We start from the raw sequence: 112,024 nt of genomic DNA, 5'->3' as shown, positions 1-112,024 counted from the left end.
CGCCGCCAAGTCTTTTTTTATTCCATCCTTTGATGGACTATCTTTCAAACCCTAATAACTCTCGTTGTTAGGGTTTTTTTGTTTTACCGATTTTTATCTCTGAATTTATTTGAAATTAAGGGATGTCCTTCCTTACAGTATCTAGGACAACAACCAATAAAATCTCATTTTTGAGATTTGACTTCCAGCTGATTCCAGATTCATTAAATCAAATTTTTATAATGTCTAAGAAATTTGTCTGTAAAAAGCCGCTTTCAACTTATTTAAGGAGAGTATTTGCTTTTTATAGGAATAACGGATAGAATTTTTTTCCTTAAATCGTTCATTATAGGAGATTTATGGAGATTAATGATTTATCCCCCTTCGCACCCGCTCATCTTTTAGCTTTTCCCCACGAAATCACATTGAAAATTCTTCAATATTTGAATCCGAAAGAACTAATAATGGTTTCTTTAGTCTGTAAACTTTTAAAGTGTCTATCTTCTGATGATACCCAATGGAAAAAGTTATGTAGACAGGATCATTACTATAAAAAATTCGATTTACCAGTATCATGTTTGAGTTGGAAAGAAAGTTATGTCTTCAAATCTGTTTGTAAAAAACATCTTCACGATGTCTTAAAGAGTAGAACTCATCCAAATATTCATACGCTTTCGTTGGATTCGCCCATCAGAAGAGTATTTCTTAACAAGAATGAATTTTTCTGTAGCCTAAGCTTAAATAATTTTCAGCAAATAGATCTTTCTGGAAAGATTTTACGTACAATACCATCACCATTACATTTGAAATATTTTGATCAAGCTATTGTGGCAAACAAATGTTTTCTGACAGTTTGTCAAATCGGAAAAGATGCAGACGAAGCAGAAATTAGAAGTGTTTGTAATCTGGATCTTGAAACAGGTCAATTGCGACAAACTTATTCCCTGCAGTCATATGTGAATGTCTCCCATTCTATCCCTTCTATGACGACCCTTGCAGCCGATGAATCTAGCGTAGCCCTTCTTTTAGGATCTCCAGATCTAACGCATTCAGAGATATGTATATGGGATATTAGACAAGCTGCAGCTCCTCGCTTCCATTTCAAGCTTCCTTCTCAAGTTTCTCAGTTTCAGATTGAGGACAACCATTTAGCTGTAGCTTATAAAATGCACACAGACGAGACTTGTAGTGTTTGGGATTTACGTAAAGCCATCGATGTCCCTTTTGAAAAGCTTTCTCAAAATAATTTGTTGGCAGAATTGTGCTATGAAGAAGGTGGTTTTTCCATTTTCCCAAAGTGCATGGCTATGGATCAGGGAAACCTCGTTGTGAGTTATAAAAATGGGGAAATATTTGAATGGGATATCTTAAAAGGCTCTATTATCGATAAACCTGCTCGAGTGTTTCCATTAACAGGTTCTAGAGGTCTTAAAATAGATGGTTCTATCATTGTCTGCCACTACCGATCAGGACTGCTTCGTTTTATAGATCGCCATTCTTTTGATATTATAGGCTTTATTACCATTGAAGAAGGAAAAGATAAAGCGTTTGATTTCCTGAATGGAGTACTCGTGCATCAAAATGAAGCGAACGTTTTAAAAGTTTATGATTTTCGTTCTAGTAATATTCTAAACATATAATTGAAGGTTATCACAATGGAACATCTAACTTTATCTGCTGTCAATGGTTGCGTATTTCACGAAAGTGTGCCTTCATACATTTCAGAATTCCCTCAAGAGTTACTTTTAGAAATATTTAAACACTTGGGAGCGATGCAGCTAATAGATCTTAGGCTTGTATGTTCAGCATTCAAAAAAATAGCTGAAGATAATGTGTGTTGGAGAGGAATTGTGCTTTCTCAAACGGTTGAAGCACAACTTTCGTCTTGGAAAAAAATATATTATAGTCGTGCCTTCAAAGACCTCATACACATCCCCGCTTCTCAGTCGCTTCCTTTCTGTCGCACATTGACGATGAACCATGTGGTTCAAAAAATTAAACTGCAAGCAGATATTTTCTTTAGTATGAGCTCTGAAGATATTTGTTGTTCTACCTCCCAGGGAAAACTTGTGCGAGCAATTCAACCTTCTTCCTTTCAGCGTTTTTGTGGGTTAGAGATTTTGAGAGAAGGCTTAGCTACAGGAGTTAAAAGCAAATATCTTGATGAAATACAGGTTCGAGATAGAGATTCGATGAAGGTTATACATGCGTATACTTCTGAAATAGAATGTTTAAAGGGGATTGAAGGAGATGGGACTACTTTCATAGCATTTGGATTAAGCGAAGGAGATTCTTACATGGAAATGCGGGATATACGACAAGATAAACTAGTCAGAAAGCTATTTATGGAAAATATTCTCTGTCGAGAGCTCCACTTTAAAGGCAATTTTATCGTTGTATCTAATGAAATAGAACAAGGTGCGGAATGTCCTGTATGGGATTTAAGAAGCCTTTCTAAACCCTGTGCAGAATTATATCATGAGGAAATTTTCGAGGATGAAAGATTGATTCCGGATGCATTATACATGAAGTCTTTTACCATGGATCGTCAGCAACTTATTGCAAGTTACGAAAACGGGGAATTGGTTAAATGGAATTTGGTAAATTTTGAAAAAGAAATGATTGTAAATGTTTTAAAAACAGGAGAGGATAGTTTAGAGATGAGTATGGGATCTTTGCAATTGAGCGGTTATACACTAGCTTATCATGCCTCTTCATCAGGGACTGTACGTTTTTTTGATAGTGATACCCTTGAGCCTATTCAAGCCTTTTCTGTCAATGATCGGGAAAACTTTTCGCTCGATTTTCGGGAACAAACTTTAGCCGTAGCAAATGATGATCAGATTAAGATTTGGGATTTCCATGCGAAAGATGTAAACGGATAAAAGCGCTACCAAAATGAAGCTTTTAAGAATCTCGACCATTAATAAAGAATTTTTGGATAGATTTTAGTCGCAATGCTAATCAGAATGCTGAGAGCTAAAATTCCCACGCCAAAATCCACAAACAGACCAAAGGTGGTGGCTTCTCCAGTCACCATAAAACTGCGGAGAGCATCGACTTGATAAGTCAAGGGGTTCAAAATAGAGACAACCTGCAACCAACCGGGCATCATTTCAAGGGGATATAGAGCATTACTTGCAAAAAAAAGGGGCATGGTCATTACTTGTCCAATTCCCATAAAACGCTCTCTTTTTTTCACGATCGCGGCAATAATCAGCGAGAATGTTGAAAAAATGGCTCCTCCTAACATGACTGTGGCTAAGACTCCCAGAATGGGCAAAAATTCCCACCGTATATGGACTCCTAAAAACATGGAGATTAGATAAATGATGAATATCTGTGAAAGGCCTCTTAAACCAGCTGCAATTGCACGTCCAATGACTAAAATAGATCTTGGGGTTGGTGAGACTAAAATTTTATGCAAAATACCCATATCGCGTTCCCAAATTAAGGCAATTCCGTAAAAAATGGCGATAAATAGAATACTTTGGGCTAGGATTCCTGGAGCGATGAAATCTAGGTAAGAAAGTGTTCCTGTAGGAATTGCTCTGGCTTTTGCCATGGCCTGTCCGAAAATTAAAAGCCAAATAGCGGGTTGGATCATCCGTGTTAAAAGTTCATAAGGATCATGGTGGAGTTTGCGTATATCAGCTTCTACAATTGCCAGAACTTGTTCAATTCGTTGTCCGATGATTTTAAAGATGGGATATGGTGTTTCGAATTTGTTTGACATGGCCATAATCTCCTGTTTCTTTGATGGAACTTCCTGTATGTAAGATAAAAACATCATCCAAAGTAGCTTTTGGACCAAGAGTTGCTTTCAAATGAAGGGGGGCATCCATCGCGACAATATGCCCCATGTGCATAAAAGCCACAATATCGCATAGGTTATCGGCTTCATCCATGTCATGGGTTGTCATCAAAATGGTCGTTCCAAATGTTTGCCGCCATTCCTGAATGTGTTTCCATAAGGTTTTGCGGGCAGCTGGATCTAATCCAACCGTTGGTTCATCAAGAAATAAAACCTGGGGTTCGTGAACAAGCGCTTGGGCAATTTCCAAACGTCTAATCATCCCGCCTGAATATTGATTGACCAATTGATTAGCAAAATCTGAAAGCCCCATAAATTCTAATAATTCAGCAATACGTTTTTCTCTTTGCTTTTTAGAGAGGCCATATAATTTGGCGGAGAGAACTAAATTTTCGTATCCCGTCAATTCTCCATCGGCAGAAAGAAGTTGAGGCACATATCCGATTAGTTGGCGGATTTGTGCTGGTTGAGTGTTGAGATCGTAACCTCCGATAAAAGCTGTTCCAGAGGTTACTGGTAAAAGAGTGGTGAGCATTTTTATGGTTGTGCTTTTTCCTGCACCATTAGGACCTAGCAACCCAAAAGTACTTCCGGGCTCAATTGCAAATGAGATTTTATCAACTGCAAGCCGCGTATTATAAATATGGCTCAATTCAATCACTTCAACTGCCGGTTCGGACATAGGATTTTCCTGGATAAATTAAAATATACATAGCATGTCCCTATCCTCTATGCAAGAATAGAGAGAAGTTCTTCATTAAAATATAATTAAAAATAGAAGTTGCTGCAAAAAGATTTTGTGGTAGTATTGCTGAAAAAAATATTTGAGGGTTTAGATGCGTATACTTTTCAGAATCTTTTTATTTGTCAGCTGCATTTCCATGCATACTTCATATGCCATTTCACCAGACAAAGCCGTCGATGTTCAAAGTAATTTGAGAATTCTGAAATTGCTGCCCCATCTTTTTTATCCTTTAGCAGTAGAACCAAAAATTCCGGATGACTTTATAGCGATGAGCCCGAAAGGCAAATTGAATGGCTATGATTGGACATACTGGGGCCCTAAAGAAGTTTTAGAGGAATATTTTAAAGATCCGGCTTCATTAAAGGTCCCGATTTTAAGAGTTAAGCTCAGTGAAAACACAGTACAGACCGGTCCTGAGACGTTCAGTGAAAATGCGGAGATTAATAACTTAAAAAAGAAATATCCTCAAAGATTCAAAGATTTTAAACATCGTTGGGGGATGTATCCTGTCTGGGCTTTTCAGACTGATGCTTATGACAAAATGATTTGTATGGCATGGATCGGTTTAAATGCTCATGAGGGGGAAGGTGGATGGACCCTATTGGTGAATCTTGTTTATCCCGAAGGGCCTGGACATCCTGATCAAAATGATCTTAAGCTTTGGGATACCTTTATTACCCAAACGAAGCAGCTTTCCGAGCCAGAATATTTTATTGCCTATGGTCAAAACTTGCAACCGGGTTACACCATTATGGATGATGTGGGAGTAAAATTGACTGTCACAGCTGAAAAGCGCGAAAGAGATGGAAAAGTCCAAGTCGTCGTCATTCCGTCAAGCTCAGATGTCAAATTCCAATATGCCAAAATGGAAGAGGTATTGCTGGGCTCCAAGTGGAACCATGCGGCACCTTTATTAAAAGTTTATGGAAGTGTTTCGCAAGATAATCCTGAATTTGGAAAAGTTGTTTTAGACCAGGTGATCTCTGTCTTGCTAGAAACTGTTCCTGAATTTTCTGTGGATAAAGATAGAACAACGGACAGAAAGGACTTATTGATCTATCAAAGCCAGAGCTAAAAAAATGTGCACTTCTTTTTGGAGAAGTGCACAAAATCTTTACGAATTAAAAAGATCAGAAAATTCTTCTACAACATGTAGAGGAGGTCTCTGTAGAAGACCTTTTTGATGAAGTTCAGCAACTTGTTCTCTTGTGGGATTGGGAATTGTGCCCATTTCGATAAGGCGTGAAATGAGATTTTCCTGCACTGTTACATCAGGATATTGTAGCAGATAGGTTGTTCGTTCTTCTTCCGACATATTCTCGGTGATTTTTTCTACACATTTTTTTAATGGTGCTAGTGATTTTTCTGGTGCCCAGGAAGCAAAGAAAATGCTCGAGTGCCGTGCTTGGTAGGTATATTTTCCCCCAGGATTTTGAACTCTGTGTAGTGTTGCTTTAATCAGTCCTGCAGTCAAACGTTCAAGCTGTAAACCTGTGTTAAGTATAAGTGAACCTTCTGGGGCAGTTACAGATAACCATCGTTCATCCTTCGTGAATAATTGCAATCCAGGAACTTTTGTTGGCGGAAGTAAAGTCAAGGCATTTAAATCTTCGTGCGCATTTGCCCAAACACTATCTGGATGATCTTCGGATTTAGGAGCTGGATAATAAGCCAAGCGAAGTAAATTATAGGCCGTATCGATAGTTTCAGAAACATTCTCGGTAGGTTCTTCTAAGTATTCGGCGACGTATCGCATCACTTTTATCGCGAGGTTTGTCAATTCTGTATGGTATCTTTCCATGACTTGACCAAATTCTGGAGGTGTTTGAGGCCATTTCTTAAAATGAGGAGGAACAAAAAATGTTTCTTTGCGATCCGCGTGAGTTGCTCCGGCAGCCGTTTCTCGACCTTGTTCAGAAAATCCTTTGGAGTTGTCTGAATTCCAATCTTTCATTTTCTCTTCGAGAGGGAGGGCAAAATATGTTTTCATGCTTTTAGTGACATCTTTGATGATTGCGCTTAATGAAGGTGCCTTGATCGCAATAAATCCGATGTCTTTAAGCCCATCTCCAAATTGTTTAATTAATTCCTTGCGAATTTCGGTAGGTGCATTTTCAATATCATCTAAATCGAATAAAGGAATGTGGGCGTCTTCTTCAATGGCTAGGCTTCCTGGCAAAATACTTGCTGCAGGATAAATGGATGGATTTTGATTAGCTTGCGAGATGGAATCTTGAACGGGGCTTGGTGGTGGAGTACTTGGAGGATTACGTTGAATAAAAGGAGGCGAATCAGAGCCGAATGTAGTTATTTGCATCTTTTTTCCTTGGTTAAAAAATCATGTGATCGATTTTTTATAGAAAAAAATTGGATTATTAACAAGATTGCAAATATGATTTTTTAAGGAATAGGGTCGTGACCGCCCAGACAGCGAGGGTTGCAGCGGCAAATGCGGGAAAGGGCAAGGGAAACGCCTTTAGAAAATCCGTATTTTTGAATCGCCTCCACCGCATACTGAGAGCAAGTTGGAGTAAACCGGCAGATAGGCCCTAGCATGGGTGAGACAAAAAGTTGGTAAAGCCGGATTAAAAATAAGGTGATCTTTTTCATATGAGTCTAAAGACGTCTCTTAATAAAGTAAGGACAACCTCAAGAATGATTAACCAAATAATGGTCCACTCAAGTCGGCTTGAATGTTGATGATTTAGCTCGCTTCCCAACATTTCAAACAATTCACGTACGACATCCAAGCGGTGATTTAGAACCTCTGTTCGGTCTTTGATGTCGAGTTCGTTGACAATCATCAAATAAAGTTTTTCGAATTCAGGGTATTCCCAAAAAAAGTCGGGGGAAGCTAGAGCGTGAATGTGTAAAGTAATTGAATTACGCTCAATAAAAAGTTCGCCCATCTTCTTCCGAATCTGACTACGTGAAAGCGGGATACGTCCTCGTTTCGCCAGTTCTTCCGGAAGGTACTTCGTTTGATTGTAAGTTTTTAAAAGGCTGCTTTCAAAAGCGCCTAACTTAACAGACTGCGAAAGGCCTTGAGATGCGGCGAGTTTCGTTAGTGCAGAGGTGTCAGGGAGCGTTAATTCATCTTCTACAAATTTAGCAACAGGGCCATAAGAAAATGTAAAGGCATCGCTCTCAATTTCATCGAGCGGTTGTTGTTCAAAAGCTTTTAGGTGCTCAATTAATTTAAATCCTTGCTCTAGAGACAAATTCCAGCAAACAACTGTACCATATGAAAAGTAAAAAATGTCGCTTAGGCCATTTTCAAGGGGCATTTCAACGTGCACGACATCTCTATACCAATTGCATGGAAAACGGGTTCGGAGGGTCTCGAACAAAGATTTAATATTATAAGAAGCAGCTGTGCAAAATGTGCAGCAGTCCATTGGAGAAACTCATGTTGAAAGCTTAAGTTCAAGCTTACGATATCTGAGAATTAAAAACACTATTTATTGGGAATCTAAGAAATGCGAAAGGGGGGACTTGAACCCCCACGAGATTACTCTCACTACCACCTCAAGGTAGCGCGTATACCAATTCCGCCACTTCCGCAGAGCATTATTGAAGAGTCAAACTCTATCATATAGGTGAATATCTATGCAACAAAAAATCACGCGTGAAACGATAGATGAAATAAATCGTGTACTTTTTTGTGAAGGAGGAGGGGGGCAATGTGATGGCTGATGTCTGGTAAAATCCGGCAAAAAGCGAGAAAAAGGAGTGAATGGAGCTCTTCTGGACTTAAAGCAAAAGCATGGGAAGGACTGTGATCAAAACAATAGCTTTCTCCTCCGTAGGCATAGCAGGTATTTCCCAAAAGCGTTTGACAAGTTGTACATACCTCAGAGAGACCAAAAATTCCTTCATGGCGCAATGTTTTGAGAAGAAAACTTGTGGCTAAGTTTTGAGCATTTGGACTGGAGGGAATTTCGTGCAGATAGCGGATAAGAAGATCATAGAGGTAAGGACCGGATTTATGTGGATACTGAGAAAGGGTTAAAGCATTTAAAATATGAAAAGCAGCTTCAAAAGATTCAATTTTTTCACGAATTTTGAGGAAAGAAGAAAGAGGAGAAATTTCTTCGCAAGGATAAAGCTCTCCTTTTCCTGGTCTTAGGACAAACTCGGCATGAGTCAAGGGAGAGATTAAAAAATGAGAGATTTTTTTTTGTTTTTTGACAAACAAAGAAATCAATCCATTTTCTTTTGAGAAAACATTTAGAATATGATTCCCTTCCCCATAAGGAAGCATTTTTAAAATTAAGCCTTCAACCTTGAACTCATTCATGCGTGTACAAATTTAAGCAGTTCGTCACAAAATTTTTCTTTTTCTTCAAAAAATAATCCATGTCCACTTTTTTCAAAATGCACGAATTGTGAATTTTTAATTGCATGGTGCAGTTGTTCCCCAAAAGTAAAAGGACAAATTAAATCATTTTTTGCATGGAAAATAGCTGTCGGAATGGAAATATATTTTAAAATAGGGCGTAGATCAATATCTCGCATTTGGTTAAGACTCATTAACATCGCTTGCATGGATGCTTGTTGTCCTAATTGATGAAGCCACTTACTGAATTGCTGGGTTTGAGGATTTTTTTGGGAAAAAAACTGATTCAAAAAATGACGTAACAAAAGAGGGTGGTTGGTTTGGCAAGCTTGGTCAAAACGATCGAGAGAAGAGATTTCAAAACCATAAGGATAGTCAGATTTTTTGACATAGCAAGGAGCTGTAGGAGCGATTAAAACCAATTTCTTTATGCATTCAGTCGCATATCGATGGACATAGTGCAGCGCGACAGCCCCTCCCATGGAAAAACCGACTAAAGAGACGTTTTTAAGGTCTAAGTAGGCAAGAATTTTAGAGAGGTCGCGAGCAAAAAGATCGTAGGAATATAAAGCATCTGGCTTGTCAGATTTCCCATATCCACGTAAATCCACCCCAATGAAACGGCAGCCTGGGAGAAAAGGGATGAGATGGGTAAAAAGCTGATGGTCAAATGGCCACCCATGTAAAAAAACCACAGGTTTTCCAGAGCCTTGGTCTTCCACAAAGAGTCGTATTTTAGGGGCAACTTCAATATGTGGCATGTTTATTGTATCACTAATAGACAAAGAGATTTTGAGCGCGCAACACCTTGAAAATAATCATTTTTTGAGATATAATAATAACAAAGAAGATCATATAATAGCTCGATTTAGTTATTGATTTGATTTTTTAAGATTTTGTCTCCACAAAAGGGGGAATTATGTCCGAATCAGCTAATCCTCAAGCTGCGACTCCTGTAGCTTCTACTAGCTCATCTACCTCCACATCCTCAACGACTTCAACAACTGCCACAGGGACTACTGGAAATTATACTTCCACCACCAGCATTAATTCTTTGGCTGATCTTAAAAAGAAAGCGCCAAAAGTTTACAATGCGATGATGCAAGGGATCGCAATGAACATTTGTAATGAGATGAAAGCGCACCAAGATCGTCTGAAAAAAATGATGAGAGACGCACAGAGCGCTAGCGGATAATTCCTATCTTCGATACAAGAAAAGAGGAGGTAAGTCTATGCTAGCTGCCCATCTTTTCTTGGGTTTTCATGTTGATTTTCAGTTTTCTGAAAGTCTATCAGAGATTAATCCCGAAATTCTTCGCATTTTTATCCAAAAAGAAGGCGATTATTTAACTGAAGTTTACCATCGAAAGAAAAAATATCTGGGAAAATCGATCGAAGGTGTGACGGATTTAACGCAATTAGAGCTTTTAGAAGAACATATTTATAGTCTTCTTAAAAAAATAAATCCCCATTATCCTTGCCGGGAATTTCCTCTTTATTTATTTCCAATCACTCGTTAGCTCTTATTTTGCAAAATCCTTTCATTCTATTCAAAAAATGAATGAAATATTCTTTCATTTAAGTTATTATTATTGGCATCAAAAATGTGAAGAATAGGCACTCATGAAGTTTGATGAAATTGAAGACGGCGCAAGTTTTATTATTCAAGAAATGGAAGCAGGCATCCGCTTAGATAAAGTCCTTGCAGACCGCTATAAAAGTAATGGGTCTAGAACCTATTTTCAAATGTTAATAGAAAAGGGGCTTGTCCTCTTAAATGGCGAACCAGTAAAAAAGCGCTTTAAGCCTAATGTGGGCGATGATGTCGAGTTATTTTTTGCAGCAGCGCCTGAAATAGATTTAATTCCAGAGCAGATTCCCTTAAATATTTTATATGAAGATGAGCATCTGCTCATTATCAATAAACCCGTTGGGATGGTTGTGCATCCCGCTCCAGGTAATTGGACAGGGACTTTTGTGAATGCTTTGCTTTACCATTGTGGCTATTCTTTGTCGGATGCTTCAGTAGATTCTATACGTCCTGGAATTGTTCATCGATTAGATAAAGAAACCTCAGGAGTACTTGTCGCAGCAAAAACTCTCTCCGTCCAACAAAAGTTAATGGAATTATTTGCCGCGCGGCAGGTTTATAAAGAATATTGGGCGATTTGTTTAGGAAATCCAGGAAATTGCGAGCTCAATTGGCCAATCGGTCGACACCCCGTTCATCGAAAACAAATGACTGTGCGTGAAGATGGGAAAGAGGCACTAACGTTTTGTGAAACTTTAGAAGTTGGGAATGAAATTTGTCTGGCTAAATTGATTCTTTCTACAGGAAGAACTCACCAAATTCGCGTGCATTTAAAACATAAAGGGCATCCCATTTTGGGGGATTCAATTTATGGTAGTAAGCAAGTGAATATGCGCTATCGGGCCGAACGACAGATGCTTCATGCGCGAAAACTCGCGTTCATTCATCCGATTACTCAGCAGAAAATTGAGGTCGAAGCCCCTCTACCAGCGGATATGGAAGAATGTTTGAGAAAAAAAGCGATGCTGGAAAGGACTGAAAAATGCGGTTAGTCGTTCAGCGAGTTAGGCAGGCATCTGTCAGTGTTAGCCAAGCGACTATTGGACAAATTGGAGCGGGGTGCTTAGTTTTAATTGGAATTCATCGTCAAGATCGCCCAGAGCAAACAACACGCTTGAGTCGGAAGTTGGCTGATTTGCGTATTTTTGAAGATGCAGATGGCAAAATGAACCATTCTCTCTTGGAAACAAGAAAAGAGCTTCTACTTGTCAGTCAGTTTACATTGTATGGAAACTGTATGAATGGAAGACGTCCTGATTTTTTTGAAGCGGCTCCAGCTTCACATGCGTTACCTATTTATGAAAAATTTTCGAAAGAAATTAAAGAAATATTAGGCACAATTCAAGAAGGAAAGTTTGGAGCGCAAATGGAAGTTTCACTAATTAATGATGGTCCTGTAACTTTAATTCTTGAAGGATAGTAAATTCTAAGATTATATCCCTTTAATATAAAACTAGTTAGGAGGTTAAATTTTTGGCTTAAGAAGGCAATTGTTTTGCTAATTTTTTCTGTAGATTAATAACGAAATAATCAGTTAATCTTGTAATTAGGGAGTGGGGATTAGTTGATGTCTCTATTTGTAGGGAAGAATTGATTAGTCGTTTATCTTAATGTAAAAAGATAATAACAACCTGCTCGATAAGATATGAACACTTAAAAGATTGTGTGCATATACTGACAGACCAGCAAACTGATTGTCAGGATATACCGAAAAACTTTTATTAACCTATTCACACTTGAATGAGGATCGAATTATGAAAGAATTTGTGGCATACATTGTCAAAAACCTTGTGGATCACCCAGATAAGGTTAAAATTAATGAAATTGGAGGAACTCAAACTCTAATTATCGAACTTTCGGTTGAAAAATCCGATATCGGAAAAATTATCGGGAAAAAAGGAAAAACAATCAATGCGATTCGTACCTTATTAATGTCTGTCGCAAGTCGTAATGGGATTCGCGTTAACTTGGAAATCCTAGAAGAAAACGGCAAGCCGGCAGAATAAAATTGTCTTTTGGCAACAAAGCCGGGTGACTTGTTACGTGAGTAAACGAGGCAGGTAAGGTGAAATCATAGCCTTGCGGGAATTTATAGATCCCGCTCTAAACCTTAAAATTGCGAAAGTTTGTTCTTGATTTTCATGTGTGTGGACAAGAGGAACCTGGCTAAAGTGATTTGAGAAAATAAGCTGAAGTTGCGCTGCTTGTGACCCTTGAATTTCTAGGTTTAATTGATTGTCTACAATTACAGGAGTAGATTGAAATGCCGTTAAAAAGCGAATGAGATGATCATACGCTTCCTGGCGATCGGGGACCCAAAACCATATTTCATCTTGATGAGAAGGTGGGTCTACTTTTCCACAGAAAACTTCATCAGCACTTGGAATAGTGCTGATCATGTGTAAATGCAAATCGATTTGTGGAAATTGTTGGTTTACTTGTGTCGCAGTATCGATCCAGTATTTTTGTAAAATGCTTGCAACATTTGCAAATGATGGATAATTAGATCGAAAAATCTTTGTTTGTCCAACGCGACAACATCCATTCTGTTCTTTAGTATCCGCAAATAGATTTGTCATTTGGCCTTTCATGCAAAGATGGAGGCTTGCCTCTATTTCTTCTTCTTTTAGAGCGTAAATTTTCTTGTAAACTGAATGAGTATCAGTATTTTGCAGAATTCTTTTAGCTGCTTTTTGAGCAAAAGATTTATCGCGTGGAATATCTTCTAAATAGATGATTTCCACCTCTTTTTTTTCTACCAACGATTTCATTTTGTTAAGAAGAGAAGCTACACATTCCACATCTCTCGCGGATACCTTTGTTAAAAGGTCGGTATCATCAAAGATCGCGTGTAAAAAGCAAAAATATTCAATAAATTCCCGTTGTGGATGAATATAATAAGATCCTTTTGTTTGGGAAGCAATGCGTCTATCTAGCAAGCGTTTGAGTAAACGATTGTTAAGAGGAGAAGGAGCGTCTATATAAAGTGTGTGTATTTCCTCTTGGATTTCCGTTCCAGTGCGATTCCCAAGGCTATATTTATTGTTAATGTGGAAAGTTTGCTCGGCAACTAAGACATTACAAGATTGCGTATCACCGATCAACACCATGGGAGTTGAAGAGGTTTTTAGCGAGGATTTGTGATGGTCGACGACACTGATCACGTTCAAATAGGAAGCCATATGAACTTCTTCGAGATTGCAGAAATCTCTAAAAGTTACCGTTCCTAAAAATGTTTTTCGGATATCTTTTGCCCAGACCACACCCACAGGAAAAACGTTTCCAGTTTGATCAGGGATGACGACTGAAAGATAATCGTAATCCTGTATTTTAGCCCGAATATTTTCAACATCTGTTTGTAGAGAAATGGTGTGAGGTATTTTGTTAAAAACAAGATGCTTAATTTGCATCACAATATCTAGTCGGTTGCAATAATTATAAACGCGCTGAATTCCGTTTGGCATCTCTTGAAATAAAGTTTGCAGATACTTAAAAATCTTGGTGCGGTTTTCATCAATATGTCCTGAAGATCCAAATAAATCAGATTGTTCAAGAGCCAAAAAGCGATGATAAAAATCGTAAAAGTCCGTTAAATTTAAATCTTTTAAAGCATTTAATAATTCTTCAAAAGTTCCCTTTATCCCTTTTTTTACGCCAATTATATGAATCAGGAATTGATTAAGTTCAAGATTTTGTTTTTCATTTAATTCTTTGGCGGGTTCTGCTTCTTCAATGAGGTGTGTAAAAATTTTATTAACAAGCACGGGAATATCTTTTTGTTGAATATTTTCTTCAGCAAAAAGGGAAACAAGCAAGTAATAAAGTTTGTTTTCAAACCAGCGTAGGCAGGAAGTGAAAAAAATGAGAACCTGCTGGATTTCTTCAACGTCGTCAGCTCTCCAATCTCCCAAATAATTATTTTGATCAACCAACAAAACAGCGTTCCCTGAGCTACTGTGGCTAAATGAAGAAACTAAGGCATCTGGGGATTTTTGAATCATATTTTTGCGGGTTACCATATCCATTCCCGCTAAAGTCAGCCGATCAGAAGTGCGGCAGGTCACTGAAAATACTTCCTTGCCAAGAAGTCGTTGAAAAAGTTGGGTGACAGGAGAATCTGGAGGCCCTCCCGGTAGGCTCCAAATATGGAGAGCATCTCCCACACGAGCAGCGAAAGCATCGATCCAACCCCAAAAAGAAGCGATCATAGTATCTATATCTGGCGAATGGTGAGCAGAGACAAAATGGGTTCCTTCGTAAGTTTTGCCCATTCCAATTGGAAAGAAAACCTGGTATTCATCTCTTGGCAAATATTTTCCGACAATTTTTGCACGTATCTCTAAATTTTCTTCATAGGATATTTCTGAAAGCTGATTAAGCCAAAATTCAAATTGCATCAGCCTGTAAGGGTGTCTAAGGAAATTTAATTGATTGATCTGAGCGATAAAGTCAATGACTTCACTAAGCAAAAAAGATTCGTGAGGAGCTGCTTTGATTAATTCATATAGATTTTGAGAAATGCTTAAAAGCTGCTCATGATAGGGCTTTGACTGAAATTGAGCATTCCGAAATGTCTTCATGACTTCGGAAATAGTAGAAAATTGTCCGGAAGAGGGAATATGCTCTCCTAGAAGGGTGGGGCTGGAATCCATAATTTTTCTCTTTTACAACAAAATCTGCATTAAATCAGGAATGCCGGAATTACACAAGGGGCTAAAATGCAGAAAACGTTATGATTAAAATGTAAGTCGTAGGGTTTAATATTATGTTATTCATTTTTTGTAGTTTATGTATATTAGCGATTTTCTGTTTTTACTTCAAAAGAAGCTATTACCAGGGTCCAAAAAGTGATCATTTTACAGGGAAAATCTTCTATAATCCCTGGCAAGTTAGGCCGAATTCGTTTTTTTCTTTCTTGAAGTGGAAGTGGGATTCACGACCGAAAGAGTGGCCAGCCTACGTACATGTTTCTTCTTTTGAAACACCTCGCGTCCAAGTGACGACTGCAGATGTATTTATTACTTTTATTGGGCATTCAACGGTATTGATTCAAACAGAAGGAATGAACATTTTAACTGATCCCGTTTGGTCTGAAAAAATTGGGCCTTATGAGTGGCTAGGAATTAAAAGAGTTTGCGATCCGGGCATCCCATTTGCTTCTTTACCCAAAATTGATCTCGTTTTGGTTAGTCACAATCATTACGATCATTTAGATTTGAAAACATTAAAAAAACTTTGGGACAGAGATTGTCCCATGATTCTAACTCCTTTAGGAAATGATGCAGTTATCCATCAAAAGCATCCTGAAATTCAGGTAAAGACCTTGGATTGGGGGGAGTGTCGATCTTTTAATGATCAGATATCACTCTATCTCGAGCCCGTACAACACTGGTCCGCAAGAGGCATTTTTGATCGTGACAAAGCACTGTGGGGAGCTTTTGTTATTCAAACTCCTAACGGAAATATCTATTTTCCCGGTGATTCTGGCTATTGTAAGGAAATTTTTCGGAAAACCAAAGAAAAATTTGGGCCGTTTCGTCTCGCATTTTTGCCTATAGGGGCTTATGAACCAAGATGGTTCATGTGTTATGGCCACATGGATCCAGAGGAAAGTGTACAAGCTTTTAAGGATTTAGGAGAGCCCTTAACCATCGGAATTCACTACGGGACTTTTCAGCTTTCAGATGAGGGATATTTGGATCCGGTCGCTGCCCTGCAGCATGCCAAAGAAAAATTTCATGTCCCGGAAACACAATTTCGCTTGTTGGCAATGGGTGAAATTTCAAAGGTTTGCTAAGGAATTTTTTGTTATGCTGATTGAGGATGATGAAAAGGACGGACTGAGTAGGATTCGAACCTACGACCACCCGCTTAGAAGGCGGGTGCTCTATCCGCTGAGCTATCAGTCCATAGAGAAGGTGTTATATTACCTAATCACTCTTCTTCTTTTCAACCAAAATTCACTCTATGCTAAGCTAAAATTTTTGCATGATAGAATTTAGAGAGAGGGTCAGAATGAAAAAAACTGTTGGGATCTATTTGTTAGAGCAATTATACCAAAAAGGTGTTCAACACATTTTTGGAATCCCAGGAGACTATATTCTCCGTTTTGACAAAGTCATCGAAAAATATCCCACCATTCAATTTATTAATGCCACGCGTGAAAATACGGCAGGTTATATGGCAGATGCCTACGCACGAATCAAAGGTTTAGGTGTGGCATGTATTACTTATGGAGTGGGCATTAATATTGTGAATGCTCTTTCTCAGGCTTATGTAGAAAACTCTCCACTGGTGGTGATCTCCGGAGCGGCTGGGTTGGCAGAATTGGAAAAAGAAATTCGCTTACATCACTTATTTAATAAAAGTCTCCATAAACATTTGGAGACAACACAACTAGATATTTTTAGAAATATTACCATTGCTCAAACTGTTTTGAACGAGCCTTGTCTTTTTGCAAGCGAAATAGACCGCGTCTTGACCGCCTGTTTAGTCCATAAAAAGCCTGTATACATCGAGATACCACGAGATCAGGTGGATGCTGAAATGGAAGGTGGGCGCTTGGCTTTTATGTTAGATTCGGCCAGTGATCCCTTTGCATTGCAAGAAGCCATTGAAGATGTGACGCAGATTTTACAAAAAAGTGAACGCCCGGTGATCTGGGTAGGGCACGAAGTTTTGCGTTATGGATTAGCTGATGCCGTTTTGGAATTTGCCCAAAAATTTTCCATCCCGATAGTCTCTACTTTGTTAGGAAAAGCTGCGATAGACGAATGGGATTCCCATTTCCTCGGTGTCTATTTAGGAGGGATGAGCCATTCAGAAGTTCAAAACTACGTCAATTCTGCAGATTGTCTTTTACGCTTAGGCGTTCTTTTAAATGATTTGGACACGGGCATTTTCACAGCTAAATTCCATCAAAAAAATCAGATTATTGTAATTAACCATGAAGTACAGGTAAATCATCACTATTATTCTGAAGTACTTCTCAAAGACTTTGTTGGCCTTTTGAAAAAGATCGAGCTGCAAAAAACATTCGATCAAAACTATCCTTCTAATGCCAAGCGGGCTCCTAAGGCATTTGTGGCAAATCATCAAAGATTGACAGTCGATCGCCTTTTTGATTGCCTTCAAACCCATTTAACCTCTGAGCATTTGGTCATTTCCGATATCGGAGATAGCTTATTTGGAAGTGCGGAGCTTATTTTGCATCAAAATGCTTATATGGCCTGCGCTCATTTTGCCTCTTTAAGTTTTGCTGTTCCTGCGGCAATAGGAGCTCAATTAGCTAATCCAAGGCAAAGACCGATTGTTTTAGTTGGAGATGGTGCTTTTCAAATGTCAGCCATGGAGTTATCTACTGCCGTTCGATATGGATTGGATCCGATTGTGATTGTATTAAATAATCATGGTTATGGGACCGAAAGGCCCATTATTGAGGGCTCTTATAATGATGTCCACGACTGGAATTATGTGGCGATTCCACAGGTTTTAGAAGGAGGAAAAGGAGTACGTGTTACAACTGAAGAGGAATTAAACCAAGCACTCCAAACCGCTGTATTTGCAAGAGGAACATTTTATCTGATCGAAGTGGATTTGGATAAAAACGACCATTCACAAGTCTTAAAACGGTTCGGAGAGCTAATGAACCAACATGCTTAAAGTCGCTTAAAAATCGTCATCTGACTCAATTTCTTCAAATTCAGAAGTGGTACTGTAAGATCCTTCTCGAAAACCATCCTTAAAGCCAGCTTGGTAAATTTTTAGTGGATTGATCTTGTGAAAAGATATTTGAAGTTTATCTTTTTTAACCTTTTCCACATATTTTTGGATTGTCATTTCCGCCGTGTAAGAGATACTTTTTTTAGGTTCTGGAACGACAAAAGCTGGAAGTTTCTCCTTAATCTTTCTATCTATTTTGCTGATTGGGGAGAGCGGGGTATAAAGGATAGCTAATTCGAGGCTTCGAAATTTTATCTCATCGATATGATTTGTTAAACAGCGATACCGGACTTTTACCGTCAAACTTTTTCGGGGAGCCTTTTGAGTGAAAGCATGAGAGAACTTTAAAAAGTGAGAAAGTGAAGTGTATTGTTTCTGAATATCATTTTCGTTATAGGGATTTTCTTCGGCATTACGCTTACTCGGGTTTTGAAAAGAGGGAAAAGACCACAGCTGAAAGAAAGGCCAGCTTGTACAAGCGATCGATGCATTTTCCTTCTCTTCCTTCCGTGACTTACTTTTTTCCTGTTCAATGAAAAATTCAGTGATATTTTCGTCTTCGGAACTTGAACTTGCATGTTCAGCCCCTTCTCGCAAACCATCCCGATAACCTGCTCGATAGATCTTCAGAGGATTGATTTTTGGACATAAGATTTGAAATTCTTCTTTCCCCATCATTTTAACATGTTCCTGGATGGTTAATCGGGAGTGTTTAGATTCTGGGATCACAAAGGGGGGGAGGACTTTTCTAACTTTGCGATAGATCTTCCTGAGTGTGGAAAAAGGCGTGTAATGAATGGCTATCTCAAGATTTCGAAACTTTATTTCATCGATATCATTTGTTAAAACGCGATAACGAACTTTGATTGTTAGCTTTCTTCTAAATGGATTTTTGAATGGAGTGAGAGAGCTTTTTATGGCACGAGCAAGCAGGGCGTATTGTTTTTGAATCTCTATTTCTTTATCGGGATTTTCTTTAATGTATGCGATACAAGCATTCTTAAAGTCTTCTTTTGCATATTTTGCTACTTTGTCGAAAGGATTATGAAAATATTGAAATAAAGACCATTTCATGGAAACTTTGTGTGGATTTTCCCATTTCCAAGATCCATTTTTTTTCCGTTTAACATAAAACTGATTGGGTGGGAGCCTTAAAAATTCTGTGACATTTGACAATGGGGTTGCCATGTTGCCTCCTTTGTATTTGATGGGTTAAGACACTAGCATGGAGGCAATGTTAGTGGATTATGGCATATTACACCAAAGACAAATAAAATATTTATGCAATAAAAAATTTTATCCACCAAAAATCTTAAAAGTTTAAGAATTTACGGACATTGTATCTTGAAGGATATTTGGATAGATATGACCTGCATCAATTTCTTTTTGAATGATTTCTTTGGAAATTTCTCCAGTCTCTATGGCTTCTTTCAGTTGCTTTAAGAATATCTTTGCAAAAGGGTGACCGGGAGTTTTCCAGGGTTGTCTGGGGACATTTGTATAGTGAATATTTTTTGTTGTGTTGTCGAAGGTATCTAAATGGTTCCAATACTCTGGCAAGAGGCCAAAATCTTTGTGTGTTAAACTTCCGGGTTCTCCCCATAGCGCCTCTTTGTAAGACGCGATTCCAGCATTAATTAAAGTTTCCCATTTAGAAAGATTCCAATGTTTCAGTTGCTCACAATCTAAAAGCATTGCGCTTGTATACCATGCATTGGGCGGACAAGGACGTGCCAGGGCGCCTTTTCCTTGCATGGGCAGGTTGTATAATTCTGAAATATCCCCAACCATCACCATATCGGCATCGAGATAAATCGCTCTGCCCTGATATCCGCATGCTTCGGGAATGGCAAAGCGGTAAAATGAGAAGCCCGTGTACATTTTGCGATTAAGTTTTAGGGGGATGTCAATTAATAGATGAAATTCAACCGGAGCGGTCGTGTGGTGAAGAATACTGCGTTTTAATACTTCTGTAGGTAAAAATTGGGCATCTTCTGTCCCTATAAAAACTCGAATAGGATCCACTTTTGCACTCCTTCTCTTTTTTTTGGAGTCTAGCAGAAATGCATATGGAAAGCGAATTTTTTAAAAAAAGAAAGGAGAGAGAAGGGCTCTCTCCTTGTGAAGAACTTCACTAGAAAACGAAAATTCCGCCTAGAAGTCTACTTAAGTCATTGTAAGTTAGAAATAAGAAGAATCCAATCAATAAAATTGCAAAAGGCACAACCAGTTTTTCAATTGTTTTGGGGCTTAAGCGGCGACCAGATACCATTTCAAAAAAAGAAAGAGCAATGGTTCCTCCATCTAAGATTGGAATAGGTAAAAGGTTCAGGATACCGAGATTTAAGCTAATCGCTCCCAACCAGAATAACGCTTCTTTAATGCCAATCATCCAGTTATAGTGCACAACTTGAACAATGCCAATTGGTCCACTGATCCATTTAGGGTTGAGCGATCCCGTAAATAAGGCAGTTAATGTTCTCCAAATCTCATCAAAGACGTTATAAAACAGCTCAGTTGGAGTCGGGTTATAAATAACTTTGCGGTCTTGAACACCAGGCAATCCAATTAAGAGTTGTTTTTCCTGTTTTTCGAATAATCCTAAAGCGTGCGCACGCTTTTCTGGATCTTCGATCATCTCTAACTCTTTTTTCTTCGCTAAGATCTCACTAGCAACTTTAGCTTGTTTTTCAGGCGTAGTTGCAAATTCCAAGCGTGTTTTAGGAGTAATGGGGTTGAGGAGTACCAAAGATCCGCTTTGCTTAAGTGGGTTCTGTGTCCCAATATGGCTGACAATTACTTGCAGATCTTTCCAAGGAATTTGTTGGTCAAATTCTTTATCGGCATTTGCCCAGCTTGTTGTTTCAGTCGGATGTGGAAGTCGTTGGACGATCAAATTCACCTGATCCGTTTGTAATAACTTCAAGAGTTGATAAGCATGTGTAATAGGAGTTCCATTTACAGCAATAATTTTATCGCCTTTTTGCAAAGGGAGATCCCTTTCTGAGAAGGAATGGGCAGGAAATGCTTCTTGTTGAGCATCTCTGTCAATGAAGCGTACAGAGTTTTCAACGATTCCATTATAAGTTAAATTATAAGGAATTGTATATAAGTCTTCCATTTTAGAGGATTGCAAGCCAGCTGCGAATTTCCAATCATTCAGCTCTTCTCGGAAATCGGCATCGGGACGTAACTCATGTACGAGCACACGAGGTACGCGCAGCTGGATCACTTTCCCGGCTCTTTCAACAGAAAGAAGGGGACGTTGACTATTCAAAATATAGTAAAGTTCTTGCAAGGAGAAAACGAGTTCACCATTTGCCCAAAGAATACGATCTCCGTATTGGATGCCACTATTTTGGATGGGGGAGCCTTCAGGTAAAGGATTTTCGTTTCCATCAGGAAGTTTATCGTAAACGATATAGTTGGCTGAATTTAAAATTCCTGCAGTAACGATATCTTTTTGCAGCGATTGTGGATGGGGATAAACTTTAACGATGCTTTCAAAAGGGGTTTTTTCTCCTGTCGCATAGTTAACTTTATTTCCAGAAACAATAATTTGTGAAGACCCTGTCATAGGTGCTTGTAAGTGATCTTTGGCACCTTCAAAAGGGTAGTGATTATAAGCTGTGATTTCGTCACCTGGACGTATCCCTTGTTCATAAAGAGTGGAGTGAGGATCTAGCCAGCCGATTTTACCTGTGAAATCTCCAAAATTTTTATCTCTACCGCCCGAGAACCAAATCGTAGAAAATATCAGAAAAGCTAGAGCCAAATTCGCGAACGGTCCCATGAAGGCAACTTTGATTCGATCCCATGGACTTTTACCAAAAAAGCCATCTGGAATGTCATGAGGATCTTGTCCATCTTCGCTTTCTGTCCCTGCAATTTTGACATAACCGCCTAGCAATAACCAGCCAATCTGCCATCTGACACCCTCTTTTTCCCATGAGAAAATCGGTTTGCCAAATCCAATGGAAAAAACTTCCACGCGCATACCTACACGACGTGCCATAAAATAATGGCCAAGTTCATGGATGAAAATTAAAAAGCTTAAACCAAGGAGTGCTAACAATGTATACATCAAGCTAAAAATCATGGGAGTATTTACCTTATGGTTATTCTGGTTTAAGGCCTAAATGGCCTCAAGATAAAGCAGAATTGATTTTAGGTTTTGTAATATTTTAACAAAATCATTATGCCATAACGGCAGGTAAACTGCTAATCTAAAAGTCTAAAAAAAGATCATTTGCCAAGCAAGACATTTAAGCATAACTCGCATGCTGTCTAGCTTCAGCGTCAATATGTAAAACATCATCCAGAGAGCGAAGTGTTTGTGTCGTGTGACCAAGCATTAAATGTTCAAGTTTTTGAGAAATCTCCATCCACCCAATTTGTCGCTTTAAAAAACGATGGACTAAGACTTCATTCGCTGCATTCATGTAGCAAGCTAAACTTCCCCCGTGACGTAGAGCTTCGAATGCCAATTTAAGGCAACGAAAGGAGTCATAGTTGGGAGCAGTAAATTCTAAAAGGCGCAGTTTTTTTAAATCAATAGGATGCAAAGGACTGTCGATTCTGTTCGGATAAGTCAAGGCATATTGAATCGGTACGATCATGCTTGGTTCTCCCATTTGTGCCATGATTGCTCCATCCTTGAATTCAACCATACTGTGAACAATTTGCTGTGGGTGAACTAAAACTTCGATTTTTTCTGGTTGAACACCGAAAAGCCAATAGGCTTCGATGACTTCCAATCCTTTATTCATTAAAGTCGAAGAGTCGATTGTAATTTTTGCGCCCATCGAAAAGTTGGGGTGTTTTAATGCTTCTTCAACCTTGATTTGCTTTAAACGATCTAAATCCCAATCCCGAAAAGGTCCGCCTGAAGCCGTTAAAATTAATCGATTAATCGTTGACGGATTTTCCCCATTTAGACATTGAAAAAGAGCGCTATGTTCGCTGTCAACAGGCAGTAGTTGACATCCTTTTTCTTTAGCTAATGCCATTACCAGAGCGCCACCAGAAACGAGAGCTTCTTTATTTGCCAATGCGACATCTTTGCCCGCTTGAATTGCAGAAATCGTCGGGGTGAGCCCTAATGTGCCAGAAATTGCAGAAACGACTTGCTGTGTTTCGTGGTGGGAAGCCACTGCATTTAACCCTTCTAAGCCTCCTAAAACAGAAATATGGGGAAGCCTTTTTTGCAATTCACTTGCTTTAGCTTTGTCATAAACAGCAATTAACTCAGGGGAAAATTCATTGGCTTGTTGCTCGAGAAGATCGATATTGGAGTGAGCGGCGAGAGCCGTTATTCGAAACGCATCTTTTAAATGTCTCACCACTTGCAACGTTGTGGTTCCGATTGAGCCTGTTGATCCAAGAATTGCTATCTTTTTCATAGTAAGGGCTTTGGTTAAAACAAAATAGAATATAGCAGAACAGGGTAATTGTCAAATGAAGGATTGACTCTTTCGTCTAGAAAAAAAGGAGATAATGAGCATCAAATTTCCCCTCATTTTTTTTAAATAGGGCATATAAAATATCAGCTTCACAGAGCTCATCTAAAGCCGTGTTTAGATTGCCTTCTTCTTCGATCGGGATTCCAGCCAAAAAAGGAAACCAGGAAAGTGTACGTTCATCTAACAAGGAAATTTTTTGATAGATTGAAGAAGCATGCTTTTTGCGAAGCGCATGATTAAAATTTTCAATAATAATTCTCTTGAGCGAGCCTTTCAAAAATTGATGCTCATCAATTTCTTGAGCAAAATCAATCTTGTTCTTTTGATGAAGTTTACTTACTTTCAAACGAATTTTAGAGAGCAATTGGTTTTCTAATTTCAATAGATTGATTTGATCTCTAGGAAGATAAAAATCATATGTTTTTGCGATTTGACAAATACTTGCCATAAAATCTAAGTGTGCCAGCTTAAGTAGATCCAAAAGCGCAAAGATATAGCTTTGAGGGTCATTAGGAGGAGCTTGCCTAAAATCTAGAAAAACAAATCCCTCCTCAGTAAGCCCAAGATGGTGCCAGTCAACATGTAAATAGGGAAAATGACATAAAAATTCAGCCATTTGATTAAAAATCGTGTGCCATTTCTGTTTTAAGGTGGGAGAATGAGAAAAATTGGCGTAAATATTCTCGATTTTTTGTTGGGAAGAAATTGGATCAAATGTCAGCTCCATAGGCTTTTCCGCAATCATCAAAAAAGAATCTTCTAGAGGGTCTAGCAGAGCAAGGCTAACTACTTGTATGTGTGGAATGATACAATGAGTTAACTTATATTCCTTAATGATGTAAGCAAAGGCATTGTAAGAATTCAGAATGGTGGGAAGCCAGTTGCGATGAGGAAGAGCAAAAAGAAAATAAGGAAATTCGACATGTTCAAAAGAGGAGATCTCTTCTTGTTTTAAATGTCTAAATGTCTTGTCGGGAAGATTCAAAGCAATAGTTACGCGATTCTCCAGAATAATTTTTTGTAATCTGGTCAACTGTTCTCCTTGAAAAACAGAGTACTGAGGAGAGGAACCTAAATGCATCGTTGTGAAGGGATGGGGTGATTTCTCCGGGTGAAAAATTAAAGGGGAAAGGGGTTCTGGGGAAAAGCCATATTGAATTAGCATAACACAAGCCCTCTTAGATGAATTATTCTATCATCATCATATACCACTGGAAAAACAGATTAAAGTAAAATTGAGTCCCATCTTGTGAAGGTATTTTGCATCTAAAATTAAAATCTAATTTTAGTGTATTGAAAAGAACTAAAAGCGGGAAGCCGTCATATTAAATGTCCTTCTCGAAGAGGATTAGCTAAATAATAAAAAAAATATGGATTGATTGAATACCACCTTACAGTGGTATTCAACTAGATTATTAGTCAACGACCGTAACTGAAATACGGTGATTAGGACTATTAGAAGAATTAGAATTGTTAACAAAGGAATTAGGGTTGCTAGGGATAGATCCATAAGACTTTGAAAAAATAGAACCCTTAGATTTGGGTGTATTAACGGATCCAGTGCTATTTCTGAGTTCAAAAGAAGCTTCTGCAACTTTTTGAACTTTAGTATCTTCTTCTTTTGGTTTGCTTGTATTAGCTTTTGATTTTGCAAAGGATGCAAAGCAGTCATGAAAGGGGTAGTCCGTATCTGGAAAGTCAAATCCTTGGCTTATTGTTGATGACGGATCGTAAGGATTGCACATAACTAAACTCCTGTTAAATATCTCATAAAAAATGATCAGGCTATCTTTTCACGTAGTCGTGAAGGTTAAAACTTCCAAGAAGGCTAAATGATCATTTAAAATAAGGCAAGCAAAAGAAATCTTTTTTTATGCAGGTGTATGATTTTTGTTTTCCCCGTCTTTATTGTCATTAGAGGCTATTTTTGTTATTCTATGACTTTCAAGGATATGTGAAAAAGTGTTTGTAAATAAAAAATTGAGAGCGAGAATGAAATATTCAGAAAAAAAGACAAAATTGACAATGATGCGTAAATACGGAACATTTTTTATGGTCGCAAGTGTGGCCTTTATGTTGGGATTTTTGACAGGAATTCAATTTGAGGATCCTCAATCTTCTATCGCTAATGTCTCATTAGAAGCTTCAATGAATAATCCTAAATCTTTTGCTACCGTTTTTTCTCCGCGAGGAGCCATCACAATTGAGCGTCCAGGCTATACTTTAGAGTACGATGGAAGAACACGCAATGCGCAGTGGGTATACGAATGTTTGACATCTGACTGTTTAAAAGGAAAGGTTAGTCGCGATCATTTTCCGTTTCAGGAAGATCCACGTATTCCAAAAATTTTTCAAAATACATTAGAAGACTTCAAAGGATCGGGATTTGATCGGGGACATCTCGCTCCCGCAGCAGATCATCGCGTCAGTGTTGAGGCCATGCGGGATACTTTTTATTTGTCGAATATGAGTCCTCAAGTTGCACAATTTAATCGCGGATATTGGGTAAAGATGGAAAAATATGTGAGGGATTTAACAAAAAGTTGCAAATCTGTACACGTCCTTACAGGGCCCTTATTTTTGCCGCAAGTGGAAGAAAATGGGAAAAAATACGTCAAATATCAAGTGATTGGACCCAATAATGTTGCAGTGCCGACTCATTTTTTCAAAGTGATTGCCAAGGAAACAAGTGCGGGAAGAATGCAGACAGAGGCCTATGTACTGCCTAACCAACAAATTGCCAAAGAAATACCCCTTCATCAATTCAAAACAACCATACAGGAAGTCGAGAAAGTTTCCGGGGTATTGTTTCAGTAAGCTTAACCCAGCTCTTGTATGAGGTCGTAGAGAGTCTGAGTTCCCTTTAATTTTAAAAAGGCATTCAACTCTTCTCGACGCCTTTCAGAGAGCGATTGAACCCAATGTTGTAATTCTTTTAAATCATCAGATGGGTATTCTTTGATTCCTAAGTAACATTTGAAGGCCATCAATGTAGATGGCAATTTGCCTGTAAATTTGGAAGTCCCATCGATTTGACTAAATCCATTTGTATTCACACTAAAAATGTGCAATTCCTCATCTACATGACCTTCTCGTAGGGCAGGGAAAATTGTTTGATGATAATCCTGTTTACTAATCATTGTGTAGACTGGTTTTCCACTGTCATTTTTTGCAACAGCTAAATAAAGTAAAGGATCGCCCTTATGAACATCCATTTTTTTCATTATCTCTTGTGCTTCACGCGAAATTTGTAAATGATCAAATGGAGCATTGAGTATTTCGGGATCTTGTTCAATTGAAAAGCGTGAGGATTGAAACAAAGCATCCACATTTAAAGGGATGTAATTTCTTTTTTGACCAGGAGGGATTTTACGGCGATTTGCAGGCTCCTCTTCTTCCACTTCTTTTGCTTTCATTTTTTCTTGCTGAAGCTCTTTGACTTGTTCTTTGACTCCTTTGGAACCCATATTAGATTTTGAAGTTTGCTCAGGTAAAAAACGTTCGTGATCTGTCAGCTTTCGAAGGAGATTTGCTTTTTGAGTTTCCGCATCTATTTTTAATTGTTTCAAATCTTCAATTAAATCTGTTTTTCCTTCGAGTTCAACACCCTCCGGCAATTTATCAATTAAAGTATTGATGGCACTTGCTAAATCATCAAATGCGTTCAGGATTTTGGCAGTTCCCGTTATTTTTTCAAGTGGCTCATACATAGCTTGGAAATAGATCTGCTTGTTTTTGATATACAAATTACGAACTTCATTAAAAATATTCACTTCACCCACCACATATTGGGCAAATTGAGGTAAGTTGTTCTCATCCCAAAATTCTAGCTTATCGAATTGAGGGTTTGTCTGGCGCAAGTAACGAGAGACAACAGCCTTCAGCTGTCCTGTGATTTTTTCTAGCTGAGCACTTTCATTGATCCCTTCTTTAGAATCCGCGGTTCTGCTGACAATGTAACGAGCCACATCTCCATAAGTCACAGTTTTTCCATTTTGTGGTTTTAATTGATCCGCCCATGTTTTAGGAATATGTAGAATGATCTTGTGGTCATCCCCAATCCGACGTGCTCTGTAGAGTGTTTGCATTAACTCTTGTAGAGGTGTTGTTGCGCCTATGAAGAAGTGTACATCTCCTTTGCCAATCGGCTGGTCGACACCGCGAGTATCATTGGGTCCGTACAAGCAAACGTAATCTTCCGACAGTGTTTGACCTTTATAAGCGACAGGTTCTCGAGCATCTTTCGGCCAAATGAAAGGTGTGCCTAACTGAGGATGACGAAAATAGTAAGAATGGGAAGCTCCTTCTCGGGCTTGTCGAATCGTTTCAATCCATGCAAGCATATCGAGACCTTCACTTGAAGCTCCGCTGTTATTGACAAAACCTTTGGTTGTTTTGCTGTTTAAAACATATTGAAGAAGATGTTCTAGTGGTTTCTGATCGTCGTAAATGGAGACCGGAGTATCAATTCCTTGTTCAAGATTAAGGGTCATCCGTAACAAGGTTTCTGCTTCTACTTCACGTGTTGAAACTTTTTCTGTGTCCTTTTTTTCGTTAAACTGAATCTCATCTGAAATATAAGGAAGGGTATACGGATCCAGCGTTCCAGTAACTCCTCCAAAACTTTTTCCGTGGAACATATCTTGAACATTCGTGCTGATCTGTTGATCAAAACGGGTGATATATCCGCCATCGAAAATGATCTCATCTAATAAGTTAAAGCGATGAGACCACGCTTCGGGGGACTTTAAATATTGAAGCAATGATAAACGTTCCACATCTGTTTTACCCGTTTGAGAAGATACGTAATCTTCAATTAGCTTCTTGTACAGAGTGGGATATTTATTTTGGTAGGTTTTGAGTGCTTCTGTCAAAAAGACTTCTGATTTATCTGTTAAGCTTTTTACAGGCAAGTATTCTAAATATCCTAAGTATTGGGAGACAACTAGATCAAATTCATCCCCAAATCGCATACCTGGAGTTTCATTTTTCATGACTTTAGGAACATTTAAAAAGCCGTTGTAATCGGAAAGTCCAAAATCATTACCCGACTTCATCGCTAACATTTGTTTAAATGTTTGAGAGAGCATTTGCTTAGCAGCAGCTAAATATTTTAAGCTATCGTCATCCTCATTCCACTCATTTAAAGCTTCAGGCCTTATGCTTGAGCTACCTGTTATGTAGTTAGTCCATTCTTCCAAAGGAATGCTTTGGACGATAGTGGCTTGCTCTGGCGATAGATATTCCAAAAATTTCGGATCTTGCTGGAGTAAAATGGCGGCTTCTTTCATGAAATTATCCATTTCATGTTTCACAAGAACAGATTGCGAGTCTTGGAATAAAGCCTGTTTTAAAGGATGAAGCTTTGAATCAGAAGCTGAATTCAAAATCAACTCACAAATCGAACGGGCGACTTTTCTGACAATGATATTGGGGGGAGATACAGCTCCTGTTGCTAAATTGACTTCATGTGAAATGTCATGTGTAGTATCGACTTCGTCACCAAAGAATTGTGTTTTGATCTTTAACTCGTGAGCCTCTCCATGGATAAGACGACTCATTTTCTTGATATAGTGCAATTTTTTCTGTACGACTAAAATCTGCACTCGGTTTTGCCAGGGGTTTTCGCTTAGCTCTCTTTTTTGTTCTTCAAGCTGAATCATTAAATTGTGAAGTGTGCAAATTTCTTCGACAGAAGTGACGACATAGCCGTTTTCTTTGACGACTTTCAAGAGTTGTAAGTACTTTTCGGCTAATAAGCTATGAGAAAGATTTTCGGATAAAGGCACCGAAAACTCTAAGTTAGCTTGATCAAATAAGGCACGGCTAGCTTTGTCTGCCGATTGTCTATTTCCTTTTAAAAGTGTTTCTGGGACTGTACTCACAACAAAATAGCCGAGCTCAGCAAGTATTTGTACAACAGAGGGGGAAATGACCGATGTTTTTCCGATACCCATGATGAGAGATGCCCATTGATTGGGATTTTCAGCAAAGGCTTTGATCGCGAGTAATTGGGCAGGGCGGTAAATAAACCCGTCCCGCGCTTCTGCAACTAGACATACACGTGGGATCAAGCCATCTTGAATGCCAGCTTCTTCGTAACGTTTTTCATTAAAAGCTGCGTGTAACATTTGCAGGGCTTTTCCGGCTTCGGAAGAGCTTGGTTTTTTTACCGAAAGCAATCCTTGAGCCTTCTTCACCTGTAAGTAAGCTGTATATTTAAATAAGTATTCTGTTATTTTGGCATCAAAAGCAGCTAAACCTTCTTCTTGGCATGGTTTTTTATATAGACGCAGAATTTCGTTGAACAAGTCGTAGTCCGTGTAAATTTCGGGCTGTTCAACCATTCTTTGAATTGAGCTCGGAAGAGCCGTATCGGGTGATGTATGCTTGATCTCATTAAGAAGTTGCGTGCGCAATGTGACATCTTCGGAATACATAGCAGCGGCTTGTTTAGTTAGCCATTTTTTTAAGTTTTGAATCTCATTTTTGCTAAATTCTGTTTTACGGTTGATCTCTCCCTGCAATTTTTCTTTAGCTATTTGCAAGCCTATTCTGAGCTGTTTATTTTCTTCTGAGAGAGTCTTTTTGATTCCTTCCTCATCTTGAAAATACGTTTCTAAGCGCGCAACTTTTTGATTTAAAGCATCTAAGCGTTTTTGTAATGTTGCATCTTGAGGGGCGTGAAGACTTGGCAATTCGTTGCGGATCTTATCGAATCCGAGAGAGAGATCGGAAGCTTGAAAAGGTGCGATATGAAGTATTTGAGAGGGCTCTCGAGCTTTGATTTCTTCTTCAAGTTTTTGAATTTGCAGCATGTTTTGGGCTTCGCTACGAAAATCTAAAACTGAAAACTGGTGGGCTTCGGATTCCCTCAATAAACTCACAATTTTATGTGCTTTATGCTTATCGTAATTTCCGGATTCAATCATGCGACGTATCTGATTTAACTCTAAGGGACTAAAATTGTTTGTTTCTCCACTATTAACCTTGTCATCAAGAACAGCCAAAATAGCGGCTAATGAGGTCATCATCTCTCCTTCATTAACCTTACTGTGTGTTCCTTGAGTATCTAGAGGGATCCTCGCATCACCAACAAGCAATTTTAAATGATCTGTAAAACTTTTTTTTAATTCTTGAATGCGTTGAAGTTTATCTGTTTGGACATCAAATATGGCGGAAATAATGCCTAGGTTTCTTGCAAAAAAAGGAAGCTTTTTTCGGCTAGTTTTTAGCATGCTGCGCATTTCATCCGTGTCCATACCAAATGGGGTTTCTTTTAAACATAGTAGTTTGAGATATTCATGGGCAAATTTTGCCATTATAAGGTTCTCTTCACTTTCTTTAGAATCGTGTACTTCCCAATTTTTCGGGGCATTTAAGAATAGCTGTATCTTTTGAACAACATCCGGCTGATTCGCTTTTTTTGCCTCTAGAATAGCGAACATGAAATGGATGAAATGGCGGATCATAAATTCTGCATTGGCAGATTTTTTTGTGATCAATTCATCCACAGAAAACTTTTTATCTAAATTAGTCATCAAAAGGAACGTTAGAATATCAGAAGATGAAGAAGCTTTTTGGGAGGTGAAATAAGCAAATTCAGAAAATTTTACATCCAAAGTTTCTTCTTTGGATTCCAGCGATGCCTCATATTTCTCTATATATTCAATCATCGACATGTGTACGTAGTGTTTGATTTCATATAGTTCTTCAGCAGTCAAAGCCCCTTCTTTTAAATCGTGGGCTCTTTTTTGATAAATCTTATAAAGTTTCCCAATATGTTGGAGATTGGCTAAAAATTCTCCAGAATTTGCAGGTGTATAGAGGGTTTGACTCAGCTGATGCGTTTTCACATGCTTAATGGCGAGCTGAGCTTTTAATTGAAACGCAGTTCCTCGTAATGATTGAATCGCTTCCAGATCAAACAATCCCTCTAGATTTTCTAAAACGCGGACTTCTGATGCGGAAGTACTTGCAGCTTTTTTGGCTAAATTTAAATAGTGCTCTGCCATCCGATAATTTTTAATATGGGCGAAGTAATAAGCCAGGTAGAGAAATGCTGAGGGATTTCCCTCTTGTTTACCTTGTGAGTCAAAAGTGATCGTTAAAGGGGGCGCATGCGGAGGCAAAATGCTCTTCTCATAATCGAATTCTATTTTTGCGACTCCTTTATGGCGTACAATCGGATAGGGATGAATGATAAATGTATGTGTTTTACCATTGGAAACGGGCAAAATAAATTTGTCCTGCATCCCTTCAAAGCAATCTAAAAAGGCTTTTGCTCCACTTCTTTCACGCAATAGCAGTTGTTCATCGGAAAGGTCTGTCAACCAGTGATTGCCTTCCCCAAGTTTTTCGTTGTGGTACACCCATTTACCTCTTCCTTTGCGTTGTAGAGAGGTGTCGCTATCTAAAAATCGTATTTCGGAAGCTCTTTGATTTGGGGATTTTGCTAAAAATAAGGTTGTTTCCGGATTGGCAAATGAAACGGCTTCTCGCATGATTTGACGCTTATCTAAGACAATGAAAAGCTTGGAAATAGGATCTTTGGCTTGTAAGATTTTTCCGTTTTTGTCTAGTTGGATCTCATAGCCACTTTCTTTAATTCCATCTTGAGGTGCATGTGCGTATACATATCCCTTTTGAGGGGTTTTCGTGTTAATCCATAGACCATTCTTGATAACCATGTGCTCAATGGCGGACAACTTGTTAAAATCTTCAGGTTGCTTTTGTGGCAGATATTGAAACCATTCCTTTTTCCCATGGGGGTATTGTGGGCGAACGGGGAGTTCTCGATAGATATGAATTTCTCCCGATGCCTGATTGTGATAAATGCTGAAGTTTTCATTTTGAAAGGAGAAGTCATAATAGTTTTCAAAAGGAGTGCCCCCTTTACGAAGCGTTGTTTTAATCGGATCTGTTCCGAATAAATCGCTTGTAAAACGTGCGAGGGCATGAGGGAGAGGAATCTGCTGTCCTTCAAACATGATCCCTTTTGCTTTAGGCCTAATATGTAAATTTTGAAGATCAATCTCAAAATCTGCATTGGAAAATACATTTTTTTTCATCTCCCAACCTGTACTAGAATAAGCAGGATCATTTTTGGCTAACCGGATCCACTGGTCGAAAAAAGGACTGACAAAAGTTTTGTCTTGCTCACATGTATCTTGCAAATAGGGGATAAGTTTTTCTTGAATCCATTTTTTTGCTTCCACATTGAATTGGGGAATTCCGACAGTGTTACCTGTAGTTTCAAAAATGGTGGCTGCATGCACGATATGAGCTAAGTCATCTGCAGAATATCTATCAAGAGGTTTTTTATAAGCCGAGTAAATCAATGCAAGGGAAGTCGTTGCTAAACTTTTTTCAGCGTTTTTTAAATTTTCAAATAGCCACTCCTCACCCGTTTTTTCGATGTCTCCAATTTGAATGGATGAATCAAAACGAGGGAGAGATTCAATAAGAGAATCCATATTGTCATCTTCCAGCTGTTTTGCATGCTCTGCGATGGTATCTCCAAGAAGAATTAAAAAAGGCGCGACATTATCTGCCTGGATTTTTTCTTCGATAAGCTTGTGAAGGTCTTCAGCTAAGATTTCAAAAAATAGAGGGTTTTTTTGAATCCCTTGCATGAGGAATCCAGGGCGAACAAGATTTAAAAGAATCGTTCGTTGAAATTCTGAATGAGAAAGAAGGTAGCTTTGGGTTCGGATTAAGTTCAAAAGTTCGTAGACGCTTTGGTAGGAAATACCTTCTTTTGAAGCTACTTGAGCTGTATCGATAGTAAATTGCGCTGTTTGAGAAACTTGTCCAATCGGATCTCTCTGCAAATTTGCGGCTAAAAGTGTTGGTTCTGTATGCCCTTTTTGTTGAGTTAACGTATTGTCTTTGTCTGCATGATGACCTAAGGCTTTGGAGCGAGAAATTTTTTGTTCATCTTTTCGAGCTAAGTAGGTTTCCTCCCCTAAAAAGGCTCCTGCTTGTGGACGTGTATTTGATTGGTCGTTGTAAAAGTGATATTTCTTTTCATACTGCTTAAGTCCGTAAGCTCTTCCGCCCCAGATATTTGGTGCAAAACAGAGGGCGTCTCCTCTAAACGAGTGATCAATGATTTTAACACAAGGTGTTTCTGTAACAAAATCTCCGTACTCAACATCAAGCCGTCCCATCGCAGCAAGGCGTTTTTGGATGTCTTGATACTTAATTGCTTTGATCATTTCGCTTTTTTCACGGGGCGTTTTTGCTCCTTTATTGACAGCTTCCTTGACCAGCCAGTCCAAATAATTAACTCCCATCGCTGAGTTAACTTGTCCCTTGCCATAGAAAGGGTATAAGGTATATTCAGGCTTTAAAAGGCTTGAAGTCATGCATTGCACGCGGGCCATTGCGATCATATTGCGACTCTCTCTATCTTCTTGTTTTTTAAAAGAGAGGCTGCGTGAGGGACGGTCATACAAATCATAGCGGCAAGGCCACTTCAACATTCCTTGCAGATATTTTTGAATCTCGGAAATCTCTTTTTGATGGCTTGGGAGCCATCCAAAGCGGTAATGAGGATGGAGTTCAATGATGCTTAATAAATCATGTTGATCTAGACGAAGGCCTCCAATTGCAGAGATAATAACTTGAGATTTCAACATTTGGAGCAATTGATCTTGTGTGGGAGCTTCTTCTTGAAGTCTTAAAGCAGATTCCCAGATGTGTTTGTTGATATCCGCAATCTGTCGTGTGAAGGTATCTGTGTTGTTTTTAGGAACAGCCCTCCAAAAATTATCTGCTGAATTATTGGGAACAGGGAGTGTTTGCAAGATTTGGATGCTCAATTGTTTGGCTTCATAATACTTTTTCTTGTCGATCAATTTATCCGCTTTTTTTTGCAAAGAAGTTAGCTGTTCTAATGCTTCGGTAACCGCATTGTTCGACACGGATTCTCGTAGGTGGGTGAGCTCTTGTGCGTATGCAGCTAGAAGGTCTTCGCTTTTTTTTGATTGAATTTCGAATTTTGGAGACATCACATTTGAAAGACCATCAACGGCAAAAGAAAATTCACCAGAGGATTTGGCCAAGCGGTTATCGATAAAGGAATCGCGACTAAGGAGCTGTTTTTTTTGTTGTTTTGCAGCAAGAATTTCCAATTGTTCTATTTTCTTGAAAAAGAGATCAAAGGCAGAGCTCTTTTTGAGCATCTCGTAATCTTCTTTGCTCACCCGTTTCATCAAATGATTTTCAAGTTTTTTAATTTTAAATTTTAACAGTTGAAATTCTTTTTCTTGCTGGTTAGAGGTCAGATAAGGGTTTGCTTTTACATATTTTTCATAATGTTCTTCTACCAATTTAATCAACAATTCGACTTTTTCTGGAGCAGGGGCTTCTGGAAAAAACTGTTCGATATCTGTTCCAATAATCGAGATTAAATTTCGAGAGGTGATATCGTTTGATCCTGAGATTTTAACAGGGATTCCCCCGTCAGTTGCAATAGCTTCATACAGCCAACGTGTGGGGTCGAAATTTTTCTTTAATTGAGCTTTTGGAGCCTTTTCTTCATTGCCAGGTTCATCTACGTTAAATTGTCTTAAAACTTTAAGTCGTATTTTTTCTCGACGAGTCAATTTGGTTGGGGCTGCGACTTTCTCATTTGTGCTGAGAGCGGATAATTTGAAAATGATATTTGTCAATTGTCCTTCTGTCAATTCGTCAAACTTATAGGTGCTTGGTAAATCGTTTTTAGGAGGGTACCCTAAAAAGTTTAATTCAAGTCGAATCTCTTTATTTTCGTTTCGATAAAGGCTAGCGAGCAAAGGATGAAATTTTCCATTTTCATAAAATCCACCAGGTAAAGAGAGGAGCGACTGGTTTTCTTGTGAATCTTTTTTAAGAGCATTAAAAGCCTGTGAGGCAAGAAATTTGGATGCCTCAATGAGAGTATTATTTGAAGAGTCTAAAAGGGCCAGACGAAGAACCTGACTTGCTTCCTGCATGCTTTTCAGGTGAAGTGCAAGAGCTTCGGAACTATTTGCCTTGGAATGTAAAAAGTTCAGGTGTTCTTCATAATCTTTTAAATACTGATTAGCAGAATCGTAACTGAAAGATTGATCAAGATCCCTTAAATTTTGAAGAACCGCGTCTCGATTTTTATGCATAAAGCGATGAATGGCGATCAAAGGCGCTAGCATCAATTTCCAAACAAATTTTACTAGAGGGATACGAGCTGGTTTTAGCTCAAGCATGTGTTGAAGTTTTGTACTAAATGCAGGTCCGCGGAGTCTCTTCATACCTCCAATTGCAATTTCTGTGACGGAAATAGGAGAAATAGCGGAAGCTGCTCCCTCTTCAGAAAGTAATTTAACGCGTAGATTTTGCCATTCTAGAGTCAAGATTTTCTTATCTTCGGCCGCTCCATTAAATAAATTTTGAATGATTTCCGAATTATTTTTTATAGATGTGATTTCAAGAAGGGAGAGTTTTTTATCTGAATTGACAAAAATTTTTCTTTGTTCATCCAGATCATTATTAAATGAAACGACATATAAATGGGTCATAAAAAACATCCTTTTCAACAGTATAATATCTGTATTATAATGCGGACGTTTTTGTTTTGCAATTGTTAAAAATGTGTAATTTAATTATTTAATTTGTTGTTGTTTTTTTAATTTTGATAACCAAATCGTCTCGGGGTTATCAGATATAAAATTGACTAAACGGGCCGCAACGAACAAAAAGTCGGAAAGGCGATTCAAATAAACTAAGCTTTCTTTAGAAGCGTTATTTTTTTGAATAGCGTCAGTTAGGACTCTTTCAGCTCTCCGGCAAATTGCGCGAGCCAGTTGAAGAGAAGTTGAAGCCGAATGACCGTTGGGAAGAATAAAATGATGCAAGGGTGGGAGCTTTTCATCCATCTGATCAATCCATTCTTCTAGGAGGGTTGTTCCAAGCTCAGGGAGCTCATCTTGGGGTGAGGCTAAAAGAGCACCAAGTTCAAATAACGTGTGTTGAATATGGAAGAGTCGTGCCTTTAAGTCTTTGAATTTCTGATTTTTAGGGATAAACGAAAGTGCCATTCCGATGGCAGAATTGCACTCATCGACATTTCCTATTGCTTCAATGAGGGGATGATTTTTGGGGACGCGTTCTCCAGAAGATAAGGATGTTTCTCCTTTGTCTCCTGTTTTTGTGTAAATTTTCATACGAAACCTTTAAATAGGACACCGTTGATTTAAAGCTTGTCGGACTTCTTTTAGGGCGCGAGGAAAGTGGGCTCTTGCTTCTGTCATTTTTTCTGCTCGTAAAAGGTGTTCCCAAGCTTGATTTGCTTCGCACCTCTCCATACACAACACTGTTAAGTAATATTCAACAGTTGGATCATTCGGGTGAAGGGAATGGTAAACATTTAGCCAATAAAGAGCTTCGCGACTGCGGTGCAATTGAAGATGGGTAGAAGCAAGGCTAAAAATGCCTGCGCGAAATTTAGGGTATTTTTCCACAATTTTTTCTAAAGCTTCTTTTTTCTTGAGAAGAGAATCTCTAGATTCATCAATTTCTATAAAAATGGTCTTAATCCCTTCAACATCCGCAGCCCCATTTAAATAGTCTTCGGCCATATTTTCTTTTGTCACGGCATGGTCCGGGAGATGATCTTTAACTTCCTCTAGAAGTTGTTTCCCCTCATCAAAATTACCTAGGAAAAGGTGCGTATAGCCCGTTAATTCTTTTAGAAGCATATCATGCGGCAAATACGGTTGCGCTTTTTGGTAACAAATTAGCGTTTTCTCATATTGATTTTGTCTGAGATAGGCCGCCGCTTGGTTAAAGTGGGCTAAGCCGATTACTTCTTTGACTGTTCTTTCCTGAAGAGCGCGCGTATCGATTCCTAGATATTCTTCGCAAGGCATATGAATGCCTCTGGCTGTTGTTTCAATATTGAGCTTATTTTGGCCATCATTATAGCGCACGTAAATATGGCCGGGAGGAGTGACCATTTCGATGGGCAAAGATAGTCTTTGAGCTAAACAAATATAAAGAAGGGAAACGCCTAAGCAGACCCCGCGTCGGGAATCCAAAACAGAGGGAAGGAATGTGTAAAGGTCAATATCTTTAGCATAGGAAGAGTGAGGAGGAAAGCGAAAGCCCATATCGAAAAAAATGAAGGCATTAATAGCTGAAATTTTTTGTAGAGGTGTTGCGTTAGGTGGTAATTTAGCAAGGATTTGGAGTGCCATGAGATCCATCATCGCTTGATAGACTTTCCCTGAATCTTTGTTTTCATCTTCTAAATGAGACAAAAAAAGTCCGTTTGCCAAATCAACTTCTTCTGTGGGAAGATTCAACACTTCCGCTTCGGTCGTTGCGTAAAAGCCTTTGAGTTTGCGATTGGGCAGCTTGGAGGCTAGCCTGTCTATGAGTTGAAGTTCTTGCAGAGATAGTTGAGGGGCCGTTTCATCCGCTTGCTTATTGACGAGTCCGATAAGCGCATGAATGATGGAGGGATCGATAGATGAGAGAGGAGCTGGCGTGGAAGAATGGGGAGATCCCTCTAAAAGCTCCCACGCTTTTTTTAGTGCGAGTTGCCCTTCGACTGAATCGGGGTAGAGTTCATACAAAGCTAAATGCTGGGTAATTGACTTCGGATCCAAGCTGCGAAACAAGGCGCGGATTTTGAGGGGGGATGCCGCCATGCATAAGCTTAAGCAAAATAATGCTAAAAATAAAAAAATGCGTGTCATCGTTCTAAGCCGTTAAAGTTTTCATGAGATGGGTGAGCTCTGCATGTTGAATCAATTCTTCCACGCTAGGTTTGAAACGATAGCTCCAATTCCTGTCCAACACAACCCCCGGGATATTGATTCGCTCATCCTCTAAGTCAGGCCATGTTAAGCCTGGGATAACGGCCAAATATTCCTGAAGGAGATTGATGTGAAAAACACTATGCGTATGATGACTATCATTCAAAATTTCTTGATGGCGAGCAGGTGAAAGGATTGGCTCATAAGCCCATCCTTTAAAATTGCAAAAGTCCTGCGCTTCGGCAGGATTATTTCGCCACCATAATTGAAGCGTTTCAGAGTCATGTGTAGAGATGGTCGTTAAGCTTTCCAAAATATAATCTTGGTATTTAATAAAACGACGATCTTCATTCCACATCCTTTCCCAGCGCATCACTTTAGTCCCGCATATACCTAGTTTGCGAAGGTTCACACGCACTTCGGGAGGAATCATACCAAGATCCTCTCCAATTGGCAACATGGGGCAATTATCTAACATCATTTGAAGAATTTTTTCCCCATGAGGAATCCAGGTGGAGCGATCTTCAGGAAAAAATTTTCCTTCTTTAGCAGGAACATTAAAAGGGATACCCCATATGCGATAAAATCCGACCACGTGATCGATTCGATAAAAGTGATAAAAATGGGAGGCAATTTCTAAACGTTTTTTCCACCACGCGTAGTCCGTCTCGGCATTTTTATCCCAGTTATAGAGAGGAAAGCCCCAATTTTGTCCCACGTCACTATACTGATCCGGTGGAGCTCCCGCTGTCAAATGTGTATAGAAAAGGGATCGATTTAACCACACGTCCGCGCTTTGCGAGTTAATTAAAATGGGAATATCTCCTTTTAAAAAGAGACCTTGAGCTTCAGCTTCTTTTTTGACAGTTTCCATTTGGGCAAAACAAAGAAATTGCAAAAGAACGTGATAGGAAATTTCATCCTGCATGTCTACAAGCAGTTCGCTGAGATATTCTTCTGTCGGGAAACGGAGTTTTTCAGGCCATAAATCCCAGGATTCCCAGTTTCTTTGGATTTTTAAAGCTTTAAATAAGGCATACTTGTCCACCCAAGGATTTTGTTTTCTAAATTCAAGGAACTCGGCTGCTTCTAGAAGAGTGGGGCCGGCAAGCTGAAAGTATTGTCGCAAAAAAACATTCCGATGTTCATGAATTTCTTTGTACGGAATTCGTTGATTTTGATTGAAAGCCTGCAGCTTAGAAAGCAATGGAATCAATTTGGGGAAATCGTGGAAAAAAGGGAGTTGTTTGAGTCCCAAATGCAGAGGATTTAAAGCAAATGCGGATAACGCGCTATATGGGCTGGTTTCTAATCCCGTATCGTTAATGGGAAGTAACTGAATGATGTTAAATCCTAGACTTTTACACCATCCAATGAGAGGTAAAAGATCTGTGTATTCTCCAATGCCACCGCTGTTTTTGGAGTGTAAAGAGAAAATGGGAAGGCAAATTCCATGGTGTGGAAGGCTATCAGGATTTTCAAGCAATTGCTGCAGAAAAAAGTTTGTCATCGTTACCATTCCTCAGTAAGTGTAAAATATTTTTCGAAAAAAAGCGTTGTAACATTGACAGAAACAAAAAACGTTTTATATACTTATTTATTTTTAAGGTTTGCTCTATTTTTATCAATAGACCTCTTTCGATATGGGAAAGTTGTCTAATCATACTCAGGTCATATGAATATTAAATACGTTATTAATCTATATTTAGTTGTTGTTTTTTTTAGTTGTCATGCACTTTTGGCCTCAGATTCACTTTTGCGTCAGGAAATGGTTGAAGATCTCCATTTTATTCGGAAAAATTTCCAGATCAAATACGTTCCTGCGGATTGGAAATTGCTTCAATTTGGGTGGAATCTTAACCAACAATTTGATAATGCCGAAGCGGAAATCACATCCCTTTCTTCTCCAACATTGAAAGATTACCATAAAATCTTGAATAAACTTTTTACTTCGGCCGCTGACTACCATGTGAATGTCTCGTTTTATTCAACAGAAATGGCTTCTTTACCATTTCATTTGCAAGGCGCAGAGGGGCGCTATTTTATCACATGGATCAATGAGGAAAAACTTCCCGAAGAGTGTCTGGATTGGTCTATCGGAGATGAGGTCATCGCATTTGACGGGCAAGATATCCATGAATTCGTTCAAAATCTTCGCAGATCAGAGCATGATCGACATAATGAAAAAACGGATCAAAGATTTGCTGAACGTTCTTTAACCTTACGCGCAGGAATGTTTGCAGAAGATGTTCCTCAAGGCAATGTGGAAGTCGACCTCATTCATAAAAAAACAGGCGAGCAAAAATCGTATGTCTTAACATGGACATATCATCCAGAGCAAGTAAAAGAAATTCCTTTGCCTTCTTTAGTGGCACGTGGGATTTCTGAGAAACAACCTTTTTTTCAACGTCCCTATTATAAAAAAATGATGCTAACCCCTTTGTATGCCAAATTCAACCAGCCGGAAAGCCGCGTGGTGGAAGATGTCCATAATTTAGGGGCGCGCAAAAGTTTTGTCCCTCCTTTAGGATCCATCGTTTGGCAATCCCCTCCAGATAGTCCTTTCCATGCTTATATTTGTGAAACTCCTAGCCGACAAAGAATTGGATATATCAGAATTGCGACATATGATGGAACGGATGATGAAGTGGTGGAATTTGCGAAATTGATTGACTATTTTAACCCTCGTACTCAAGCTTTAGTGGTCGATCAGGTTAACAATCCAGGGGGATCTGTTTTTTACTCATATGGATTATTGAGTCTTTTAACTGATCAACCCCTTGAATTGCCCAAATATAAAATGGCCATTACGCAAGAAGAAGTGATGGAGGCATTAGAAACATTAGATACGTTGAAAGAAATTACAAATGACGAAGAAGCGATAGACGTCTGCGGGCCTAGCTTGCATGGTTATGCTGTCTCTTTTGAGTTAGTGCAATCGGTGATTCAGTATTTTCAATTTGTTTTAAGTGAATGGGAAGAAGGTAAATATGTCACTTCTCCCGTGCATCTTCTTGTGAATACGATTGCGCCAAGTCCATTTGTCACTTATGATAAGCCCATGGTTGTGTTAGTCAACGAATTTGATATTTCCTGTGGGGATAGTTTTCCTTGCATTTTGCAAGACAATCAAAGAGCTCTTATCTTTGGTACACGAACGGCTGGAGCTGGAGGCACAGTTCTCGGGGGCGGTCATCCGAATAGGCTTGGAATAGCAGGCTATTCTTATACAGCATCTCTTTTAGAGAGACATACAGACGGGACTCCGATTGAAAATTTAGGCGTCACACCTGATGTTTCTTATTCATTGACACCCGAAGACTTTCAAAATGGTTATAAAGGTTATAAGGCAGCCCTACAAGAGGCAATAGATGGCCTTTTAAAAAATACGCGTCCTTCTAGCAGTGCTTGTCCTTTAAGGGACAGGCACTAAACTTTCATGGCGAGATGTGTGTTTTTTTTGTTTGCTTCTTCAAGCATGAGCTTTCTAAGATCGCCATAGACCTCTGAAAAGAAAAATTGACGGCCACTCTCAATATATTGAGAGAGTTTGATCTCGAGCAGGTGATAATTTGAGAAAGAGTGGGCCTCAAACTCGGCTCGCAATTGGTATTCAAAATTTTTACTCGCTTCGCTAGCTAATTGGCGCGCTAATCTTGAAATACTCGATACTTGAAAATGACAGGAAGAAGCCATTTGAAGTGCTTTTTTCTTGATGTTTTCAGTGGTCGTTTCTTTAATTGTCCGTCCAATCATTAAAAACTCTAGGCTGCTATTGTATAGCATTGCGCTGTTTGATGGGTTGCTCATGACAACACCTCATCATTTATTTGGTTTTCTTATGGCGATGATGTTTTCTTCAGCAAAGTGCCCAAAACAAATCGCGTCACTATTTTTTGTGAAAAAGGGGACATCACCTTTTTCCATACAGGCACTAAACTGTTTAATAAACTGCTTTGGATCCACAGTAAGTTTAAATTCATTGTTTTTGGATAAAGTTTCCAAAACTTCTTGTGCCATGGGCTCGATTGTCGAAGGATCCGTGCTTGCCTGAATAAAGCTTGCTGTAGCTACAATTACATAGCGTGAAACACGTTTTTCCTGCTGATCAAGGAATTTGTCGATCAGCATGATCTCATCCTGTTTCAATTCTGGTGAAAATTTTGGATCCTTAGATGCCTGAGAACTCAAGAGACCTGTGGCATGTCCAGGTTCTACTACCTCAAGGTCTATGGGAACCCATTGTCCATCGCGCGTTAGTAAAACATTTTCCATATGGAGATCTGTTATCCCTGCACGACTGCATATTTGCTCGAGTCGGATCAGATTTTCTTCAGCTCTAATCCTAACATCTTGGTCTTGTATTTTGTTAATAGTACTCGAAGCTTCTGTATGGAGTGGTTGTCCTTCAATGAATTCCCAAATACTACCCTTCCCTCCATCGATATCCTGAATTTTATATTGTGGAAGATCTCCATGGGATTTGAGGTCGGGATGCAGACTATTGAGTTTGGCAAATAGATCTAGAATAGCGGCATCTGTCTGTGCACTTCTGGGTTTATAAACAACCTTTAGGGGCGATTTATCTGGAAACGTAAAAGTAACCAGGAGGGGGGATTGGCCATTGTTGTGGTCATCGCCACCCAGGACTTTTAGATCAAATTTGACATCGGCAGAATTCTTAGAGCCATTGCCAAATTGTTCAAGAATTGTGGCTTTATGTTCTTCTATCGTGTCTTTTGCTCTGCTTTCAAAAGCCTTCCACAGACCTATTTTACTCGTTAAAATACCTTTAAAATATTTAATTTGAGAATCGCTCATAGCTAGATTCATACGACTTAGGGTGACGGGGAGCTCTCGACCTTCTATGAATTGGGATTTGAGTTGTTCTTCTGATTCTTTCATGGCTTGTTCTAGATGTTCGTCTTTCTTTTCTAATTCCCGGATTTTGCTTTTTAATTTCTTCGCAACCTCACTTTTTTGATCAGGAATGTCATCTAGCTCATTCTCTGCTTCAGATATTTGCTTATTTATGGTTTGTCTTTCCAAGAATTTGTCGCAGATAAAATTAATCATTTGATGCGAGGACATCACCTGAGGTTCGACATGTTTCTCAGGGAGATCCGATGAGATAGGCTGTTTAGGGGAATCTATGACTGTTTGTTGCACTTCCTGATTTAAACTAAGAGGATTCATTGGGACCTCCTTATCATTTGTTGCATTTATTAGGATTATACAATTAATTTTAATTAATTGTAATGATTTAAAACTTTAAAAAGTAAATCGGCGAAAACTATCAAAAAACAAATAAATAGTCAAAGTAAATAATTTAATAAAGTTGGCTGGTAATGTTTAAGTAATTTTTAAAAAATGTGATAATGGTATTAAGGCTTTAAATACTTTTTTAATGAAAGCATATAAAGAGGTGTTTGAATGAGTACATACGAAAGGCGCGAAAATGGTGGCTTGTCCATTATAGAAGCAGTAGAGACACTTTCACACATTGCGGATTTGGAAGTCGATCGCGAAATCGGGATCACGCAAAAACATGATTTTATTTTTCAAAATCAGCCCATTACCCTAAAGACAGTTCATTGGCTGCATCCTGAAAACGCAGATCAAACAATTTCCATGGTGAAAGACATTTTTAAAGTGGTTTTAAACTATTTGCATAACTTCTATCAAACTGATTACAGATATGTGACGGATGAAAAAGCCGTTGAAGAAATCAAATCTTTAATGGTCTTAGTTGGAGAAGCAGCTAAAAAACTTGATAAGTTCACCCATCTATTTAACCGAAAGATTAAAGAAAGTGTAACAGAAACCAAAGAATATAAAGATCTTGAAGAATTTTATCTCACACATATCGCACGCAAAATTGACAATGGATTGCTAGGAAAATGGATCTTAGGTTTAGCTAAACGTCATATTTTGAAAGAGGAAAAGCCCTCTAGTGAACGTCGATTAGGCCAAAAAACGAAACATATCTTTGTGGATCTGGAATCGGTCAAGAAAGATACCGAATATGAATTATTCTTTTTAAGAAAAGAAGATGGTTCGCGTTTTTTTAGTCCTCGTTTAATCCGGAATGTGAAGCTTCTGTGTGATTTTGGCGATTATTTCGGGGAAAAAGTTAGCAATGATCTATTGGCAGACATGCGCTTCCACTTTGATCTTTTTGTACATAGTGCCGCACGGAATATCTTGCGCTCGTTTGGATCGCGGCTTGACTTATTTTACCGAGAAAGTGCAGAACAGCGTGATAATGAACTCATATCAACCCTAAGAAAAGCATTTATGGCGCTTATTTTGTGCGGTCAATCCGCCCATCTTTTGCGGAATTCTCCCACCAAAAGTTGTGTTGGCTATTTTAAAGACTTTCAAATGTATTTATCGCATGCTTTACATTCCCGTGAGTTTCAAAAACTGATTGCCTATCCTCCTGGCGAGTTTGACAAAATGGGAGGCCTATTACTAGAGACGGCTCAATTTTTATGCCGCAGCTTTTTTTCAAGTGTGAAAGCGATTCATGGATTTATGCCCTCTTTAAAAAATTTGATTATTGAAGCTCGTGAGCTCGCTAATCAGCGTGGTAAAGGAACAAACAATCATGTGCATACAGAGATTTATAACCAATTAACTAAAGATTACAATGCCTTGAGCAAAGTTTTCAAAACCCATACACACGGTCCGTTAGTTCAAGTTTTGGAAAACTTAGAAGAGGATGGCTATCATTCGTTTGATCCTTTGCATCAGGGGAATATTCCCACACTTCTATACACCGTGTATTTTGATAATATGCGCTGCGTAAACACGCGCATACCAACTCCCACTTATCAAGAGGTGATCAATAAAGCATCGGTCGTGGATGAATTTAAGGCTTTTTTGCGTTCTTATACTTACTTAGACAACGAAAATAATCAACAGAAAGGACATCTGTTATTCAATCTACAGGATAAAACCTCTTGGAAGGAACATGCGCGATCCAATGCGATTGAGGAATTACAAAGACATCCTGACTTTTCTGCTGTGTTAACAGTCGTCACTCTACCAAAAGATACCGAATTTTATCATCAGATAGCCCCTTATCATCATGACAACCATGCTTCCGCTTTTATTCAACATTTTAAAGAGCACTTGCAAAGTTCTGGTGTAGGGTTTTACTTTCCATCGTCAATCAAAAATGCGCTTTTCCCCGAGTTTACGAACAATCTTTTAGATGCGATCCATCGCTTATTTTTCTCGAATAAAAATGTTTTATCACGGGAAAGTCGATTAGATTTTATCGAAATATTTGAACTTTTCCTGCAGATTAAAATCATTGAAATTGTGAAGCCACAGACTTTTAGTTTTACTTGTAAGGATGGGATAGATGTCGGTGCCGCAGAAAGTGCTAAACTGTTTGCTTTTATGAAACTACTTTCACAGCCTAAGCTGTCAGAAGAAGACATGAATGAATTGGATCTATTCATTCATGCTCCCGCGATATTGATTAGAGAAAGGCAAATGCTCTTTGATCGCTTCAATCGTTTGAGTAGCACAATACGGGCGATTGAGTCTTTAAGAGACGAGCTAGGATATGAAAACTTTGTTCAAATGATTCGTCAAGTTTTTGGCCCTTTATACCAAAGCTCGATTTTAGAATCTTTGATTCTATTGCCTTCTAACTTTGAAGAAATCTAAAAGCGATAAATGTCTTTATACTTGGTTTCTAAGTAGTGGCAAAAGGATTTACTAGAAAAAGGAGCGTCGCTGACTTTTTCGACTAGCTCAAAGCTGGAATATTGTCTGCCGAATTGGAAAATCGACTTTTCTAACCATTCTTTGATGAATTCCAGCTCTCCTTCGGCAACGCTTTTTTCCCATTTTGGAAATGCTTGTTCGAATGTTGCAAAAAATTGGGCTGCATATAAATTTCCCAATGTGTAAGTGGGAAAGTATCCAAACGAACCAAGAGACCAATGAATATCCTGGAGACATCCTTCTGCATCTGTTGAAGGCACAAGGCCCAGCAGCTCTTTGAACTTTGCATTCCATGCCTCAGGGATTTCTTTAATCGGGAGAGAGCCTTCGATGAGTGCTTTCTCAATTTCAAAGCGTAAAATGACATGCAAATTGTAGGTGACTTCATCAGCTTCTACGCGAATAAAGGTAGGCTCCACTTTGTTGGAAGCTTTGTAGAATTCTTTTAATGACACCTTTTGAAATTCTTTAAATTCCTTCTGCAGAATCGGAAAATAATGTTCCCAAAAAGGTAAGCTTTGTCCAATGCGCGTTTCCCACCAGCGGGATTGGCTTTCATGGATTCCCAGCGAGGCATGTTCGCCCAAAGGTGAGCCATATTCGTTAATAGGGAGTCCCATTTCATAAAGTCCATGTCCAGCTTCATGCATCACAGAGCGTACGTTACTTAATAAAGAAGAGGGATGAATGCGTGTTGTAATACGGCTATCGGTGGGGTGTGCAGCTGAAGAGAAAGGGTGGATAGAAAAATCGAGCCTTCCCCGACGCATGTCATAATGCATCCCTTTTAAGATTTTTTGACTAAAAGCCATTTGTTTGGATTCAGAAAACTTGCCAAACAGAAAGTGGTCATCAATTTGCGTTTTTTGTTGGATCTTTTTGATTAGCCCAACAAGAAATTGTTTTAAATCAGAAAAAATGGGGGTTATCCGTTTTGTGGTCATTTCTGGTTCATAGGCATCTAACAAAGCATCATAGGGATGTTCTTTATAGCCCAGAAGATCGGCTTTTTTGCGATTCATTTGAATAATTTTTTCCAAATAAGGCGCAAAACGGCGGAAAGAATTCTCTTGTCGAGCAGAGCGCCAGACCAATACAGATTGAGAGGTCAGTTTAGCAAAGTCTTCCACAAATTGAGTGGGAAGAGCCGTTTCTTTTAAATATTCCCGTCGCCATACTTTTAGAGCCGCATTTTTTGCAGAGCCAAGTCCTTTTACTAGAACTTTACCTGTTTTGATATCGATGAGCTTTGCCAGGGCATTAACGAATGGCTTAGCGATTCTTCCTTTGTGGACTAAACCTGCCATAATTTTTTGTTGTTCAGCGCGAATTGCAGCTGCATCTTCGGGCATGTAGGTTTCTTGATCCCAGTGCAGTAAGGAATCAATCCCTTCCAGAATGCGTGTCTGGCGTGAAATTTCGTGGAGTTTTTTATAGTTATTAGTGGCTTCAGGCATGCTAGCAATTCCTTATTATGTTGAGTCTGACTTGGTTCTAGATTGAAAAAAAGCATGGGAATAATCGAGTAGTTTTGTGCCCCATAAATATTCGGCTTCAATTCTTTGTTTTTTACCTATCATGAGGAGTTTTCTTTTTCCACCTCGGCGGCCTCGATATGCAGGATTTTCGATAAAACGGAGAATTCCATCTTTTGAGGCAGTATACTTGGTTAAATGGCCATCCTCGTCATTTAAGCCAGAAGCCATTAACACTTCCTCCTCTGGATCAAAGCCGGAAGCTGTAAAAAAGAGACATTCTGCGGTTTGGTTTAAAATTTCTCCTTGAATTGAATATCCTTCAATCTGCGTATTTATTACAGGAAATGGGATCAAATGGGCGAGGCCTAGTAGGGTTTTGTCCATAGACAATAAAAAAACATCAAATGATTCCCCTAAAAGAGTGGGTTCAAAAGAAAGCACAAGTCTTTTTTCAGGCATAGACGTAAGAGATACTGTTCCATCGGGATGAATGAGAACCTCTTGGCAATCCGTATCACGATTCACGTTTCCACGCACGTACAAGAGGTAATGTTGTGAAGCATCTAATTGATCAACAAAAAGTTTATAAGCCCCTTTTTCCATTTCTTCTGCAAATAAAAGATTGGGGCGTTGCGGTGGTGATTCGATGCTTTCTATCATTGGTTCATAGGGGGACGCTGACTTAATTCCACAGCCACTTAATGAACATAGACAGAGAAAAGATATGAAATGATGAAGTAACCCGCGCATAGATTCATCTCCATGAAAGTGCTCCACTATAAATCTTTTAAATGGTCAAGTAAAGAAATTTTAAATAGATTGAGAAATGCGTTTAGGGTTTGTCTCTAATTCTTAGTCGAATGTATACTGACAATAGCAGAATAATCTCTAAATTGTTTAAAAAGTGTTATTTGAATAACTTTTTAATAAACAATAAAGAGACAAAACCAAGAAAACATGGAGAAAATCATGAGATTCTTAAATTATGCTATTGCTGCGTTTTTGACATTTGGAATGGCTCAAACGGGAATATCCAAAGAAAATGAGCCTGCCAAGCTTATGGTTAATGGAGAAGCTCGCCTGCATAAACCTGCCGAAAAAATGATGGTACGCATCAGTGTTGTGACGCAGGATGCGAATTCAGAAAAAGCTGTTTCAGATAACAATGTAAAAATGCAAAAAGTCATTGAAGCTTTAAAGGGTGTAGGCTTAACCCAAGATGAATACAAGACAGGGCAATTTAACATTCATCCTAGATATTCTGATCAGACTATTAAAGGGTATGAAGTGATAAATAGCTTATCTGTCTCGACAGAAAAACTGAAGCTAGCGGGGGATTTAATCGCTGCGGCTAATCGTGCAGGTGTCAATTCAATTGATTCCATTCAATTTACAGTGAAGGATGTTCGTGCTTACCGTGCGGAAGCGCTTCAAACAGCAGCAGCAAATGCGATGGCGGATGCGCAAACATTGGCTCAGGCGACTGGTGTAAAACTTGTGCGTGTATTGGAGTTGAATTCTGGGTCGGCTGGTGAAAGTTTTCCAACACCGCGTTACAACATACTATCCACTAAAAGCTTTGCAGGAGACAGTACACCCATAGAAGCGGGAAATGTCGAAATTGTGGCAAATGTCTTTATGATTTATGAAATTTCTTCAACTCTTTAATTCACTTAATTTAAACGATTTATTGCTTTAAAAAATAAGTGTTTTCGCATACAATTTATTTCACTTGGCTGCATGGAAGTTTTTCATACAGCCATTTGAATTTACATATTGTAGGTGCGATATCATGAAAATAATAAAATATTTAGCTATTTGTTTAACTCTTTTAGCGATTGGTTCTACCCAGCTCGAGGCGAGAGGCCGGACATCAACTTCTCTTCAAATTAATTTAGGAAGTCTTTTTGTCGCTCCAAAGCCAGAACCCGTGTTGGTTGAAAGACGAGTTGTTGCGGCTCGTCCTATTCGTGTATTGCCAGTGCGACCTTTGCCGGTGCAAGTATCTCCGGTCAATCCTTCCTCCATTGGAAGCGCTGTTCTTCCACATGCATACTATGAAGAAGTCTATGTGTACCCACAGGCTCCTGTTTATAGACCAGGCCTTTCATTTAATTTGCAGCACATTTTTAGATAACGAGGTGCGAGTTTCCTCAGGCTTAAAATGCCTGAGGAAATGCTAGCTTTGTTACACTCTAAATATAAAGAAGATAGATGCTGTCACGAACATGGGAAATAAAGCTGCGCAGAAAAGCTTTTTGGGAGAAATCCCTTCGGAAAAGTGAGAATTTTGTGGGGTATCTTTTTCTGAATTCAGTGGATGGCCAATGACAGTTAATCCTCCCGCCGCCAGAGTTCCAACAATCACAGAATATTTTGTCGCGTCATTTAAGGACGGGAGCAAGGTTGCCAAATAGGTTAATGTGGCTCCATCAATGAAAGATCCAAACATATAAGATGCGCCAGTCAGCATCAAAGCATCGACTCTTTCAAGTAGGGGGGTAATCCACCATTCTTGTAATCCACCATGAATGACGAGTCCTGAGAAGAAAAAACCTACCAACATGGGAGGGCGCAATTTCAAGCGAGTCTGATAGGGGTGGGTAATTTCATGAAAAACAAGAAATAAGCATGTAATGCAGATAAAGATAGTCGGATGATAGAGACAAAGAATGGTTCCAATGAGGCGATGGCATGTGTTGCTGTCACCCACCATGGGACAGAATTTTTAATTTCAGAAACTCGATGCTGCTCTTTTTTTGCTAACTCGGCAAATTCATCTCGAAAGTACAGGTAATAACATATGGTGGATGTAAAAATGGCTAAAAGGGATTTCCAACTAAACATAACAAGTGTGAGAATTTCTTCTTCACCTAACTGTTCAGCATGCATCCAGTCAACCGGGGTGCAAAAATTTGTCATGATCGCTCCCAGAGAAATATGTGTGAACAATAAACCGAGAGTGGCATAAGCGAGTTTCTGGCTAACAGGGCGTGTATAAAATTGTTTAGCAAGTAACAAGCAGGTCACAATCATTGCGCCAGCTTCCGTGATAACTGCTCCCAAAATGGGCCCTATCGTTAGTAGAGAGACCCACCAGGCTCCTGGAGATTCTTTCCCGAGAGAAGCGACTTTCCGAATAAAAGATTCTGCGAGGTTCATAATGGGATGTGAAGATGCGATGGTCATGATAACCGAAATAAACAGAGCTTCTGTGTAATTGCGTGTATTGAGAAAATTGATAGCTGCTTTCCAATCGTAGAGAAAGGTAATAGAAGCGATAAGAGGGATAATCCAAATTCCAAAAACACGTCGGATGGTCTTAATATAATGAGAGAGGTACTTGAGGGGATTTTTTGAATGCGTTAAAACGACGGTTTGCTCTGTCGCCTGCTCTTTTTGCCAATTATCAGGCAAAGCAAGCACTTTACGTGATAAAAAATTGTAGACAAGGGCAATTCCTAACAAAATATTGGCAGTGATGCTTAAAGAAGTCATCTCAGAACTATCTGGAAATCCTTGCCCTAAACTATCACTTGAAGTCTCTTCGTAGCGGTGACAAGAAAAGAATCCTTCTTCACTGTCTGATATCCAAGGGGTGGATGTGATCGCTTCCTGCGCATCAAGCAACGCTGCTTTAGCCGTGGCAACTAAAACTAAACAAAGCCACTTCATTAAATGCCCTTTATAGTTAGACTTTTTCAAGCCTGTTGTCAGTTTTTAATGTTACTTTTCTCCTTGCGTCTTTTCTTATACTGTTTTGACATGCCCTATGCACATCACAGATCGGCGTTAAATCTGGGCGCTTTTTCTATTTCCCACGTATAAGAATCAACAATTTTTTATTTAGCCTTTTACACACTTTTTCAAGAGTGCAGCTTTCGCATATCTTTGGCAAAAACAGAATAGCAATATCCGTGATTAGAATAAACGTTAAAAAAGAGAAAAATACAGTTTTTGCGCCCCCTATTTTAGCGCTGACTTTTGCGTTCGAAAAAAAAGGAAAAAGAAGAATTCGAATCAAGGACTCATTTATCTTCTGAAAGAAGGCTGAAAGGGAATTTAATGAAACGAATCGAATAATTTTGATTGTAAAATTTTTCTGAAAAAGCGTAATTTTTATGCCACATTTATTGGAATATAGAACAAAGGAATTTTATGTGTAGATTTTGGGTTGTATTAATTGCATTAATGATGCTTTTTGCCAATGGAAGCGCTTTGATTGATTTGGATTATAAAATCGGTGCGGGCTATCGAGAAGATCGCTTTAGATGGTCCATCTCTGCTCCTGGAGGAAATCCAGATGTGTTATCGGAGCTGACGTGGAAAGATTTATGCAGTTACAATCTTATGGGAACTGGTAAAATTTCTATATGTTCAATTACAGCCCGCTTTAAAGGCGATTATGGGAAGATTTACCATGGGCAGAATCGAGATTCAGACTATCTAGAGAGTGGAAGAAAGCAAGAATATTCTCGTTCAATCAACGATGCTGGTAAAGGTGAGGTTTTTGATCTATCCGCTGCAATAGGCTTTCAAACTACCTGGTTTTGCCAAATGCTTAAAATTATTCCACTAGCCGGATGGTCACATCACGAACTCCATTTAAGACAATTTCATGGACGTCAAACCATTGATTTTGATGGAGAACCAGGGAAAATTTCTAATCTACATAGCAACTACCGGGCAAAATGGGATGGACCCTGGGTTGGAGGGGATCTGTTTTGTTACTTGGGAAGCTGGACCTTGTACGGGACGTTTGAATACCATTGGGCACATTATAAGGGGCAAGGACATTGGAATTTACGCTGGGATTTCTTAAAAGATTTTAGACAAAAGGCGCATGCCACAGGGACGTTTTATACTTTAGGAACGCAGTATCAATTTGATTGTGGTTGGTTAATTGGATTAGAAGGAAATTTTCTACGCATGAACACGTGGCATGGTATGGATTACATCTACTCGATCTTTGGCAAGGGCGCAACCCCTTTCAATGGGGCTAAATGGCGTTCGTATAGCGTTTTAGGGACGCTTTCTTATATGCTCTAAAAAAAACGAGGCATCTTAGGATGCCTCGTTTTTTAGAAAGAGATATCGACAGCGTCTTTCAGCCTCGAAATAATCATTTGAAGGGCTTGTGAGTTATCTCCATGGCTGGGAATAATCACATCTGCATAAATTTTAATCGGTTCGACAAATTTTGAATGCATCGGTTTGACAGTTTTTAAATACTGCTCTTTGATACTTGTAAAATCTCTTCCACGTTCCTTGATATCGCGTTCTAAGCGACGCAGGATCCGTATATCATCTTCTGCTTCCACGTAAATTTTTAAATCCAAAAGTTCTCGGATATTTGGAATAGACAGCAAAAGGATCCCTTCAATAATCACAATTTTGGTTGGAAAAACCAAGGTGGTGTCCTGGGTCCGGCTGTGTGTTTTAAAATCATAATGGGGTTTGTAGATGGGTTGCCAAGCTTTTAATTGCAGCAAATGTGTTTGCAATAATTCGAAGTCTAACGAGGTCGGGTGGTCAAAGTTTTTTTTGGCTCTTTCTGAAAGAGGTAAATCTGAGAGGTCTTTATAGTAGCAATCCTGCTCGATGAGCGAAGCTTGATTTCCAAAAGCTTCTTGAATTTGTTTTGCTAGCCGTGTTTTACCGGAACCTGTGCCTCCTGCAATTCCAATAATCATCATATGCTCCGCTAACAAAAGATGTGAGAAGATCAAAAAAAATAAAAAAGTGATTCTAAACATCTGGTGATCTCAGTTAAAGGTGCTAATTATCAACATTTAGTGCTGTAATCGACGTAGATACAGCCTACCCATATGTGATAGGGGCTATATGACAAAATTGCAATCATTTTTATTGAGGCAGTAGATACTTTTTTAAAAGAAGGTTGTGAGCGGATTTACATCCACCAAAAGTTTCATCCCATGGGGAATAGAAGTACGTTGAAGGGTTGTTTTAATTGCCTGATTTGCCGCGTAGATGCTTGGACCGCGCACCAAAAATTGAAAGCGAAAACGATCTTTTACTTTTGCGTGTCCAGAAGGAATGACAGGGCTTAAAACGAATATTTCGGGGAGATTCGTTTGCAACTTGCTGCGAAAAATTTGGGAAAACTCGAGAGTTTCTTTTTCATTTGAACCTGAAAAATTCAGCTTGACCATACTACTAAAGGGGGGGAAATTAAATAACTCGCGTGATGAAATCTCCTCTTCAAAGAAGGCTGTATAGTTTTGTTGAGAAGCCAGTTGAATTGTGAAATTGTCTGGAATATGGGTCTGGATGATCACTTTTCCTTGTGTGATCCCTCTGCCCGCCCTACCAGCAACTTGCGTCATCAGTTGAAAGGCAATTTCAGAGGAGCGAAAATCGGGAATATTTAAAGAGGCATCGCCATTTAAAACACCCACCAAGGTCACTTCAGAAAAATGCAAACCCTTGGCGATCATTTGCGTCCCGATCAAAACGTCGGCTTTGCCTGTGCCAAAGTCTCGCAGGAGCTTTTGGTGACTGCCCTTGTGTTTTGTTGTATCTGCATCAATCCGGATCGTTCGAATATCCGGAAAAATCGCATGCAAAGAGCGTTCGATTAATTCTGTCCCTACTCCTTGGAATTTCATGGGAGTATCTTTTTTGCAGTTGGGGCACGTGGACGGTGGAGGGGAGATGGTAAAATCACACAAATGGCAGGAGAGGCTATTGCGCGAATAATAAAACGTGAGAGCTAACGAACAGTGTGGGCATTTTATTGCTGTTTGACAGCTTGGGCATGTTAGGGTGGTGTGGTAGCCACGTCTGTTTAGAAAAAGGATTGTCTGTTCACCCGTAGTTAACCGCTTTTCAATTTCATTTAGAAGGAGTTCAGAAAAGTTGGTAAATCCTTTTGCTTTTTCAAACTCCCTTTTCATATCGACAATTGTGACAGAAGGAAGCAAGGACGATTCGGCTCTTTTTTTTAAAAGACTGATAACATACTTTCCTTTGATTGCATTGTAGTAACTTTCGATGCTAGGGGTAGCGCTTCCCAAAAGAACGGTAGCCTGAGCGATCTTGCCTCGCATGACTGCGATGTCTCTGGCATGGTAGCAAGGAGATTCTTCTTGTTGCTTATACGACTGCTCGTGCTCTTCATCTACAATCACTAAGCCCAAGTTGGGGACAGGGCTAAATACAGCAGAACGTGCTCCAATTACAATGCGAGCCTCGCCCCGTCGGATTTTATGCCATTCATCAAAACGCTCACCATGACTTAAGCGATGGTGTAAAATGGCGATGTTATCGGGAAAACGGCTTTTAAAACGTTCGATTGTTTGGGCAGTCAATGAGATTTCTGGAACAAGCATAATGGCGCTTTTTTGCATCTGCAGGGCTTTTTCAATAGCCTGTAAATAGACTTCCGTTTTACCACTGCCAGTGATTCCGTATAAAAGATGCGTTTGAAAAATACCAGCCTCAAGAGAATGCGCGATTTTGGTAAAAGCCTCTTGTTGTTCTGCGCTTAAAATTTTGGGTTTTGTTAAGAGGTACTCTTCTCCAATCAGAGGGGAGCGATCGATGCGCACGGGTTCGACAAGAAGGTATCCCTTAGCCGCCAACGTATCGACAGGGCTTCGCGAACCACCCGTTTTTTCTAAGAGCTCTGAAAGTAGAATCCCTTTTTTGACTAGTAGCATCTCATCTAGCACCGCAGCTTGAGCGGAGTGCTTGTTGCGGATGGTCTCGCACACCTCTTTTAATTGCTCACGAGTTTGCTTTCGCATGACGAATAGCTGTTGCTTATGCTGCATGTCTTTGCGAATGCTAGAGGGGACAAGAATTTTGAAAACCTGCGATAGGGGAGCTAAATAGTAGCGAGAGATCCATAAAGCGAGCTCGAAAAGGTCTTCCGAAATTTGAACATCTGGAAAAATGCGTTGGATAGGGGATACTCTTGCATAATCTGCAGTTTCTTTGATTTCCATGATGTAGCCATTTCGTAGGCTGCCACGCAAAGGAACTTCAACCCGGACCCCTTTTTTAGCTTCTGGAACTAAATCTTCAGGGATTCCGTAATCGAGCGTCTTTTCAATGGCAACATCGAGAATGACGGCTGCATATTTCGTAAATTTTTGGGGTTTCACAGGAGCCTTCAGCTTTTTAACATTTCACACAAGACTTGCCATAACGAAAGCTTTAGCTTGGGTTCTTTTAAGTATAAAGAGAGATCAGACAATAAAAGTAGGGGGATGCGATCTAAATAGTGGCGGGATTGCTTTTGTGTTTCTCGATAAAAAGGGATCAGCTGGGGGCAGCTTTGAATTCCAGCATCTGTTGCAATGATAAGGCGTAAATCTTGAGATTGAAAAAGAGCGCTCCACTCATTTAAAGCTTCAATGGAAAAAGCGGAACGTATTTCAACTGGCTGTGGAACAAGATGTTCAATGGCTTTTGCTAAATTTTGCAGAAAAAGAGACAGCTTAGAGGGTTCACCAAATGAAAGAATAATCACTGCAGGAGAGCTTTGAGGAAGTTTCCATAACTCTTTTTTCTGTCTAGCTTCCGCATCATCGGGAATATGTGTTGTCAGAGTTCTCGCAGGAAAAAGTTTTTGAAACGCCGCATGAAATGGCTCAAAAGAATCGGCCGTAGGAGTTGGCGGAAGTTCTAAATGCCATTCTGCCTGAGTTTTTGCAGGTGAGGCTTCTGATTCTTTAGCTAAAGTTGTCTTATTTTCTTCTTTTGCAAGAATAGCAGATAACAAAGGTTTTTTTTTAGGAGGGGCCTGTGGAGTAGTCGCTGCAATGGGGAGGGGAGTAAAAGAGGGATTGATTGGTGCTGTTTTTGGGGAAAGTTTAGCCTCTTTTTGGGATTGTGCCCGCTTTTTAAAATATGTAAAAGCCTGTGATTCCGCCAGTGTCCAATCTTTTAGCTGATGCTCTTGAAACACATACAATTGAGTGAGAGTTAAAAGGTCAGCAAACTGTTTTTCAATATCCATCATGTTAAAACAACGACTTGTAGGTCCGTGATTTTGCTCGCAATGAGGGGGAGAAGATCAAAGAATCCTCGCTCTCCATATTTTTGGAGCAAAAATTGACCCGCTTCAGGGACCCCATTTTGGAACATTTTTTCGAAAATTTTATTCACAAAATTCTTTTCGTAAATTTGATCAAATTCTTCTTTTTGCTGAAGAATGTAAAATAAAATATTTTCATCCCGACTAAAGGTTAAAGAAACGCGCGCTATCAGACGGGTCAGACGTTGGATTTGGCCGAATATTTTTTCTACAGTGAGGATCAAGAGATTTTTTGTTTCTGGAATTTTCTCAATGGGCAAGATCGGCTCCACCAGATTATGTTGGAGAACACGCACATAATCTAAAGCTTGTAAACAAAGCAGCCAAGCGCGATTCGCATAGCGTTGCATCAGGATAGGTGCCTTATCCGAATCTTCTTTATTTTGAGAGAAGAACGTACAATAATTTCTCAATTTCGTTAAGGCTCCTACTTCTAAATTCCACGCGAAAAAACGCATCTGTTCTTGGGCTGAACCTGATAAGTTACGAGCCGTCAGAGTGAATGCATTTAAAAAAGAGGTAAATTCCTCTTCAGAAGTTGATTCTGATTGAGGCATTTTGAGCATGGTGTTTTTCATCAATTCAGTTTCGCGATGAACAGCAATGAATTCGCATAAAATAAATTGAAACAATAAACTGTCCGTCCGGTGATAAAAATGGGCCGGAGCAGGTGTTTTTAAATGTGAGGAGATTTTTGTTGGTTGATGCATCACGTAATCCTCAGAGATCCCACAAAATCAAAGCTTTTCATTCAAACAAAAGATGCGCCAATTGTGCCTGAAATAATCATAAATGAAAAGGAACAAAAATGTTTTTTATCAATTCATTTTTGTTGGTAGAAGGCATCCTTTTTTGCAATCACAATTGATTTGTGGGTTTTTTAACCAGAGAATGAAAGGCGTTTTTCGATCTGCAAGAAGTGTCGTATCGACCCAAAAATTCAGAAATGCTTTGCCGTAATGTTCAGCTCCTTCCATAGAAGCATAGCTATACCCTGGGACAGGATTAACGCATGTAGAGATATAAATTTTTCCTTGGCGAGGTTGATCTGATGCTGAAAAAGCGTACCCAATAAAAAAGGCAGGGATTAGATTATTTTCATTGATGGCATCATTCCAGTTGAGTGTGACTAAAGGAATGAGATCATATCCAATCTCCCTTTCAGTAAGTTGGAATAATTCGTTGATGTCGACTTTCATCGAAATGCCATTAAACATGGAGCGAAGATTTTGAGTTGGAAAGATATTTAACATGCCAGTGTCATTCATGCGGATTTGCTTTCCCCAATGGGCAACCCGAGCGACATCTCTTTCAAATACACGTTTTGCACCAAAGGCGACAATCGGTTGAAACGTTTGGATGGCCTGTTGGCTAACTGTTTTAAGTGCCGATGCAGGATGAATAAGACTTCCATAACCGATAATCTCGACTTCAGATTTTTTAAAAAGTTGAAAAATAACCTCTAGTTGATTTTTTGTGATCGGATACGCAAGCTTGGGATATTTGCCCTCTTGCTCATTAAAAAAAATTTGAGCTTGCTGAATCAAATAGTCTTGCCTCGAGTTGCTCCAAGGAAAATTTTCAGAAAATAAATTAAAAAATGTTCCAAAAATAAAAAGAGAAAATAGGTACTTTATCATTATTAGCAAACCTTTCTAATTGAATTTAGATATATTTTTTTATATGATTATATCATTATTAAAATTCAATAGATTCTCAAATGTTAGATAGAATTCAGAATAAAGTTTATGTTACTTATGCTAAGTATATCCAAGAAAGTTTCAACGAGTTAAATAAAAAGTCGACGTCCAAAAAAATTTATGGACTGGCGATTCGGTGGTTAGCTTATATCTTTCTGTCGGGTTCGGAGCGCACGTGTATAAAAAAATGGGTTATGGGTGAAAAACAAGAGTCACATAAAAAAATAGCCTCCACTTTTTCAAGTGTAATCGCAAAAGATGCAATCCCTACTGTTGATTTTTTGCATGCGAGTGAAAAAAAAGAGCGACATGATGTTTCTCTCAAAGCCCTTTTCTATAAAGCAGTTAAAGAAAACGATCTTTTCGCAGTCCAACAATTTTTGCCTTCAGTCACTAAAACCTCCGAGCAAAGCGAGTATTTGGAATTGGCGGTTCGTTTAGGACGCCTAGAAGTCGTCTCACAGATGCAACAATCTCAATGGTTGAATAGTCGCAAACGAAAAGAGACTTTATTCATATTAGCGATTGAATGCGGCCATGTTCCTCTCGTTCAGTTTTTTCTTAACAATCATGTGCGATTGAATTGCAAAACAAAGCAGGGATCACCTTTAGCCGCGGCATTTATTTATAAAAAAATCGAAGTCGCTCAATATTTGATTCAAGAGGGAGCTCAATTTCGCGCGTCAAAAAAACAAGTGAAGGCAATTTTCTTTCATTTAGCACTCAATAAAAATCGGGAGTTGGCCGAGTTATTCGTAAAAGAAGGTTTGCCTGGATCCTTGCATCCTAAATATAAAAATGAGCTTTTTGATCTGGCTTGTTACTTCGGATTTCTTGAATTTCTTCAAAAGCTTGTTTCTCAATCTCTTGATTTAAAAAAACTCGATAAAAAATCGAAAGAGAGCCTTTTAATCGCCGCAGTTCTAGGAAAGCAAGAAGCGGTTGTCAAATTTTTAATCGGTCAGGGTATTATAATAAAAAAAAGAGATTTTGATCCTTTAGTTGAAGCTGCATTTGAATCTTTCTCATTAGTGAAGCTACTTGTTGAAAACCAGGTTGAAATAGATCAACCTAACAAGTGGGGATTTTCTCCTTTGCTTGTGGCTTTAACAGAAGGCAATGAAGAATGTGCCCACTACTTGCTTCAGAGAGGAGCGAATTTAGAGCGTTGCCAAAACATTCGAATTCAAAAAATTATTAGCAACCTATTCGCATTGCGTGGAAAATCAACACTCGATTCGCATATATTTGCATGGGAAGGGATGAACTATGGATTTGGGATACAAGCCTTAAAGGAAAGCGTTGAAAAATTTTTCAGTGAACCCTTGACCCAACCAATTTGTGCATGGCCGAATGTTGCATCTCAAAAGCAAATGTTAGATGGCCTTGAAAATGTGAGGTTGAATCGAACATCTTCAAAGACCGAAGAAGAAATAATAGCAGACTATCAGCAAGGAAAAATGGTTTTATTGACTTCGGGATGGGTCGGGCATGCTTGCTATCGATTACTTTACAAGGGTTTTTATGTAGAAGTCAATCGAGGGAGACTCTATGAAGATGGAGAATCTTCGGGATATAAGATTTACAAAATCGATGCAGCTTTAACATCTAAGCTTGTTAAAATGATGCGGCGGGGAGAAAAGCGTCCACTCGAATTTGTGCAAAAGGATCGAAAAAAAATTCATTCGCGATTGGATTTGAAGCAAATTGTGGAAGGCAAGCTGAAAGCACAAAAAGTTGGAAACTGTGCCATCGCCAGCGGAAAAGCTATTTTTCGGATGATGCTACTTGTTGATCAATTCGATACGCTTAGATTAAATAATGAGACAGAGGATCCCCAGCAATGGCTTTTAGAAGCTGAAAAAGCAAGTTCCCAGCTTTATAAATCCTTTTCCACAGATGCCAGAGAAAGAGCTATTCATCAGGCCCTCATTTTTTACCAAGATAAGAAAAAAGAAGAAATCCCTTTTTTACTTTTGCTTTTTGTTCTCGCAAAATTTAAAGGCAATAAAGAAACAAGCTTGGCCTTGGCTCTATTCTTGCAAAAGCAGGGGGTGGATTGGAAGCTAAAAAATGAGCAGGGCAAGGGATTTGTGGATTATGTACGCGCACATAACAATCTCACTTTAATCCCTTTCCTCATGAGCAAAGGCTTATTTGCCTCCTTTTGATACGAGGCGATCCCAGTATACCCGCATTTCCTTTGAAAGATATGGGCGGATAAATCCATAAGAAGGGGAGCCTCGTACATATTCAGTATCTACAAAAGCAAATTTTCCGGATGTTGTTAAAGGAAGGTTATCCGGACGAATAGACACTTTAGATAACCTGCTGACAATCGTGTATAATTCTTTCAATTGTTCCTGCCCAATTTGATTTCTCCACGTATCCAGTGTTTCTTGATAAGGGACAAGATTCATTTTTTGCACAACTAAAGCCACTGGTTTTTGTTTGTAAGCACTTGAGGAAGGGGGAGAAGGTTTCAAAGGAAGTGGATAAACCCATTTTTTTGGCACAGTAAACGACTTTATATGGTGTTTGTCGATCAAATCGGCAACTTTTTTGGCATATTCGCAGCGTCGTGCAAACCATTCCCACTCTGGTTTACTGCGTTTTTTCCGTAATTCGTTATCCAAAACAACTTTGAGTAAATAATGAGGAAAAGATGGATGAGCAAGGACGTGGATAAAGCTTCTTCCCTGAACAGAAATAACCTGAAAATTCGCATCGCTCAAAGATTGAGGGTTTTGAGTTGCTCTCGCGTGTAAAAAGATTTTATCCAAATGCGATTTGACCGCGTGTTTTTTGGGGAGTAAATACGGCATGAGCTTTTTGCGTGCAGAAGAACTCAATTTTGGATTTTTTTGAAAGTCATTGTAATGGGCAGAAAATTTGAGTGCGGCTTTAAGAGGATCTTTCTCAGAACTGTTGTAGTAATTTTTCCATTTTTGCCATTTGCCTTCGGACGCATCCATTCCAGAAGTGCTTACCCAATTTAAGAGATTGAGAAGCTTGTTTTTTTCCCCATCATGAATTGTTGTGGCGAGTTTATTTTGAATCTGGTTGCAAGCATGCATTGTCAGCAGATATTTTTTTTGGTTAAGAAAAGCTTTAGATTCCTCGGTTAAATCCGTCAATGCTTCTAAAGAGGCTTCAACCGCATCTTCGTTGATAGACGTTAACCATAGGCTGTGAACTTCAAGAAAGCAGGGAAAAAGATCCAAAAAGATTTCTTCCTTTGGTTGCTTAAAATCAATGTGCCTAAAATGATGAAAGGCATTGCTAATCGATTGTGCATATGTTTGGGAGGTTTCTCGACAACAAAAACTTTCGACAGTCTGCCAGAGCTCCATCACATCATCTTCGGAAAAAGAAACACTTTCAAATGGGGCATTTTGTTCGTCCGATAAGGAAAGGCACAATTGCTCTAGGTAATAAGTGAGGGAAGCGGCCGCATTTTGGCTGGCTTCATCTGTTGAAAAAAAGTTTTTAGCGCAGAGTGAAAATGTAAAAAAAAGGGTAAAGCAAAAAGTCAACAAACGTTTCATAAGAGGTCTCCAAGGCATTCAATTTTTTTTGATCATCTTAGTCCTTGTGTGCAGAATGTGCAAGTTTTCTTTAGAGATTTTTCTAAAATTGAAGTTTCCCTTGATCGATTATTAGGGGATTTGCTATAAAGTAGCCTTATTCACGGAAGAGTGGCAGAGCGGCCGATTGCGTCTGTCTTGAAAACAGAAGGCCTGAAAGGGTCCGGGGGTTCGAATCCCTCCTCTTCCGATTCTTTCTTGAATCAGATCGAGCACCACATAAGCTTATCCAATCGCTATTACAGTGATGAAATCGCCTTTTTGCCCTTCATTTCTAAGTTTGAAAATAGAAAATTCAGAAACGGTCTCTTTTTCTCAACTTTTGTATTTTTGGATTGTTTTTCCATTATTATATCCCATTGGACTAAGTAGGGCTCTATTTGCATCTTAATTTAAGATCAAACCTTCTCTCAAAAAATAGAGTTCAAGTTTAGCTTGTTTTCTTAAATCATCCCGCAGATGAAATTCTCGAAAAGATTGCTTTAGCCGATCTCCGCAATCGTAAACAAGAGTAACTTATTCTTTGAACGACAAATTGCTTTCGGTTCTTTCAGGTTGAAGACTCGGTAATTTCAAAAATCTTGATAAGCTCGAAGCCTAATCAAAATGAAAAACATTACAAAGAAGGTGATCGATAAAGCTCGCGAGCGCTCTTTTATATCTTTTGCTAGATTTGTCTATGAAGCGAAAACTAGCTAGCTTCCGCAATTCTGGAAAACCCCGAATACATCTAGTTTCCTCAAAACATTTTGATCGTGCGTATTTAAAGCTTCATTTTTGTTGAAATTCTCATGTTTTTATTAATCTCATAAGTTTTATTTGTTTTCGTCACCTCATAAATTTATATAATCTTAATGTAAAAGTAATAAAATTGTTTTTTTTAACAAAATCGTATATAGGCAATAAATGAGTATTAAATTTGAACAAACTCCCTATCTTAAGGTCATTAGAGAGAATGAAAAATTTAAGAATGATAGGAAGATTTTCGATTATACCAAGGAACATTTACAATTTAGGTATGGCGATGTCAATCGTCAGAAGTTTAACAAAAAGTATTCAGCAGAAGGTTGGTTTGGACGAAAAATAACAGCTCTTCCTGCAGCAATTTGGTCAGGGGTTGTTAAGGTTATTTATCACTTTGTTAAAGCGATTTTTATAGGAGTTCCCAAAGCATTTTTTGATAAAGGACAATGCCTAAAAGCCCATTTTTTTAATGTTGCAAGGGATTTTCAGGAATCATACGGAAGATTGGCCTCACTTTTTAATGAATCGATACGGGCAATTTCATGTTCAAGAAAGCCAATTTCAAAAAACTTGTTATGACTGCTTTATAGAAAATGTCAAAGGTGCAAATAGCTCAAAATTGACTGGGTCTTATTATAGATTACACGTATTAAAATATGGTGTGATGATTGATAGCGAAGCAAAAAAAACGTCTCTATCAGATTATAAAGGAAAAACAATAGAAGAGCGTAACAAGTTGCTTCACAGGTTTAATTTGATTCAAGCTTTTTCCCAATTTTCAGCTTCTGATATAAGCTTGAATGACTTCATTGATCGGACAGACATAGAAATATTAAAGATTCTTACTCTTGAAGATGTGATTATTCCATTCCAGCACTCTAAATTGAAATTTGCTTTACTGAACGAAGACAAATTCAATGCTTTAAGTGTTAGAGATCTTCAAGAAGACTCTATTAATCCAGATCAATTCTCTTTCATCAGGCAGAGATTAGAAAAACTGTTTAAGAATGAAGGGAAAAGCTCCAAACAAAAAACAATTAACGATTACAGTGATATTCACGATATTCCTTTAAAAGATCTAACTCAAATTAGTGCCGATGACATCAATAAATATAAAGAAAAGATTCCACCTGTAGCCTTTACCTTTTTCACAAACGATCAGATTCAGAATCTGAAGCTTTCCGAAATGCAAGCTACCCAAAACAAAGCATTATTTTTTGCTTTAGATGAAGCTAAAGCAAAGGAAAGACTAGCTCTTTTTGATGGACAAGATGTTGTCGATGCTATTCATAAGGGGTTAATGACAGGAAGTGTACTAAAGTTTCTCTCCGATAAGCATGTAAAAGAGCTGAAATTAAAACAACTAAGTAAAGAGCAGGTTGATGTCATTTTTTGTTACAAAGATGATTCCAGCCAAGATGCTTGTTGTTTTAAAGCTTTTAATGTTGATGATGTTCAAAGTGCAATTGAAGAAGGTATTCTTACAACTACTTATCAGTTACAGCTACTGACAGATCAACAGTTGAAAGGTGTTCGGTTATCTAAATTGTCCACTGAGACAATCGACCATATGTTTCCCTCTCGCGATGATAATACGCCTGATTTGAAGCGGTTTGCAAACTTTGAGGTAGAAGAAGTTCAAGCTGCATTAAACACAGGATTGATAACAACCACTTATCAGTTACAGCTACTGACGGATCAACAATTGAAAGGTGTTCAGTTATCTAAATTATCCAGTGAGACAATCAACCGTATGTTTCCCTCTCTCGATGATAATATGGCTGATCTGAAGCGGTTTGCTAACTTTGAGGTAGCAGAAGTTCAAGCAGTGTTGGACAGCGAGAAACTCAATGCATATCAAGTTAAACTCATATCGATCGAACAGATAAAGAGCTTTGAGTTCTCCTCCATGTCTCAAAAAATGATAAATATGCTTTTTCCTCCTTATTCGGTGGATTATTTCAAAGAGAAGTATTCTAGTTGGAGCTATACCTTTAGAGAGGTGAATGGAAAAGTTCTAGAAAATAGCTCAAGGAAGCGATGTGCTTACACCGAAGACGAATTGCAGAAAATGTCAAAAGATCAGAAACAGAAGAATGAAGAACTTTTGGCACAACTCTCGCTGAATCAAAGAAAATATTTGGAATCACATCTTTATCAAAAAGATAACTCTACTACCAGGGGCAGTTCACAACCGTATTTTGATTCATTTAATTTCTTCTTTAACAATTTTTTTCAGCAAGAGTTTGGAAGTGGTTTTTTTGGTGAATCCGATCCCTTCCGTCAATTTTTTGGGGAAGGATTTGCTGTTGGAACTCAACCAAGTCAAAACGAAAGTTTTGCTGCTTTAGGGTTGCAGCCAAATGCTTCAAAAGAAGAAATAAAAAAAGCATACAAACAATTAGCATTGAAATATCACCCAGACAGGAATTTGAGGCGGCTTGATGAGAAAGAGTCTGATTATGAAATAAGAAGAAAAGAGTGTGAGGAGAAATTTAAAGAAGTTTCTCTCGCATTTGCAAATCTGGCGGCAGAATGATACTGTGGGGTAGTTTTGTCTCAAGCCTAATGAAGCCTTATTTAGAACGAAGTTTCCGATTGTAAACAAGAAGATTACAGAGGCCTCTCCATATATTTGAGATATTCTTTGAAAATCGCGTCATTTTTGAGATTTCAACTTAGATAGCCGGACTCATGGCTTGTAGTTATTTTCAATAAGTCTTTGAAAGGTTATTTAGAGAAGGTAATATTTAAGAACGGGGCTTTCGATTCCATGCTTGGAATATAAGCCTTGTTAGGCAAGTGGGCGAGTTGCTCAATATTTTGAGACTAAAAAAAAAGTGAGAAGGGAAGCCCTTCTCACTTGAAAGAATCAAACTGTTCTAATCAAATTAGAACGCGTAACGAAGTCCAAGAGTAACTGGAACGGATAATACTGGTCCAGTTTTGCCATGGATGATAAGAGGAACTGGCAGTGCAGGGTTAATTACGCTGCTTCCTTCGCCTTCATCAGCATTTGTTGGTCTCCAATCTCCTGACCAGATAGCTTCTGCTTTTACAGTCACTGATAGGCAAGAAGAAAGATCCCAATTCACACCGGCATGGAGTCCACCGCTAATTGTTGTATCAGACTTGAAGCGTGTATGTCTGTGACCAAAGCCTGAAGATCCTCCAGTAACAGTTGTGCGAGTTGATCCACGGATTTTATCACGAGTGATCAAACCAACTTTACCACCAAAGAATGGTGTGAAACTGCAGAAAATTGGGCAAAGGTAATAACGTGTTCCTAAGTAGAAATCGAAAGCACGATATTGGCTAACTCTTTCTCTTGAAGATGCGGAAATATCGCTTCTTCTGTGATGATGACGTTTTCCACAAGCTTGTGTATAGTCAAAATCAGCAAAAACTTCAAGACGATCGCAGAACATGTAGCCTAATTCGATGCCTACATTCCATGGCAGATCAAAAATTTTGCAGAATTTTGGTGTTTTAAAGCTTTCTGGGACTTCAAAGAATGGGCCTAAGTGGTTGAAATAAAGGTCTCTGCCTTTACGTTGAAACCAAGTTGGGGATACACCACCGTTAATGCTGACGCTCCATTTGCATTCATCATAAGGTGTTCCGTAATCGCAGCAACCAAAGTCGTAATCAAAAGCTGAAAGGCTTTGAGTTGACGTGAATAAAATAGTCAAAAACAAAAAACTTGCATAGATCGTTGATTTAAATTTCATAATTTCCCTCAATTTTCATAAATTGCCTCACAAGATAAGTTTGTGAACCTGAGTGAGCTTTTATCAAAATAATTTATAATTCACAAGCATAAAAAGTGAAAAAAAATAAAAAAATTTAAAAAAAGCCTTCTCAGGCCCGTTTGAAAGGGGATTTTATTTTTAATATTTTTTTTGTTTGTTTAATTTCCAAACTTTTGATAGGCGAGCGAGCTGCCTAATTGTTGCAAAATATATTGCCCAAGTAGGGTATTGCTCACATTTTTGTTGGCCATAATGACCAGACCAATTTGAAGTTCGGGAATAAAACCCATGAACGTTGCAAAGCCTGTCACCCCCCCGTTTTTCGTGTAAAGGGAATAGGAACCGAAGTCTGTCTTCATCCAAGACATCACTTGAGTCTTATTGGCACCCATTTTGAAATTTCCTGTTTCTGTGAGATAAATCGCTTCTGCGATTTTGCTGGGTGTTCCAGGCAGATTTAGGCAGGCGGCCAAAAATTTTCGCATGTCAGCAGCACTCGATCGCAAGGCCCCAGCCGCTTGCATAAGTGTAATAGGCCATTTTTCTGCTGGATTGCCATTCTTATCATATCCTTGAGCGTAATCAGCCTGCCATTGTTGCGGAACTACTAAAAAAGTGTGGTTCATTTGTAGTGGATTTAAGAGATTTCTTGACAGGAGATTAAAATAGTTTTTTTGAAATACGTTCTCCAAGGCTAGTCCTAAAATTCCAAAACCAAAATTTGAATACTTATAATGAGTTCCAGGGCTATGTGTCGGATGCCAATTGCGTAGATATTTCACGATATCTGCATAGGTTTTACGATCTTTTTCTGGTATAACACGCATAAAACCAGAGGTATGTGTAGCGAGATGTTGAAAAGTCACTTTTGAAAAAGGACCCGTGAATTCACGCAATCCTGGCAAATATCTTGCCACAGGATCCGAAAGTTTAATTTTTCCATCTAAGACTTCTATGGCTAACAAAATAGCAGTGAAAGATTTTGTAATAGAGCCTAATTCAAAGATTGTATTTTCTGTAATTGGTTTTTTTGAACGCAGATTTGCGCTTCCAAAAGGAAGGAAGTAGGGTTTTCCTTGATAATAAAGAACAACTGCAATTCCAGGGATGTTGTTTTTTTGTTGATATTGCAGAACAGCTTTTTCAACTAATTGAATATGAAAAGATTTTTGTTTTATATGGGATTCAGTGCTGAATAGTGGAGATTTTAAAAAGAATAAAAGGGTAAAGAAGTATATAATTTTGAATAATCCCACTATAAGAACCTGCGGAGTGTTGTTTAATCTAACTCTTTTCTTACAAGGAATTTATTTTAATGTCTTTTAAAATCAGTAAAAACTTTAAATTATTCTTAGGTTTAATTTTTTTAGTCATTTGCGAGTGTTTAATTTTCTCATCTATTTTTTTTTAGCTGTTTGCAAATCTGCAATCCACTTTCTATAATTTCTTTAATCTTAGTTAATTCGCTGGATAATCCACGATTTTCATATGTTAAGTTATCCTTGCTGTCTTTTAAACTTTCAAAACATTAACCTTCCGCTCATTATTCTCATTTCTTCAGTTTTTGCATTCGTGACATCTTTTTGTGATTTATTAACATTTGGAAGGTGTACAGAGTATAATTTCTATTATATTATCTATGAATTCAAGTTTTTCCAGTGTTTATTTTTTCTGGCTTCTCTATTCACAACTTTATCGGTATTCACGCCCCTTCTTTAGTTGCGAGTTTTTTTTGCGTCTTCCCTGATATTTGGGATCTCTTGAAAAACAGCTTCTCCAACTGCAATCTGATCCTTTACTTTATCGGGATGGCATATAAAGTAAAGTTTTTTTGTTGCTCGGTCTACGTCACTTTCAGTAAACTTGCCCGATTCTCTTTCAGAGAATCAAAATTTTTATGCTTATTATTTAATGGGATTTATCTAAGATTTTTTGATAGGACACGAACTTTATTAATGAGTGTATTCATCGTGATATTTTGATTATCTCCGACAGAAAACTTTCTTCCTCTTTTTAGTGAAAAGCTCGCTTTAGCATGTTCAATATCATTTTTTAATTTAGATATATCTTTGTGAACTGTGCTTACATTTGGTAAGGGCGAATTTAAAAATCTCTTTTACATTGTTTATTATAACTTAATGCTGAGGTTATTATACATCGCTCTAAGTGTTTCGCAAAAAACCGCCAGCTTGCATGTTCCATAACGTGGCATATTGGCCGTTTAGTTTAAGTAATTCAATATGAGTGCCTTGTTCAATAATTTTGCCATGACTGAAGACAAGAATCCGATCCATATGAAAGAGCGTTGACAGGCGATGGGCGATCACGATCGTCGTTCTTTTTTGCATCAAGAGAAGAAGGCTTTCTTGAATGTAATGTTCTGTTACAGAGTCTAAAGAAGAAGTCGCTTCATCTAAGATGAGAATCGGGGCATTTTTTAATAATGCACGTGCGATGGCAATCCGTTGTCTTTGCCCCCCTGAAAGTTTGATGCCTCGCTCTCCGACAAGCGTATTGTATTGTTGAGGCAATTTATCGATGAATTCATGGCAATTCGCCTGGATCGAGCAGGTAATCACTTGTTCATCTGTCGCGTCCAAACGGCCATATCGAATGTTTTCCATAAGAGTTCGATGAAAAAGAATGGGGTCTTGTGGAATCATGGAAACTTGACTGCGCAGAGACTCTTGCGTGACATCCGCTATGTTCTGATCATCGATCAGAATTTGTCCGGATTGAATATCAAAAAAGCGCAAGATCAAATTGACAAAAGAGCTTTTACCACTTCCCGAGAACCCTACGAGTCCAACTTTTTCCCCAGCCCGAATGGTCACCGATTTGTTCATGAAAATGGGAGGTCTTTTTTTATAGTGAAAGTGCACTTTGTTGAAACGAATTTCACCTTTCGTGACATGTAGGAGAGGGGCATCGAATTTGTCGACAAGACCATGTGGAGGAGAAATAATCGATAAAGCTTGTGTGCACGTGCCAATGTCTTCAGAAAATTCAGAAATATTGTTTGCCAGGAAGAAAAAACCTTCGATAATCCACATAGTTAAAGTTAAAACCAGGGCAAAGTCACCGACTGTAACGTTGTTTTTGGAACGCTCATAAATCAATAGCCAAGTCATGCAACCCACTAAACAGGTAATTGAGAGTGTATAGAAACATTTGACTTTCAGCAAATACCATTGAAGGTTCTGGTCTTTCGTGACAGTATCTTTTAGAGCTTCCTGTAGATAACGGCTTTCATATTTTTCATGTGCAAATAATTTAATATTTAAAATATTTGACAGGCTATCGACAATTTTACCTGTGATAGAGCTTCGTGCATATGAAAAAGTCTCTGCGTATTCTTGAGATTTTCTGGCGAGAAGTAAGGAAATGGAGATAAAGAGAACGCCCCAAGTAATTAAAATATAAGAAAAGTAAGGATTGATAAAATAGAGTGTAATGGATCCCGTCACTAGCGAAAGCAGATGAGCTGCATATTGGATTGAATTGGTGATCAGAGTTGTCATACTCTTAGCCATGTCATTAATCTTATTCGTCAAGCTACCTGAAAAATGATGTTGAAAATATTCATAAGAATGTTTTTCAACATAATCAAACATCTCCTGAGTAATTTGGGCTTTCATCTGAGGGATCATTTTTAAGATTAGCCAATCATTAAAACGAAAGACGATTCCGATGCTTAGTCCAAGTCCAACATAGAAAATAGCGGGAAATAGTAAGGCATTAAAAAGTTGTGTTGGGTTTGTTGAAGTATCATTCACACGGTCAATAATCACTTTGAGAGCATAGGGGCTTAAAGAAAAACTGGCTGCCCAGTAGCAGGCAACTAGAATTAAACCAACAATTTTAAGCGGTTGCTTTGCGAGAAAATGGCGGATGAATTTGGGGAATGTGGAGGGGAGCTTTGCCATAACCGACCTTTTTGAGCAGGAGCTTAATTAAGTCTATTATGTAATTGAAATATGATTCATTTTACACAAAAAAAGAAGAAGGAACGGTTCATCTTTTAAAATGAACCATTCTTTATCGAATTATAGGGCTTCTTTCACTGTTTCCCATGCACTGATATAGCGGATATTGTTTTCCGACAAATCATGGATGACCTCTGATCTTTGCAAAATTTCATTTGGAAGATTCAGGGCTGGATTATTTCTGACTTTTGGACTAAGGTATTGGGCTGCAGCAGTATTTGGAGAAATAAAGAAAACAAATTCCATATTTTCTGCCGCTCTTTTGGGCTCTAGAAGAAAGTTAATGAAGGCATGTGCAAGTTGCACTTCTGGCGCATGTTTGGGAATAATAATTTCATCAATCGATATAGCCGTTCCCTCTTGAGGGTATAAAATGCCAATATTTGCATCTTCTTGCATAACTTGGATCAGATCCCCACTGTAACCTTGTACGACTAGGTATTCAGCGCTCGCAATTCCATTTTTGTATTGCTCACTGTCAAATTTGGCTAGGTTACGTTTCCAGTTAATGAGGGTGGAAGCTGCTTGTGCAATTTGAAAGTCATCCGTCGAATTTAAACTATAGCCGAGACTTTTGAGTGCCGCACCCAAAGCTTCTCGTACATCATTTAACATGGTCATGCGACCTTTCAGATCCCGCCGTGCAAAAATTTCCCACGTAGGGGAGACACGCTGAACTTTATCAATTCTATATCCGATACCTGTATAACTCACCATGTAAGGCACTGCTAGTTCAAGAGCTTGTGCTCCACCTGGAATTGGGAAGTTTAAATCGACATATTTCAGATTGGGAATTAGCGAAGGATCAATTTTTTGGAGCAGCCCTTGCTTATGCATCATTTCCACATAGTAGCTACTTGGAAAAATGATATCGTACCCTGTAGCCCCGGCTTTCAATTTGGCATACATCGCTTCATTAGACTCAAAGGTATCTAAGACAACTTTGCAATTAAATGTATGTTCGAACTCTTCGATGATCCCCGGCTTGATATAGTCGGACCAGCAGTAAACGTGCAGCTCTTTTCGGTTGGAATTGCAGGCTGTCAGCAAAAGCAATAAGCCTGTTATTGCGTAAAGCATATAATTTCTCATATCGTTTCTCCTTTGGTTAAATGCTGGGTAATCCAGGCGAGGGCAAATGTCACAACAAGTAGAATAGTGGAAAGCGCATTAATAAGAGGAGTTGATCCGAATTTAATCATCCCATAGACATAAATCGGAAGTGTTGTGGACCCTGGTCCTGCCACAAAAGAGCTCACAATGTAGTCATCGAGAGACATTGTGAATGCTAACAGAGCTCCTGAAATAATTCCTGGAGCAAGTAAAGGAGCGAGAATTCGACGTGCAATGGTTCCCCAGCCAGCCCCTAAGTCTTGAGCGGCTTCGATCACAGCAAAGTCAAAATTTTGCAATTTTGACCACACAACCATCGTCACATAGCTAATACAGAAAGTTGTATGAGCAACAAAAATGGTGAATAAGCTCAATGGAATTTTGCTCATCACAAAAAAGAGGAGTAAGCTCATTCCCATCAGGATGTCGGGAATGACTAGGGGGGAATAAATAAGGGCGTATTGAATTTGTTGAATGCGAGACTTATAGCGATAGAGTCCAAACGCAGCAGCCGTTCCCATTACTGTGGAAATAATCGTGGCGCTTAACCCCACAATCAAAGAGTTTTGGACCGCATTCCAAATGGCTCTTTCGTGAAATAATTTTTCATACCACTTAAGAGAAAACCCAGTCCAAACCCCTCCAAATCGTGATTCATTAAAGGAGTTAACCATCAAAATGACGATGGGAAGATAAAGGAATAACAAAACCAAAATGGTGGCAATTAGAGGAACACGACTCCGTTTCATTTTCCTCTCCTGATAAAGAATTTACGCTTTTGTACCCGTCTTTGCAGCCATGCAATGGATGCCATGGGAACTAAAACAGCAATCGTTAGCAAAGCGGAAAGAGCACTAGCTTGAGGAAGATTGCGATCGGTAAACGTTTTTTGCACAATCTTATTCCCAATCATTTCACTGCTCGGTCCTCCCACTACGTCAGGAATCACATAAGATCCTAAAGAAGGAATAAAGACCATTAGAATCGCTGTGACTAATCCTTTTTTGATGCCTGGGATAAAAACTTTAAGAAAAGCCTGAAAACGATGTAAGCCGAGATCAAGAGCGGCTTCAATGAGCTGAAAATTAAATTTTGAAGCGGCTGCATAGATCGGTAAAATGGCAAAAGGAAGATAAGAATAAACCATGACCAGTAAAACAGCCCCAGAATTGTAAAGCAAAACAGTGTCTTCGGATACCAAATGAAAAAATAAAAGAATCCGCTTGGCCATGCCTTCGGGGTGTAACAGCGATTTCCATGCAAAAATCCGCACAATAAAGCTGCTCCAAAAGGGGAGAATCGTGAGTAGTAATAAAAGATATCTGACTTGTGCATTGGCACGGGCAAGATAATATCCCATGGGGAGGGCAAGCAGGCAGCAAATAGCTGTTGTCAAAATGCTTAACCAAATGGTGCGCCAAACGATCGCATAGTAACTCGCCGTATTTAAGCTTTTAAAGGTCTCAAGCGTCCAGCCTTCGCCTACGCCTCCATAAAAATCGAAAGGCTTAAAGGCTAAAGCGAAAATAATGAGGGTTGGAACTAAAAAGAAAATGAATAGCCATATGAGTGATGGAAGGGTGACTAAAAGTTCACCCAAACGAGATTTCAAAAACTTCATTCGAAATCCTCTTCCATTTCATTTTCGGAGCTTCCTACTTTTTCGGGTGGAAGTTGAGTGAGATTTTCGTCAGAAGCATGCCATATTTTTAGCATGTAACCATCATCTGCATGCCAATGGATCCAGACTTTTTCGCCCCAGGTAATGGGCGTTTGATCCAATAAAAAACGGTTATGCTGCAATGAAATCGCAATTCGATAATCGCCTGTCCGCACCCAATAATTGGTGTGATCCCCTTTATAAATGATGTCGTCTACCATGCCTTCAAAAAGGTTCTGGCGTTCATGATGCTGCGGTTTCTCACGTGAAATATGAATTTTTTCGGGGCGTACACTTAAGTGCGCTTGATCTCCGATGTTGAGATGCTTATCGTTAAAGCACAAGACGTCGGCCAAGCCTTCTAACTTGAGTTGGCAATAATCGCGATTGATGTGTTGAATGACGGTTCCATCTAAAAAGTTGGTGTCGCCAATAAAGGCTGCGACAAAGCTACTTTCAGGGGCTTCATAAAGTTCGACAGGCGTTCCAATTTGCTCAACTTTACCCTGATGCATCACTGCAATCCGGTCGCTCACTGCCATCGCTTCAGTTTGGTCATGTGTCACAAAAAGGAAGGTGATGCCCACTTCATCATGAATTAAATCGATTTCAAAGAGCATTTTTTGACGAAGTTTGAGGTCTAAAGCAGAAAGAGGCTCATCCAATAATAATAAACGTGGCTTGTTAATCAGCGCGCGTGCAATGGCGACTCGTTGTTTTTGGCCTCCACTGATTTGATCGGGCCTTTTATGGGCCTGTTCTTCCAGTTGGATTAATTTTAACATCCGCTCCACTTCATGCTGAATCTCGTTAGCAGGGCGTTTAGCGACACGCAGGCCAAAAGCTATATTTTCCCAGAGACTCAGGTGCGGAAATAACGCATAATTTTGAAAAACGGTATTAACCGGTCGCTTATATGGAGGAAGTCGTGTGATATCTTGTCCATCTAAAAGAATGCGGCCTGAGTCCGGAAGCTCAAAACCCGCTACCAAACGTAAAAGCGTTGTTTTCCCACAACCACTTGGGCCTAAAAGAGAAAAGAAATTCCCGCTTTCAACCGTGAATGAAACGTTGTCAAGCGCAACTACATCCCCATATTTTTTAGATACTTTTTCAAATTCAAGCTTACCCCACATTCCACAAAACCTTATTGTGCTAATTTTTTTTAGATTAAATGAACTCCAAAAGTGTAACAAACAACGCCCTCCTGTGCAACACATTTAGTCCAAAAAGAAATCTTTCAAGACAAAAATGGATCATTTAATGAAGAACTTTTTTTGTTTATGAATAAAAAATAAATACACTAATTTGTTTGTAAGGAAAATATAAATTATATTATTTCGTAAGGTATAATAAAAGAAGAGAAGAAAGGCTTAACACAAGGGTCCAAAAATGAAACCCTTTAAAACATTAGTTGATGTCATTCACTACATCGCAGAGCAAAAAAATCCAAAGGCTTTAAACCATTTGGAAAATGAGCAATGGAAAGCTTTTTCATCTTCAGATTTTGTTACTTCGGTAAAATATCTGACACTCTATCTCAATACCTTACAATTTAATAGGGGGGAGCGCATCGGAATTATGGCACCCTGCTCGGCTTTTTGGACCATCGCCGATTTTGCCATTTTGCTTGCTGGTGGAATTTCGGTGCCCCTTTTTGCGAATATCTCTCATGAAAATTTTGAATATGAAGTCGATCAGGCTGAAATCAAGGTTTTATTCATTTCAGGCGAAGAGCAATGGAAAATGTTGCATGCTCACCAAGGACATTTCAAACAAATCATTGCTTTCGATGAAAAGCCCAACGCTTTAACGCTTTCCGAAGCCTATCGAATTGGAAAAGAAATTGATGCAAAGGATCCCGATTTATATCCGTCTTTGCTATCCAAAATGACAGAAAAAGATGTCGCGACGATTATTTTTACGAGTGGAAGCACAGGCTTACCGAAAGGTGTCGAGCTCACCCAAACAAGTTTAGTGAGTTTATTGCACATAGATCCTTTTTACTGGAATCCTAAAACCGACCGATATTTAAGTGTATTGCCGTTAGCCCATATTTTTGCGCGTGCGTTAAATCTCATTATGGTTGCTTGGGGGATTAGCGTGTACTATTTAGCAGATGTCAAGAAATTGGGAGAAGCGGCTCAGCAGGTAAAGCCATCTCTGATGATTTTAGTCCCCCGTATCTTAGAAAAGATTCAAGCGAATATGTGGGCAAAAGTGAATGCAGGAAATTTTATGACGCGCTTGATAGGAAGGTGGGCTTTGAGATTAGCTGCTCAAAAAGAGTCTTCATTTTGGAGGCAGATCTTTCATCCGATAGCAGATACATTGGTATATTCTCGCTTACGAGAAGCTTTTGGCAATCGACTTCGCCTCATCATTTCGGGAGGTGCGCATCTGAATCCCGATGTTTACCATTTTTTTCTGGCCATTGGCTTTCCTGTTTATGAGGGGTATGGATTAACCGAGGCCGCCACCGTCTCTTGCAATCGCTTTAATCGAATCAAAGTAGGAACAATTGGTCTTCCCTTTGAAGGCATGACTGTTTCGCTCACTCCAGAAGGTGAGCTTTTAGTCAAAGGGGGATTGGTCATGAAAGGGTATTACAAAAGCCCTGAAGCTACACAAAATGCTTTCACAGAAGATGGCTGGTTGCGGACAGGAGATCGTGCACAAATTGACGAAGAAGGCTTTATTACAATTTTAGGCCGATTAAAAGAACTTTTCAAGACCACAAAAGGCGAATACATCTCACCCGTTCCCATTGAACAAGCTCTCGCCAAAGATCGTTTGGTTGATATGGCCATTATCATTGCGGATTCGAGGAAATATGCAACATGTCTTATTTTTCCTGACTTTGAAGCCGTAAAAAAAATACAAAAAAAATTAAACAAAGAGCAGATCCCTATGGAAGAATTTTTACAGGGAGCAGAAATCAAGCAGCATATGCATAAGCTCTTGGTTTCTATTAATAAACATTTAAACCATTGGGAAGAACTTCATGATTTTCGAGTCGTTGCGGAACACCCATCGATAGAAGGGGGCGAACTTACTCCAACCATGAAACTACGCCGAGAGGTTATAGAGAAAAAATATGAAGATCTGATCAATAGCATGTATTTCGAGGAGTTGGTATGAAGGAAAGACTTGCCATTATTGAAGGAATTAGGACCCCCTTTTGCAAAGCAAATGAGGTCCTGAGACATCTGGAGGCAGATGATTTAGGTGCTTTTGCTGTTCGTGAATTGTTGGCTAGGATGCCTATTCCAAAAGATAAAATTGATGAACTGATCTTTGGGAATGTGATTGAACCTCCTCATGCCGGTAATGTCGCGCGTGTTGTTGCCGTCAAGGCCGGATTATCCGTTAAAACTCCTGCTTACACTGTGAATAGAAACTGTGCCTCAGGAATGGAAGCCGTTGTAACCGCAGCAAATAAAATCGAAGCTGGCGAAGCCTCCATCATTATAACCGGCGGTACAGAATCGATGAGCCATTTTCCTGTGTTATTTCCTAACCGTATGCGGGAATTTTTGCTTACTTTCAATAAAGCCAAAACATGGAAACAACGTCTTCGAGCGTTGCTCAGTTTTCGTCCTTCGCTGTTAACTCCCCAAATGCCCAAACTTGCAGATCCCCTTTGCAGTCTTTCGATGGGGCAAACGGCTGAAATCTTAGTTCGCCAATTTAAAATTACCCGAGAAGAGCAAGATGCCTTTGCACTGATGAGCCAGCAAAGAGCTCTCGCTGCTCGGGAGAAGCTGGCGGAAGAAATCATCCCGATTCCTTATCCTCCTTTTTTCGATCGGATGCAATTGGTTGATGATGGCCCTCGTGAAGGCACAAGCTTAGAAGGTTTAGCCAAGCTTAAGCCTGCTTTTGACTCATTAACCGGTACAGTTACAGCAGGAAACTCGAGCCAAATAACGGATGGCGCTGTAGCCCTTTTAGTGATGTCAGAATCTAAAGCCAAAGAATTAGGCTTGCAACCGATTGGCTACTTGGTCGAGTATGCTTACGCAGGCCTTGATCCAAGTCGCATGGGGCTTGGGCCTGCTTATTCCATTGCAAAACTTTTGAAAAAAACAGGGAAAAAGTTGCAAGATTTTGATTTAATTGAAATCAATGAAGCTTTTGCCGGGCAGGTAATTGCAGTTGAAAGAGCTCTCAATTCTCCAGAATTTGTAAAAAAAGAGTTAGGAGAAGAGACTGTCATCGGAGAAATAGATCGAAATAAATTGAATGTCAATGGGGGCGCCATTGCTCTAGGCCATCCACTGGGTGCCTCAGGAGCACGTTTAATATTGACTTTGTTAAAAGAATTAAAAAGACGCAAGAAAAATAGCGGACTTGCTGCCCTGTGTATTGGGGGTGGTCAAGGTGAAGCTGTTAGCTTAGAGGTTCAATAAAATGGAAACTGCTTTTACATTTTCACTCCTGCCAGGAGGCATTGGCCAACTCGTTTTTAATCTTCCACATGAAAAAGTGAATGTTTTGTCACCGCCAGTTCTTGAAGAGCTCGAAAATTTAATCGAGCAGCTTGATCCCAGTTCAGGTGTCAAGTTACTCCTCATTACAAGTGGCAAAGAGCATCAGTTTGTAGCGGGAGTTGACCTTAAAAAACTTGAGCCCGTTTTTCAGGATCCTTCCCAAGGGGAAAAAATTTTGGCTTTAGGTCACCGTGTTTATAAAAAGCTTTCAGAATTGCCTTTTCCAACCATTGCCGCCATTGATGGGGCCTGTTTAGGAGGTGGCTTAGAACTCGCACTTGCATGTAAATATCGAATCGTTTCTGATCATCCGAAAACAGCATTAGGCCTTCCAGAGACTCAACTGGGGATCATGCCTGGATGGGGAGGAACGCAGCGTTTACCACGTTTAATTGGGCTTTCATCTGCTTTAGGAATGATTTTAAATGGGAAGACGGTGAATGGTGTAAAAGCGTACAAAATGAAGCTCGCTGATTCTGTCGCTGCTTGGGAGTTTTTTCCTGAAAAAAGTCTGGAATTTGCTCGAAATATTTTAAAACCGGAGTTTGCGCAAAAAGTTTTGAACCGTCGAAAACAAAGTGGCATCCAAAATTTTCTGTTAGAAAAAAATCCGGCAGGAAGAGCTCTTATCTTTTATCAAGCTAAAAAGCAGGTCCTAGACAAAACGCATGGATTTTACCCCGCACCCCTTGTTGCTCTCGAGACAATCAAGCAAACTTACACGCTTCCTCTCAATGAAGGGTTGGAAATCGAGCAGAAAAATTTCGTAGAAAATATTCCCACCAAATTTATGAATGCCAAAAATTTGGTTAAGGTGTTTTTCCAAAATGAATCCCTTAAAAAAGATGCGGGCATTTCTATCCAAGCAACTCCTAGACCCGTGAAATCTGCAGGTGTTTTAGGCGCGGGAACGATGGGTGGAGGTTTAATCTTTTTGTTTAGCTATCATGACATCCCTGTGCGGTTTAAGGATATTAACTGGGAAGCTGTCGCGAAGGGCTACAGCCATGTATACAGCCTGTTCAAAAAGATGATCGAGCTGAAAAAACTCGATAAAGATCAGGCCATCTTAAAGTTTCAACAAGCCAGTGGCACTATCGATTACACGGGCTTTAAACAGCTTGATCTTGTCGTGGAGGCGGCTACGGAAAATTTGGAACTTAAACATACTTTACTTAATGAATTGGAAAGTCAGCTACGGCCAGATGCCATCATCGCCTCTAATACCTCTTCATTAACTATTGCGCAAATGGCATCCGTGATGAAGCATCCTGAACGATTTGTGGGGATGCACTTTTTCAATCCACCCAATCGGATGCCTCTTGTAGAGGTTGTCAAGGGGACCCAAACATCTGATGAAGCCATCGCAACAGCTGTGGAAACATGCCGTCGGTTAGGTCGGACACCTATTGTGGTGGGTGATTGTCAAGGATTTCTCGTGAACCGCATTTTTGTTATGGGAGCTAATGAGATCGTGCGTTTTCTTGAAAAAGGCAATTCAATAGAAAAAATTGAAAAAACTATGCTTGACTTTGGAATGCCCATGGGGCCTTTTCATCTGTCAGATGAAGTTGGAAATGATGTATCTTGCAAAGTTTCTCATATATTTGAAGAGACCTATGGTAAGCGGATGCAAGTTCCAGAACTTATTGAAAGAATGAATCAAAAAGGGCTTTTCGGGAAAAAAACAGAAAAGGGCTTTTATCTTTATGATAGCAAAAAGCCAACAGTTAATCCGGAAGTTCAGAAAATCGTTGAAGTCATCGGACAACCAAAAGAAGAGCTTTCATCCGAAGAAATGGTTGATCGTTCCATCTTTTTAATGATCAACGAAGCGGCACGATGCTTGACCGAAAAGATTGTGCAAAAGCCCTCAGACATTGACATGGCTCTCATTTTGGGAACAGGTTTTCCGCCGTTTAGAGGGGGATTACTTCGTTATGCTGATTCACGTGGAATTCAAACCGTGGTGGATCGACTCAAAGAATTTGAGCAAAAAGAGGGGGCGCGTTTTTCTCCTTGCGAACTCTTACTTGAAATGGCAAAAGAGAATCGCAATTTTTATTGAGGACTTTATGATTGAAAGCACGGAATCGCGATTGACGACATTTGACTTATCGCTTTTGGGATTTAGCTTTGGCAATTTGCTTTTGTGCAAAGTCAGGGAATTGAATCAAGAAGACGATGCGACACTTTACGCAATTGGGTGTGTGGCTAGCATTGTATTGCTTAATGTTGGCATGGTTAGTAAAACTTCGGCACCTGCATTTAAAAAAATCGAATGGATATTTAATCCTTTAGGTTTTGTTGCTTTTATGTCAGCTTGCATTGTGAATGCTGTTGGGCTTAAGGTGATTGCTCAGCAGCCTGTGCTCGTCTTGAAAGCCGCAGTTTTCTCTGCAGCTTGGTGTGGAATGAGACGTTTATACAGTCGGTGCTATCAAAAGAAAAAACCAAGTAAAAATGGTTCTCCTAGTAACGAAAAGTCCTTTAAAAATGATTTAGCCATTATGTCAAGCCCTATTGTACCTCTAGCTTTGACAGGACAGGCCATTCTGCAACGCACTAACTCTATTTTCAGTAGCATTATAACCGGCCTTGTGATGTTTTCTGTCATGGAGTTAAATCGAAATTGGGTTCGTTTTAAAGGAACCCGGACATATTCTTGGGAAATCATTAAAGTTACAATTCCTCTCATTGCTTGCGCAGGTCTAGTTGCGAGCATTATTACACGTTTTTAGGGGATGGTATTCAACCATCTTCTTGATCTAATCATAAAATTGTCAATAATTTGAAGAGAAGATTTGTTTTTAAATTTATGATACATTGGCCTTACTTCCCTAAGTAATTGAAATTAAAAATTTAAAACCAGTTCAAGTAAAATTATTTAATTGAATTTTGATCTGTCTAATTATTTTTCTTTGATTCAATTTGAAAATCGTATGATTTTTCGCTCAATCTTTATTTTTATTAAACAACCCTTTTGGAGGATAAATGACTTCATATGTTCAAGGACCACCGGCTACTATTTTTTTGATGAGAAAACAATGCTTAAATTAACTCAAGAAAGAGATAGGAAAACTTCGAGAGCAAAAGAAGGAAGTTCTATCCTAAGAGAGTCCAGTCTGTTTTAGATAATCAAAAATATGTGGATAAATCAAATTGGGCTGTGACATTTATTGTTGCACATCCAAAATGCTTATGCTGCTCAAATTACAGGCCTGCCAAATTAGTGATTGAGGGAATAAGTGATGGGACAATTCAAAAATATGCAAAAAAAGGAAAACATTTCGTGATTGTTTTCTATGTAGAAACTTTTTATGGAACACTTGAAATAGAGACTCAGTGTATTCCTCAGAAAGATTTAAAATACCAAGAAAAAAGTGGAACATGGGTTAAATCAAGTGCACAAGTCAAGGCAAGGCTTGCTGATGTCGAAAAAGACACGACAAAGCCTTTCAAGTACTCGGTATACAGCGACATGGGCAAGAGAGAAATTGCAAGTTATGGGTGTGACTATGAGCAAAAGCCGGCGTGCGTGGTTTCATGCTAAAACGACAGATTTTACACATCGCCCAAATCGGCGTTCAAATTTTTTGGTTTCTTTGTTTCGAAAAGTTTTCAATGGAGCTAAAAAGAAGTTGAGTAATTTTATACAATTTAATAAAAGCTGCGTTTGACGTGATGATGGGTTCTAATTTATTGCGCCCTTAAAACTTTTTGTTGAAGTGATTCTTAAGATTACTTGCATATGATTTTAAAAATCACTTCCATCGCATAGCTTATGCTTTTTTACGCTTTTGAAGATATATTTAGGTGTATTTAGATAATATGTTTTACCCATTTACCTGAGCTAGATTCTTTTTAAGCATATTATAAGAAATTTAATCCCCAGCAATCATTTTTTTAATAAGTGCTTTAAAAGAGCTTGGCTGAAATTTCCATGTAGTTTACATATGATTGTTTCTTGACGCTTCCCATAAATGGGACAATTAAATTTTCGAGTACTCTGTCAAGGGGGTTTGGATCATCTCTTTTTTTCATTGGAAGAAACGGTCTCTTTAGACTCCTGCGGTTCAATAAATGTGTTAGAGGCTTCTCTATTGTCGAACGCTTGAGGTTTTTTCACAATGATTCATAATCAACTGAATTAGATCAACGGCAAAACAAATCACTTGTCCATACTTTGAAAATAGGGCTCCCAATGCAAGCAATTCTAAAACTATTTTAGCATATCTTTTGTCGTGTCGTGCACAGGCTATTGTGATAGGACGAAGACTACAGGGTGCCAAAACATTTATCATGGCAGTGGCTATATGTACTTCTGCAGAAGAAAACGATTGTTTAATAACTTTTGCTGCAATATTCACAATAAGTGTTGTCGAAGTTCTAAAAGTTTGTGCATTTGGCCAATTTGTGGGAATTTCCCAGAAAGAAGAACTGGTGACTGCCATATGTGACCTATGGGTAACAGGTTCAGGATGTAAGAGGGGAGCACGAGTACACAAGTTCTGCTAGAAATGTGTAGAGTTTTTGAACTGTACCGGAAAATGTAAGCATTTGCGCTTTCATGCTCTACCTTGACTTCTAAGGTGTCATGATGTTACCGAGTGGATTTTTAAACTTAAACGAAAAATGTTCTCTAGTTCTTTTGGGAAATGGTATTTTTTGGCTTGAGTTGAACTACACAAATTGAACTTTTTCATGTGGCGAAACGCAAGGTTGAATCTTGAATTTTTTTTGGAAGTGCAATTGAAAACGCGTGTCTGTAGTTATGTTAAGGAAGATAATTAATCCTACTTGATGGGCCTGGTTCCTGAAATCGTATGATGACTCCAGGAACCAATCAAACTTACTGGTTTGTCTGTACTGGTAGACTCTCATTTAAAGTCTTATAGGCTAATTCAACCTCTTCAAGCATATCTTTAATAAGTTCTGCAAAAGCACCAGAAGAAATTTTTTGTATTTTTTTGGTGTGATTATTTTTTAGCTTTTCATATTGTGCCGTGATGTAATCGATGTTATGGGCTTCTTCCTCTGGGATATTTAAAATTTTGAGAGCCTCTACAGGATTCTTTGGATCTAATTTATCTTTCCATTTAAAAGTGCTGAAAAGCTCTGTCGCTTGTCGTTTAACTGGAACCATTTCTTGACTGTTAGATTCCTGAGATTTCTCATAAAAATTCAACGCCTCACTGATAAGATCCACAGCTAAGCAAACGATTTGTCCGTAGGTGGGAGGGGAAAGGAGAGATCCCAATGCCAATAATTCTAGAGCCACTCTCGTATACCTTTTATCATAAAGAGCACATCCAATTGTGATTGGCCGGATGCAGCATGCTCCTAACGCATTTATTGTACTTGTAGCTAAATGAACTCCAACAGAACAAAGCGACGATTGAATGGCTTTTGCAGCAATGTTCACGATAAGGGTTGTTGAAGTCCTTAATGTTTGTGTGTTTGGCCAAGAGGTCGGAAGTTTCCAGAAAAATGAATTGGTGATTGTTGTCATGGTGTATCCTTTAAGATATTTGATTCGAGACGCAGGGGAGGGACAGGTGTATCGTGGTAAACATTGAGCTCTGCCAAAAATGTTGAAACCTTAATGTAAACTCCCTGGTCATCGCTGGAAAGTGTGAGTTTTTTTGTCTTCAAAGTTCCCCACTGACTTTTTTGTGCAATTATCATATTTCTTATTTCGAGCAGGTATAACTTTATTTGGCGAAGATCAATACCTTCTCTGTAGAGCTTTTTTTCAAATATTTCTAAAATGGATTGCTCATTCTCTAAGACAATTTCTCGACACTCCAGAAGGTCTGTTAACTCTATTAAAAAATGGCGAATGCTCCTTTTTAAAAGGTTGTGATAGCATTCTCCTCTAGGAATAGGTCCAAAAGGGATGATTTCCAATCTACCTAAAAATTCGGGAGAATAGCTTCCTTCAGTATTCGAAGTTGCCCTAGCATTAAGTTTTCTAAATAATTCTTTGATTTCAGCAATGTTTTTCCTTTGTCCAAAAGCTTTTAAAACATGTGTTTGAAATAGATTTGATGTGCAAATGAGCACACAGTTTTTGAGATTGTATTGTATACATACGTTTTTATCTTTCTTTGTGTAGTTAAAAACGCAATATCCCTCATCAAAAAGGGTCAAAAGTGACTGCTTAACTTGAGCATGCGATTTTTCTAATTCATCAAAGACGATGACAACATCATGCAATTCGTAGGTCTCTTTTGAACCTTCTGTTTTAACCAAAACAGGAGAAAATCGTTCAAAGTCTTTACCTAAGGGCGGGAGATCTGAAGCTCCAAGATACCCTGTAGAGGAACCAAAAAGTTTAGTAATGCTACTTTCATGTGTAAATTGTTGCATTGTCAGAATAATGATACGGTCATTTTTAAGGCCAGCCACAGCTTTCGCTAATTCTGTTTTACCCACACCTGTTGGGCCTACATATAAATAAACCTGATTGGTGGATTTTGCTTTTGGTAAGCTAAGTAGAGCCGCCATCTCAGAAATCGCATGTTCTTGTCCTGCGACTCGTTTTTTTAATTCTTTTTTTATCCGATCATAAGCGACATCGGCCTTTTTAAGGCCTTCATCGAGCTCATTTTGCGCTTTTTCTTCGAGGATTTTATCGTAAACATTAGGATAAAATTGCTTTAATTTTTTTAAGAAAAGAGTTTTTTCATTTTGTGATAAATGTTGATGCTTTTCAAAAAGTTCTCGGAAATAGATTAAATCTCTTTCACACAGGTTGTTTTTTATGCTTTCAGGATCTAATCCTAATTCTTTTAAAATATTAATTTGATGCGAAGTTTCTAAATAACTAAGAATGATGTCAGCACATTTGCAGTTGTACTTATTCTCGTACATAATGCGAGTAAATCTTTGCCAATTTGAAAGTGGTTTGAATAAAGAAAATCTGCTCGGATCTAACGTTATGGCTTCAAGAGAAGTATTAGTCACCCTATTTAGGTTAATCTGTTCTAGCATTTCAACAATGCTAGCGTAAAATTCTTTTGGGTCTACTCCAGAGCTTAGAGACACAAGAGGTGTGTCTGGATGTAGTCTTATATTGAACGTAAAAGATTGCGATTCATCAAAATTAATTTTTGCTTTGGCACCGGGGAATATTTCTGTCGCAACATTAAATATATCCACTGGATCATATAGGGCTAAAGGTTTTTGCATGTTCAGGCTCTTGTTTGTTTTCAAATTCATGGTCGCTATTTACTTAGTCCCATTTACGTTCACGATAGATAAAGTCTTTAAGCACATTTAAAAATGTTGTTAGCTCAGTGAAGCTCTCTATGGCATGTTCTCCTAAATCCATACTAGTATCTGGATGTAGTTCTTTAGATAGCGCCTTCCAAGCATTATCAACGTCCTCTTTTGTTGGATTGTCTTCAAGTCCTAAGGCTTCGTAAGCACCCTTTAATTCAATTTGCACGGTAGGTGAAGAGGGAGGGCGATTATCTTTCTGGTTCATCGCTTCATACATATCGGTACCCACCAAACTGATGTCAATAAGCATTGAAACTGCTGTTCCCCAGATAGGGATCATTGCAAATGCACCAGAAACTATTTCTCCTACACCTCTAATCCATTCCCCATTGTAAAAGCGATAACAACCGAGCGCAATACCTATAGCAAGGCTTACAAAAGGAATTTTTTTAGCAATGCTTTTGCCCAAAGCTTTTCCTGCTTCTTTAGTACCTTCTTTAGTAAGGATCCCTGCTAGAGCCTTACATAAGGAAATGGTAATATGTTTACCACCAACTTTAACCACGACTTTTGATAAAGCTCCCACGATTGTCCAAGGGTCTAAATTCTTTAGTTGCCGCAGAAAATTAATTTCCCTTTTTTGTAATTGCAGCTCTTTTTTAAAATCGACCGATTGTTGGTATTGTCTTAAGCGATCGATGGAAAGTTTGCTAACTGCTGTTGTGAGTTCAGCATTTTTCACCTCATAGTTATCGATTTTTTCTTTCAACTTTTCCTGTGCAGAGAGAATCTCGGCCTTTTTCTTTTTTTCTGCATGATAACTAATGATCATGTCTTTTATTTGGCTGTCAATTTCTAACGTATCGATTCCATGCTCTCCACTAGCGCTACCTGCAGGGCAATTTTTTCCCCCGTTTTCGAACCATGCTTCTAAACGTTTTTTTTCGAATTGATGGTTTTGCATGCAACACACTGGGTTTGTAAGCAGCGTGTTCGTAAAAAATGTGTCTTTGATCTCTCGCTGAGCATCTGAAGGGGCATGTTGCTTGTGGGTTAAAGACACTGTTTGAGCATTGAAAATAAGAATTTGTACCGGATGTTTAATAAATTTATTTTTTAGTGTTTCTCTAGTGACTTTAAAAGTTGGGATGAAAGCAGTTTCTGAACGCTCTTTATTTTCTTTGAGAAAATTTAGAATAATATCCGTAAATTTTTCAATTTCATCAGAATTTGCTGAAAACTTAAATCTATATATTTTTCTTCCTTGAACGGATATTGGTTGAAAAGTCGTGAAATCTGTCGATTCGCTGAATCGATCTAAAACTGCAGGAATCATGATGCTCCTCTATAAAATTTAAACTAAAAAAATGAAACATAACTTTTCTTTGAGATTTTTGTATATTTTTTTTTCATAAAAAAACATTTGATGTTTTGAAAAGTAAAGATTCTTAATCATTTGGGAGCTTATTAAACTTAGAAAGATAGGCAAATTTTTAATGTATAGGGTTATAGAGAGGGGGCAACACGAGTCTAAATTGATCAAGAGTTTTTTTAAAATAGTTCTATCAGACCTTTCTCTTTCCAACGCAGCAAATATTGGAGAACAAGATCAGCTGGAGCCTGGATGTCTTTGGCTATCTGCTCAACAAAACATTCTTGGGGAAGGATAGGGAGCAGGTCCATCAAAAGACGCAGCTTTTTCTGATCTTCATCGACCGATATTCCAAATGCTCTTTGACCAGGTTCTACATAAAGATCGTATGCGGGATTTGCAGTTGCAACGACGCCTGAGAACTTTTTACGCATCAAGGTTTGTTGATCAAGTATTTCAATTGTTTCGAGAAGCATAGACACAGATTCATCTAAGGCTTTTTGATCGATAATGGAAGGGTTGTCTAAATCAGAATGGTATTCGGGGTAAGGAAAGCGGGAAATGCTAGACATTGGAATTCCATAGCTCTCCCATACCATCTCATCGTTACAAATCACACTACGAAAAGCACCTTCTCGAAAGCCCGACTTATTTTTAAGAAGATGTGCCAGAATACTTTCTAACTGACCTTTTTCACGATGAGAATATTGCAAAGCAAGAGGGGTGTTTGAACCAAGCATCTCTAAAAAAATCGATTCCAAAACATTTTTTTGTGTTTCAGGCGACTTTCCTAAGTAATAGGCAGAGCCGATGATTTCTTGCACTAGTACAAATTTGTATGTGAATTTGGTTTTTTTTGGAAGAAGGCGATAAAAAAGTTCCACTCCCACGGCTACGCCGGCGAGATCGTCATTCGCCATACCACCATGATCAAGGTGTGCAACAAAAACAAAAGTTTCTGGATTTTCTCCAGCATGTGTGTGTTCCGCAACTTTTAAATACCCTTCAGACTCTTGCGTGACGAGTTTGACTTCATATGTCCCCTCAGTCAATGAGTTATAAAAGTCTTGTGTTACACAAAATCCCCAATCTCTACTCCATGGACGATAGTTCTGTCTGAAATGGTAGGGGACGGCTTGTGGAAAGCGGGCATCAAAGTGAAGATGCTTTTTGAGTGTATCTAAAGAAACTGTTCCTGAAAAGTTTGTAGATAATCCAATCACGTTCAGAGGAGTGGTCGATTGAAAAATGCACTGTCCATCTTTCCAAATTTCTCCTTTTATCAAATCCCATTTGGGAGGAATCGTCCAACCATTGAAAATATCATTTGCAGGATAAGTGTAAATTTTTAAAGGAATTAAAGCGTTGATGTGATCTAAGCAAAAGTCATAGTCGGTCGAGCAAAAATTGCGGTTTCTCTGCCAAAGATCACAGATCAGATCGTAAGCTAAAGAATGAGGCATGGTCGTTTCCTTCATTTAGGGACTCCATCAAAGGGGATTTGTCCGGCAATAAATTTTGGTGGGGCTTGTAAGAATGCGTAGATATTGTTTTCTAAATATTTGACACCTTCTTGAAAGGTATCTTCGGTGGACACGGATAAAATATTTCCTTTTCCTACAGATATCGAGCGAGCTAATCCTCTTTGCAAGAGAAGGCTTTCAAAAGGTTTTAAGTTATATTCAATTCCATAATTTAAGTAACGTACAGCACTTACAGGGTATCCAGGAATAGGATTGTCTCCACGTGTTACTGGATAGGGATAGACTTTAAAGTATAAATGAGGGACTCCAACTTCTTGTTCGATGTGGTGCACATAAGTCATTGTTTCCATTCCAATTCCAATAAAAACCATTTTTGCATTCAGCGAGTGTAAACGATGCCAAGGCGAATTGATTCCGTAACCACTTAAGGAATTACCTCCTGAAATATATTCAGCATGAGGGCCAATTGCCGCAATACTTTGAAGGGGATTTCCACTGCGAACTTTTCCTTGTAAGGTGCAAATATGTGCACTGAATGCTCCCAAAGATTTGGATACAGGGGAGTATTCCGTATCAAAGGGAATGCCATGTCTTGCATATTCATAAAAATAAGCGGGAACAGCGATGGTTCCTTTTTTGCCAAGAATACTCTGAAAAGCATTTAGATAAAAATTTAAAATAGCTTCCCGATTTTTAGCTTGCTCAGGGATTCCCAATCGCAATAAATCACTATGAACGAGAACCACATCTCCTTCACAAATGCCTAGTTGCCTGAATCCAGTTTGAATTGTTTCCTGATTGAGCTGTAGCATGGTTAATCCTTTAGACTGAAAGTCCGCCATCGACGACAAGGGTTTGGCCTGTAATAAATCTTCCTTTTTCTGAAAGCAAAAATTCGACCAACGGTGCGACATCATCAAACTCTGCTAGCCGGCCTAAAGGTGTTCTTCGCACGATGGTTTGCTGTTGGTCAGATGAAAGTGAAGAGGAAAGATCTGTTACCATATAGCCCGGGGCGACCACATTCGCTGTAATCTGTTTAGAACCGACTTCTCTCGCTAAACTGCGCGTCATGCCTTCTAAAGCGGCCTTTGTGGAGGAGTAAACTACCAGTCCCTTTGCTCCACGAGTTCCTGCTACAGAACTGATTGAGAGGATTCTGCCGGGTGTATGTGAGGTCAGCATATTGCGCAAGCAGAGACGAGTTAATAGCAACGCTCCAGTTAAGTTGACTGTTAGCATTTTTTCGATTTCAATTTCTGGCAAGGTAGCGAAGATCCCATCGACGGCGACAGCAGCATTATTAATCACGCCATAGATGTTTCCTTGAATGGAAATCGCCTGTTCACAAAATTGTTCAAGCTGTTCCGAATGGGAGTTATCCACACAGGCAAAGTAATAGTGATTTGGGTAATGATTTTGTAAAAGTTGAACATCGGGAGTTGCATAACGACTAAAAGTACTGACTTTGTAACCCTGTTCCAGCAAATACTTAGACAAAGCCAATCCTAGCCCTTTCGAACCTCCTGAGAGGATGAGATGTTTAGAGGAGATCGCGGATTTTTTTTCCATTACTTGAGATTGCAAAGTGGTCTACCCTCCGAATAAGATGAGGAATTTTATAATCCTCTAAAATTTTTTTTAGCTCTTGTTTGATAGCTGCAGGATCAAATATTTTAGATTGTCGCATTTTGATATCTGCCACGATCAAAGAGCCTACAATAGGGCTTTTTCGCGCATAGACAAGGCTATCTTCGACATCTTTTAAGCTATTGATCGCTTGCTCTATTTCTTCTGGAGAGACTTTTCTCCCTCCACTATTGATACGTCCATCTTTACGTCCCACAAAATAAACACGATCTTGTTTAATTTCTACCAAATCACCGGTAGGAATCCATGTGTTGTGTATATTTGGAGCGCTTAGGTAGCCCTCCATTCCGTGGGGAGCTAACACCTCTAACTCATTTTCTGCATTAATGCGCAATTGAGCGCCACTTTTTTCACCTTGATTAAGGAAAGATGTCGGGAAGCCCGCGTCTCTATCTGACACAACAATGGCACTTCCAGTTTCTGTGGAGGCATAAATGTGCGTTAATCGTTGGGGATGAAAAAAAGCCCCAACTAGGTCAATGGTTTGTTGGTCGACAATTTCACCGCCAAGAGTGGCTTGTAGAAGTTTCGGTGGGGTAATGTGGGAAGGCCATGTGGAGATCAGCATCCTCCAAAAGGTAGGAGTCGCTGAGATAATCGAAATTTGATGCTTGAGAATCCCTTCGGCAATTTGCTCAAAATGGTTATCGTCATAATACAAGCTGCCTTGACTGTTTAAAGCAGCGAAAAAAACTTGCAGGCCGGCATAAGACCAAGGTGCATAGCTTAATAACCAGCTTTTCTTGTGCAGATAGCTAGGCACAAAATGAGAAGGAGTTTGGATAGCTTCCCACTTATGCAGGGCAATTTTGGGCTCTCCCAGCGTTCCTGAAGTAAAAATACCTAAACGCGGTTCTGAAGGGGTGCCCACATTTTGAGAAAACTCAATGGAGTTGTCTTCACTTAAGTAAAGAGAGATTGGCCATTCGTGTAATAACTTTTGAATCTGGAAATCAAGTACAATTAAAGGGCAAACATATAAAGCGATTTGAAGGTCTCTTGCGGCAATGATCGCTGCAAAAAGCGATCGTACATTTGATGTTCGAATGAGAATTGTAGTGTGGTGGCCAAAAAGGGCTTTATGCTTGCGTACATCTTCTTCAAATGCATCTTTAGAAACGGTTTGATCAAACAAAAAGAGAAAATCAGTTGTCATAGAGTGTTGCGAGTTCCTCTATGGTAGAGAAAGGAATAAAGCCATTTTTAAACGGATCCTTACCGGATTTTTCTTCGAGCTTGACCACGACAATGGCAAGGTCTAGGGAATCTAAAGATGTATCGGTTAAAATGCGTGTATCAGCTTTAAGAGGTGTAAACGCCTTTTGTTGCTCTTGCGTAACCTCTTGGATGGTTTGGATGACTAATTCAATGGATTGTGACGATGGCATTCCTGCTCCGGGTAGCATTAACTGAGTATGTGGCAATATAATTTTCAGAGTTTTTGCTGTCAACTAGGCAATGCATTAAGGGCGAAGACCAAACATACCGCCTCCACTTCCGGGAGATGCTTGCGTTCCAACTAAGGAAGGAATATCTCCTCTTTCGATGGCTGTTTTCCATTGAACTGCTTTTTCTTTAAATGGGATTAGAAAAGCCACAATCTTCTCGCTCGTTAAGTCTTGCATGGGCAAAGTTCCATATAGAATCAATTGATCGGATTGTTTACTGTATGCAAACGCGCCGATGCGAGGCTCTTGCAATCCATTTGCTCGAAGGGCTTCGCGAAAGACATTTTCTCGATATTTACTGGGGGGGATCGATCCAATTGTTGTACCAAAGATCATGCGCTCACCCCGCGTTTCTCTTTCAATTTGAATAGAAATACCCTCTTTGAAGTTAATCAGGCAGGAGTGATTGCGATCTGCATGGAGATCGTTTATCTTCAATTTTTGTCCAACTTCAGCCAGCAAAGTATCAAAAAGATCTGAGACCATAATAAACCTCTGATAGGGAATTATTCTTTATCTTCCTCTTCTTCCTGTTCTTTTTCCTCTTGTTCCTCAAGGTCATCTTCCAAGTCTTCTAGAGCTTCAATGATTGCCAGCAAAAGCTCATCCCGGTGTTGGAGGGATTTATAAATTTGGTTCATGGCGACTTCACGTACAGCATCTCGAAATTGGCTAAAAGCAATAATTTTAGCTAAGATCCAATCTTCAATGCCTAATTTAACAGCTCTTTGTAAGACTTTATCGGCAGAAGGATAACGTTCAGTCGCAAGAGACATAAATTGTTTGGCCATCATTTCGAAAGTCAATTGTTCGGGGAAATCTAATCCCTCTTTGCTAAAGAGGCTATGCATAAGATTCATGCGACCTTGAAAGAAGCGGTATACACCTAAAATGGCCTGGAGCGAGCGGGTTTCTGTAATAAGACGGTGTAGCTGACCCCGTGGAATAGAGGGGCCTTTGGATTTTAAATCACTCCCAAGAGAGTGGAGGAGGAAAGAGACCACTTTTTTAAGCTCGTTGAACGGATATCTTTGAGAGAGTTCTTGGAAGAGGGAGGTTGAATCGCGAGGAGTTCCCGTGATATCTCGATACATATCTCGCAATGTGGTCGGTGTACCCAAACCAGCGTCAGCTGCTTGACGTGCTTGCGCACTGATGTTGCGCCCAGCTGCAATTTCGCGATCGTTTTGTTGGCTAAATTCTTCCTTAATCTCTTTAATTTTTTGGTAGAGCTCTCCATCGGTCGTTTCGAGGAGAAATTCAAGGGCCTCATCAGCTAAGGAGACGTCGGGATAAAACTCTAAAATTTTGCGTAAAATTTCTTCCTTGGAGTCATCAGGTTTGATTTGTTCACGCAAAAGAACAAGGATTTGAGCTTTAAGCTCTGGGTTCCTTCCTTGAAATTGACTAGCTGCATCCTTAATTGCTTGTAGAGGTAGCAATCTATCAGCTTTTTCTCCCATTTTCCCCGATTTTTGCACGCGACCGCGCTGCGCAGAAAGTGGCTTTTCCTTTTTAGTTAGGCGAGCTGCAAAAGGATTACTAATCTCCTTTTGCGACTCTTGGAAAGCTAACTTACTTTCCGCTTGCTCCGCGGTAAGCTCTTCCTTTGTTTCCTGTTGGACTTGTTTCATCGCTTCGAGCGTCACATTGACTCGGCTATCAGAAAGTCCTTGTTGGATATTCCAATCGGGCATGCGAACCTCCGAGGTTCAAACAAGATTCAAAAAAATAAAGGCGTCAAGCACTGCGTGTTAGGTCAATTGGACACGTCCTAGGGGTTGAATACGGATTTCAGGTACAATTTCTTGGTACGAGACGACCGAAATATCAGTAAATTCCATTTCAATCAATTTTCTCACAAAGCGTCTAACGTCAATGGCAGTTAACAATACAGGAGGTTGCCCGCCTGGAGGCGGAGGCGCAACGGTGTTGCGGACACCCTGCAAAATGAGCTGAACTGAATCGGGATCGAGTGCAAGGTATGACCCTGCAGATGTTTGCTTAATCGCACCGCGCACCATGTCTTCGATTTCGGGATCTAAGATATACACAGAAAGAACAGACTGCCCCTGTGAATATTTGTAACTAATATATCGTTTTAAAGAGGAACGAACGTATTCAGTTAAAAGCACTGTATCTTTTTCGGTCTGGGCCCATTCGCTTAAGGATTCGAGAATGGTTCTTAAGTCTTTAATTGAGACCTGTTCTTGGATGAGACGTTTGAAAATGTCCGTCATCTTTTGAAGAGGAATTAAGCGAGTGACTTCTTTGACAAGGTCGGGGAATGATTTTTCCACGAATTCCAACATCGATTTGACTTCTTGAATTCCCACAAATTCGTTGGCGTATGTACGGAAGAAGTACGAAATATGCAAAATCATCACTTCTAGAGAATTCCAGTACTTGACACCTGCTTTGTTAAGCAAATCAATATTTTTGCTTTCTACCCAAAGCGATGGAAGACCCAAGGCACTTTTATAGGTTGTGTAAGAAAGATTATAACGTTTCAAGTTTTCTTCACTTTCATTGGTGAGAACAAATCCTTCTAAAACTCGACCTTTGACAATGGGGACTTCGTTTAAATGAATCGAATATTCATCTTTTTCCAAAATAGGGGAGTCTGTTCTGACGTGTACACCTGGGAATCTCACACCTAAATCCGCATAAAGTGCCTGGCGCATCTTCGGAATCATTTTGTCGATAAAGCTTTGTCCCTTTTGTGCTTTTTGAATTTCTTGGCTTAAGCTCGATCCGCACTCTAATACCACGGGAAGTGTTAAAGCGTAGCTATCTATACCACCACCCGAGACCACCTTGTGTCCTTGGACACCCATATCTACCGTGGAGGTATCGGCCGCAGAAGAGATTGTCCCTCCTCCAGCTCCTCCTCCCGTTCTAGCAGCTTCTACTTTTTGTTTTTCGGAAACCCAAAGAGAGTAGCCTAAAAGTCCTAAAGCGGAGGCAAAGATCAAAAAAGGAGGTTTTGGGAAACCGGGAATAGCTGCCATACCCATTAAGAATCCTGCGGAAATCAACAGCGCTTTTGGTTGTTTTAAAATTTGACCCGAGATCTCACTACCCAAGTTACTTTCGGCTTTATCGCTCGAGACACGGGTTGTGACAATACCGGCTGTAATCGAGATTAATAGGGCGGGGATTTGAGATACGAGACCATCCCCAATAGAGAGGAGAGAATAAGTTGTTACGGCATCCATAGCAGGCATGCCATTCAATGTCATCCCGATGATCATCCCCCCGATGATGTTGATCAGGGTGATCACGATACCTGCAATCGCATCCCCTTTAACGAATTTCATCGCACCATCCATCGCACCATATAACTGGCTCTCTTTTTGGATGGCTAGACGTTTTTCTCGGGCTTGATTTGAATCGAGGATACCAGCGCGCATATCGGCGTCAATACTCATTTGCTTACCAGGCATCGCATCCAAAGTGAAACGTGCTGCGACTTCCGCTACCCGTTCCGCACCCTTGGTGATCACAATAAACTGCACAAGCGTGATGATAAGAAAGATAACACCACCGACAACGAAGTTACCACCCACCACGAATTGACCGAACTGGAAAATAATATCACCGGCATTCGCATGAAGCAAAATTTGTCGTGTGGAAGCAATGTTAACCCCCAGCCGATACAACGTCGTAATCAGAAGTAGGGAGGGGAAAATGGAAAGGTGCACAGCACTGGGGATGTAAAGGGCTACCATCAAAAGCGCTACTGAAGCCGTTAAGTTTAAGGCGATTAAGAAGTCGATGATATGCGGATTAACCGGGATGATGATCATTGCCATAATACAAATGATCAACAACGCTAAAGCAATGTCACTCGACCGGGAGATGGTGTCTAGCGATCTTTCACCGCCCAATCTGCTAGTTATACCATCAAGAATTCTACGTATTAAATCCATTTTTTTTGTATCTCCAGTATGGCTACCTTTCTGTGTATTCGTGTTGAGTATCTGTGTTAAGAGAAGAAATCCAGCGTAAAATTTCGGCTATCAATTCATAAGTATCTTCAGGGACAAATTCGTAAACATCGGCCTCTTCCCACAATTTGTGTGCTAGCTTAATATTACGCACAACAGGAACATTAAATTCTTCCGCATATTTAATAATTCGCTCAGCTAGGGCGTCTTCGCCTTTTGCTAGCACAAAAGGAGCTGCATCGTAGTCTTTTTTATATCCAATCGCGATGGCTAAGTGCGTCGGATTCGTGACAACTGCCTGAGCACGTTTTACCCCCCCACGAGGTCCTTCTTGATAAGCGATTTCTTGCGCAATTTGTTTTCGTTTACTTTTAATTTGAGGATCACCCTCAGAGTTTTTGTACTCTTGTTTAACCTCAAATTTTTCCATTTTCATTTCACTAGCAAAGGTTTTCTTTTGGTAGATGAAGTCTGCCACTGCAATGATAATGAAGAATAATCCAACTTTAATCACAACTTCCATCAAAAACGCATAAAACACCATGAGTGAAGCGTCGATAGGTAATGAGACGGCTCTAATTAAAACCGGCAAACTTTTCCACATCACATCGTAGACGATGTAGCACGCAATCGAGATTTTAAGGACCGATTTAAGCAGTTCGACGAGTGTTTTCAGCTTGAATTTAGACTTTAAGTTTGAAATAGGGTCAAATTTTTTGATGTCGAACTTAAATACTTCCAATGCAAACATCGGGCCAACTACGAGAAAGTTGATCAAAACCCCAATCACACTTACCATTCCAAGAATGGGAATAGACGTGATAAAAATCTCTGTTAAGCCTTGAATATAAAGATCAGGAATAGCCGTGTCTAGGCTGCCCTTAGCGATTTGATGAAAAGTCATCACCGTAAAGCTGCCTAAATGATCAAAAAGAAATTTACTGGCGGCCAAGGTTACCCAAATGGACACAATAAATGTAAAAGCAGAGGGCAAATCTTGCGACTTTGCAACCTGTCCTTTATTGCGTGCATCGCGTAACTTTTTCGGGGTCGCCTTTTCGGTTTTTTCGCCCATAATGTGACTCCAAGTCTCACAAGCTCAATAAATCAAGTTACGGTATCTTCAAATGTATACAAAACTACTCATTTATGAGCAGCACTAAACTCTCTTTATCTTCCTAATTCTAGTATAATTCACATTTAAGAGAGGCGTCAAGAAAAAATTATAAAATTTACTATTAGATTGAATTATTATAATCCTTTGATTATTATTGGCAAACTATTAACAACAGAGGAAATAAAAAGGAATAATCCTTACAACTCCTCATGAACCCAGCTATCTGTTAGATAGAACTACTTAACCTGAGTAACTTATGGCAAATCTTTCATGTGGAATCGTCGGATTACCTAACGTTGGGAAATCCACTCTTTTTAATGCGTTAACTGCAAATAAGGCAGCAGCTTCCAATTATCCGTTTTGTACAATCGATCCTAATATTGGAATCGTGGAAGTTCAGGATCCACGCTTAAACGTCCTGTCAGGACTATCTCATAGCAAAAAAATTATTCCAGCAAGCATGCAATTTGTCGATATTGCAGGTTTAGTTGCAGGAGCTTCCAAAGGTGAAGGTCTCGGAAACAAATTTTTGGCAAATATTCGCGAAACTGATGCGATCGTGCATGTGGTGCGCTGCTTTGAATCGAGCGATATTGTGCACGTTTCGGGCAGTGTCGATCCGATTCGCGATATCGAAGTAATTAACCTTGAGCTTAGTTTGGCCGATCTTCAAATGGTCGAAAATGTGTTGGGGAAAGTTGAAAAGCAAGCCAAAAGCAATAAAGATTATGTTCCTGTTTTAGCTTGTTTAAATCGTGCGAAAGAGCATTTGGACCAGGGAAAACCGATCCGAACCTTGGAATTGAACTCTGAAGAAGTAGAATTACTAAAACCCTATCCTTTTTTAACGGCAAAAAAAGTTCTGTATGCAGCAAATATTGCCGAATCAGATTTAGATACCATGACGAATGAATTTGTGGAGCGCGTGAAAAAGTATGCGGAAGCAGAAGGGAATCGCGTGATCACAATTTGCGCGAATTTAGAAGAGGAAATTGCCCAATTACCCGCTTCAGAACAAGCTGAATTTTTGGAAAGTTTAGGGTTAAAGCAATCAGGTTTACAGCGCCTTATAAAAGAGTCTTTTAGTATGTTAGGATTGATTACATTCTTGACAACCGGAGATATTGAAACGCGTGCATGGCCGATTGTCAAAGGAACTATGGCTCCAGAAGCCGCGGGTAAAATTCATTCCGATCTGCAGAAAGGGTTTATTCGAGCAGAAGTTGTCGCATACGACGATATGGTGAATTACAAAGGTCGAGCAGGCGCTCGCGAAGCCGGCAAAGTGCGTGCAGAAGGAAAAGATTATACGGTGGCAGACGGTGATGTTATCATCTTTATGCATAATTAATTAGGAGAATAATCAGTGATGGGTTATCAAAACCTCGCCTCAACAGAATTGTTTGTGACATGTTCACAAGGCCTTGAACCCCTTTTAATTGAAGAGTTACAAGAGCTTAGCTTTGAAAACGCCCATCCTGGTTTTCGAGGAGTTTTTGTTAAAATCAAGGACCTCAGTGACATTTATCGGATCAATTATAATTCACGGATTGCAAGCCGTGTGTTATTTCCACTCACGACCTTTAATTGTTACGATCAAAAAGCTCTTTATCGAGGAGCTTCTCAATTCGATTGGATCCCCTTCTTTAGAAAAGGGATGACATTTGCGATTGATTCCAACGTCAATCATCGATTGATTAGGAATAGTTTATTTGCAGCGCAAGTTGTTAAAGATGCAATTTGCGATCAATTGAGAGAAAAGTTTGGTGAAAGGCCCAATATCGATGTCAAAAATCCTGATATCCAATTGAACCTTTTTATCCAAGGAAACACGGCCATACTTAGTTTGGATACTTCAGGTGCGCCCCTTCATAAAAGAGGTTATCGATTAGACAGTGTAGAAGCCCCCATGCAAGAAAATCTGGCCGCAGCTATTCTTCGATTAGCGAATTACAAAAAAGAAGAGATCATGTGTGATCCTTGTTGTGGATCAGGGACTTTGTTGATTGAAGCTGCTTTGATGGCTTCTCAAACACCTCCTGGTTTTTTACGCAAAGATTGGGGATTTATGCGGTTTCCTGAGTTCTCGGCTTCCGACTGGCTTAAAGTCAAAATGGAGGCCGACCAAAAGCGTCAGCCCATACCCAAAGGTCATTTATTTGGAGTTGAAATCAACAAAAATGCAGTGCGCGTGAGCAAAACGAATATTCGAGCTGCAGGATTTTTGAGCGAAATTGAGGTTGTGCAGGGCGATTTTAGAGAGTGGACACCTTCTGTTTTACCGACATTGCTAGTGACTAATCCACCACACGGGAAACGATTGGATTTTGCGGAAGATTTGCGTCCTCTGTATCGCTCGATTGGGGATTTTATGAAACAAAAGATGGCGAAACCTGCAAGAGGATTTGTCTTCACCGGAAACTTAGATTTGACTAAAGAAGTGGGCCTTGCCGCAAAACGGCGCCATGTTCTCCATAGCGGGGGAGTCGAATCACGCCTGCTAGAATTTGATGTTTATTAGAATTAAAAAACCTCTGGCTTTAACAGCCAGAGGTTTTGCCACTTAAGCTCTTGGTTGAGATCTCTCTATTGCAGCCTTTCTTTCAATGTCTTTTACATTTTCCAGTCTTTTTAATGCTTGCTGTCGTAGAGGGGCGTGAAACAGACGCAGCTTTTCTGCAGCATCAGGATATCGTGCCTCAAGTTCTTCTGCTTTATTAGAGCATTTTTGCAAAGCCGCTATATACACACCGAGACTTTTCTTGTCGCTTTTTGCAGATTTAACTTGGCCGTGGCAATGAAAATAGTTAATAAAGATTCCTTGATCGTTATGTATAATTTTGTAATACGTGTCTCTATTCACCGCTCCTGTTATATGGATAACTTTAGGTTGCTGAGTCGTCACTTGTTGTGGGCTAGGCGGAGAAATGGAGAGAGGTAGAGGGACAGCTTGCTCATAAGTAGTTTCAGGAACTTGTCCATAAGCTTCATAATGTTTAAGTTTTTGAGAAACAAAGTCATCCCATTCTTTCATTTCCTCAACTGTATAGGTTTTCTTAATGATCCCAATTAAAAATTCCATGTGCTTTAAATCTTGAAATAAGTAGTCTTTAAGCTCTTTTTGTGGGTTTGATTTCGATTGAATTAAGTCGAAAATTTTGTTTACACACTCGTAAACACTGTATAAATGACCTATTGCTTCATTCGTATTTGATGGAACATTTTTTTCTTGGTGAATATGTTGGAGAGTTATTCCATCGAAAGCAAAAGAATCATTATTCCAAGTTTCTCTGGATTGTAAAGGAGTCATATAAACCTCATAATACATTTATAATTGTACTGTTTTTAATTTAAGTAATGTGATTTTATGTTAATTTTATTGAAAATAAGTGTTTTAAGTTGATTGAATTTAAATGAGAAATCCAATAAATAAGAAAATCTTTGACCGATGCCATAAAGTTTAGTTTGGGGGCTGAGGATTTTCAGTTTCAAGTTTTTGTCTTTTTGTTTTGCTAGAAAGTTCCCGTATTTTTGGTTTCCCCGCTTTTTTATTTTCTCTTTCCAGTTGTCTTTTTATTCTATTTTCGATTGCTTCTATCAATTCATTATGGAGTTTAAGATTGTCCTCCGCAGCTTCAGGAAATCTCTCTCTTGTTTCTTCGCCTACCGCAGAGCACGCCCATACAGCTTTTAAAAATGTGTTGGTATCTCTAACAGCTTGGGGCTTTAACGAATGAGAATGAAAGTATTGGACTGAACCATTGTATATTCTGTAAAAAGGATCACGATTAGTGGCTCCAGGAATATGGGTGATTATTTTTTCAACTTCTAGACTCGCAACTTGTTCAGGGCTAGGAGGAGAAATAGAGGGAGATTGTGGAGGCATTAAAGGAGATAACGGGGGTGCTTCATAAACTTTGAGCTTTTGAGAAACGAAGTCTTCCCATAATTTCATTTCCTTATTTGTATAGGTTTTCTTAATTATTCCAATTAAGAATTCCATGTATTTTAAATCTTTAACGACATGAGCACCGAGTTCTTTTTCCGAATGATTTTTTGAATGAATTAAATCAAAAATATGATTCACACATTCATACACACTATACAAATGTCCTATAGCCTCATTGGTGTCCAATTGAACATGACTGTTTTCTTGATGTATGTGTTGAAGAGTTGTTCCATTGAAAGCAAAAGAATCGTTATTCCAAGTTTCTCTGGAAGATTGAAGAGAATTCATATAAACCTTATAAAATATTTAATTAGTGTCTTTAATTTAAATAAATGCAAGTTATACTGTTAATTTTTTTTATTTCTTTTCGGAGTTGCTTCGGTAAACTAAAAGAGAAGTTGGTGGAGATAGAAAACCTCTGACTAAAAGTCAGAGGTTTAGTTTGTTTTTTTATTGTGTAGGCTGTATCTTTTCTGGTTCAACTCTTTGTTTTTTTACTTTGAAAGAACGTTCTTCTATTTTTGGTTTTCCCGCTTTATTACTCTCTCTTTCCAAGTATTTTCTCTTCTTGCTTTCGACTATTTGTATAAATTCATTATGAAGTTTAAGATTATTTTCGGCAGCGGAGGGAAACCTCTCTCTAGTTTCTTCGCCTACTTCAGAGCACTTACGTACAGCCTCTAAAACTTTGTCAAAGTTTTTGCAAACCGTGTAAGGATTCAATCCATGGGAATGTTTGTATTGGACTACTGGATTGCCTTGAGCTTCATGGAAAAATGCGTAAACGGGTTTACGGTTAGTGGCTCCTGATACATGCATAACCCTCTCTTTTATTGGTTCACTCGCAATATCTTGCTGAGAGCTAGGAGGGCGAGAAGAAATGGAAGGAGACTCTGGTGAAGCTTCGTAAGCTTTAAGATTTTTAGAGACGAATTCTTCCCATGACTGCATTTCTCCATCTGTATACGTTTTCTTAATTATTTCAATTAAGAATTCCATGTGTTTTAAATCTTTAACTAAGTAGTCTTTCAGGTCTTTTTCTGAATGACTTTCCGCTTTAATTAAAGCAAAAATTTTATCTACGCATTCATAAATGCTATACAAATGTCCTATAGCTTCATTGGTATCTGCTGGAATGTTTTTTTCTTGATGAGTGTGTTGGAGAGTTATTCCATTGAAAGCAAAAGAATCGTTATTCCAAGTTTCTCTGGAAGACTGTAAAGGATTCACAAAAACCTCGTAATTTTATTTGTTTATTTAAGTGTATTAATTATATATACTTACGCGATTTTTGTTTAGCTTAATTTGTATTTATTAATTTAATTAATTAAAAGCTGGTTTGTTTTGTCATGAATTACATTAAAGATATTGATAGACGCGAATGGGATAATAAAAATCTATGTGCCAGTTGTTTTTTGAAATATCTTTTGAAAGGCAATAAAGATACTGTATTTGGTGGTCCTAAACATGTAACTCTGAACTTAAATTTTATTGACTTTTCAGTCTGGATGATCAAATATTTTATTTGTGATTACAATCAACATCGAGCACTACATATTTAGGACTACCTGTTAGTTTGTTGTTGACAAATAAAAAAGTAGAATCTTAAATAACGTATTTATTTTAATAAAATATATTGGAGTAAATATGAGTTTTTCTTTTTATCCGACATTAATTGGAGGAAGAGTTAACATACAAGTTCCAGATGCAGTCAATAAATATCAATCAACATCGGAAACGCCAATTGGCAAATTTCCAAAAGTTGTTAGTGTACAAGCATACTCTAAGGATAGCTGGTGGGGTAAATTTAAGGTATTAATTAGTCAGGCTGAAAGGTTCAAGGATGATAATGGAAATGAGTATATTCTTAACATGCGTAGCCTGGGCAAAGCATTACAACTTACTGAGGGACAAGAGTTAAGCAAGATTAATGCCCGCACAAAAATGGCCGCCTTTAAGAGATTTTTCCCTGAGGCTACGGTAAGAACTCTTGAAATGGTGGTAGAGAAATGCAAGATTGCAGCTCAATCTCAAGCAGAACAAATCAATAAATTAAAAGAATTGGAATCTAAAAAATCAATTATTGCTCTTTGCAAAAAACATCCTATTTTAAATACTAATCTGAAATTTATAATAAATTTTCGTATTAAAATTAAAGAGGGGGATGTCATTCGTGTCAATTTTTATCTTAAGCCTAATGGAGGGGTAGTAATGAGCAATTTTGGTCAAAAAGCTTGTGTAACAAATAGAGAAGAGTTAACAAATGCTTATTGTTTTGTAGCAGATCTTTATCTTGAAAATGAAGTATATTATATTAACCTTAAAAAAGATACCGCCGTACACATTGAAACTATAGACACTTGGACAGCCAAATCTAATCAACAAGAAATTGATAAACAATATGAAAATGCGCTTGCAGTTATAGCTAGTTGTAAATAGTAATGCTTGATGTTGATTGTAATCACAAATAAAATATTTGTTTATCCCGACTGAAAAGTCAATAAAATTTAAGTTCAGCATTACATGTTTAGGACCGCCCTGTATTTGAATTTCAATTTATGATAGAGGGTAGTGGCTTAAAACTAGGGCTCTTTAGAATCCAGAATTTTAGAAAATGTTCGCTGATCCCAGTCTTTGGTCAGAGTTGTTCCATTTGCCATATAAGTCGTGGCATTTAAGAAATCTAAAAATCTCTCCCCATAAATAACAGCGCCTTGTTGAACAGCGAATAAATTTCCGCGTATAGGATAATAATGCGTCTGGGTATAGGCAATATTGTCGCGTAGCTCGCTAGGAGCAATAAACGTATAAGCAATTTGGATTTTCACTTCTGGATTTTGAGATAGCGCTTCATTCCAATCCGCTATAAGAAGAGGAACGAGATCGTAGCCTGCTTTTTCTGTCACGAGTTGTGAGAGATCTTCCTCTCCGATTTCGAGGACAACTCCGTTCACGATCGATTTATATGTTGTCATCGGTTCCAAATTTAATAAGGCCTTTTCATTGTCCTGAACTCCTTTTCCCCATACCGAAGGGTCTTTGGATTTGTAGTTAAAGAGGCGTTTAAAACCAAATGCAATGGCGGGTTTCATCGATTGAATAGTTTCTTCACTGAGAGAAGAAGACGCAATTTCGATATTCATCAGATCTCCATAATCGAATAAAAGAATTTTTTCGTCGGGGAATTTTTTGAGAATTACTTCTAAGTCGTTGATAGGGGATTCTAAAGAAGGATAAGTCGTAAGTTGGGGCATCAACGACGCTGTTCTTCCTGTGAGATGCATTTGATAATCTTCACTCCAAGGAAGTTCCTGAGAAAAAATAGCGAAAAAGTTAAAAACCGCAAATATAAAAAACATGATGAGTCTTTTCATAAAAAATCCTTATTAAGTTCTTTTAATATCAGTATAACAAAAAATAAATTCTTTGAAATTCGATTGAAAGAAATTGAATTCTTAACCTAAGTGGAAAGTAACTGTTTAAATAAACTTTCTTCTAAACAAAAAAGGCCTCAAGCTCTCAAAATTGTTTTTCTACAAACAAACCAGAGAGCCGAGGCCATGAAAGAACGAATTATAGCAATTTATTGCCTTTGTGACGACTTTATTCAGAATCAGAATTTTTTTGATTGGCATAATGTTAAGATCGGCACCTCAGAAGTGATGATGAGTTTTGTTGTGGCAATGAGATTCTTTTATGGAAATTTGGATCTGGCTCTCTGGCTCGTCGCTTCTTATATGAGCATGAATATATTCGTAAATATATTATGCTTAGTTGCTTGAATAAGCGTGTTCATAAAATATGGAGATCGGCGAGATTTAGAAAGCAGGGAATCAGACTAGCAGATCGTAAAACAAATTCAACCCGATTGATCGATTTGGAAGAATTCGTAAACTTGAAATACATTCGAAGAACTATTGAACCACCTTTGGAGTAATTTCAAGATTTCTGCCGAGGAAAATTCATGCGGTGACTTCAGCTGGTTTTGAATTAAAAATCACAGGATTTATTTTGGCCTATGCCACATATTCTATATACAACTAAACATTTGTTGATAGATGGAAATCTCCCATAGCTTTTACAAGTACAGCAGCAAAAGAAGTTGAGCCATTACTGGACCGTGTGGAAAAGCATATTAGCAGCGTGTTAGCAAAAGAGATTATCCCTATTTTTGAAGTAGACAAAGGATATGATGCAGAAGCACTTAGAGACAAGCTCTTAAGACGCAAAATTTCCACATGGATTTGCAGGCGCAAAAAACCTGGCAAGGCAGCAGAAAAACTAGAGTCCCTTTTGAGCGGATAAGCTGGAAAGTTGAACGCGCGATATCTTGGTTACAGAGAAAGTTTAGACGATTAGCAGTAAGGAGGGAAAAAAGAACGCACTATTGGAAAGGATTTTTGACATTCAGCCTGATAACTTTTTGGATCGATAAATTAGAGAGAGATAGATTCATATATTATTCTTATAGCATATAATCTTAAAGCCAAAGTTGAAGCCAGTTCTGAAGAAAGATACGTCGCAGCCCAAAAAGCTATTGATGATTTGCCTTATTCTCTTGAAATGCAAAATGACTATGCATTAAAATGTAATCGATCGAATGGAAATTATTTAAATAATTCAACAAAAAGGAGTTTTATATGAGATTGGTAGATAATAGATATCCGTATCCATTATGGGATCCTAATAAAGATAGCCATAAAAATGAATTGCAAAAGAAAAATATAAAAGTGGAAAAAACCAATAATGTTTTTCAAAACATGAAAAATCAAATCACAAAAAAAAATGAATTCGCTCCTAGAGAAGAAACTAATGAAGAAAGACGTCCGGCAGGGATAAAGCATATTTTGTGCTTAAAGCCTCGCCCTATAGAAGAATAACAGGCGGGCGACAAATATGATTTCCTAAACTAAACTTAATAAAGGCATTATAGAATATTCATAATGCCTGTGTAGCATAGAAATTATTAATTAATATAAGTTGCAAATAACTAATTTGCGAGGAAGTTTGTTGTGGCTGCAATAAGAAATCCGAAGACTTTAATTTCAAATCCTTCAGGACTAATGAAATAAATCTTCCTAGGTAAAAGCCTTGAGATTATTCCAAATGCTCCTTCAATGAATTTTCTAATATACTTCAAATTCACAAAATCACGCAGACTAATAGGATGAAGATAGTTCGATTTTGGTTGTACTATCAATCGTATTTTTTCTTTGACCTCGCATGGCGTAAACATTATTTTGCTTAGTAAGCCAATGTTTCAAATCATGCAGATGTCTTTCGTTACTAAAAATCTATCTATCTATTTAAGCTCTATAAGGATAAACCCAAACTCGGGTTACTAAAGTTATACCCTCTGAATTTTTCACCTTCATAAATTCTGCAGTTTTGAATTCTTATGTTTCTGCAAACAGACACAGGAAAAGTATCTAAAATATATCAAGGAATTTCCCTTGGTGACAGGCGAATGAGTAAAGATTATGAGTATTGGACTGAAACAAGTGAAGCAATGATCTATCTTTGTATGACAAGAACAATGGTAAACAGGTATAAATCAATAACTTAAATTTTTAAATACTTTCTAAAGGGCAATTTTGGGTAAGCAATCGATGCTCAGCCAAGCCTCGGAGAACTAATTTGTACATACGGGATGGCTTAATTCATGGCTGACGTTACATGAGCCGCGGGCAACCGGAAATAAAAAAATGGATAGCTTATTTCTTTCCCAAGTGTCAAAAATAAAAGGCATTATCTTTAAATTAAAAGATTTATATTTCTCATTTGAATAAAAAATGGGGATGCTCCAAGCTAATTGTTCTATACAGCTTGTAGGTTTTTATGTTGATGCCCGCTTTTTTGCCTTCGGAATTGATGTATTTATCTTCTTCCGAAGAGGATGAACCCCTTTTTCATAAAGTCAAAGAAAATATTTACGTTTTCAATGCTTTTTTTGATGCCTCTGTTGAAGATGGTGAGTGGCTATTACGGCATAACGAATTTCTGCGCTTGGGTTTAGAGTGGGTGACAGAGCAGTTTGCAACAGATCGGATTCCTTTTCATATTTCAAAAAATATCGGCAAAAAAATTCGGCAGCATTTTTCACAATTAGAATTAAGCATTCCTCTTGATCTAACTTGTCATGTAGGAGAGCGCCATCTCGAAACGAATAGTTTATTATTTGGAACAGCCAGCGACTTTTTACATGACTTTTTTTTGAAGGAGTGCTTAGGTAAGACGCGTCCTTCGATAATCACGCTGCGTGGTGTGGAGTGGGACGTTTTGACAACTCTAACTGAGTGGATGAAATTTGGTGAGATTCCCTCTCTATGGAAAAGAGAGGAGAAATTTTTATGGAGTGTTCTTAAGCAAGCCACAACGTGGGAAATGACTCCTGTCGCGGAATTAACGCAGGAAGTTCTTACGCGCTATCTCAACCGAGCCAATATTTACGATCATTTGATTTTGACCCATGAGCAGGGCTGGCGATTTTTAAAGCATGCCTGCTGCGATTTAATCAATGGGCTTGGACTCAGTGTGCGCGTTTTTGAACCAGGAGAAAATGGGCTCGGACTTGAATTTTTGGAATTTAATCACCACTCCCTGGATGTGTTTGACCGGCTACAAAAATGGATCACACATTTGGCTTTTAGTTTATCGTTAACAGAGGATGTTTCGTTTAGCGAGGTTCTGCAGAAATGTCCAAAGTTAATCGGTCTAGATGTCAGCCGTACACGCATTTTTACTGAAAGGCTTTATGATATCCCTTCTTTTATTGAAGAGCTCGATATCTCGATGTGTGCTTGGCTAACGCCTGCCAATTTACGTAAAATGATTGGCATTTGTCCCCATCTAATCCGTTTAAATGTCAGTAGTAATGGGCAGATCACAGCAGCGGGATGGGCGGAACTTTATCAACTTCAATCATTAGAATTTTTGGATATTTCGCGTTGCCATCAAATTTCAGATGAAGATCTCAAACTAATTTTAAAAGCCTGTTTGCAGCTCACTGAATTTAGAATGGAAGAATGTGACAAAGTGACAGACATTGGCTTTTTGAATCTTGCGATGAATATTCCTAAAATTTTGACTTTGAGTCTGGCTAGGTGTTCACTCGGGGATGCTTCCTTGATCGAGATGGGAATACGCTGTACCTTTTTACAGAGATTAAATTTGACTCGCTGTGAGAATGTCACAGATAAAGGAGTTATCGAAATGGTTCGTCAAGCGAAGTCTTTGCGAGAACTTATTCTGACCCATTGTTTCATAAGTCCAGAGATAACAGAGGAAATCCACCGGTTAAGGCCTTTACTGAAGGTGGTTGAATAACCTAAAGAGAAAAGGCGGCTTGTGTAGGCCGCCTTTTACCTAAAATCTAGGTAACATAGGTTATTTCTTTCCCTATTAGAAAGAAACTGTGAGTCGTCCTTCGATTTTTGCAACTTTTTCCTTTTCAGATGCAAATTCAACCGAATTCAAACTTTTTTGATATTGTGGATTGACAATTAGATTCAGCGTGGGCTTAAAGCCAACTTCTTCTAAATCTTGCTTTTTCAAATCGTCAAATGCCAGTGAGTAACTATTTGAACTCACGAATTATTCTCCACTTACCCAAAGCTAGGGAGTTTCCGGAAAACGCATCTTTGTTTTAGTTTATTTTTGAAACCAAAACATATCATTTTTGACGTATTCCAATTGATTTGTTTCTAATCTTGCCTGTTTCCAATTTTTAAAACGGCAAGCTTTATTTTCTTTTTCATTTTAAAATCCCAAAGGCTGTGGCTTCGAGCGAATAAAGACTTATGTCACCTCCCTGGTGCTCCATCGTTCCACTATTTTGGGGACAAAGACAAAATCCCTTCTGCTAAGCATGTTGAGGGATTTACCCAATAATTTATCAATTTAAACTACTGAGTGCTTATTCTAGATTTATCATCTAAAAAAAATACCTGCAAGCTAATGATGCTTATTTTTTTAAAATCTTTTCACGAGATTCGACATAATTAGTTAAAAGAATCTTTTCGCTTTCAAACTCTCGAGCAATTTTTTCATAAACAACAGGAGATTTTTTTCTAAAGGAATCCCAAGACTCCCAGACTTTGCGCTCTTCTTGAGGGGCTCCCAATTGTTGATTCAACATGGCCAGGCGTAGTAGATTAAATGCGTTTAAAGTTTCGCCAAAAGAAAAGTGGTCAGTTTGTTCTTCCATTTGTTTGGCGAGAGTTTGAGTAGCATTTAAAGCTTGTTCATATTTTTTATCACAGATGGCCAATGTTGTTTGTGCAAAGATTGTATAAAAAGGGAGCTCGTCTTTTTTTGTGCGAGAAAGAGCTGATTCAGCAAAAGGTTGCGCATCCTGAATCAAACCACGGTTAATCAGAGTTTGAGCGATCACTCCATCGTAAGCGGCATGCAATTCGGGTCTCTTGGTTAACAAAGTATCTAAAGCTTCCAGTTCAACTTTTGGATTGGTGCCAGGATGTGCAGTTTCAAATATATGAAAGGCGGAGGCTGCTTGAAAATAGTCTGCTTCTGCATTTTTTCCGTCATCGAAAATAAAGCGGAAGAAAAGAATCAATAAAAAAAACAGAATGGCAGCGACTCCAAGAAGGATTTTGCCATTTGTTTCCAGCCAGTGCATTACAGAATCCCAATCAAATTGGGAAGAAGAAGAGGCTGTTTCAGAAGTTTCAAAAGGAGACGATAGATGTTTATGCTGCTTTTTCATTGTAGTTTAACCACACTCAGTCAAAAATAAGTTCTAGAATTTTGCGGAAAAGATAAAAACAGCTTGAAATTTAATGAATGTTTTCTTTAATCATTTACCATTTTCTTGCTGTAAAGCATTAATCATAAACAAATAGTTTTTATTGTAAAGCGAAAAACCTTGTAGGTCGTGATGAATCAAGTTGTAGAGAAAAAAAATAACGAAGAGACATTTTATCAGGAAGAGTTGGTTGAAGTTCAACTCTCTCAAATTCAAGTGAATCCTTTTCAGCCACGCCGGAATTTTTCAGAAGAGGAACTTGATGAGTTAGCTTGTTCAATTAAAGCTGTGGGTATTTTACATCCTCCTCTTGTCCGCTTGGTGACAAATGAAGCCAATGAAAAAAAGTACGAGATCATTTCTGGGGAAAGACGCTGCCGAGCTGCGCAAATCGCTGGATTGACTACCTTGAAAGTGGTCGTGCGCAACAGCTGTGAACAGCTATCTGCACAAGCCGCATTGATCGAAAATGTGCAAAGAGTCGATTTAAATCCCATTGAAGTTGCGAAGGCCTTAAAGAGCTTGATGCTGGAATTTGGGTTTAGCCAAGATGAATTAGCTGGGCGAATTGGAAAGAAGCGTTCGACAGTGTCCAATTATCTCCGCTTATTAACCCTACCAAAATATATTCAGGATGATGTTTCAAAGAATGTCATTACCATGGGGCACGCAAAAGCTATTCTTTCCCAGCCAGATTTAGAAAAACAACATTTGCTTTATGAATTGATTTTAAGGGATGAGTTAACAGTTAGAGAAGCCGAACAAGCTAGTTTGCGCATTCAAGAAAAAGCCAAAAAAAATGCTTTGGTTTATGCAAATCGAGACTTCTTCCTTGAACAGCTATCGGAAAAGCTTCAACGGAAGTTAGGAACAAAAGTGCATATTTTAGGAAAAGGCAAAAAGGGCAGAATCACTATTGATTACTATAGCTTAGATGATTTAGATAGAGTATTAAGTTTTTTTGAATCTGAGGGGGCTGATCCATGAAATTAGGGGATGGAAAGAAAGTACTTTTGATACTCTGCTTAGCCGCATGTTTTCTCTGCTTGCCATTTTTTGTGCAAATTGGGGGAATGCTAACGGGCAGACAAATCTTCATCTCAGAAAATATACAGTTCATTTTGGCAACTCTCATTCAACTAATAGGTGGTTTTTTATTCTATTGGCAAGCTTACCATGCTTTACGTAAAAGACAAGTCGGCCACAAAACGGTGCTTATGATGATTTCAACAGTTGTTTACCTATATAGCTGCGTTTTATGGCAACAAAATTTACCATCTTTTTTTATGGTGAGTGCGATTACAATCACTGTTTTGCTACTAGGAGAATGGTTACTTGTTGGTAAGCAGAGAAATCAAATTGACTTGCTCCCGAAAGTTTTTGCTGATCGCCTTGCACATGTTCTTTTAGGTGTGATTACGCTGAGTAGCGTGATTGCCTTTTTGACATGGTGGCTGATAAAAGGAAATGGTTGGCGTGCTTGTGGAATCGGTGCAGATGTGTGGGTGATGGCCTGTCCCTGCATGCTAGGATTAGCCATGCCCATCATTATAAACATCTATAATCGAACAGTGGCTTGGTTGAAGGAAAACCTTGAAGAGGAATTGGCCATAGCAAAAGCGGAAGACGTATCAAAAGAAGCCATTAGAAAAATGCGTCAGAATGTGGGGTTTGCATTTTTATATCCGGTTTTAGGAATCCCTTTTGCTGCGATGGGGCTTTTGCATCCTTGGTTGGTCGCCTTTACCATTGCGATGAGTTTTTTTTCTATTTTTACAAACAGTCTACTTTTATATTTTTGGTTGCCGCAAGAAAACAATCGAGGCTGAGTCATGGAAGGTATTTCCTTTGAAATCAGCTATTTATCTAGCTTTTTTGCTCTATTGGGATGGGCGATTTTTTTAGGGCTTTGGAAAGCCGGCAAACTTCCCCAGCAACCCCTTTTTTTATTTTCTAATTTGACAGATTTAAAGCCACTGACCTTGAGTTGGAGAGCTAAGTATGCTGCAGTCCCTTTTTGGTTAAAAATCGGATCTTTAGCCTTTTTGACAATTGCATGGATGGATCCCCATTTTTATCTCTTAAAACCAGATCGTGGGGAGCGTGCGCGAGATCACACTCCTCATGAGGGAATTGCCATCTATCTGGTTTTGGACCAATCAGGATCTATGGCACAAAAAATTCCACTCAGTTCCGATGAAAAAGGACGCATTTCTGTTCCAAAAATCGATTTTATTGTGGAAATAACCAAAGACTTTGTAAAAGGCGATCCCACCAAAGGCTTGAAGGGACTACACAACGACCTTGTTGGATTGATTGGTTTTGCCAGAACTGCACAGGTTCTATCTCCCCTGACATTGGATCATCAAGCGATTATCGATCAACTCAATAAATTTTCAATTGTGAAGCATCAAGACGAGGACGGGACATCCATTGGTTATGCGATTTTTAAAACAGCTAATTTGATTGCCTCCACAAAACATTTTGCAGAAGAACTTAAAGAAGCTTCTCCTTATACAATCAAAAACTCGATCATGTTAATCGTGACAGATGGCTTTCAAGATCCTAACCCACTCGATCGGGAAGATCAATATCGCAGTATTGAGTTGGAAGATGCTGCCAAATATGCGAAAGAGCAAGGGGTACGTGTGTATATCATTAATGTGGAACCCCGTATCGCATCGGAAGAATTTGGATCTGAGAGAAGAGTTATGCAAAAAGTGACAGAAATAACAGGCGGGAAGTTTTATCTTCTCGATCATATTGAAGAATTAAAAAATATTTATGCCGATATCGATAAACTAGAAAAAAGTATATTGCCTGTTTTGAGTAAACGAGATCAGCCAATGAGATATCAAAGGATTTCCTTATATCCCTATTTGATCGTCATTGGATTAGGATGCCTATTGCTTTCGGTTCTTCTAAAGGCTTTTTTATTGAGAACAGCACCATGATAAAAGATCTTTTCTTTGATTTCCCTCTCGCCGCCTTTTTAATTCCGGGAGTTTTCCTGTTTGTTTTAGCCGGGATGTTTTTACATCGCCACCGCTTGAGTGTAATGCAACAGTATTCAAAGATTGTCCAAATGGTCATGCTTCCTCGAGATCCTGTAAGTACTTGGGTAAAGGGGACACTTCTGTGTCTGACTTGGCTAGCAGCAGTATTAGCCCTTATGCAACCAAAAGGGAATAGTCATTATGCACCAAATAGAGTTCTCTCAACTGGGCAGGAAGAAGGGATTCCTACACATCAGATGCAATTCATCCTGGATACTTCTGCGTCGATGCAAGTGAAAGATATTCGTAACC

88 protein-coding genes, 3 tRNA genes and 4 pseudogenes (1 of these 95 cut by a window edge) are annotated in these 112,024 nt (G+C 38.9%); 36 read left to right on the top strand and 59 right to left on the bottom strand.

Annotation, left to right across the window (positions count from 1 at the left end; translation table 11 throughout):
- Positions 1 to 338 precede the first annotated feature (338 nt).
- Together AOM43_RS02375 and AOM43_RS02370 are read left to right on the top strand one after the other, a co-directional pair.
- Entirely contained in the window at positions 339 to 1,619 is a 1,281-nt protein-coding gene (locus AOM43_RS02375) for an F-box protein (RefSeq protein WP_059358863.1), read from the top strand.
- A 15-nt stretch (positions 1,620 to 1,634) separates the two neighbouring features.
- Positions 1,635 to 2,864: an F-box/WD repeat-containing protein gene (locus AOM43_RS02370; RefSeq protein ID WP_013924527.1), complete on the top strand. Its 1,230-nt coding sequence runs from the start codon at positions 1,635 to 1,637 to the stop codon at positions 2,862 to 2,864.
- Between the two features lie 38 nt (positions 2,865 to 2,902).
- Here the strand turns inward: AOM43_RS02370 and AOM43_RS02365 are convergent, their stop codons facing one another.
- The gene (locus AOM43_RS02365; protein ID WP_013924528.1) at positions 2,903 to 3,715 is read right to left on the bottom strand and encodes an ABC transporter permease; all 813 of its coding nucleotides are present in this window, start codon (positions 3,713 to 3,715) and stop codon (positions 2,903 to 2,905) included.
- Positions 3,678 to 4,475: an ABC transporter ATP-binding protein gene (locus AOM43_RS02360; RefSeq protein WP_006342345.1), complete on the bottom strand. Its 798-nt coding sequence runs from the start codon at positions 4,473 to 4,475 to the stop codon at positions 3,678 to 3,680. The genes AOM43_RS02365 and AOM43_RS02360 overlap by 38 nt, the downstream gene beginning before the upstream one ends.
- Before the next feature lie 154 nt (positions 4,476 to 4,629).
- Between AOM43_RS02360 and AOM43_RS02355 the strand changes: the two genes are divergently transcribed.
- On the top strand, positions 4,630 to 5,613 hold the full coding sequence (locus tag AOM43_RS02355) for a hypothetical protein (protein WP_013924529.1): 984 nt from the start codon (positions 4,630 to 4,632) through the stop codon (positions 5,611 to 5,613).
- Between the two features lie 39 nt (positions 5,614 to 5,652).
- Here AOM43_RS02355 and AOM43_RS02350 read toward each other — a convergent pair whose 3' ends face one another.
- The 6 genes from AOM43_RS02350 to AOM43_RS02325 form a co-directional block, all read right to left on the bottom strand.
- A complete protein-coding gene (locus tag AOM43_RS02350; protein WP_013924530.1) occupies positions 5,653 to 6,855 on the bottom strand; it encodes an isopenicillin N synthase family dioxygenase in 1,203 nt (400 codons plus the stop codon).
- Positions 6,856 to 6,938: 83 nt separating this feature from the next.
- Positions 6,939 to 7,148, bottom strand: a complete 210-nt coding sequence (gene yidD, locus AOM43_RS02345) for a membrane protein insertion efficiency factor YidD (protein WP_006342342.1) — start codon at positions 7,146 to 7,148, stop codon at positions 6,939 to 6,941.
- Positions 7,145 to 7,936, bottom strand: coding sequence for an RMD1 family protein (locus AOM43_RS02340; protein ID WP_013924532.1), 792 nt, complete (start codon positions 7,934 to 7,936; stop codon positions 7,145 to 7,147). Before AOM43_RS02340 ends, yidD begins: the two co-directional genes overlap by 4 nt.
- Before the next feature lie 82 nt (positions 7,937 to 8,018).
- Positions 8,019 to 8,102: transfer RNA gene (locus AOM43_RS02335), tRNA-Leu, on the bottom strand.
- Between the two features lie 58 nt (positions 8,103 to 8,160).
- Complete coding sequence (recO, locus tag AOM43_RS02330) at positions 8,161 to 8,838, bottom strand: DNA repair protein RecO (protein ID WP_006342340.1); 678 nt, start codon at positions 8,836 to 8,838, stop codon at positions 8,161 to 8,163.
- The gene (locus AOM43_RS02325) at positions 8,835 to 9,638 is read right to left on the bottom strand and encodes an alpha/beta fold hydrolase (protein ID WP_059358860.1); all 804 of its coding nucleotides are present in this window, start codon (positions 9,636 to 9,638) and stop codon (positions 8,835 to 8,837) included. The genes recO and AOM43_RS02325 overlap by 4 nt, the downstream gene beginning before the upstream one ends.
- A 158-nt stretch (positions 9,639 to 9,796) precedes the next feature.
- Here AOM43_RS02325 and AOM43_RS02320 point away from each other — a divergent pair, with 158 nt between their 5' ends.
- From AOM43_RS02320 to AOM43_RS02300, 5 genes are all read left to right on the top strand, one after another.
- Positions 9,797 to 10,072, top strand: coding sequence for a hypothetical protein (locus tag AOM43_RS02320; protein ID WP_006342338.1), 276 nt, complete (start codon positions 9,797 to 9,799; stop codon positions 10,070 to 10,072).
- A gap of 37 nt (positions 10,073 to 10,109) precedes the next feature.
- Positions 10,110 to 10,397: a hypothetical protein gene (locus AOM43_RS02315; RefSeq protein ID WP_006342337.1), complete on the top strand. Its 288-nt coding sequence runs from the start codon at positions 10,110 to 10,112 to the stop codon at positions 10,395 to 10,397.
- A 103-nt stretch (positions 10,398 to 10,500) separates the two neighbouring features.
- Positions 10,501 to 11,460 (top strand): RluA family pseudouridine synthase, encoded by a 960-nt coding sequence (locus tag AOM43_RS02310; protein ID WP_059358858.1) that lies wholly within the window; start codon positions 10,501 to 10,503, stop codon positions 11,458 to 11,460.
- Positions 11,451 to 11,888 (top strand): D-aminoacyl-tRNA deacylase, encoded by a 438-nt coding sequence (dtd, locus tag AOM43_RS02305; protein ID WP_006342335.1) that lies wholly within the window; start codon positions 11,451 to 11,453, stop codon positions 11,886 to 11,888. Before AOM43_RS02310 ends, dtd begins: the two co-directional genes overlap by 10 nt.
- Positions 11,889 to 12,222: 334 nt before the next feature.
- The gene (locus AOM43_RS02300; RefSeq protein WP_006342334.1) at positions 12,223 to 12,474 is read left to right on the top strand and encodes a KH domain-containing protein; all 252 of its coding nucleotides are present in this window, start codon (positions 12,223 to 12,225) and stop codon (positions 12,472 to 12,474) included.
- 33 nt (positions 12,475 to 12,507) lie between these two features.
- On the opposite strand, the gene AOM43_RS02295 is transcribed toward AOM43_RS02300, so the two are convergent.
- Positions 12,508 to 15,120, bottom strand: a complete 2,613-nt coding sequence (locus tag AOM43_RS02295) for a hypothetical protein (RefSeq protein WP_006342333.1) — start codon at positions 15,118 to 15,120, stop codon at positions 12,508 to 12,510.
- 113 nt (positions 15,121 to 15,233) lie between these two features.
- Between AOM43_RS02295 and AOM43_RS02290 the strand changes: the two genes are divergently transcribed.
- Entirely contained in the window at positions 15,234 to 16,265 is a 1,032-nt protein-coding gene (locus tag AOM43_RS02290) for an MBL fold metallo-hydrolase (protein ID WP_013924534.1), read from the top strand.
- A 39-nt stretch (positions 16,266 to 16,304) separates the two neighbouring features.
- On the opposite strand, the gene AOM43_RS02285 is transcribed toward AOM43_RS02290, so the two are convergent.
- Positions 16,305 to 16,377, bottom strand: a tRNA-Arg gene (locus tag AOM43_RS02285).
- A 106-nt stretch (positions 16,378 to 16,483) separates the two neighbouring features.
- On the opposite strand from AOM43_RS02285, the gene AOM43_RS02280 reads away from it, so the two are divergent.
- Complete coding sequence (locus AOM43_RS02280) at positions 16,484 to 18,130, top strand: alpha-keto acid decarboxylase family protein (protein ID WP_006342331.1); 1,647 nt, start codon at positions 16,484 to 16,486, stop codon at positions 18,128 to 18,130.
- Between the two features lie 6 nt (positions 18,131 to 18,136).
- On the opposite strand, the gene AOM43_RS02275 is transcribed toward AOM43_RS02280, so the two are convergent.
- The 6 genes from AOM43_RS02275 to AOM43_RS02250 all read right to left on the bottom strand — a co-directional run bounded on the left by AOM43_RS02275 (position 18,137) and on the right by AOM43_RS02250 (position 25,397).
- Positions 18,137 to 19,378: a hypothetical protein gene (locus AOM43_RS02275; protein ID WP_059358856.1), complete on the bottom strand. Its 1,242-nt coding sequence runs from the start codon at positions 19,376 to 19,378 to the stop codon at positions 18,137 to 18,139.
- Positions 19,379 to 19,510: 132 nt separating this feature from the next.
- Positions 19,511 to 20,215 carry a glycosyltransferase gene (locus AOM43_RS02270; protein ID WP_006342329.1) on the bottom strand — a complete coding sequence of 235 codons (705 nt, stop codon included), beginning with the start codon at positions 20,213 to 20,215 and terminating at the stop codon, positions 19,511 to 19,513.
- A 109-nt stretch (positions 20,216 to 20,324) separates the two neighbouring features.
- Entirely contained in the window at positions 20,325 to 22,289 is a 1,965-nt protein-coding gene (locus AOM43_RS02265) for a site-2 protease family protein (protein WP_006342328.1), read from the bottom strand.
- A gap of 166 nt (positions 22,290 to 22,455) precedes the next feature.
- Entirely contained in the window at positions 22,456 to 23,592 is a 1,137-nt protein-coding gene (locus AOM43_RS02260) for a 1-deoxy-D-xylulose-5-phosphate reductoisomerase (RefSeq protein WP_006342327.1), read from the bottom strand.
- A gap of 76 nt (positions 23,593 to 23,668) precedes the next feature.
- Complete coding sequence (locus AOM43_RS02255) at positions 23,669 to 24,817, bottom strand: hypothetical protein (RefSeq protein ID WP_006342326.1); 1,149 nt, start codon at positions 24,815 to 24,817, stop codon at positions 23,669 to 23,671.
- A gap of 250 nt (positions 24,818 to 25,067) precedes the next feature.
- Entirely contained in the window at positions 25,068 to 25,397 is a 330-nt protein-coding gene (locus tag AOM43_RS02250; RefSeq protein WP_059358854.1) for a hypothetical protein, read from the bottom strand.
- Between the two features lie 247 nt (positions 25,398 to 25,644).
- On the opposite strand from AOM43_RS02250, the gene AOM43_RS02245 reads away from it, so the two are divergent.
- Positions 25,645 to 26,469 (top strand): DNA/RNA non-specific endonuclease, encoded by an 825-nt coding sequence (locus AOM43_RS02245; RefSeq protein ID WP_006342324.1) that lies wholly within the window; start codon positions 25,645 to 25,647, stop codon positions 26,467 to 26,469.
- A 2-nt stretch (positions 26,470 to 26,471) separates the two neighbouring features.
- Here the strand turns inward: AOM43_RS02245 and AOM43_RS02240 are convergent, their stop codons facing one another.
- The 4 genes from AOM43_RS02240 to AOM43_RS02225 form a co-directional block, all read right to left on the bottom strand.
- Positions 26,472 to 36,194, bottom strand: coding sequence for a hypothetical protein (locus AOM43_RS02240; RefSeq protein ID WP_059358851.1), 9,723 nt, complete (start codon positions 36,192 to 36,194; stop codon positions 26,472 to 26,474).
- Positions 36,195 to 36,278: 84 nt separating this feature from the next.
- The gene (locus AOM43_RS02235; protein ID WP_039376394.1) at positions 36,279 to 36,839 is read right to left on the bottom strand and encodes a cob(I)yrinic acid a,c-diamide adenosyltransferase; all 561 of its coding nucleotides are present in this window, start codon (positions 36,837 to 36,839) and stop codon (positions 36,279 to 36,281) included.
- A 9-nt stretch (positions 36,840 to 36,848) separates the two neighbouring features.
- Entirely contained in the window at positions 36,849 to 38,375 is a 1,527-nt protein-coding gene (locus AOM43_RS02230; protein WP_059358848.1) for a transglutaminase family protein, read from the bottom strand.
- A 4-nt stretch (positions 38,376 to 38,379) separates the two neighbouring features.
- Positions 38,380 to 39,945, bottom strand: a complete 1,566-nt coding sequence (locus AOM43_RS02225; RefSeq protein WP_059358846.1) for a 4-alpha-glucanotransferase — start codon at positions 39,943 to 39,945, stop codon at positions 38,380 to 38,382.
- A gap of 165 nt (positions 39,946 to 40,110) precedes the next feature.
- On the opposite strand from AOM43_RS02225, the gene AOM43_RS02220 reads away from it, so the two are divergent.
- On the top strand, positions 40,111 to 41,868 hold the full coding sequence (locus tag AOM43_RS02220; protein WP_006342318.1) for a protease-like activity factor CPAF: 1,758 nt from the start codon (positions 40,111 to 40,113) through the stop codon (positions 41,866 to 41,868).
- On the opposite strand, the gene AOM43_RS02215 is transcribed toward AOM43_RS02220, so the two are convergent.
- Positions 41,865 to 42,245: a hypothetical protein gene (locus AOM43_RS02215; RefSeq protein ID WP_013924541.1), complete on the bottom strand. Its 381-nt coding sequence runs from the start codon at positions 42,243 to 42,245 to the stop codon at positions 41,865 to 41,867. The two genes, AOM43_RS02220 and AOM43_RS02215, sit on opposite strands and share 4 nt — an antisense overlap.
- 12 nt (positions 42,246 to 42,257) lie before the next feature.
- Positions 42,258 to 43,631, bottom strand: a complete 1,374-nt coding sequence (locus tag AOM43_RS02210) for a DUF4135 domain-containing protein (RefSeq protein ID WP_059358844.1) — start codon at positions 43,629 to 43,631, stop codon at positions 42,258 to 42,260.
- Between the two features lie 237 nt (positions 43,632 to 43,868).
- Between AOM43_RS02210 and AOM43_RS02205 the strand changes: the two genes are divergently transcribed.
- Complete coding sequence (locus AOM43_RS02205; RefSeq protein ID WP_059358841.1) at positions 43,869 to 46,118, top strand: hypothetical protein; 2,250 nt, start codon at positions 43,869 to 43,871, stop codon at positions 46,116 to 46,118.
- Here AOM43_RS02205 and AOM43_RS02200 read toward each other — a convergent pair.
- On the bottom strand, positions 46,115 to 47,635 hold the full coding sequence (locus AOM43_RS02200) for a carboxypeptidase M32 (protein WP_006342314.1): 1,521 nt from the start codon (positions 47,633 to 47,635) through the stop codon (positions 46,115 to 46,117). The genes AOM43_RS02205 and AOM43_RS02200 overlap by 4 nt on opposite strands.
- A gap of 15 nt (positions 47,636 to 47,650) precedes the next feature.
- Complete coding sequence (locus tag AOM43_RS02195) at positions 47,651 to 48,406, bottom strand: hypothetical protein (RefSeq protein WP_013924543.1); 756 nt, start codon at positions 48,404 to 48,406, stop codon at positions 47,651 to 47,653.
- 219 nt (positions 48,407 to 48,625) lie between these two features.
- Between AOM43_RS02195 and AOM43_RS02190 the strand changes: the two genes are divergently transcribed.
- Together AOM43_RS02190 and AOM43_RS02185 are read left to right on the top strand one after the other, a co-directional pair.
- Positions 48,626 to 49,324 (top strand): SIMPL domain-containing protein, encoded by a 699-nt coding sequence (locus AOM43_RS02190; RefSeq protein ID WP_013924544.1) that lies wholly within the window; start codon positions 48,626 to 48,628, stop codon positions 49,322 to 49,324.
- A 124-nt stretch (positions 49,325 to 49,448) separates the two neighbouring features.
- Positions 49,449 to 49,793: a hypothetical protein gene (locus AOM43_RS02185; RefSeq protein ID WP_006342311.1), complete on the top strand. Its 345-nt coding sequence runs from the start codon at positions 49,449 to 49,451 to the stop codon at positions 49,791 to 49,793.
- A 51-nt stretch (positions 49,794 to 49,844) separates the two neighbouring features.
- On the opposite strand, the pseudogene AOM43_RS02180 reads toward AOM43_RS02185, so the two are convergent.
- A pseudogene (locus AOM43_RS02180) lies at positions 49,845 to 51,154 on the bottom strand (putative Na+/H+ antiporter).
- A 660-nt stretch (positions 51,155 to 51,814) separates the two neighbouring features.
- Between AOM43_RS02180 and AOM43_RS02175 the strand changes: the two are divergent.
- Entirely contained in the window at positions 51,815 to 52,705 is an 891-nt protein-coding gene (locus AOM43_RS02175) for a hypothetical protein (RefSeq protein WP_013924546.1), read from the top strand.
- Between the two features lie 32 nt (positions 52,706 to 52,737).
- Here the strand turns inward: AOM43_RS02175 and udk are convergent, their stop codons facing one another.
- The 5 genes from udk to AOM43_RS02150 form a co-directional block, all read right to left on the bottom strand.
- Entirely contained in the window at positions 52,738 to 53,352 is a 615-nt protein-coding gene (gene udk / locus AOM43_RS02170; protein ID WP_226987366.1) for a uridine kinase, read from the bottom strand.
- A gap of 192 nt (positions 53,353 to 53,544) precedes the next feature.
- Positions 53,545 to 55,785 carry a primosomal protein N' gene (gene priA, locus AOM43_RS02165; protein WP_059358837.1) on the bottom strand — a complete coding sequence of 747 codons (2,241 nt, stop codon included), beginning with the start codon at positions 55,783 to 55,785 and terminating at the stop codon, positions 53,545 to 53,547.
- An 8-nt stretch (positions 55,786 to 55,793) separates the two neighbouring features.
- Positions 55,794 to 56,645: a hypothetical protein gene (locus AOM43_RS02160; RefSeq protein WP_006342305.1), complete on the bottom strand. Its 852-nt coding sequence runs from the start codon at positions 56,643 to 56,645 to the stop codon at positions 55,794 to 55,796.
- A complete protein-coding gene (locus AOM43_RS02155; protein ID WP_059358835.1) occupies positions 56,642 to 57,430 on the bottom strand; it encodes a hypothetical protein in 789 nt (262 codons plus the stop codon). The genes AOM43_RS02160 and AOM43_RS02155 overlap by 4 nt, the downstream gene beginning before the upstream one ends.
- Positions 57,431 to 57,538: 108 nt before the next feature.
- Positions 57,539 to 58,360 carry a hypothetical protein gene (locus AOM43_RS02150; protein WP_059358833.1) on the bottom strand — a complete coding sequence of 274 codons (822 nt, stop codon included), beginning with the start codon at positions 58,358 to 58,360 and terminating at the stop codon, positions 57,539 to 57,541.
- An 80-nt stretch (positions 58,361 to 58,440) separates the two neighbouring features.
- Here AOM43_RS02150 and AOM43_RS02145 point away from each other — a divergent pair, with 80 nt between their 5' ends.
- A complete protein-coding gene (locus AOM43_RS02145) occupies positions 58,441 to 60,591 on the top strand; it encodes an ankyrin repeat domain-containing protein (RefSeq protein ID WP_059358830.1) in 2,151 nt (716 codons plus the stop codon).
- Here the strand turns inward: AOM43_RS02145 and AOM43_RS02140 are convergent.
- On the bottom strand, positions 60,574 to 61,968 hold the full coding sequence (locus tag AOM43_RS02140) for a hypothetical protein (protein WP_013924550.1): 1,395 nt from the start codon (positions 61,966 to 61,968) through the stop codon (positions 60,574 to 60,576). The two genes, AOM43_RS02145 and AOM43_RS02140, sit on opposite strands and share 18 nt — an antisense overlap.
- Before the next feature lie 144 nt (positions 61,969 to 62,112).
- Between AOM43_RS02140 and AOM43_RS02135 the strand changes: the two genes are divergently transcribed.
- The 3 genes from AOM43_RS02135 (at position 62,113) to AOM43_RS02130 (ending at position 65,290) form a co-directional block, all read left to right on the top strand.
- Positions 62,113 to 62,197 (top strand) — tRNA-Ser (locus AOM43_RS02135).
- Between the two features lie 716 nt (positions 62,198 to 62,913).
- Positions 62,914 to 63,330 carry a hypothetical protein gene (locus AOM43_RS13625; RefSeq protein WP_226987365.1) on the top strand — a complete coding sequence of 139 codons (417 nt, stop codon included), beginning with the start codon at positions 62,914 to 62,916 and terminating at the stop codon, positions 63,328 to 63,330.
- Positions 63,331 to 63,415: 85 nt separating this feature from the next.
- Positions 63,416 to 65,290, top strand: coding sequence for a J domain-containing protein (locus AOM43_RS02130; protein ID WP_226987364.1), 1,875 nt, complete (start codon positions 63,416 to 63,418; stop codon positions 65,288 to 65,290).
- A gap of 352 nt (positions 65,291 to 65,642) precedes the next feature.
- Here the strand turns inward: AOM43_RS02130 and AOM43_RS02125 are convergent, their stop codons facing one another.
- The 7 genes from AOM43_RS02125 to AOM43_RS02095 form a co-directional block, all read right to left on the bottom strand.
- On the bottom strand, positions 65,643 to 66,482 hold the full coding sequence (locus tag AOM43_RS02125) for a hypothetical protein (protein WP_006342298.1): 840 nt from the start codon (positions 66,480 to 66,482) through the stop codon (positions 65,643 to 65,645).
- Positions 66,483 to 66,661: 179 nt separating this feature from the next.
- A complete protein-coding gene (locus tag AOM43_RS02120; RefSeq protein WP_059358828.1) occupies positions 66,662 to 67,759 on the bottom strand; it encodes a serine hydrolase in 1,098 nt (365 codons plus the stop codon).
- Between the two features lie 906 nt (positions 67,760 to 68,665).
- On the bottom strand, positions 68,666 to 70,429 hold the full coding sequence (locus AOM43_RS02115; RefSeq protein WP_006342296.1) for an ABC transporter ATP-binding protein: 1,764 nt from the start codon (positions 70,427 to 70,429) through the stop codon (positions 68,666 to 68,668).
- A 120-nt stretch (positions 70,430 to 70,549) separates the two neighbouring features.
- Positions 70,550 to 71,581 (bottom strand): ABC transporter substrate-binding protein, encoded by a 1,032-nt coding sequence (locus AOM43_RS02110; RefSeq protein ID WP_013924553.1) that lies wholly within the window; start codon positions 71,579 to 71,581, stop codon positions 70,550 to 70,552.
- On the bottom strand, positions 71,578 to 72,351 hold the full coding sequence (locus AOM43_RS02105) for an ABC transporter permease (RefSeq protein WP_006342294.1): 774 nt from the start codon (positions 72,349 to 72,351) through the stop codon (positions 71,578 to 71,580). The genes AOM43_RS02110 and AOM43_RS02105 overlap by 4 nt, the downstream gene beginning before the upstream one ends.
- A complete protein-coding gene (locus tag AOM43_RS02100) occupies positions 72,348 to 73,223 on the bottom strand; it encodes an ABC transporter permease (protein WP_006342293.1) in 876 nt (291 codons plus the stop codon). The genes AOM43_RS02105 and AOM43_RS02100 overlap by 4 nt, the downstream gene beginning before the upstream one ends.
- On the bottom strand, positions 73,220 to 74,398 hold the full coding sequence (locus tag AOM43_RS02095) for an ABC transporter ATP-binding protein (protein WP_006342292.1): 1,179 nt from the start codon (positions 74,396 to 74,398) through the stop codon (positions 73,220 to 73,222). The genes AOM43_RS02100 and AOM43_RS02095 overlap by 4 nt, the downstream gene beginning before the upstream one ends.
- Positions 74,399 to 74,654: 256 nt before the next feature.
- Here AOM43_RS02095 and AOM43_RS02090 point away from each other — a divergent pair, with 256 nt between their 5' ends.
- The 5 genes from AOM43_RS02090 to AOM43_RS02070 all read left to right on the top strand — a co-directional run bounded on the left by AOM43_RS02090 (position 74,655) and on the right by AOM43_RS02070 (position 81,308).
- Positions 74,655 to 76,403 (top strand): AMP-dependent synthetase/ligase, encoded by a 1,749-nt coding sequence (locus AOM43_RS02090; RefSeq protein ID WP_013924554.1) that lies wholly within the window; start codon positions 74,655 to 74,657, stop codon positions 76,401 to 76,403.
- Positions 76,400 to 77,674, top strand: a complete 1,275-nt coding sequence (locus AOM43_RS02085) for a thiolase family protein (RefSeq protein WP_006342290.1) — start codon at positions 76,400 to 76,402, stop codon at positions 77,672 to 77,674. The genes AOM43_RS02090 and AOM43_RS02085 overlap by 4 nt, the downstream gene beginning before the upstream one ends.
- Position 77,675: 1 nt before the next feature.
- Positions 77,676 to 79,823, top strand: coding sequence for a 3-hydroxyacyl-CoA dehydrogenase NAD-binding domain-containing protein (locus tag AOM43_RS02080; protein WP_059358826.1), 2,148 nt, complete (start codon positions 77,676 to 77,678; stop codon positions 79,821 to 79,823).
- 7 nt (positions 79,824 to 79,830) lie between these two features.
- Positions 79,831 to 80,496 (top strand): hypothetical protein, encoded by a 666-nt coding sequence (locus AOM43_RS02075; protein ID WP_152618831.1) that lies wholly within the window; start codon positions 79,831 to 79,833, stop codon positions 80,494 to 80,496.
- Positions 80,497 to 80,903: 407 nt separating this feature from the next.
- Positions 80,904 to 81,308: a hypothetical protein gene (locus AOM43_RS02070; protein WP_226987363.1), complete on the top strand. Its 405-nt coding sequence runs from the start codon at positions 80,904 to 80,906 to the stop codon at positions 81,306 to 81,308.
- A 547-nt stretch (positions 81,309 to 81,855) separates the two neighbouring features.
- Here AOM43_RS02070 and AOM43_RS02065 read toward each other — a convergent pair.
- The 13 genes from AOM43_RS02065 to sctU form a co-directional block, all read right to left on the bottom strand.
- Positions 81,856 to 82,209 carry a hypothetical protein gene (locus AOM43_RS02065; RefSeq protein WP_013924558.1) on the bottom strand — a complete coding sequence of 118 codons (354 nt, stop codon included), beginning with the start codon at positions 82,207 to 82,209 and terminating at the stop codon, positions 81,856 to 81,858.
- A gap of 398 nt (positions 82,210 to 82,607) precedes the next feature.
- A complete protein-coding gene (locus AOM43_RS02060) occupies positions 82,608 to 83,267 on the bottom strand; it encodes a hypothetical protein (protein ID WP_013924560.1) in 660 nt (219 codons plus the stop codon).
- Complete coding sequence (locus AOM43_RS02055) at positions 83,264 to 84,949, bottom strand: AAA family ATPase (RefSeq protein WP_059358822.1); 1,686 nt, start codon at positions 84,947 to 84,949, stop codon at positions 83,264 to 83,266. Before AOM43_RS02055 ends, AOM43_RS02060 begins: the two co-directional genes overlap by 4 nt.
- A gap of 43 nt (positions 84,950 to 84,992) precedes the next feature.
- Positions 84,993 to 86,318 carry a DnaJ domain-containing protein gene (locus AOM43_RS02050; protein WP_013924562.1) on the bottom strand — a complete coding sequence of 442 codons (1,326 nt, stop codon included), beginning with the start codon at positions 86,316 to 86,318 and terminating at the stop codon, positions 84,993 to 84,995.
- A gap of 215 nt (positions 86,319 to 86,533) precedes the next feature.
- Entirely contained in the window at positions 86,534 to 87,817 is a 1,284-nt protein-coding gene (locus tag AOM43_RS02045) for a DUF4910 domain-containing protein (protein ID WP_226987362.1), read from the bottom strand.
- Positions 87,818 to 87,828: 11 nt separating this feature from the next.
- Positions 87,829 to 88,650, bottom strand: coding sequence for an AAC(3) family N-acetyltransferase (locus AOM43_RS02040; RefSeq protein ID WP_013924563.1), 822 nt, complete (start codon positions 88,648 to 88,650; stop codon positions 87,829 to 87,831).
- A 10-nt stretch (positions 88,651 to 88,660) separates the two neighbouring features.
- Positions 88,661 to 89,410: an SDR family NAD(P)-dependent oxidoreductase gene (locus tag AOM43_RS02035; RefSeq protein WP_006342276.1), complete on the bottom strand. Its 750-nt coding sequence runs from the start codon at positions 89,408 to 89,410 to the stop codon at positions 88,661 to 88,663.
- Complete coding sequence (locus AOM43_RS02030; RefSeq protein WP_039376398.1) at positions 89,382 to 90,644, bottom strand: class I adenylate-forming enzyme family protein; 1,263 nt, start codon at positions 90,642 to 90,644, stop codon at positions 89,382 to 89,384. Before AOM43_RS02030 ends, AOM43_RS02035 begins: the two co-directional genes overlap by 29 nt.
- A complete protein-coding gene (locus AOM43_RS02025; RefSeq protein WP_013924566.1) occupies positions 90,634 to 90,876 on the bottom strand; it encodes a hypothetical protein in 243 nt (80 codons plus the stop codon). Before AOM43_RS02025 ends, AOM43_RS02030 begins: the two co-directional genes overlap by 11 nt.
- A gap of 75 nt (positions 90,877 to 90,951) precedes the next feature.
- Positions 90,952 to 91,422 (bottom strand): CesT family type III secretion system chaperone, encoded by a 471-nt coding sequence (locus tag AOM43_RS02020; protein WP_006342273.1) that lies wholly within the window; start codon positions 91,420 to 91,422, stop codon positions 90,952 to 90,954.
- Between the two features lie 20 nt (positions 91,423 to 91,442).
- On the bottom strand, positions 91,443 to 92,633 hold the full coding sequence (locus tag AOM43_RS02015) for an HrpJ domain-containing protein (RefSeq protein WP_059358820.1): 1,191 nt from the start codon (positions 92,631 to 92,633) through the stop codon (positions 91,443 to 91,445).
- A gap of 57 nt (positions 92,634 to 92,690) precedes the next feature.
- On the bottom strand, positions 92,691 to 94,859 hold the full coding sequence (sctV, locus tag AOM43_RS02010; RefSeq protein ID WP_036746518.1) for a type III secretion system export apparatus subunit SctV: 2,169 nt from the start codon (positions 94,857 to 94,859) through the stop codon (positions 92,691 to 92,693).
- Between the two features lie 31 nt (positions 94,860 to 94,890).
- On the bottom strand, positions 94,891 to 95,961 hold the full coding sequence (sctU, locus tag AOM43_RS02005) for a type III secretion system export apparatus subunit SctU (RefSeq protein WP_006342270.1): 1,071 nt from the start codon (positions 95,959 to 95,961) through the stop codon (positions 94,891 to 94,893).
- Between the two features lie 298 nt (positions 95,962 to 96,259).
- On the opposite strand from sctU, the gene ychF reads away from it, so the two are divergent.
- Both ychF and AOM43_RS01995 read left to right on the top strand, forming a co-directional pair.
- Positions 96,260 to 97,354, top strand: coding sequence for a redox-regulated ATPase YchF (gene ychF, locus AOM43_RS02000; RefSeq protein ID WP_006342269.1), 1,095 nt, complete (start codon positions 96,260 to 96,262; stop codon positions 97,352 to 97,354).
- Between the two features lie 18 nt (positions 97,355 to 97,372).
- A complete protein-coding gene (locus AOM43_RS01995) occupies positions 97,373 to 98,524 on the top strand; it encodes a THUMP domain-containing class I SAM-dependent RNA methyltransferase (protein ID WP_039376400.1) in 1,152 nt (383 codons plus the stop codon).
- 42 nt (positions 98,525 to 98,566) lie between these two features.
- Here AOM43_RS01995 and AOM43_RS01990 read toward each other — a convergent pair whose 3' ends face one another.
- From AOM43_RS01990 to AOM43_RS01980, 3 genes are all read right to left on the bottom strand, one after another.
- Positions 98,567 to 99,313, bottom strand: coding sequence for a hypothetical protein (locus AOM43_RS01990; RefSeq protein WP_059358818.1), 747 nt, complete (start codon positions 99,311 to 99,313; stop codon positions 98,567 to 98,569).
- Positions 99,314 to 99,463: 150 nt separating this feature from the next.
- On the bottom strand, positions 99,464 to 100,240 hold the full coding sequence (locus tag AOM43_RS01985) for a hypothetical protein (protein ID WP_006342266.1): 777 nt from the start codon (positions 100,238 to 100,240) through the stop codon (positions 99,464 to 99,466).
- A 162-nt stretch (positions 100,241 to 100,402) separates the two neighbouring features.
- Entirely contained in the window at positions 100,403 to 101,182 is a 780-nt protein-coding gene (locus AOM43_RS01980; RefSeq protein WP_039376402.1) for a hypothetical protein, read from the bottom strand.
- Positions 101,183 to 101,599: 417 nt separating this feature from the next.
- Here AOM43_RS01980 and AOM43_RS01975 point away from each other — a divergent pair, with 417 nt between their 5' ends.
- Positions 101,600 to 102,391, top strand: coding sequence for a hypothetical protein (locus AOM43_RS01975; protein ID WP_039376404.1), 792 nt, complete (start codon positions 101,600 to 101,602; stop codon positions 102,389 to 102,391).
- A 143-nt stretch (positions 102,392 to 102,534) separates the two neighbouring features.
- Here the strand turns inward: AOM43_RS01975 and AOM43_RS01970 are convergent, their stop codons facing one another.
- A complete protein-coding gene (locus tag AOM43_RS01970) occupies positions 102,535 to 103,326 on the bottom strand; it encodes a hypothetical protein (protein ID WP_059358816.1) in 792 nt (263 codons plus the stop codon).
- Positions 103,327 to 104,074: 748 nt separating this feature from the next.
- Here AOM43_RS01970 and AOM43_RS01960 point away from each other — a divergent pair.
- Together AOM43_RS01960 and AOM43_RS01955 are read left to right on the top strand one after the other, a co-directional pair.
- Positions 104,075 to 104,257, top strand: coding sequence for a hypothetical protein (locus AOM43_RS01960; RefSeq protein WP_013924574.1), 183 nt, complete (start codon positions 104,075 to 104,077; stop codon positions 104,255 to 104,257).
- A gap of 335 nt (positions 104,258 to 104,592) precedes the next feature.
- Entirely contained in the window at positions 104,593 to 104,832 is a 240-nt protein-coding gene (locus AOM43_RS01955) for a hypothetical protein (RefSeq protein WP_059358814.1), read from the top strand.
- A gap of 110 nt (positions 104,833 to 104,942) precedes the next feature.
- On the opposite strand, the pseudogene AOM43_RS13620 reads toward AOM43_RS01955, so the two are convergent.
- A pseudogene (locus AOM43_RS13620) lies at positions 104,943 to 105,167 on the bottom strand (IS982-like element ISPasp3 family transposase); the annotation flags it as partial.
- A gap of 122 nt (positions 105,168 to 105,289) precedes the next feature.
- Positions 105,290 to 105,391, bottom strand: a pseudogene (locus tag AOM43_RS13235) (IS982-like element ISPasp3 family transposase); the annotation flags it as partial.
- 22 nt (positions 105,392 to 105,413) lie between these two features.
- Here AOM43_RS13235 and AOM43_RS13615 point away from each other — a divergent pair.
- Both AOM43_RS13615 and AOM43_RS01945 read left to right on the top strand, forming a co-directional pair.
- Positions 105,414 to 105,518: pseudogene (locus tag AOM43_RS13615) on the top strand (IS5/IS1182 family transposase); the annotation flags it as partial.
- Between the two features lie 272 nt (positions 105,519 to 105,790).
- Entirely contained in the window at positions 105,791 to 107,278 is a 1,488-nt protein-coding gene (locus tag AOM43_RS01945; protein WP_041534460.1) for a leucine-rich repeat domain-containing protein, read from the top strand.
- A gap of 75 nt (positions 107,279 to 107,353) precedes the next feature.
- On the opposite strand, the gene AOM43_RS01940 is transcribed toward AOM43_RS01945, so the two are convergent.
- Both AOM43_RS01940 and AOM43_RS01935 read right to left on the bottom strand, forming a co-directional pair.
- A complete protein-coding gene (locus AOM43_RS01940) occupies positions 107,354 to 107,542 on the bottom strand; it encodes a hypothetical protein (RefSeq protein ID WP_013924578.1) in 189 nt (62 codons plus the stop codon).
- A 373-nt stretch (positions 107,543 to 107,915) separates the two neighbouring features.
- Positions 107,916 to 108,677 carry a hypothetical protein gene (locus AOM43_RS01935; protein ID WP_059358810.1) on the bottom strand — a complete coding sequence of 254 codons (762 nt, stop codon included), beginning with the start codon at positions 108,675 to 108,677 and terminating at the stop codon, positions 107,916 to 107,918.
- Between the two features lie 171 nt (positions 108,678 to 108,848).
- Between AOM43_RS01935 and AOM43_RS01930 the strand changes: the two genes are divergently transcribed.
- The 4 genes in view from AOM43_RS01930 to AOM43_RS01915 are tightly spaced (at most 3 nt apart) and all read left to right on the top strand, a layout consistent with a single transcriptional unit that may run on beyond the window.
- On the top strand, positions 108,849 to 109,703 hold the full coding sequence (locus AOM43_RS01930; RefSeq protein ID WP_006342594.1) for a ParB/RepB/Spo0J family partition protein: 855 nt from the start codon (positions 108,849 to 108,851) through the stop codon (positions 109,701 to 109,703).
- Complete coding sequence (locus AOM43_RS01925) at positions 109,700 to 110,545, top strand: P-type ATPase actuator domain-containing protein (RefSeq protein ID WP_006342595.1); 846 nt, start codon at positions 109,700 to 109,702, stop codon at positions 110,543 to 110,545. The genes AOM43_RS01930 and AOM43_RS01925 overlap by 4 nt, the downstream gene beginning before the upstream one ends.
- Positions 110,546 to 110,548: 3 nt before the next feature.
- Entirely contained in the window at positions 110,549 to 111,670 is a 1,122-nt protein-coding gene (locus tag AOM43_RS01920) for a vWA domain-containing protein (protein WP_006342596.1), read from the top strand.
- On the top strand, positions 111,616 to 112,024 hold the 5' portion of the coding sequence (locus AOM43_RS01915; RefSeq protein WP_226987361.1) for a VWA domain-containing protein. It continues 737 nt past the right edge of the window; the window shows 409 of its 1,146 coding nt (coding positions 1-409); it begins with the start codon at positions 111,616 to 111,618; its stop codon lies off the right edge, out of view. The genes AOM43_RS01920 and AOM43_RS01915 overlap by 55 nt, the downstream gene beginning before the upstream one ends.

Origin of the sequence: Parachlamydia acanthamoebae, from assembly GCF_000875975.1 — a bacterium.
GTDB lineage: Bacteria > Chlamydiota > Chlamydiia > Chlamydiales > Parachlamydiaceae > Parachlamydia > Parachlamydia acanthamoebae.
Note: the sequence above shows the minus strand (reverse complement) of the source record. Positions and strands in the feature narration are given on the sequence as shown.

Coding starts and splice junctions, on each gene's coding strand:
- AOM43_RS02315 (WP_006342337.1), top strand. CDS start 10,110: ATGCTAGCTGCCCATCTTTTCTTGGGTTTTCATGTTGATTTTCAGTTT.
- AOM43_RS02210 (WP_059358844.1), bottom strand. CDS start 43,631: ATGAATCCTCTTAGTTTAAATCAGGAAGTGCAACAAACAGTCATAGAT.
- AOM43_RS01970 (WP_059358816.1), bottom strand. CDS start 103,326: ATGAAAAGACTCATCATGTTTTTTATATTTGCGGTTTTTAACTTTTTC.
- dtd (WP_006342335.1), top strand. CDS start 11,451: ATGCGGTTAGTCGTTCAGCGAGTTAGGCAGGCATCTGTCAGTGTTAGC.
- AOM43_RS02115 (WP_006342296.1), bottom strand. CDS start 70,429: ATGGCAAAGCTCCCCTCCACATTCCCCAAATTCATCCGCCATTTTCTC.
- AOM43_RS02325 (WP_059358860.1), bottom strand. CDS start 9,638: ATGCCACATATTGAAGTTGCCCCTAAAATACGACTCTTTGTGGAAGAC.
- AOM43_RS02355 (WP_013924529.1), top strand. CDS start 4,630: ATGCGTATACTTTTCAGAATCTTTTTATTTGTCAGCTGCATTTCCATG.
- AOM43_RS02110 (WP_013924553.1), bottom strand. CDS start 71,581: ATGAGAAATTATATGCTTTACGCAATAACAGGCTTATTGCTTTTGCTG.
- AOM43_RS02085 (WP_006342290.1), top strand. CDS start 76,400: ATGAAGGAAAGACTTGCCATTATTGAAGGAATTAGGACCCCCTTTTGC.
- AOM43_RS01955 (WP_059358814.1), top strand. CDS start 104,593: ATGAGATTGGTAGATAATAGATATCCGTATCCATTATGGGATCCTAAT.
- AOM43_RS02035 (WP_006342276.1), bottom strand. CDS start 89,410: ATGGAAAAAAAATCCGCGATCTCCTCTAAACATCTCATCCTCTCAGGA.
- AOM43_RS02090 (WP_013924554.1), top strand. CDS start 74,655: ATGAAACCCTTTAAAACATTAGTTGATGTCATTCACTACATCGCAGAG.
- AOM43_RS02265 (WP_006342328.1), bottom strand. CDS start 22,289: ATGATTTTTAGCTTGATGTATACATTGTTAGCACTCCTTGGTTTAAGC.
- AOM43_RS02275 (WP_059358856.1), bottom strand. CDS start 19,378: ATGGCAACCCCATTGTCAAATGTCACAGAATTTTTAAGGCTCCCACCC.
- AOM43_RS02205 (WP_059358841.1), top strand. CDS start 43,869: ATGAGTACATACGAAAGGCGCGAAAATGGTGGCTTGTCCATTATAGAA.
- AOM43_RS02295 (WP_006342333.1), bottom strand. CDS start 15,120: ATGGATTCCAGCCCCACCCTTCTAGGAGAGCATATTCCCTCTTCCGGA.
- AOM43_RS02030 (WP_039376398.1), bottom strand. CDS start 90,644: ATGACAACTGATTTTCTCTTTTTGTTTGATCAAACCGTTTCTAAAGAT.
- AOM43_RS02015 (WP_059358820.1), bottom strand. CDS start 92,633: ATGCCCGATTGGAATATCCAACAAGGACTTTCTGATAGCCGAGTCAAT.
- AOM43_RS02045 (WP_226987362.1), bottom strand. CDS start 87,817: ATGCCTCATTCTTTAGCTTACGATCTGATCTGTGATCTTTGGCAGAGA.
- AOM43_RS02230 (WP_059358848.1), bottom strand. CDS start 38,375: ATGACACGCATTTTTTTATTTTTAGCATTATTTTGCTTAAGCTTATGC.
- AOM43_RS02050 (WP_013924562.1), bottom strand. CDS start 86,318: ATGATTCCTGCAGTTTTAGATCGATTCAGCGAATCGACAGATTTCACG.
- AOM43_RS02175 (WP_013924546.1), top strand. CDS start 51,815: ATGTGTAGATTTTGGGTTGTATTAATTGCATTAATGATGCTTTTTGCC.
- AOM43_RS02130 (WP_226987364.1), top strand. CDS start 63,416: ATGATTGATAGCGAAGCAAAAAAAACGTCTCTATCAGATTATAAAGGA.
- AOM43_RS02160 (WP_006342305.1), bottom strand. CDS start 56,645: ATGATGGATATTGAAAAACAGTTTGCTGACCTTTTAACTCTCACTCAA.
- AOM43_RS02125 (WP_006342298.1), bottom strand. CDS start 66,482: ATGAAATTTAAATCAACGATCTATGCAAGTTTTTTGTTTTTGACTATT.
- AOM43_RS02375 (WP_059358863.1), top strand. CDS start 339: ATGGAGATTAATGATTTATCCCCCTTCGCACCCGCTCATCTTTTAGCT.
- AOM43_RS02190 (WP_013924544.1), top strand. CDS start 48,626: ATGAGATTCTTAAATTATGCTATTGCTGCGTTTTTGACATTTGGAATG.
- AOM43_RS02065 (WP_013924558.1), bottom strand. CDS start 82,209: ATGGCAGTCACCAGTTCTTCTTTCTGGGAAATTCCCACAAATTGGCCA.
- AOM43_RS02255 (WP_006342326.1), bottom strand. CDS start 24,817: ATGCTAATTCAATATGGCTTTTCCCCAGAACCCCTTTCCCCTTTAATT.
- AOM43_RS02150 (WP_059358833.1), bottom strand. CDS start 58,360: ATGATAAAGTACCTATTTTCTCTTTTTATTTTTGGAACATTTTTTAAT.
- AOM43_RS02290 (WP_013924534.1), top strand. CDS start 15,234: ATGTTATTCATTTTTTGTAGTTTATGTATATTAGCGATTTTCTGTTTT.
- AOM43_RS13625 (WP_226987365.1), top strand. CDS start 62,914: ATGAGTATTAAATTTGAACAAACTCCCTATCTTAAGGTCATTAGAGAG.
- AOM43_RS02080 (WP_059358826.1), top strand. CDS start 77,676: ATGGAAACTGCTTTTACATTTTCACTCCTGCCAGGAGGCATTGGCCAA.
- AOM43_RS02075 (WP_152618831.1), top strand. CDS start 79,831: ATGATTGAAAGCACGGAATCGCGATTGACGACATTTGACTTATCGCTT.
- recO (WP_006342340.1), bottom strand. CDS start 8,838: ATGAATGAGTTCAAGGTTGAAGGCTTAATTTTAAAAATGCTTCCTTAT.
- AOM43_RS02225 (WP_059358846.1), bottom strand. CDS start 39,945: ATGACAAACTTTTTTCTGCAGCAATTGCTTGAAAATCCTGATAGCCTT.
- AOM43_RS02250 (WP_059358854.1), bottom strand. CDS start 25,397: ATGTGCAATCCTTACGATCCGTCATCAACAATAAGCCAAGGATTTGAC.
- AOM43_RS02200 (WP_006342314.1), bottom strand. CDS start 47,635: ATGCCTGAAGCCACTAATAACTATAAAAAACTCCACGAAATTTCACGC.
- AOM43_RS02235 (WP_039376394.1), bottom strand. CDS start 36,839: ATGAAAATTTACACAAAAACAGGAGACAAAGGAGAAACATCCTTATCT.
- AOM43_RS02280 (WP_006342331.1), top strand. CDS start 16,484: ATGAAAAAAACTGTTGGGATCTATTTGTTAGAGCAATTATACCAAAAA.
- AOM43_RS01990 (WP_059358818.1), bottom strand. CDS start 99,313: ATGACTCCTTTACAATCCAGAGAAACTTGGAATAATGATTCTTTTGCT.
- AOM43_RS02360 (WP_006342345.1), bottom strand. CDS start 4,475: ATGTCCGAACCGGCAGTTGAAGTGATTGAATTGAGCCATATTTATAAT.
- AOM43_RS02155 (WP_059358835.1), bottom strand. CDS start 57,430: ATGCATCAACCAACAAAAATCTCCTCACATTTAAAAACACCTGCTCCG.
- AOM43_RS02310 (WP_059358858.1), top strand. CDS start 10,501: ATGAAGTTTGATGAAATTGAAGACGGCGCAAGTTTTATTATTCAAGAA.
- AOM43_RS02105 (WP_006342294.1), bottom strand. CDS start 72,351: ATGAAACGGAGTCGTGTTCCTCTAATTGCCACCATTTTGGTTTTGTTA.
- AOM43_RS01975 (WP_039376404.1), top strand. CDS start 101,600: ATGAGTTTTTCTTTTTATCCGACATTAATTGGAGGAAGAGTTAACATA.
- AOM43_RS02350 (WP_013924530.1), bottom strand. CDS start 6,855: ATGCAAATAACTACATTCGGCTCTGATTCGCCTCCTTTTATTCAACGT.
- AOM43_RS02215 (WP_013924541.1), bottom strand. CDS start 42,245: ATGAGCAACCCATCAAACAGCGCAATGCTATACAATAGCAGCCTAGAG.
- AOM43_RS01930 (WP_006342594.1), top strand. CDS start 108,849: ATGAATCAAGTTGTAGAGAAAAAAAATAACGAAGAGACATTTTATCAG.
- AOM43_RS01920 (WP_006342596.1), top strand. CDS start 110,549: ATGGAAGGTATTTCCTTTGAAATCAGCTATTTATCTAGCTTTTTTGCT.
- AOM43_RS02095 (WP_006342292.1), bottom strand. CDS start 74,398: ATGTGGGGTAAGCTTGAATTTGAAAAAGTATCTAAAAAATATGGGGAT.
- AOM43_RS02240 (WP_059358851.1), bottom strand. CDS start 36,194: ATGACCCATTTATATGTCGTTTCATTTAATAATGATCTGGATGAACAA.
- AOM43_RS01925 (WP_006342595.1), top strand. CDS start 109,700: ATGAAATTAGGGGATGGAAAGAAAGTACTTTTGATACTCTGCTTAGCC.
- AOM43_RS02370 (WP_013924527.1), top strand. CDS start 1,635: ATGGAACATCTAACTTTATCTGCTGTCAATGGTTGCGTATTTCACGAA.
- AOM43_RS02340 (WP_013924532.1), bottom strand. CDS start 7,936: ATGGACTGCTGCACATTTTGCACAGCTGCTTCTTATAATATTAAATCT.
- AOM43_RS02245 (WP_006342324.1), top strand. CDS start 25,645: ATGAAATATTCAGAAAAAAAGACAAAATTGACAATGATGCGTAAATAC.
- AOM43_RS02040 (WP_013924563.1), bottom strand. CDS start 88,650: ATGCTACAGCTCAATCAGGAAACAATTCAAACTGGATTCAGGCAACTA.
- AOM43_RS01985 (WP_006342266.1), bottom strand. CDS start 100,240: ATGAATTCTCTTCAATCTTCCAGAGAAACTTGGAATAACGATTCTTTT.
- AOM43_RS02365 (WP_013924528.1), bottom strand. CDS start 3,715: ATGTCAAACAAATTCGAAACACCATATCCCATCTTTAAAATCATCGGA.
- sctU (WP_006342270.1), bottom strand. CDS start 95,961: ATGGGCGAAAAAACCGAAAAGGCGACCCCGAAAAAGTTACGCGATGCA.
- AOM43_RS02260 (WP_006342327.1), bottom strand. CDS start 23,592: ATGAAAAAGATAGCAATTCTTGGATCAACAGGCTCAATCGGAACCACA.
- ychF (WP_006342269.1), top strand. CDS start 96,260: ATGGCAAATCTTTCATGTGGAATCGTCGGATTACCTAACGTTGGGAAA.
- AOM43_RS02195 (WP_013924543.1), bottom strand. CDS start 48,406: ATGCGCGGGTTACTTCATCATTTCATATCTTTTCTCTGTCTATGTTCA.
- udk (WP_226987366.1), bottom strand. CDS start 53,352: ATGATGATTATTGGAATTGCAGGAGGCACAGGTTCCGGTAAAACACGG.
- AOM43_RS02100 (WP_006342293.1), bottom strand. CDS start 73,223: ATGAAGTTTTTGAAATCTCGTTTGGGTGAACTTTTAGTCACCCTTCCA.
- AOM43_RS02055 (WP_059358822.1), bottom strand. CDS start 84,949: ATGCAAAAACCTTTAGCCCTATATGATCCAGTGGATATATTTAATGTT.
- AOM43_RS02025 (WP_013924566.1), bottom strand. CDS start 90,876: ATGCCATCGTCACAATCCATTGAATTAGTCATCCAAACCATCCAAGAG.
- AOM43_RS02185 (WP_006342311.1), top strand. CDS start 49,449: ATGAAAATAATAAAATATTTAGCTATTTGTTTAACTCTTTTAGCGATT.
- yidD (WP_006342342.1), bottom strand. CDS start 7,148: ATGAAAAAGATCACCTTATTTTTAATCCGGCTTTACCAACTTTTTGTC.
- AOM43_RS01995 (WP_039376400.1), top strand. CDS start 97,373: ATGGGTTATCAAAACCTCGCCTCAACAGAATTGTTTGTGACATGTTCA.
- AOM43_RS02140 (WP_013924550.1), bottom strand. CDS start 61,968: ATGAAACGTTTGTTGACTTTTTGCTTTACCCTTTTTTTTACATTTTCA.
- AOM43_RS02020 (WP_006342273.1), bottom strand. CDS start 91,422: ATGGTCTCAGATCTTTTTGATACTTTGCTGGCTGAAGTTGGACAAAAA.
- AOM43_RS01935 (WP_059358810.1), bottom strand. CDS start 108,677: ATGAAAAAGCAGCATAAACATCTATCGTCTCCTTTTGAAACTTCTGAA.
- AOM43_RS02060 (WP_013924560.1), bottom strand. CDS start 83,267: ATGACAACAATCACCAATTCATTTTTCTGGAAACTTCCGACCTCTTGG.
- AOM43_RS02320 (WP_006342338.1), top strand. CDS start 9,797: ATGTCCGAATCAGCTAATCCTCAAGCTGCGACTCCTGTAGCTTCTACT.
- AOM43_RS02220 (WP_006342318.1), top strand. CDS start 40,111: ATGAATATTAAATACGTTATTAATCTATATTTAGTTGTTGTTTTTTTT.
- AOM43_RS02300 (WP_006342334.1), top strand. CDS start 12,223: ATGAAAGAATTTGTGGCATACATTGTCAAAAACCTTGTGGATCACCCA.
- AOM43_RS02145 (WP_059358830.1), top strand. CDS start 58,441: ATGTTAGATAGAATTCAGAATAAAGTTTATGTTACTTATGCTAAGTAT.
- AOM43_RS01945 (WP_041534460.1), top strand. CDS start 105,791: ATGTTGATGCCCGCTTTTTTGCCTTCGGAATTGATGTATTTATCTTCT.